106 protein-coding genes (2 of these 106 cut by a window edge) are annotated in these 112,451 nt (G+C 60.6%); 42 read left to right on the top strand and 64 right to left on the bottom strand.

The annotated features are described in order from the left end of the window. From G5182_RS05380 to G5182_RS05365, 4 genes are all read right to left on the bottom strand, one after another. Positions 1–809, bottom strand: partial view of an endonuclease/exonuclease/phosphatase family protein gene (locus G5182_RS05380; protein ID WP_227342039.1) — the 5' portion only. Its footprint begins 553 nt before the window's first position; only the first 809 of its 1,362 coding nucleotides appear in the window; the start codon lies at positions 807–809; its stop codon lies off the left edge, out of view. 232 nt (positions 810–1,041) lie between these two features. After that, entirely contained in the window at positions 1,042–1,854 is an 813-nt protein-coding gene (locus G5182_RS05375) for a heme ABC transporter ATP-binding protein (protein ID WP_227342040.1), read from the bottom strand. An 11-nt stretch (positions 1,855–1,865) separates the two neighbouring features. Next, the gene (locus G5182_RS05370) at positions 1,866–2,897 is read right to left on the bottom strand and encodes a FecCD family ABC transporter permease (protein ID WP_166740553.1); all 1,032 of its coding nucleotides are present in this window, start codon (positions 2,895–2,897) and stop codon (positions 1,866–1,868) included. Beyond that, entirely contained in the window at positions 2,894–3,745 is an 852-nt protein-coding gene (locus tag G5182_RS05365) for a heme/hemin ABC transporter substrate-binding protein (RefSeq protein ID WP_227342041.1), read from the bottom strand. The genes G5182_RS05370 and G5182_RS05365 overlap by 4 nt, the downstream gene beginning before the upstream one ends. Positions 3,746–3,915: 170 nt before the next feature. On the opposite strand from G5182_RS05365, the gene hutX reads away from it, so the two are divergent. Beyond that, positions 3,916–4,428, top strand: coding sequence for a heme utilization cystosolic carrier protein HutX (hutX, locus tag G5182_RS05360; RefSeq protein ID WP_005362516.1), 513 nt, complete (start codon positions 3,916–3,918; stop codon positions 4,426–4,428). Continuing rightward, positions 4,425–4,982 (top strand): heme utilization protein HutZ, encoded by a 558-nt coding sequence (hutZ, locus tag G5182_RS05355; protein WP_042658521.1) that lies wholly within the window; start codon positions 4,425–4,427, stop codon positions 4,980–4,982. The genes hutX and hutZ overlap by 4 nt, the downstream gene beginning before the upstream one ends. A gap of 87 nt (positions 4,983–5,069) precedes the next feature. Here the strand turns inward: hutZ and G5182_RS05350 are convergent, their stop codons facing one another. The 3 genes from G5182_RS05350 to G5182_RS05340 are packed head-to-tail and all read right to left on the bottom strand — an operon-like array spanning position 5,070 to position 7,042. Next, entirely contained in the window at positions 5,070–5,453 is a 384-nt protein-coding gene (locus G5182_RS05350; protein WP_005335256.1) for a hypothetical protein, read from the bottom strand. Positions 5,454–5,490: 37 nt separating this feature from the next. Then, the gene (locus G5182_RS05345; RefSeq protein WP_005348211.1) at positions 5,491–6,045 is read right to left on the bottom strand and encodes a cysteine hydrolase family protein; all 555 of its coding nucleotides are present in this window, start codon (positions 6,043–6,045) and stop codon (positions 5,491–5,493) included. Between the two features lie 25 nt (positions 6,046–6,070). Further along, the gene (locus tag G5182_RS05340) at positions 6,071–7,042 is read right to left on the bottom strand and encodes a ChaN family lipoprotein (RefSeq protein WP_219295846.1); all 972 of its coding nucleotides are present in this window, start codon (positions 7,040–7,042) and stop codon (positions 6,071–6,073) included. 193 nt (positions 7,043–7,235) lie between these two features. On the opposite strand from G5182_RS05340, the gene G5182_RS05335 reads away from it, so the two are divergent. After that, the gene (locus G5182_RS05335) at positions 7,236–9,341 is read left to right on the top strand and encodes a TonB-dependent hemoglobin/transferrin/lactoferrin family receptor (RefSeq protein ID WP_159158318.1); all 2,106 of its coding nucleotides are present in this window, start codon (positions 7,236–7,238) and stop codon (positions 9,339–9,341) included. Positions 9,342–9,630: 289 nt separating this feature from the next. Then, positions 9,631–10,785, top strand: a complete 1,155-nt coding sequence (locus G5182_RS05330; RefSeq protein WP_227342042.1) for a 3-phenylpropionate MFS transporter — start codon at positions 9,631–9,633, stop codon at positions 10,783–10,785. 77 nt (positions 10,786–10,862) lie between these two features. Here G5182_RS05330 and G5182_RS05325 read toward each other — a convergent pair whose 3' ends face one another. Genes G5182_RS05325 through G5182_RS05315 form a run of 3 tightly spaced genes read right to left on the bottom strand, consistent with a single transcriptional unit; the run spans position 10,863 to position 12,915 of the window. Further along, positions 10,863–12,080 (bottom strand): hypothetical protein, encoded by a 1,218-nt coding sequence (locus G5182_RS05325; protein WP_227342043.1) that lies wholly within the window; start codon positions 12,078–12,080, stop codon positions 10,863–10,865. Positions 12,081–12,086: 6 nt separating this feature from the next. Continuing rightward, positions 12,087–12,296, bottom strand: coding sequence for a helix-turn-helix domain-containing protein (locus G5182_RS05320; protein WP_201949611.1), 210 nt, complete (start codon positions 12,294–12,296; stop codon positions 12,087–12,089). Between the two features lie 7 nt (positions 12,297–12,303). Next, a complete protein-coding gene (locus G5182_RS05315; RefSeq protein WP_201949613.1) occupies positions 12,304–12,915 on the bottom strand; it encodes a DUF2975 domain-containing protein in 612 nt (203 codons plus the stop codon). Between the two features lie 346 nt (positions 12,916–13,261). Here G5182_RS05315 and G5182_RS05310 point away from each other — a divergent pair, with 346 nt between their 5' ends. After that, complete coding sequence (locus G5182_RS05310; RefSeq protein ID WP_421254237.1) at positions 13,262–16,717, top strand: NahK/ErcS family hybrid sensor histidine kinase/response regulator; 3,456 nt, start codon at positions 13,262–13,264, stop codon at positions 16,715–16,717. Positions 16,718–16,734: 17 nt separating this feature from the next. Here G5182_RS05310 and G5182_RS05305 read toward each other — a convergent pair whose 3' ends face one another. Further along, the gene (locus tag G5182_RS05305) at positions 16,735–17,346 is read right to left on the bottom strand and encodes an arylesterase (RefSeq protein WP_227342045.1); all 612 of its coding nucleotides are present in this window, start codon (positions 17,344–17,346) and stop codon (positions 16,735–16,737) included. A 56-nt stretch (positions 17,347–17,402) separates the two neighbouring features. Here G5182_RS05305 and G5182_RS05300 point away from each other — a divergent pair, with 56 nt between their 5' ends. Both G5182_RS05300 and G5182_RS05295 read left to right on the top strand, forming a co-directional pair. Next, positions 17,403–18,098 (top strand): ABC transporter ATP-binding protein, encoded by a 696-nt coding sequence (locus G5182_RS05300; protein WP_216952998.1) that lies wholly within the window; start codon positions 17,403–17,405, stop codon positions 18,096–18,098. A 36-nt stretch (positions 18,099–18,134) separates the two neighbouring features. Beyond that, positions 18,135–20,582 carry an ABC transporter permease gene (locus tag G5182_RS05295; protein ID WP_227342046.1) on the top strand — a complete coding sequence of 816 codons (2,448 nt, stop codon included), beginning with the start codon at positions 18,135–18,137 and terminating at the stop codon, positions 20,580–20,582. 126 nt (positions 20,583–20,708) lie between these two features. Here the strand turns inward: G5182_RS05295 and G5182_RS05290 are convergent, their stop codons facing one another. Beyond that, positions 20,709–21,614, bottom strand: coding sequence for a TIGR01777 family oxidoreductase (locus G5182_RS05290; protein ID WP_227342047.1), 906 nt, complete (start codon positions 21,612–21,614; stop codon positions 20,709–20,711). Positions 21,615–21,866: 252 nt separating this feature from the next. Here G5182_RS05290 and G5182_RS05285 point away from each other — a divergent pair, with 252 nt between their 5' ends. Beyond that, complete coding sequence (locus tag G5182_RS05285) at positions 21,867–23,396, top strand: EAL domain-containing protein (RefSeq protein WP_144714306.1); 1,530 nt, start codon at positions 21,867–21,869, stop codon at positions 23,394–23,396. A 74-nt stretch (positions 23,397–23,470) separates the two neighbouring features. Here the strand turns inward: G5182_RS05285 and G5182_RS05280 are convergent, their stop codons facing one another. After that, positions 23,471–24,652 carry a PLP-dependent aminotransferase family protein gene (locus G5182_RS05280; protein ID WP_144714308.1) on the bottom strand — a complete coding sequence of 394 codons (1,182 nt, stop codon included), beginning with the start codon at positions 24,650–24,652 and terminating at the stop codon, positions 23,471–23,473. A gap of 205 nt (positions 24,653–24,857) precedes the next feature. Beyond that, complete coding sequence (locus G5182_RS05275; protein WP_227342048.1) at positions 24,858–25,925, bottom strand: M28 family metallopeptidase; 1,068 nt, start codon at positions 25,923–25,925, stop codon at positions 24,858–24,860. A 274-nt stretch (positions 25,926–26,199) separates the two neighbouring features. On the opposite strand from G5182_RS05275, the gene trmB reads away from it, so the two are divergent. The 7 genes from trmB (at position 26,200) to G5182_RS05240 (ending at position 31,856) form a co-directional block, all read left to right on the top strand. Continuing rightward, entirely contained in the window at positions 26,200–26,913 is a 714-nt protein-coding gene (trmB, locus tag G5182_RS05270) for a tRNA (guanosine(46)-N7)-methyltransferase TrmB (protein ID WP_227342049.1), read from the top strand. Between the two features lie 48 nt (positions 26,914–26,961). Continuing rightward, on the top strand, positions 26,962–27,294 hold the full coding sequence (locus tag G5182_RS05265; protein ID WP_005348158.1) for a YggL family protein: 333 nt from the start codon (positions 26,962–26,964) through the stop codon (positions 27,292–27,294). A 122-nt stretch (positions 27,295–27,416) separates the two neighbouring features. Further along, the gene (gene glsB / locus G5182_RS05260; RefSeq protein WP_005348151.1) at positions 27,417–28,337 is read left to right on the top strand and encodes a glutaminase B; all 921 of its coding nucleotides are present in this window, start codon (positions 27,417–27,419) and stop codon (positions 28,335–28,337) included. Positions 28,338–28,366: 29 nt separating this feature from the next. Beyond that, entirely contained in the window at positions 28,367–29,662 is a 1,296-nt protein-coding gene (locus G5182_RS05255; protein ID WP_227342050.1) for a sulfurtransferase, read from the top strand. 124 nt (positions 29,663–29,786) lie between these two features. Then, positions 29,787–30,962, top strand: a complete 1,176-nt coding sequence (locus G5182_RS05250) for a S8 family peptidase (RefSeq protein ID WP_227342051.1) — start codon at positions 29,787–29,789, stop codon at positions 30,960–30,962. 113 nt (positions 30,963–31,075) lie between these two features. Continuing rightward, on the top strand, positions 31,076–31,285 hold the full coding sequence (locus tag G5182_RS05245) for a YgdI/YgdR family lipoprotein (RefSeq protein ID WP_129503426.1): 210 nt from the start codon (positions 31,076–31,078) through the stop codon (positions 31,283–31,285). A 169-nt stretch (positions 31,286–31,454) separates the two neighbouring features. Further along, positions 31,455–31,856 carry a DUF2541 family protein gene (locus G5182_RS05240; RefSeq protein ID WP_129503427.1) on the top strand — a complete coding sequence of 134 codons (402 nt, stop codon included), beginning with the start codon at positions 31,455–31,457 and terminating at the stop codon, positions 31,854–31,856. 83 nt (positions 31,857–31,939) lie between these two features. On the opposite strand, the gene mog is transcribed toward G5182_RS05240, so the two are convergent. Then, positions 31,940–32,470 carry a molybdopterin adenylyltransferase gene (gene mog, locus G5182_RS05235; protein WP_005354170.1) on the bottom strand — a complete coding sequence of 177 codons (531 nt, stop codon included), beginning with the start codon at positions 32,468–32,470 and terminating at the stop codon, positions 31,940–31,942. A gap of 382 nt (positions 32,471–32,852) precedes the next feature. On the opposite strand from mog, the gene G5182_RS05230 reads away from it, so the two are divergent. The 7 genes from G5182_RS05230 (at position 32,853) to proX (ending at position 39,117) form a co-directional block, all read left to right on the top strand. Next, positions 32,853–33,188 (top strand): DUF3135 domain-containing protein, encoded by a 336-nt coding sequence (locus G5182_RS05230; RefSeq protein ID WP_139410235.1) that lies wholly within the window; start codon positions 32,853–32,855, stop codon positions 33,186–33,188. Between the two features lie 235 nt (positions 33,189–33,423). Next, entirely contained in the window at positions 33,424–34,221 is a 798-nt protein-coding gene (locus tag G5182_RS05225; protein ID WP_216953003.1) for a threonine/serine exporter family protein, read from the top strand. Further along, positions 34,218–34,685, top strand: a complete 468-nt coding sequence (locus G5182_RS05220; protein WP_026035076.1) for a threonine/serine exporter family protein — start codon at positions 34,218–34,220, stop codon at positions 34,683–34,685. Before G5182_RS05225 ends, G5182_RS05220 begins: the two co-directional genes overlap by 4 nt. A 24-nt stretch (positions 34,686–34,709) precedes the next feature. Further along, positions 34,710–35,204, top strand: coding sequence for a type 3 dihydrofolate reductase (gene folA, locus G5182_RS05215; RefSeq protein ID WP_227342053.1), 495 nt, complete (start codon positions 34,710–34,712; stop codon positions 35,202–35,204). 561 nt (positions 35,205–35,765) lie between these two features. Then, positions 35,766–36,962, top strand: coding sequence for a glycine betaine/L-proline ABC transporter ATP-binding protein ProV (gene proV / locus G5182_RS05210; protein WP_216953005.1), 1,197 nt, complete (start codon positions 35,766–35,768; stop codon positions 36,960–36,962). Beyond that, a complete protein-coding gene (gene proW / locus G5182_RS05205) occupies positions 36,959–38,122 on the top strand; it encodes a glycine betaine/L-proline ABC transporter permease ProW (protein ID WP_227342054.1) in 1,164 nt (387 codons plus the stop codon). The genes proV and proW overlap by 4 nt, the downstream gene beginning before the upstream one ends. After that, complete coding sequence (gene proX / locus G5182_RS05200; protein ID WP_227342055.1) at positions 38,119–39,117, top strand: glycine betaine/L-proline ABC transporter substrate-binding protein ProX; 999 nt, start codon at positions 38,119–38,121, stop codon at positions 39,115–39,117. Before proW ends, proX begins: the two co-directional genes overlap by 4 nt. Before the next feature lie 93 nt (positions 39,118–39,210). On the opposite strand, the gene G5182_RS05195 is transcribed toward proX, so the two are convergent. From G5182_RS05195 to prfB, 5 genes are all read right to left on the bottom strand, one after another. Next, on the bottom strand, positions 39,211–40,005 hold the full coding sequence (locus G5182_RS05195; protein WP_421254236.1) for a phosphoadenylyl-sulfate reductase: 795 nt from the start codon (positions 40,003–40,005) through the stop codon (positions 39,211–39,213). After that, entirely contained in the window at positions 39,995–41,719 is a 1,725-nt protein-coding gene (gene cysI / locus G5182_RS05190) for an assimilatory sulfite reductase (NADPH) hemoprotein subunit (protein WP_255909814.1), read from the bottom strand. Before cysI ends, G5182_RS05195 begins: the two co-directional genes overlap by 11 nt. Then, a complete protein-coding gene (locus G5182_RS05185) occupies positions 41,719–43,509 on the bottom strand; it encodes an assimilatory sulfite reductase (NADPH) flavoprotein subunit (protein ID WP_421254235.1) in 1,791 nt (596 codons plus the stop codon). The genes cysI and G5182_RS05185 overlap by 1 nt, the downstream gene beginning before the upstream one ends. Positions 43,510–43,708: 199 nt before the next feature. Next, complete coding sequence (gene lysS / locus G5182_RS05180; RefSeq protein WP_005335201.1) at positions 43,709–45,244, bottom strand: lysine--tRNA ligase; 1,536 nt, start codon at positions 45,242–45,244, stop codon at positions 43,709–43,711. A gap of 16 nt (positions 45,245–45,260) precedes the next feature. Continuing rightward, positions 45,261–46,359 (bottom strand): peptide chain release factor 2 gene (prfB, locus tag G5182_RS05175; protein ID WP_100645262.1). Its coding sequence is split into 2 segments (ribosomal slippage): positions 45,261–46,283 and positions 46,285–46,359, totalling 1,098 coding nucleotides; the frame shifts between segments, so codons are not numbered across the junction. Between the two features lie 256 nt (positions 46,360–46,615). Here prfB and G5182_RS05170 point away from each other — a divergent pair. After that, positions 46,616–48,487, top strand: a complete 1,872-nt coding sequence (locus tag G5182_RS05170; protein ID WP_421254244.1) for a methyl-accepting chemotaxis protein — start codon at positions 46,616–46,618, stop codon at positions 48,485–48,487. A gap of 231 nt (positions 48,488–48,718) precedes the next feature. Here G5182_RS05170 and gltS read toward each other — a convergent pair whose 3' ends face one another. After that, positions 48,719–49,918, bottom strand: coding sequence for a sodium/glutamate symporter (gltS, locus tag G5182_RS05165; protein WP_108614086.1), 1,200 nt, complete (start codon positions 49,916–49,918; stop codon positions 48,719–48,721). 446 nt (positions 49,919–50,364) lie between these two features. Between gltS and ansA the strand changes: the two genes are divergently transcribed. After that, complete coding sequence (ansA, locus tag G5182_RS05160) at positions 50,365–51,372, top strand: asparaginase (protein ID WP_042054747.1); 1,008 nt, start codon at positions 50,365–50,367, stop codon at positions 51,370–51,372. A gap of 271 nt (positions 51,373–51,643) precedes the next feature. Here the strand turns inward: ansA and G5182_RS05155 are convergent, their stop codons facing one another. Beyond that, positions 51,644–51,937 (bottom strand): YeaC family protein, encoded by a 294-nt coding sequence (locus G5182_RS05155; protein ID WP_011707127.1) that lies wholly within the window; start codon positions 51,935–51,937, stop codon positions 51,644–51,646. 71 nt (positions 51,938–52,008) lie between these two features. Continuing rightward, positions 52,009–53,442, bottom strand: coding sequence for a glyceraldehyde-3-phosphate dehydrogenase (locus G5182_RS05150; RefSeq protein ID WP_227342059.1), 1,434 nt, complete (start codon positions 53,440–53,442; stop codon positions 52,009–52,011). 211 nt (positions 53,443–53,653) lie between these two features. Here G5182_RS05150 and G5182_RS05145 point away from each other — a divergent pair, with 211 nt between their 5' ends. Together G5182_RS05145 and G5182_RS05140 are read left to right on the top strand one after the other, a co-directional pair. Continuing rightward, on the top strand, positions 53,654–54,454 hold the full coding sequence (locus G5182_RS05145) for a DUF2989 domain-containing protein (RefSeq protein WP_227342060.1): 801 nt from the start codon (positions 53,654–53,656) through the stop codon (positions 54,452–54,454). Between the two features lie 7 nt (positions 54,455–54,461). Then, positions 54,462–55,022: an NUDIX domain-containing protein gene (locus G5182_RS05140; protein WP_227342061.1), complete on the top strand. Its 561-nt coding sequence runs from the start codon at positions 54,462–54,464 to the stop codon at positions 55,020–55,022. Between the two features lie 106 nt (positions 55,023–55,128). On the opposite strand, the gene lipA is transcribed toward G5182_RS05140, so the two are convergent. The 14 genes from lipA to leuS all read right to left on the bottom strand — a co-directional run bounded on the left by lipA (position 55,129) and on the right by leuS (position 69,543). Continuing rightward, positions 55,129–56,094, bottom strand: a complete 966-nt coding sequence (gene lipA, locus G5182_RS05135; protein WP_139740976.1) for a lipoyl synthase — start codon at positions 56,092–56,094, stop codon at positions 55,129–55,131. Next, the gene (gene lipB, locus G5182_RS05130; protein WP_216953013.1) at positions 56,091–56,768 is read right to left on the bottom strand and encodes a lipoyl(octanoyl) transferase LipB; all 678 of its coding nucleotides are present in this window, start codon (positions 56,766–56,768) and stop codon (positions 56,091–56,093) included. Before lipB ends, lipA begins: the two co-directional genes overlap by 4 nt. A 62-nt stretch (positions 56,769–56,830) precedes the next feature. Next, positions 56,831–57,094 (bottom strand): DUF493 family protein YbeD, encoded by a 264-nt coding sequence (gene ybeD / locus G5182_RS05125; protein ID WP_005348100.1) that lies wholly within the window; start codon positions 57,092–57,094, stop codon positions 56,831–56,833. Between the two features lie 292 nt (positions 57,095–57,386). Beyond that, the gene (locus G5182_RS05120) at positions 57,387–58,583 is read right to left on the bottom strand and encodes a D-alanyl-D-alanine carboxypeptidase family protein (RefSeq protein WP_216953014.1); all 1,197 of its coding nucleotides are present in this window, start codon (positions 58,581–58,583) and stop codon (positions 57,387–57,389) included. Positions 58,584–58,767: 184 nt separating this feature from the next. Next, entirely contained in the window at positions 58,768–59,748 is a 981-nt protein-coding gene (locus G5182_RS05115) for a septal ring lytic transglycosylase RlpA family protein (protein WP_227342062.1), read from the bottom strand. Continuing rightward, on the bottom strand, positions 59,690–60,688 hold the full coding sequence (mltB, locus tag G5182_RS05110; RefSeq protein ID WP_227342063.1) for a lytic murein transglycosylase B: 999 nt from the start codon (positions 60,686–60,688) through the stop codon (positions 59,690–59,692). Before mltB ends, G5182_RS05115 begins: the two co-directional genes overlap by 59 nt. Continuing rightward, on the bottom strand, positions 60,688–61,791 hold the full coding sequence (rodA, locus tag G5182_RS05105) for a rod shape-determining protein RodA (protein ID WP_227342064.1): 1,104 nt from the start codon (positions 61,789–61,791) through the stop codon (positions 60,688–60,690). Before rodA ends, mltB begins: the two co-directional genes overlap by 1 nt. Further along, on the bottom strand, positions 61,784–63,706 hold the full coding sequence (mrdA, locus tag G5182_RS05100) for a penicillin-binding protein 2 (protein ID WP_227342065.1): 1,923 nt from the start codon (positions 63,704–63,706) through the stop codon (positions 61,784–61,786). The genes rodA and mrdA overlap by 8 nt, the downstream gene beginning before the upstream one ends. A 49-nt stretch (positions 63,707–63,755) precedes the next feature. Then, positions 63,756–64,223 (bottom strand): 23S rRNA (pseudouridine(1915)-N(3))-methyltransferase RlmH, encoded by a 468-nt coding sequence (rlmH, locus tag G5182_RS05095; RefSeq protein ID WP_005335166.1) that lies wholly within the window; start codon positions 64,221–64,223, stop codon positions 63,756–63,758. Between the two features lie 19 nt (positions 64,224–64,242). After that, positions 64,243–64,584 carry a ribosome silencing factor gene (gene rsfS, locus G5182_RS05090; protein ID WP_005335165.1) on the bottom strand — a complete coding sequence of 114 codons (342 nt, stop codon included), beginning with the start codon at positions 64,582–64,584 and terminating at the stop codon, positions 64,243–64,245. Positions 64,585–64,687: 103 nt separating this feature from the next. Next, complete coding sequence (nadD, locus tag G5182_RS05085; protein WP_227342066.1) at positions 64,688–65,338, bottom strand: nicotinate-nucleotide adenylyltransferase; 651 nt, start codon at positions 65,336–65,338, stop codon at positions 64,688–64,690. Beyond that, positions 65,332–66,369: a DNA polymerase III subunit delta gene (gene holA / locus G5182_RS05080; RefSeq protein WP_227342067.1), complete on the bottom strand. Its 1,038-nt coding sequence runs from the start codon at positions 66,367–66,369 to the stop codon at positions 65,332–65,334. Before holA ends, nadD begins: the two co-directional genes overlap by 7 nt. 13 nt (positions 66,370–66,382) lie before the next feature. Beyond that, on the bottom strand, positions 66,383–66,865 hold the full coding sequence (gene lptE / locus G5182_RS05075) for an LPS assembly lipoprotein LptE (protein WP_227342068.1): 483 nt from the start codon (positions 66,863–66,865) through the stop codon (positions 66,383–66,385). A gap of 98 nt (positions 66,866–66,963) precedes the next feature. After that, entirely contained in the window at positions 66,964–69,543 is a 2,580-nt protein-coding gene (gene leuS / locus G5182_RS05070) for a leucine--tRNA ligase (RefSeq protein WP_421254234.1), read from the bottom strand. A gap of 145 nt (positions 69,544–69,688) precedes the next feature. Between leuS and G5182_RS05065 the strand changes: the two genes are divergently transcribed. Continuing rightward, a complete protein-coding gene (locus G5182_RS05065; protein WP_005298255.1) occupies positions 69,689–70,177 on the top strand; it encodes a zinc ribbon-containing protein in 489 nt (162 codons plus the stop codon). 84 nt (positions 70,178–70,261) lie between these two features. On the opposite strand, the gene G5182_RS05060 is transcribed toward G5182_RS05065, so the two are convergent. The 3 genes from G5182_RS05060 to fldB all read right to left on the bottom strand — a co-directional run bounded on the left by G5182_RS05060 (position 70,262) and on the right by fldB (position 73,723). Then, positions 70,262–71,602 carry a TldD/PmbA family protein gene (locus G5182_RS05060; protein ID WP_216953021.1) on the bottom strand — a complete coding sequence of 447 codons (1,341 nt, stop codon included), beginning with the start codon at positions 71,600–71,602 and terminating at the stop codon, positions 70,262–70,264. Then, a complete protein-coding gene (locus G5182_RS05055; protein WP_216953022.1) occupies positions 71,602–73,002 on the bottom strand; it encodes a TldD/PmbA family protein in 1,401 nt (466 codons plus the stop codon). The genes G5182_RS05060 and G5182_RS05055 overlap by 1 nt, the downstream gene beginning before the upstream one ends. 202 nt (positions 73,003–73,204) lie before the next feature. Next, the gene (fldB, locus tag G5182_RS05050) at positions 73,205–73,723 is read right to left on the bottom strand and encodes a flavodoxin FldB (RefSeq protein ID WP_005335151.1); all 519 of its coding nucleotides are present in this window, start codon (positions 73,721–73,723) and stop codon (positions 73,205–73,207) included. A gap of 250 nt (positions 73,724–73,973) precedes the next feature. On the opposite strand from fldB, the gene xerD reads away from it, so the two are divergent. Then, positions 73,974–74,873 (top strand): site-specific tyrosine recombinase XerD, encoded by a 900-nt coding sequence (gene xerD / locus G5182_RS05045; RefSeq protein WP_216953023.1) that lies wholly within the window; start codon positions 73,974–73,976, stop codon positions 74,871–74,873. A 72-nt stretch (positions 74,874–74,945) separates the two neighbouring features. On the opposite strand, the gene mscL is transcribed toward xerD, so the two are convergent. Beyond that, positions 74,946–75,356: a large-conductance mechanosensitive channel protein MscL gene (gene mscL, locus G5182_RS05040; RefSeq protein WP_047438040.1), complete on the bottom strand. Its 411-nt coding sequence runs from the start codon at positions 75,354–75,356 to the stop codon at positions 74,946–74,948. A gap of 316 nt (positions 75,357–75,672) precedes the next feature. Here mscL and G5182_RS05035 point away from each other — a divergent pair, with 316 nt between their 5' ends. The 4 genes from G5182_RS05035 to nqrE all read left to right on the top strand — a co-directional run bounded on the left by G5182_RS05035 (position 75,673) and on the right by nqrE (position 79,477). Beyond that, positions 75,673–76,320: a disulfide isomerase DsbC N-terminal domain-containing protein gene (locus G5182_RS05035; RefSeq protein ID WP_216953024.1), complete on the top strand. Its 648-nt coding sequence runs from the start codon at positions 75,673–75,675 to the stop codon at positions 76,318–76,320. Continuing rightward, positions 76,286–78,016 (top strand): single-stranded-DNA-specific exonuclease RecJ, encoded by a 1,731-nt coding sequence (gene recJ, locus G5182_RS05030; RefSeq protein WP_421254233.1) that lies wholly within the window; start codon positions 76,286–76,288, stop codon positions 78,014–78,016. Before G5182_RS05035 ends, recJ begins: the two co-directional genes overlap by 35 nt. Positions 78,017–78,285: 269 nt before the next feature. Further along, positions 78,286–78,678, top strand: a complete 393-nt coding sequence (locus G5182_RS05025; protein ID WP_227342071.1) for a hypothetical protein — start codon at positions 78,286–78,288, stop codon at positions 78,676–78,678. 199 nt (positions 78,679–78,877) lie between these two features. Then, positions 78,878–79,477 carry an NADH:ubiquinone reductase (Na(+)-transporting) subunit E gene (gene nqrE / locus G5182_RS05020; protein ID WP_227342072.1) on the top strand — a complete coding sequence of 200 codons (600 nt, stop codon included), beginning with the start codon at positions 78,878–78,880 and terminating at the stop codon, positions 79,475–79,477. 65 nt (positions 79,478–79,542) lie between these two features. Here nqrE and lnt read toward each other — a convergent pair whose 3' ends face one another. The 5 genes from lnt to miaB all read right to left on the bottom strand — a co-directional run bounded on the left by lnt (position 79,543) and on the right by miaB (position 85,213). After that, positions 79,543–81,087, bottom strand: a complete 1,545-nt coding sequence (gene lnt, locus G5182_RS05015) for an apolipoprotein N-acyltransferase (protein ID WP_227342073.1) — start codon at positions 81,085–81,087, stop codon at positions 79,543–79,545. Between the two features lie 147 nt (positions 81,088–81,234). Continuing rightward, the gene (corC, locus tag G5182_RS05010; RefSeq protein WP_203118663.1) at positions 81,235–82,119 is read right to left on the bottom strand and encodes a CNNM family magnesium/cobalt transport protein CorC; all 885 of its coding nucleotides are present in this window, start codon (positions 82,117–82,119) and stop codon (positions 81,235–81,237) included. Positions 82,120–82,214: 95 nt separating this feature from the next. After that, positions 82,215–82,679: an rRNA maturation RNase YbeY gene (gene ybeY, locus G5182_RS05005; RefSeq protein ID WP_005354089.1), complete on the bottom strand. Its 465-nt coding sequence runs from the start codon at positions 82,677–82,679 to the stop codon at positions 82,215–82,217. Continuing rightward, the gene (locus tag G5182_RS05000; RefSeq protein WP_005362369.1) at positions 82,676–83,725 is read right to left on the bottom strand and encodes a PhoH family protein; all 1,050 of its coding nucleotides are present in this window, start codon (positions 83,723–83,725) and stop codon (positions 82,676–82,678) included. The genes ybeY and G5182_RS05000 overlap by 4 nt, the downstream gene beginning before the upstream one ends. A gap of 54 nt (positions 83,726–83,779) precedes the next feature. Then, on the bottom strand, positions 83,780–85,213 hold the full coding sequence (miaB, locus tag G5182_RS04995; protein WP_164536230.1) for a tRNA (N6-isopentenyl adenosine(37)-C2)-methylthiotransferase MiaB: 1,434 nt from the start codon (positions 85,211–85,213) through the stop codon (positions 83,780–83,782). Positions 85,214–85,478: 265 nt separating this feature from the next. Here miaB and G5182_RS04990 point away from each other — a divergent pair, with 265 nt between their 5' ends. The 3 genes from G5182_RS04990 (at position 85,479) to G5182_RS04980 (ending at position 88,074) form a co-directional block, all read left to right on the top strand. Beyond that, positions 85,479–86,642, top strand: a complete 1,164-nt coding sequence (locus G5182_RS04990) for an FAD-dependent oxidoreductase (protein WP_227342074.1) — start codon at positions 85,479–85,481, stop codon at positions 86,640–86,642. A 49-nt stretch (positions 86,643–86,691) separates the two neighbouring features. Continuing rightward, positions 86,692–87,258: a cysteine hydrolase family protein gene (locus tag G5182_RS04985; RefSeq protein ID WP_204383909.1), complete on the top strand. Its 567-nt coding sequence runs from the start codon at positions 86,692–86,694 to the stop codon at positions 87,256–87,258. 132 nt (positions 87,259–87,390) lie between these two features. Continuing rightward, on the top strand, positions 87,391–88,074 hold the full coding sequence (locus G5182_RS04980; RefSeq protein WP_227343001.1) for a cold shock domain-containing protein: 684 nt from the start codon (positions 87,391–87,393) through the stop codon (positions 88,072–88,074). Between the two features lie 90 nt (positions 88,075–88,164). Here the strand turns inward: G5182_RS04980 and G5182_RS04975 are convergent, their stop codons facing one another. Continuing rightward, on the bottom strand, positions 88,165–89,073 hold the full coding sequence (locus G5182_RS04975) for a LysR family transcriptional regulator (RefSeq protein ID WP_421251875.1): 909 nt from the start codon (positions 89,071–89,073) through the stop codon (positions 88,165–88,167). 116 nt (positions 89,074–89,189) lie between these two features. Between G5182_RS04975 and G5182_RS04970 the strand changes: the two genes are divergently transcribed. Continuing rightward, positions 89,190–89,435: a hypothetical protein gene (locus G5182_RS04970; protein ID WP_421230621.1), complete on the top strand. Its 246-nt coding sequence runs from the start codon at positions 89,190–89,192 to the stop codon at positions 89,433–89,435. After that, a complete protein-coding gene (locus G5182_RS04965; RefSeq protein WP_421251874.1) occupies positions 89,432–90,112 on the top strand; it encodes an HAD-IA family hydrolase in 681 nt (226 codons plus the stop codon). The genes G5182_RS04970 and G5182_RS04965 overlap by 4 nt, the downstream gene beginning before the upstream one ends. 209 nt (positions 90,113–90,321) lie before the next feature. Here G5182_RS04965 and dcuC read toward each other — a convergent pair whose 3' ends face one another. From dcuC to G5182_RS04950, 3 genes are read right to left on the bottom strand one after another with little or no spacing between them, the layout of a single operon-like run. Next, positions 90,322–91,683 carry a C4-dicarboxylate transporter DcuC gene (dcuC, locus tag G5182_RS04960; protein ID WP_421251873.1) on the bottom strand — a complete coding sequence of 454 codons (1,362 nt, stop codon included), beginning with the start codon at positions 91,681–91,683 and terminating at the stop codon, positions 90,322–90,324. A 54-nt stretch (positions 91,684–91,737) separates the two neighbouring features. Next, entirely contained in the window at positions 91,738–92,655 is a 918-nt protein-coding gene (gene rihC, locus G5182_RS04955) for a ribonucleoside hydrolase RihC (protein ID WP_421251872.1), read from the bottom strand. Positions 92,656–92,671: 16 nt separating this feature from the next. Continuing rightward, complete coding sequence (locus tag G5182_RS04950) at positions 92,672–94,471, bottom strand: adenine deaminase (protein WP_421251871.1); 1,800 nt, start codon at positions 94,469–94,471, stop codon at positions 92,672–92,674. Between the two features lie 135 nt (positions 94,472–94,606). Between G5182_RS04950 and G5182_RS04945 the strand changes: the two genes are divergently transcribed. Beyond that, on the top strand, positions 94,607–95,545 hold the full coding sequence (locus G5182_RS04945) for a LysR family transcriptional regulator (protein ID WP_421230617.1): 939 nt from the start codon (positions 94,607–94,609) through the stop codon (positions 95,543–95,545). A 178-nt stretch (positions 95,546–95,723) separates the two neighbouring features. On the opposite strand, the gene G5182_RS04940 is transcribed toward G5182_RS04945, so the two are convergent. Further along, positions 95,724–96,326: a nitroreductase family protein gene (locus tag G5182_RS04940; protein ID WP_216953036.1), complete on the bottom strand. Its 603-nt coding sequence runs from the start codon at positions 96,324–96,326 to the stop codon at positions 95,724–95,726. 273 nt (positions 96,327–96,599) lie between these two features. Between G5182_RS04940 and G5182_RS04935 the strand changes: the two genes are divergently transcribed. Beyond that, on the top strand, positions 96,600–98,135 hold the full coding sequence (locus tag G5182_RS04935) for a sensor domain-containing diguanylate cyclase (protein ID WP_216978190.1): 1,536 nt from the start codon (positions 96,600–96,602) through the stop codon (positions 98,133–98,135). A 247-nt stretch (positions 98,136–98,382) separates the two neighbouring features. Beyond that, complete coding sequence (locus tag G5182_RS04930) at positions 98,383–98,865, top strand: YMGG-like glycine zipper-containing protein (RefSeq protein ID WP_421230615.1); 483 nt, start codon at positions 98,383–98,385, stop codon at positions 98,863–98,865. 80 nt (positions 98,866–98,945) lie between these two features. On the opposite strand, the gene G5182_RS04925 is transcribed toward G5182_RS04930, so the two are convergent. From G5182_RS04925 to G5182_RS04905, 5 genes are all read right to left on the bottom strand, one after another. Beyond that, positions 98,946–99,902 (bottom strand): D-2-hydroxyacid dehydrogenase, encoded by a 957-nt coding sequence (locus G5182_RS04925; RefSeq protein ID WP_421230614.1) that lies wholly within the window; start codon positions 99,900–99,902, stop codon positions 98,946–98,948. 143 nt (positions 99,903–100,045) lie between these two features. Then, on the bottom strand, positions 100,046–100,810 hold the full coding sequence (locus G5182_RS04920) for a DUF3530 family protein (RefSeq protein WP_227342082.1): 765 nt from the start codon (positions 100,808–100,810) through the stop codon (positions 100,046–100,048). A 134-nt stretch (positions 100,811–100,944) separates the two neighbouring features. Further along, positions 100,945–101,511: an elongation factor P gene (gene efp / locus G5182_RS04915; protein WP_005335100.1), complete on the bottom strand. Its 567-nt coding sequence runs from the start codon at positions 101,509–101,511 to the stop codon at positions 100,945–100,947. A gap of 45 nt (positions 101,512–101,556) precedes the next feature. After that, a complete protein-coding gene (gene earP, locus G5182_RS04910; RefSeq protein ID WP_227342083.1) occupies positions 101,557–102,765 on the bottom strand; it encodes an elongation factor P maturation arginine rhamnosyltransferase EarP in 1,209 nt (402 codons plus the stop codon). A 95-nt stretch (positions 102,766–102,860) separates the two neighbouring features. After that, positions 102,861–103,904, bottom strand: coding sequence for a GMP reductase (locus G5182_RS04905; protein ID WP_005348017.1), 1,044 nt, complete (start codon positions 103,902–103,904; stop codon positions 102,861–102,863). A gap of 381 nt (positions 103,905–104,285) precedes the next feature. On the opposite strand from G5182_RS04905, the gene G5182_RS04900 reads away from it, so the two are divergent. Beyond that, positions 104,286–104,780, top strand: coding sequence for an ATP-dependent zinc protease (locus tag G5182_RS04900; protein ID WP_227342085.1), 495 nt, complete (start codon positions 104,286–104,288; stop codon positions 104,778–104,780). Between the two features lie 38 nt (positions 104,781–104,818). On the opposite strand, the gene G5182_RS04895 is transcribed toward G5182_RS04900, so the two are convergent. The 7 genes from G5182_RS04895 to G5182_RS04865 all read right to left on the bottom strand — a co-directional run bounded on the left by G5182_RS04895 (position 104,819) and on the right by G5182_RS04865 (position 111,426). Next, entirely contained in the window at positions 104,819–106,255 is a 1,437-nt protein-coding gene (locus G5182_RS04895; protein WP_227342087.1) for an ATP-binding protein, read from the bottom strand. Then, positions 106,252–106,938: a response regulator gene (locus tag G5182_RS04890; RefSeq protein WP_227343003.1), complete on the bottom strand. Its 687-nt coding sequence runs from the start codon at positions 106,936–106,938 to the stop codon at positions 106,252–106,254. Before G5182_RS04890 ends, G5182_RS04895 begins: the two co-directional genes overlap by 4 nt. A gap of 132 nt (positions 106,939–107,070) precedes the next feature. Beyond that, the gene (locus G5182_RS04885; RefSeq protein WP_202001787.1) at positions 107,071–107,703 is read right to left on the bottom strand and encodes a tetratricopeptide repeat protein; all 633 of its coding nucleotides are present in this window, start codon (positions 107,701–107,703) and stop codon (positions 107,071–107,073) included. A 1-nt stretch (position 107,704) separates the two neighbouring features. After that, positions 107,705–108,574, bottom strand: a complete 870-nt coding sequence (locus tag G5182_RS04880) for an SDR family oxidoreductase (RefSeq protein ID WP_202001790.1) — start codon at positions 108,572–108,574, stop codon at positions 107,705–107,707. 34 nt (positions 108,575–108,608) lie between these two features. Further along, on the bottom strand, positions 108,609–109,262 hold the full coding sequence (locus tag G5182_RS04875) for a TenA family transcriptional regulator (protein WP_421230612.1): 654 nt from the start codon (positions 109,260–109,262) through the stop codon (positions 108,609–108,611). Then, entirely contained in the window at positions 109,259–110,755 is a 1,497-nt protein-coding gene (locus G5182_RS04870) for an AMP-dependent synthetase/ligase (RefSeq protein ID WP_216953042.1), read from the bottom strand. The genes G5182_RS04875 and G5182_RS04870 overlap by 4 nt, the downstream gene beginning before the upstream one ends. Further along, positions 110,752–111,426 (bottom strand): thermostable hemolysin, encoded by a 675-nt coding sequence (locus G5182_RS04865; protein ID WP_421254232.1) that lies wholly within the window; start codon positions 111,424–111,426, stop codon positions 110,752–110,754. The genes G5182_RS04870 and G5182_RS04865 overlap by 4 nt, the downstream gene beginning before the upstream one ends. 144 nt (positions 111,427–111,570) lie before the next feature. On the opposite strand from G5182_RS04865, the gene G5182_RS04860 reads away from it, so the two are divergent. Next, positions 111,571–112,218 carry a class I SAM-dependent methyltransferase gene (locus G5182_RS04860; protein ID WP_421254231.1) on the top strand — a complete coding sequence of 216 codons (648 nt, stop codon included), beginning with the start codon at positions 111,571–111,573 and terminating at the stop codon, positions 112,216–112,218. Positions 112,219–112,264: 46 nt separating this feature from the next. Here the strand turns inward: G5182_RS04860 and G5182_RS04855 are convergent, their stop codons facing one another. Then, a protein-coding gene (locus G5182_RS04855; RefSeq protein WP_421254230.1) for an NAD(P)/FAD-dependent oxidoreductase crosses the window boundary here: on the bottom strand, positions 112,265–112,451 show its final stretch. It continues 1,202 nt past the right edge of the window; the window shows 187 of its 1,389 coding nt (coding positions 1,203–1,389); the start codon falls outside the window, past its right edge — the gene reads right to left on this strand; the stop codon is at positions 112,265–112,267.

Raw genomic sequence — 112,451 nt, 5'->3', positions numbered from 1 at the left:
AAGTGGATCACCTCATCCCCCTTTTCGGTCTTGATCCGTACCGGCACATCGGCGTGGTTCTTGGAGGAGAGCGGGTACTGCTGCCAGGCTGCGTCTGAATACCAGGCATCACCACACTGGCGGCTGGCCGGGATCTTGACCTTGGGATTGTTGCAGTCATCGATGATGGGGTTCTGCTCGCCCGGCATATCCTTCCACTTGAAGTTCTGGAAGGTGCGGATCTGCTTGGTGTCGATGGGGTATTTGGACATCACCGCAAAGGCGTACTGGCCGTGGTAGTTGCCAAAGCCCCAGGCATCGTCGGGGCCGCTGTTAACCTTGCCATCCAGATTGAGGTCATAACCGCTCATCAGGCCGGTGTTGGTGGCGAAGTTCTGCATCACCGGATAGCTGATGGCCGTCACCTCTGCGTGCTGGGCGTGAGCCAGATAGTTGTCGTTGAAGGCTTTCAGATCGGCGGTGCTCTCGCCTTTGCCGTCGTTGTCGAACTCGTTGAGCAGGAACACATCCGGGCGGGTACGCTGGATGATCTCCGCCACGTTGCGGATCTGCTGCACGTTCTTGGCTTTGGTTTCAGTGGCGCCGCTCAGGCTCCCTTCGGCGAGGCGGGCCAGCAGGGCATCCTGCTCGGTGCGGGTCAAGGCCAGCTCACCTGTCAGCATACCGGCGGCAGTGCGGTCAAAAGAGAGGTTGAAGGTGGCAAAACGAACCATGGGATCAGCTGCCTTTGAGTCGTTGTCGCTGTTGCAGCCAGCCAGCATCCCGAGGGAGATGGCGGCAGCCAGTAGGGTTTTGTTGATATTTTTCATTGTAATTGTTCCGTAGCATCAATGAGTTATGCCTTCTGTGAGGCGGCGCCATTATAAGTAGACGGTGATGCTGCGGGGGGTTTGCCTGAGCAAAGTGTGAGGATATTCACACCACATATCTGGCGATGATGAATGTTAGCAGGGCGACATGGGGTGTGAAAAACCGGTTTATACGCTGCAGTTTTCGGGATGAATAGCGCGCGCTGCCAACCATTACCGCACTCTGAATTTGTCACACCACCATCGGCAGGCCGCTCTCGGGGTGGTGGATCACCTGTGCCGGATAGTCATAGAGCCGGGCGATCAGCTCAGGGGTGAGCACTTCGGCAGGCGTGCCATCGGCCATCAGCTTGCCCCGCTCCAGCATCACCAGCCGATCGGCATAGCGCGCCGCCAGATTGAGGTCGTGCAGCACCACCAGCACAGCTGTATTGCGGCTGGCGAGGGCGCGCGCCATGGTGAGCAGCTGATGCTGGTATTTCAGATCCAGCGCCGAGGTGGGCTCGTCGAGCAGCAGCAAGCGGGGTTGCTCGGCCTGCTCGGTCGGAGAGGGGGCCTGCCAAATCTGCGCCAGCACCCGGGCAAACTGCACCCGCTGCCGCTCGCCGCCAGAGAGCCCGGGATAGAGCCGCTTGGCCAGATGCTCGACCCCGGCATGGGTCATGGCCGCCGCCACAATTTCGTCGCGCCGCGCCGCCGGTTCACTGTGGGGCAAGCGCCCCATGGCAACCACTTCCTCGCAGAGAAAGGGGAAGTTGAGGGAGGAGCTTTGCGGCAATACCCCGAGCCGGTGGGCCAGCTGGCTGCTGTCCCACTGCTGGCGATTCGCGCCAAACAGGGTGATGGAACCATCATATTCCAGCTCGCCGGTCAGGCACTTGAGCAGCGAGCTCTTGCCCGCCCCGTTGGGACCGAGCAGCGCGGTGAGGGTACCGCTCTCGAGACTAAGATCGAGCCCATCCAGGATCTGGCGCTGGCCACGGCGCAGGCTGAGTCGGCTGCAGCTCAACAGGGGGGAGGAGAGTGAGGATGAGAGTGGTTGCATAACAGTCCGTATCACAGGGCGCGGCGGCCTTTTACCAGCAGCCAGATGAAGAAGGGAGCGCCGAGCAGGGCGGTGATGATGCCCACCGGCAGCTCGGCCGGGGCCAGCAGGGTGCGCGCCAGCATATCGGCTGCCAGCAGCAGGGCGGCGCCAAGCAGGGCCGAGAGTGGCAGCAACCTGACATGGTTGGGACCCGCCAGCAGGCGCACCAGATGGGGCACAACCAGCCCGACGAAGCCGATCATCCCCGCTACCGCCACCGCCACGCCGACGCCCGCTGCGGTGAGCAGGATCAGGCGACGTTTGAGGGATTGCACATTGACCCCCAGATGACGGGCCTCCCCTTCACCCAGCAGCAGGGCGTTGAGGGGATTGGCATCGCGCATAAAGAGCCACAGCAGGGCCACCAGAGTGAGCAGGGCTAGCGCCACATCGGCCGGTTTGCCTGCCGCCAGCGTTCCCATCTGCCACAGGCTCAGGTTGCGCAGCATCTGATCGTCCGCCAGATAGGTGAGCAGGCCGATCACCGCGCCGGAGAGCGCCGTGATGGCGACCCCGGCCAGCAGCATAACAGTGACCGAGGTGCCCCCCTCACGGGTGCCGAGCAGATAGACCAGGGTGGTGGTGAGCGCGCCGCCGAGAAAGGCGAGCAGCGGCAGCAGACCAACCCCGATGGTGGCTTGCAGCTGCTGGCCGAGGGGGGCCAGCAGCACGATGGCGAGTGCAGCCCCAAGCGCCGCACCGCCGGAGACACCTATGATGCCGGGGTCAGCCAGGGGGTTGCGAAACAGCCCCTGCATCACGGCGCCACAGAGCCCGAGGATCCCCCCCACTGCGATGCAGAGCAGGGTTCTCGGCAGGCGAATTTCCTGCACGATCAGCAGCTTGTGTGACTCAATCCCGCTCTCCTGCCCGGCAAACAGCGCCCGTAGACTCTCGCCCAGGGTGAGGGTCATGGGGCCGGTTGCCAGCGAACCGAGCAGCAACAGTGCCAGTGCGGCCGTGGTAAAGGCCAGCAGCCAGGAGAGGGGTAACCGCATCATGACCCCTGCTTGATCCACTGGGCGATCTGGTTCGCCTGTTGCAGGGAGTTGAGGCTCAGGCCCCCTTGCAGGGCGTGGCCGTCGATGGCGTGAATGGCGTTACGCTTGCCAGCCGGGGTAGCGGCCAGGGCGGGTACTTCTGCCAGCACCTTGGCCGGATCGGCATACTGCTGCCAGTCACGACCGCTGACCAGCACCAGATCGGGCTGCATCTCGATGAGGGATTCGGCGGATACCGGCTTGTAGTTGCGCAAATCGGCGACCGGATTGATGCCACCTGCCAGCGAAATCAGCGCGCTGGCGGTGGTGTCCCCCCCGGCGATGCTGGTGGGTTGCCCCTTGTGCAGCAGCAGGAAGGCGACCTTGAGCGGTTTGTTCTGTTTGGCTTGCGCCGCCAGCTGATCGGTCTGAGCCTGGATCTCTGCCTTCAGGCGATCGCCAGCGGCTTTGTCGCCCAGCAGGCTGGCGAGGGTGTCGATACGCTGGTTGAGGTTGGCGAGGGTCGGCGCGGTATCCAGCACCTCCACCTTGACCCCGGCACGGCGCAGCTGATCCAGGGTCGGGGCCGGCCCCATCTCGTCACTGCCCACCAGTCGGGTGGGGGAGAGGCTCAGGATCCCTTCGGCGGCCAGCGCCCGGTGATAACCCACCTTGGGCAACCCTTTTGGCAAGGGGCTGCTGACATCGGTGGCGATCAGGCTCGATTCACCGCCAAGGGCCAGAATGAGTTCTGTGGTGGCCGGGCCGATACTGACGATACGCTCTTTCTGTCCGTCGGCGGCAACGGCAGAGAAGGGAGAGAGTGAACTGCAGAGCAGGGTGATGGCGAGGGCAAGACGACGGCCCATGCTAACCTCCGAAGGGGTGAATGAAACGGGTGTGCCGCCGAGAATATCAAGGCTTTGGAAAAAATGCACTGATAATGATAGCAATTATCAATTGCATTGATTCCAGTGCTTTATTAGAGTAGCCGCCATGATAAACAGCGGGACGACCTGGTCCCGCAGAGGGAGAAAACATGAGCATTGCACAACGCATTCACGCGCTGCTGGAGCAGGATCCCGGCGCTCATCCGTCCACCCTGGCTGCCCAGCTTGCCATCAGCGAATGGGAGGTGGTTCGCCATCTGCCCGCCGAGCTGGTGACCCTGCTGCCCGCCGATCGCGCACAAGGTCTGTTGGAAGATCTGGCCGACTGGGGCCCGGTGACCACCATCGTCGAATCAGAAGGTTCCATCTTCGAGGTAAAAGCCCCCTTCCCGAAAGGCAAGGATGCACGCGGTTACTACAACCTGATGGGCCGCGACGGTGAGCTGCATGGTCACCTCAAGCTCGACAACGTGGCGGGGATTGCGCTGGTCAGCAAGCTGTTCATGGGCAAGGAGGGGCACTCCTTCCAGTTCTTCGGTCACTCCGGCCGCTGCATTTTCAAGGTCTATCTGGGTCGCGACGAGAAACGCCAGTTGCTGGCCGATCAGGTCACCCGTTTCATGGCGCTGCGCCACAACTCTCAAGAGGAAGTCAAAGCATGAGTGAACGTCAGGAGCGTCTGCAGAACCGTCTGCAACCGGAGATCCGCGAGTTTCGCGACAGCTGCCGCACCCTGCAGCTCGCCACCGTCGATGGCGAAGGCAATCCCAACGCCAGCTATGCCCCGTTCGTGCTGCAGGAAGATGGCTACTATGTGCTGATCTCCGAGATCGCTCGCCACGCCCGTAACCTGCAACAGGTGCCGCGAGTATCCCTGATGCTGATCGAGGATGAGAGCGGTGCCCGCGAGCTGTTTGCCCGCAAGCGCTTGACCTTCGATGCGGTGGCTGAAGTGGTGGCCCGTGACGACGCCCGCTGGAGCAAGGCGGTGGCGGCGCTGGAGGGGCGTTTTGGCGAGATCATCAAGGGTCTCTCCAACCTCAAGGATTTCAAACTGTTCCGCCTCAAGCCGGAGCAGGGGCTGTTCGTCAAGGGCTTCGGCCAGGCGTTCGCGGTCTCCGGTGACGAGCTGGTTGATTTCGTCCATCTGGTGGAGGGGCACAAGCGCATCGACACCGGTGCCGAGCTCACCAGCCCGGCCGATGCGCCGGTCTGACGATCCCTGTCGACCACGACAGCCGTCATAACAAAACGGGCAGCCATTGGGCTGCCCGTTTTTATTGCGTTATCTCATCCGGCCTGTTCAATCCTGCCAGCTGGCCTTGTTGGGAAAGGCGCGACGATCGGCGTCGGTGGCCGTTTCGTTGCACTCCCCCCGCACCTTCCAGGAGGTCTGGCTCAGCACGATGTACCCCTGACGGCAATACTGCTTGGTCGCCAGGGTCTCGGTCAGCAGGTTCTCCTGTAACGCCTCCCGCTGTTCCAGCAGCCGCTGGCTCTGGGCCGCCGAGAGGCCGCGCGGCAAGGTGTCGTTGGGTGCGGCTTCAAAGGTGAACCGCTTGCTCCCCTCCTCGTTGATGTGGGTCAGAAACAGGGGTTCCGGCCCGTCATACTTCTGTCCGGGCAAGCTGGAGCAGGCCGACAGCAGGGGAACAATCAACAACAGGGTGGCAGACAACAGGCGCACGACAGACTCCAGTGAGAAACGAGGCGAGGTTCGCAGATTAGCACGGCTGCAGGGCGGGTGTTACTGCCAGCAGCTCGTCGGTGGTGAGCAGGGTGACACTGCGCCCCTCCGGCAGGCTGAGGTGGCGCCACATCCAGTGATGGTGCTCGGTGATCTGGGCCGCGCTAAGGTGGGGGCGATCGGCGGTGGTGTGACCATCGCTCAACACCAGCACCTCGTACCCATGGGAGGCTGCACTGCGCACTGTGGTGTCGACGCAAAAATCGGTGGCGCAGCCACAGAGAATGAGTCGATCGACCGGCTGCTCGGCCAGCAGGAAGGCGAGCTCGGTGTCGAGAAAGCTGTCACAGGCCGTTTTGCGCACCCGGCTCTCTCCCTTGGCCGGTTGCAGCGCACTGTGCAACTGCCAACCCGGGGTGCCCGGTTCCAGTTCGGTACCGGGGGGCGAGTCATGCTGGATATAGATGACCCGTCCCTGTTGCTGCCTGACATGGGCCGCAGCCCGATTGATATTGGCCAGCACCTGCTCCTGGCGGTAACGGGGCTCGTTGAACAAGCCTTGCTGCACATCGATGATCAGTAACACATCCATATTTTACCCGCCGTTTCCTGGAAGATTAGGGTTGCAGCCACTGGCTGCAGTCACGACTGCGGGATTGATGCAGCGCGCCCATATCTTGCTTCATCTCGTCACTGTTTTGCCAGCGCTTAGGCAGCGGCATGATGGTTACCTGCACATCGGCTGCGGGATCTGCAACAGAGGTCTCATCTGTGCGGGGCACGACCAGCGCCACCTTGAGGGCAGGATTGCGGCTGGCGATGCGACTGGCGAGCCCAAGCCCCCCCTCGACGTGGAAATTGCCGGCGATATGCATGATCTGCTGGCCCGGGTGCTTGGCGAGATAATCCACCATGCTCTCGGCCATGGTGTCATCCCAGCTGGTCTGGGCGGCGAAGCGGCGGGCGTTGCTGTCGGCATCGCCGTGGTGCATGGAGGCCATAAATTTCTGGCGGTAGGGGTCATCCCCCAGCGTCAGCTGGCGGGCCAGCTGGTTGCGACGTGTGGCTGGCAGTTTGTCGAGCCACTCAGCCCCCTCCTGACCGACACAGCTCACCAGCGGCTTGGGGGCGTTGGCGGCGATCACCGGCATACGGTGAGCCTTGGCAAACTCCACCAGCGGGCGGTAGTCGCTCGGATAGTTGGGCCAGGCGTTGCCTTCGCGGATCAAGGCCGCTTCACCAATCTGGTTCGCCAGATAGGCATCCAGCGTCTTCTGATCGGCGCGGCTGAACTGCTCCATGGAGAGGACCAATGGCCGACCGTGCTGCTGACCTGCGGTGTAGAGCCCGCTCAGCAGGCGCGATTGCAACAGATGCACGGCGGGATGGCTGTGCAGCTCGCCCACCAGAATGATGTCGGCGTCGGCAATTCGCGCGATTGCCTGCTCCAGCGTCAGGTCTGCATCTCCCTCGCTGCTTAGCCGGTAGTCATAGAGCGTCTGCAACTGTGATGACACGGTTGGCTGGGTTGGGGTGGCACAGGCTGCCAGTAGCAGCGGCAGGGCGAGCAGGGGAAGTCGTCTAATCATGGGATCTCACGGCTGATATGCCCGGATGCCGGTGCATCTCGGGGGGCTAATAGAGAATAAGGGCAACACAGGGCGACAGTGTAAAACCAATTTGGTTCAAAACAAATGAGAATGATTTCGTTTCTTGTTGATCTTTGTCGAGAGCCGGGTAATATGCGGCCTGTTTGATAACAGTTCTCAATAAGGATTCGCTGTGACCCATCATAACGCACTCTCTCTGGTTGCCCTCGCCGTGGCGGCCGGTCTCTCCTCCCAGGTCTTTGCTGCCACCCAGAAGGCGGATGAAGTCGTGGTCGTCAGCGGCTCACGGATGGAGCAAAAACTGGAAGATGTCTCCGGCCCCATCTCGGTGATCACCGCCAAGCAGATTGAAGAGCAGGTCGTCACCAACGTCGCCGACCTGTTCCGCTACGAACCCGGTGTGACCGTGCTGGGCGGTCAGGGGGATGCGCAGACCTTCATCATCCGCGGCATGGGGGAAAACCGGGTCAAGGTGGTGCGCGACGGTGTGCGCCAGAACGATGCCTACAGCAAGGGCGGGGTTGGCCAGAGCTACTTCGATACCGACATGATCAAGCAGGTAGAAGTGGCCAAGGGGCCGGCGTCTGCCGCCTACGGCTCCGATGCGCTGGGTGGCGTGATTGCCATCACCACCAAGGATGCCAGCGACTTCCTCAAGGGCAAGGATAGTTATCTGGATGTGACCAGCGGTTACGCCTCCAGCAGCCACCAGAAGATGGCGGGCTTTACCGGCGCCCTGCGCACTGGTGAAGTGGAGAACCTGCTGCGCTACACCTGGCGCGATGGCGGTGTGACCCAGAATTTCGACTCCACCAAGAACGACTTCGATATCGGTACCCACGCCCTGCTGCTCAAGAGCAAGTGGAACCTCTCCGATGAGCAGTTCCTCAAGCTGACCGTTGACTACCTGACCGATGGCGAGGAGCCGGATGCGGTCAAGCTCAACAAGGTCGGTACCGGCACTGCCCGTGTCTTTGATCAGCCCATCACCGACAAGCAGACCGACAACCTCTCAGTGGTGCTGGATCACGGCATCGCGCTGAATCAAGGCTGGGCCGATCGGATGGATAGCAAGGTCTATTTCGCCCGCACCAAGCAGACGCTGGATCAGTACGCCTCATCCAAGTATCCAGTCAGCCCCGGCAACCCCTATGTGACCAAAAACTCGCTGGATCACAACGTGTTCGATCAGAAGAACATCGGCGCCCAGCTGCAGTTCCACAAGGCAGTCGCCAACCACCGCCTGGCTTGGGGGGCTGAATACGAGCACACCGACAACGAACGTACCCGTTACAAGGGGCCGACGACTCCCGGTGATTTTGTCGGCTACAACGAGCTGAGCTTCCCGGCTACCACCAGCGAGCGCAGCGCCCTGTGGGCCTTTGACGAGATCAAGTTTGGCGAGCGCTGGGTGCTGACCCCGGGTGCCCGTTATGACTACTACCGGATGACCCCGGACAACGATCCGGCCTATACCGGCGACAAGCTGCACAAGTTCTCCGAAGGGGAGTTGTCACCCAAGCTGGGCCTGGTGTTCAAGGCCCACGAGGCGGCCAACCTGTTCGCCCAGTACAGCCACGGTTTCAAGGCCCCCATGTATGACAGCGCCTTCTCCACTCTGAACCATCAGGCGTACGGCTATCGCATCGAGCCCAACCCGAACCTCAATCCGGAGAGCAGCGACGGCATCGATCTCGGCGTGCGTGGCAGCAGCAACGGCTTCAGCTATGAAGTAGCCAGCTTCTACAACAAGTTTGAAGACTTCATCGAGATGGTGGAAGTGGGCAAAGAGGGGCGCACCGCCGTCTACCAGTACCAGAACCTGAGCAAGGCGACCACCAAAGGGGTCGAAGCCAAGGCGGATTACTGGCTCAACGACATCGTCAATGTCTGGGGCAACCTCGCCTACATCGAAGGCAAGGATGGGGATGGCAACTACATCAACAGCCTGAGCCCGCTCAACGGCTCGGTCGGTGTGCGTCTGGAACAGGCCCAATGGAACTTCAACACCGCGCTGCGCTTTGCTGACGACATGGACAAAGTCCGTAAAGACAGCAAAGGCAACGATTACGTGAAGAGCGCAGGTTGGGGTGTGGTGGATATGTACGCTCAGTTCAACCCGATGAGCGATCTGCAGCTCAACGTCGGGGTCTTCAACCTGTTTGACAAGGAGTACACCAGCTACGAGCGCATCGCCGGTCGTGCCGAGGGCTCCGATAACAGCATGATGACCGAACCGGGCCGCAACCTGAGTGCACGGGTCAAATACGTATTCTAAAGAGCAAACAACAGACGCAGATGATCAAAGGGGCTTCGGCCCCTTTTTTGTCGCCGCCATGTTGTGACGATGGCGCAGAGCAGATGTTTGCCTAAAAAAAGAAACCCGCCGTGGGCGGGTGGAAGGATTGCAACACTAACCAGGAGGAGGTGTTATCAAGTAGACCCCGCCTATTCGGTAATAGTTCAATTTTATTGAAGTTTTTCGTTTTCTGCGCGGGGTTTCCATCGGGATCTGCGGGGGAGGATGGGTTATCATTCTGCTCCCGTCATCCGGTTGCAGAGGATCTATGCCCGCGTTTTCCTGGTTAGCGCTCTTTTTCGGCGCCTTCTATTTTGTCTACGGTGCTTACTTGCCGTTCTGGTCGCTCTGGCTGGAGGGGGTGGGCGTCAGCGCCGAGATGATTGGTCTCCTGCTGGGGGCTGGGATGGCGATCCGCTTTGCCGGCAACCTGATGGTGATGGGGCAGATCAAGGGGGCGGGCCATCTGCTGCCGGTTACCCGGTTGCTCTCCCTGCTCAGTCTGCTGGCGTTTCTCGGCTTCTATCTCAGCCATCACCTCTGGTGGTTGGTGGGTTTGACCCTGCTGGCGAACTTTATCTATCCGACCCTGATGCCGGTGGGTGAGGCGCTGGCAACCCGCATGGTGGTGCAGGCGCACCTCGATTACGGCAAGGTGCGGCTGTGCGGTTCGTTTGCCTTTATTGTCGCCTCGACGCTGGTGGGGGCACTGGTGGGCAACTTCGGCAGCGACTGGATTTTGCACACCATGGTGGCGGGGCTGGTGCTGATGCTGCTGCTCAGTTGGCTGCCGCTCTATCCGGCGCCACAGGATAGTCAGGGCGAGCGGGCCAAGGCGTCCTTGCTGGCAACCCTGCGCAGCGCACCGGTACGTCGTTTCTTGCTGCTGACCGCTCTGCTGCAGGGGAGCCACGCCGCCTATTACGGTTTCAGCGCCATCTACTGGAAGGCGCAAGGGTATAGCGGCACCATCATCGGCTATCTCTGGGCGCTCGGGGTGGTAGCCGAGATCTGCATGTTCGCCGCTGACAAGCGGTTCTTGCAGCGCTTTGGCGCCCAGAGCCTCTTTATCGCTGGTGCCATCGGTTGCGTGGTGCGCTGGGTATTGCTGGGGGCCTCGACCGAGTTGTGGGTGCTGGTGCTGGGGCAACTGCTCCACTCGGTGACGTTCGGTATGAGTCATCTCGGGGCGGTGCGTTTCATGACTCGCCAGCTACCCGCCGAGCAGTTGATCCCGACCCAGGCGCTCTATGCGGCCCTTGGCCTCGGTATGACGGTGGCGGCCCTGATGGCGCTCTGCGGCGTGCTGTTCGAGCCTCTCGGCGGTGGCATCTTCTTCCTGATGGTGCTGGTGGTCTTGCCGGTGTTCTTCCTGCGGCTGCGCCCCTTTGCGCCGTCTGCGCAGGAGAGTGCTCCAGCCTGATATTTGTCTATTTGAATCATCACCTAACAAAAGGGAGAGCCACGGCTCTCCCTTTTTCGTTGCTGCGGTTTGCGGCGTTACTGTTGCTCGCCAAGATAGAGGCGGCTGAGGCGGCGCCAGGTATCCGAGCCGATGGTGCCGGCAAGCAGCTCATTGGATGCGGCATCAAAGCGGCCATCCGGCAGCCAGCCCAGTTGGGGCAGCAGTTGGGGCAGCGTCACGTCATTGTGTTGCAGCTCCCGCTCCAGCGCTTCCCAGAAGGCGCTCCCCTTGACGTAAAAGAGCGGGTAGTAGGAGCGATCGCCAGCCATCACCTCGCGGGCCGCCCGATAGAGACCGCTATCGCTATGGGGCAGCTGTTTGCCCCACTCGGCCAGCTCGTTGACCGCCGTGACTTGATGCAGCCGAAAGCGGCGTAGCGCCTTGATGGCAAGGTACTCGGCGAGGCTCTCGTTGACCCAGGTGGGTTGTGGAGCAGAGTGGCGAGCGCTCAGGATATGCACCGCCTCGTGGGCCGAGGTGCGCAGCAGGCGCAAGGGGGCCTGTGGCGTCGGTTTGCCAGCCTCGGTGGGGTAGTTGGCGACAAACACCTGATCTCCGGCGGCGCCGCCGAGAGAGCGGGTCGCCACATCCCGCCCCAGCCACACCAGTTGCCACGGGTGAGTGGGTGGATCCACATCGAGCTGGAAGGCCAGATAGTCGATGATCTCATTCAGTTGCTGCTGCAAGGCCGGCAGATCGAGCTGATTGGCGGTCTCGTCATGGCTCAGCACCAGCCGCGGATCCGGCTTGGTGACGGGCACAGTTTGCAGACCAAATGGCAAGATCAGCGGTGGCTGGTTGACATCCGGTAACGGTTGGCAGCTGCCATCCGGCAGACATACCTTCCCTTGGCGGCTCCCCTGCTGGCGCACAAAGTTACCCCATTCGGTCAATAGCCACTGGTTGGGAGCGAACAGAAGCGACTGTTGGGCCGAGGCATCCGCACCCACTGTCGGAGCCGGTGTGAGCGTGATCTGCCAGCCAACCTCTTTGCAGGAGAAGGGCTGGTTGAGGGCAACCGGCTGGTTGTCTGCAAGGCAGACCAGCGCGGGGGAAACCGGCGTGGCACTGCCCGGCAACTGACGAGCGGGGAGCAGGGTAAAAGGGGGCTTGCCCTGCATGGTGAGGCGCACTTGCAGCACATTGGCGCTGGCGCCCCGCTCGATAAGATAGCGGGGGCCGCTCGCGTCATTGCCAGCGCAGGCCCACAGCGGCAGCAGCCACAGGGCAAACAGGGTGATATGACGACTCATAAGGGGTTAGTGCTCCTGCTCGTAGCCCAGCAGATCGCCGGGCTGGCAATTGAGTTCACGGCAGATGGCCTCCAGAGTGGAGAAGCGCACCGCCTTGGCGTGGCCATTCTTGAGGATCGAGAGATTGGCCTCGGTGATGTCGATGCGCTGGGCCAGCTCGCGGGCGGTCATTTTGCGCTCGGCCAGCAGGGCATCGAGGCGGATGATAATGGGCATATGTTCCTCACACCGTCAGTTGCTGTTCATCGGCCAGCAGTTTGGCCTCGCGCATGACCAGTGCCAGCGCTGAGACGATCAATCCGGCCAGCAGCAACTGAAAGTTTGAGGAGCTGATATTGATGGTGCCGTGCAGTTCAGGGCCTTGCAGAGTGAGCGCTATATCCAGCAGTGGCGTGGTGATGATCTCGGCGATGAAACTGGCACACAGCAGCAGTCCGATCATTTTGTAACGACGGATCTGGTCGAAGGTGAACAGCATGGCGCATCGATAGCCACGAAACAGCTGGAGCAGTTGCCACAGGATGAGCATGAAAACTACATCAGGCAGCAGCATGACCAAGGTCGCCAGCAGGCGGGTACCCACATTGAGGGGGTAGTCGGCAATCGAGGGGGCCGTAGTGGTCACTACTGGTGAGGGCATGTTCAGTGGGACATTACTGAGTGTGGAACCGTCATTCACTGCCAGGGCATCGACCAGCTCCTGATGCAGATAGTCGTTGCCACCCAACAGGTGTGACCAGGCTCCCATGACGGTCATAAGTGGGGTGGCCACCAGTGCAAATAGCAGAACCCACTCGATCAGGCCGCTCATTCGTTCGAGCTTGTTGTGTTTCATCGTTTATCTCCAGATGGAATGTGACAGAAAGATTAGGGCCATGAACGGTGCTGTCAGCAGGGTCAGCAGCAGGCACCATTCGATCAGGTCGCTGATGTGTCCGAGCGTATGGTGTTTCATCGTTTCACCTCTTGCTTGAAAGAGAAAAAAGATGGAGCGTGCGCGCATGAAATTATTGTTTATCAATAAACAGATGCTAGTGTTTATCGTTTTGCGATATAGAGTCAAGGCTAAACTTATTGAAAAACGATAATTTCAATCCGTTCGAAGGGGATGACTTTTGGCTGCTGCCTCTCTAGACTGGCGAGGTTGTATACAAAAACTCAACATGGACAAGGAGTTATCGATGCACCAGGGATGGCTGCTGATCGGATTGTCGCTCACCTATCTGGGGCTGCTGTTTCTGATCGCCTTCGTGGCAGACAAGCACAAACGGCACCGTCTCAAGGGGCAACCGCTGCTATACAGCCTGTCGCTGGCAGTCTACTGCACCTCCTGGACCTTCTTCGGCACCGTGGGGCAGGCGAGTGAATCGCCCTGGTCGCCGGTGCCCATCTACCTTGGCCCCATGCTGGTCTTTCTGTTTGGCTGGCGGCTGCTGGCCCGCCTTATTCTGGTGGCCAAGCGCGAGCACATCACCTCCATCGCTGACTTTATCGCCGCCCGTTACGGCAAATCCCAGCGGCTCGCCATGGTGATCGCCCTCATCGCCATCATGGGGATCCTCCCCTATCTGGTATTGCAGCTCAAAGCCATCGTCACCGGGCTGGATCTGCTGATGGTCAACAGTGGCGGCATCAGCCCGACCAGCAATACCAGCGAGTTGGCGCTCGGGGTCACTCTGCTGCTGGCGCTGTTCAGCATCCTGTTCGGCACCCGCCATCTCGATGCCACCGAGCACCACAGGGGGATGGTGGTGGCCATTGCTTTCGAGTCGGTGGTCAAGTTGCTGGCCTTTATCGCGGTGGGGGGCTTTGCCCTCTGGCTGATCCTGAGCAAACCGGGCGAGGCTCACGAGCAGGTGACCCGTGACTTCTTTGCGCAGGTGGTGGCGGTGAGCCCCGGCAACCTGCTGGAGCTTGCCATCTACACGGTGCTGGCGATGTGCGCTGTTATCTGCCTGCCGCGCCAGTTTCATGTGACTGTGGTGGAGAACAATCAGGGGCAGGATCTGCACTGGGCGCGCTGGATCTTCCCGCTCTACCTGTTCGTGATGGGGCTCTTTATCTGGCCGCTGGCACTGGCGGGCAAACAGTGGGTGGGGGCCGACATGGCCTCCGACACCTATGTGATCAGTCTGCCGATGGCCCTCGGTTTCGATGGCATGGCGATGCTGGCGTTTCTCGGCGGCACCTCGGCGGCCACCGGCATGGTGATCGTCTGCACCATCGCGCTGGCCATCATGGTGAGCAACGATCTGGTGCTGCCGGTGCTGCTGCGCCGCTTCTGGCGGCAGGGGCGCGACGAGCGGCTGGTGCGTCTGCTGTTGCAGGTGCGCCGTGGCGCCATCCTGCTGATCTTGCTGGCGGCCTGGGGGCTCTACCTATGGCTCGGCGATCTCACCAGCTTGTCGCGCATCGGTTACCTCTCCTTTGGCGCGGTGGCCCAGTTTGCGCCGGCTCTGCTGCTCGGTCTCTACTGGCGCCACGGCAATCGCAAGGGGGTCTATCTTGGGTTGAGCCTCGGAGTGAGCCTCTGGTTCGTGACTCTGCTGGTGGAGAGTGGCTTGCTGGCGGGCTCGCCCTTGGCCGAGCTGCTGGCGCCGCCGGACTGGCCCGCGTTTCGCGAGCTGAGTCTCGGGGCCTGGTGCATCTTCCTGAGCCTGCTCTTCAACCTGCTCGGCTATGTGGCAGGCTCGCTTCTGTCGCGCCCTGCGGTGAGCGAGCGGCTGCAGGCGGCCAACTTTGTCGGCAAGCCGAGCCGCGATACCGCCGCCCTCTATCAGGCGCGGGTCTCGGTCAAGGAGCTGGAGATGCTGGCGGCTCGTTTTGTCGGCTCAAGCCGGGTCAAGCGCGCTTTTGGTCGCTTCGCCGGTGAGCGGGGCGGCACCCTTGCTCCGCAGATGCAGGCTTCGGCCGAGCTGATTGCACACACCGAGCGGCTGCTGGCGGGGGTGTTTGGTACCTCGTCGGCACGGCTGGTGCTTGCCTCTGCCCTGCAGGGGCGCAACATGCAGCTCGAGGAGATCGCCACCATCGTCGATGAGGCATCCGACGTGTTTCGCTTCAACCGCGGCCTGCTGCAGGGGGCGATTGAGCATATCGGGCAGGGGATCTCGGTGGTGGACAGGGAGCTTCGGCTGGTCGCCTGGAACCGCCGCTACATCGAGCTGTTCCACTATCCGCCGGGGCTTATTCAGGCAGGGCGCCCCATCGAGGAGATCATCCGCTACAACGCCCAGCAGGGGCTCTGTGGCCCCGGCGATATCGAGGAGCACGTGGCGCGGCGGGTCGCCTTTATGAAGCGGGGCAGCGCCCATATCTCGGCGCGGGAGCGCCCGGACGGGCGGGTGATCGAGATGCAGGGCAACCCCATGCCCGCCGGTGGTTTCGTCATGACCTTTACCGACATCACCCCGTTTCGTGATGCGGAGCGGGTGCTGCGCGAAGCGAACGAACATCTGGAGGCGCGGGTGGCCGAGCGTACCTGTGAGCTCTCCGAACTCAACCGCCAACTATTGCTGGTGAACCAGCAGGTGGAGCGGGCCAATCAATCCAAGAGCCGTTTTCTGGCGGCGGTCAGCCACGATCTGACCCAGCCCCTCAATGCGGCCAAGCTGTTTACCTCCTCCCTGCTGGAGATGTTGCCCGATGCTGGCGAGCAGGCCCGCATCGCCCGCCATATCGACGATGCGCTGGGGGCGACCGAGGATCTCATCACCGATCTGCTCGATATCTCGCGGCTCGAAGCGGGCAAGTTCAAGGCCAGGAAGCTCGACTTTGCCCTGCGCGATCTGCTCGACAACCTCAAGGCGGAGTTTGGCGTGTTGGCGCAGGCGGGGGGGATCCACTTCTCGGTGGTGGATAGCAAGCATGCGGTACACAGCGATGTGCGGCTGCTGCGTCGGGTGCTGCAGAACTTCCTCACCAATGCGTTTCGCTACAACCCGGGTGGCCGGGTGCTGCTCGGTTGTCGCCGGATGGGGGAGAAGATCCGCATCGAGGTATGGGACAACGGCCCCGGCATCCCGCAGGACAAGCAGGAGGCTATTTTTGACGAGTTCTCCCGCCTCGATCACTCCCGCACCGCCAAGGAGCAGGGGCTGGGTCTGGGGCTCGCCATCGCCCGTGGCATCTCGCAGGTGCTCGGTCATCAGCTCACATTGCAGAGCTGGCCGGGCAAGGGATCGGTCTTTGCGGTGACCCTCAATCTGGCGACCCGGCCGGTCACGGCCTATCAGCTGGCGGCGCCGGTGGCGCGCGACAGCCAGCTGGAGGGGGTGGCCGTGCTCTGCATCGACAACGAGCGGGACATTCTGACCGCCATGAGCACCCTGCTTTGCCGTTGGGGCTGCGAGGTGCGCTGCGCCGTCGATCTGGCCGAAGCCGAGGCGCTGGTGGCTGACGGGTTTGTGCCGAGACTGGTGCTCTCCGACTACCACCTCGATGACGGCAAGACCGGGTTGGAGGCGCTCGCTGTCCTGCAACGGGTATGTGGCGACGAGCTGGGAGGCATCATCATCAGTGCCGATCGCAAGAGCGAGTTGCAGGCGCAGATCCGCGAGCGGGGGTATGGCTACATCAGCAAGCCGGTCAAACCACTCAAACTGCGGGCCCTGATGAACAGCCTGCTGCTGAGTTAAACAGGGGGAGATGTTTCTTATGGCTCCATAAGGGGCTCAATAAAACCGGCTACCTTGTCGCGGATCTTGGGCTGGGCCGCAGGGGTGGGATGAATACCATCGTTCATCATAAGTTCAGGGCGCAGCGCAATATCATCCATGAAGAAGGGCAGCAGGGGCAGATCGTTAGCCTGGGCCAACTCGGGAAAGATCTGTTCGAACTGGCGCAGATAGCGGGCACCGTAGTTGCGGGGCAGCTGGATTTGGGTCAACACCACACGGGTCTGCTGCTCCTTGGCGAGCGCGATCATGCTGGCCAGATTCTGGCGGGTAATGGTCGGCGCGAAGCCACGCAGGCCATCGTTGCCCCCCAGTTCGATCAGAAGCCAGTCTGGCTTGTGCTCCTTCAGCAGCGCAGGCAGACGGGCCAGCGCCCCTTGTGTCGTTTCACCGCTGATGCTGGCATTGAGCAGGGTGTGTTTGCCCCCCTCCTCCTGCCATTTCTGGTTGAGCAGGGCAGGCCAGCTCTGCTCAGCCTGCATTTGATAGCCGGCGCTCAGACTGTCACCCAGCACCAGTAGGGTCTGGGCCTGAGCCGACGAGAGCAGGCTGCCGAGGCCAACAAACAAGGCAAACAGAATACGCACCATCAATTCAACTCCCGCTATGGATTGTCATCAAGGGATTGGAACAAAGGATACAGAGCATGAGTTCAACCCCCATTATTGTCGTCAAGGGCCTCGGCAAATCGGTTCGCCTCGGCCAGGAAAGCCTCACCATCCTTGAAGGGATCGATCTGCAAGTCAATAGTGGCGAGACGGTGGCTCTGGTCGGTGCCTCCGGCTCCGGCAAGTCCACCCTGCTGGGGCTGCTGGCCGGGCTCGATCTGCCGAGTCAGGGGGATATCGAAATCCTCGGCAAATCCCTGGGCGAGCTGGATGAGGAGGGGCGGGCCCGGTTGCGCGCCGAGCAGATCGGCTTTGTGTTCCAGTCGTTCCTGCTGCTCCCGACCATGACTGCGCTGGAGAATGTGATGCTGCCTGCCGAGCTGCGTGGCGAGCGCCACTGCGAGCCGAGGGCCCGCGAGCTGTTGGCGGCTGTCGGGCTTGGCGAGCGGTTGCACCATCTGCCGCCACGGCTCTCTGGCGGCGAGCAGCAGCGAGTGGCCATCGCTCGCGCCTTTATGACCCGTCCCAGCCTGCTGCTGGCAGACGAGCCGACCGGCAACCTCGACAGCAAGACCGGCGAGAAGGTGATCGAGCTGCTGTTTGAACTCAATCGCAAGCACGGCACCACGCTAGTGGTAGTGACCCATGATCATCAGCTGGCCGAGCGTTGCCAGCGGCAACTGGTCATGACGGCGGGCAGACTGGATCTCGAGGTGGCCCATGATGTGGTGTAACGGGGTGAGCTGCGGGTCAGGCGGGAGATGCAAGGGATGATGCCGTGGCGATTGGGATGGCGACTGCTGCGCCGGGAAGGTTTCAGCGGCGAGCTGCGCTGGTTTGTGCTGGCGCTTGCGCTTAGCGTGGCGTGTGTCTTGAGTGTGGCATTGGTGGCGGATCGGCTCGATGCCGGACTCAAGGCGTCTGGCCGCGACTTTATCGGAGCGGATCGGGTGCTGCGCACCGCCGCCGCCCTGCCGGATGGTTGGCTGGAACGAGCGAAACAGGATGGCTTGGCGGTGCAGATCACCGTCAGCTTCAACAGCATGCTGTTTCATGGCGATGCGTTGCAGCTCGCCTCCATTCGGGCGGTGCCCGATGGTTTTCCCTTCTATGGCAAGCTCACTCTGGAACCTGCCCGCGCCCCGGCCCCCGGCGAGATCTGGCTCTCCGCCCGGGTGATGCAGCTGCTTAAGGCCAAAACGGGGGATGAGCTGGAGGTGGGCAATACGGTGCTCAAGGTGGCCGGTCTGCTTGGCGAGGAACCGGATCAGGGTTTCAGCCCCTTCTTGCTGGCGCCGCGTGCACTGATCCATAGCGCTGATATCGAGGCGACCGGCGCTCTGCTCCCCGGCAGCCGCCAGCAGTGGCGCTATCTGTTCAAGGGGCCGCGAGAGTCGCTTGCTCGTTACGAACAGTGGCTATTGCCGCAGTTGCAGGCCGGACAGAAGTGGATCAAACCGGATGACAGCGAATCCCGTGTCGGCCGCTCGCTGGCCAATGCCGAGCGTTTCTTCCGGCTTGCTTCCCTAAGCGGGGTATTGCTGGGGGCGTTGGCGATGGGGATCGCTGTGCGCCACTTTGCCGAGCGCCAGACCAATATGGTGGCGCTGCTCAAAACCCTGGGGGCATCCCGTCGCTCGCTCTGGCAACTGATGGGAACCCTGCTGCTGTCGTTGACGCTGATCGGCGCGTTGCTGGGTCTGGTGGCGGGCACTGCCATGCAGTGGATCACCTTGCAACTGCTGGGGGACCTGCTGCCGCCGGATCTGCCGCCCCCCTCTTGGCGCCCCTTTGTGCTGGGCGTGGCAGTGGCGCTCTTTATCACCCTGCTGCTCGCTTTTGTGCCCTTCTTGCGGCTGCTGAAGGTGCCGCCGCTACGGGTGTTGCGTCGCGAGCTGGAGGCGGGGATTCCCCCCTGGCTGGCCCTGCCGGTCGGTCTGCTCGGGCTGTTTGCGCTGGTCTGGGGCTTTACCGCCGATGTGCGGCTGGCGCTGGGTCTGGTCGGTGGTATGGGCTTGCTGATGGGGCTGCTGGCCCTGCTGGCGGCGCTGATGTTGCGGCTGGGAGCAAGAGTGAACGGGCCTCATGCCTTGCGGCTGGCTCTGGCCCACCTGTCGCGCGAGCGCAGCAGCGGCCTGTTTCAGTTGGCGGGCTTTGCGCTGGCATTGATGCTGTTTGGCTTGCTCTGGGCGGCCAGGGTCGATCTGCTGGATGAGTTTTCGGCCCGTCTCCCCGTTGATGCACCCAACCGTTTTCTGGTCAATGTGACCGAGAACGAACGGGAGGGGATCCTGAGCGAACTGGCGGCGGCCGGGGCCACCACCTCCGATTTCTATCCCATGGTGCGCGGCAGGCTGACCCATATTGCCGGTGAGGCGGTGGGCGAGGGGGCCAGCAGTGGCCGCGAGGGGGTAGATCGGGAGCTCAACTTCACCACCACGGCTACCCTGCCAACCGACAACAAGCTGGTGGCCGGGAAGTGGCTTGCCGGGTCCGGCGAGGTGTCGGTGGATAGCGAGTTGGCCAAGCGGCTCGATATCAAGCTGGGGGACATGCTCGCCTTTACCATCGAGGGGCGCAGCTTCGGCGCCAGGGTCACCAGTCTGCGCAGCATCAAGTGGGACAATATGCGCCCCAACTTCTACATGATCTTCTCCGAGGATCTGCTGGCACCCTTCTCCCGTACCTGGCTTGGCAGCTACCGGCTGCCCGAGGCGGGGCGCACTGCCGAGGTGGAGTTGATCCGCCGCCACCCCACGGTGAGTCTTATCGATGTGGATGACCTGATTGCGCGGCTCACTCAGGTATCGGAGCAGGTGAGCCGTGCACTGGCGCTGATGCTGGGGCTGGTGACAGTGGCCGCGCTGCTGGTGCTGTTGACCCAGACCCAAGCCAGCATGGCTCAGCGTCGGCGCGAACTGCTGCTGATGCGCACCCTGGGTGCCAGCAGCGAACTGCTGAAAAAGATGCTGCGTTGGGAGCTGGTGGCCAGTGGTGCGCTGGCGGGGCTCTGCGCCGCCATGGTGGTGGAGCTCTGCTCCTTTGGCCTGCAGTGGTGGTGGTTCGAGGGGGTGTGGCAGTTTCACTGGGCCATCTGGCTTGGCCTGCCGACTCTGGGGGCGCTGTTGGTGACGCTGGCGGGGCAGGGGATGCAGCGCCAGCTGCTGGCTGGCACCCTGAGCGATCGGCTGCGGGGGCTGGGTCAGGGACTGTTGTAATCCGGCCAGCGCGAGCCGATACACACAAGGTGCAATAGCGCAGCCGCAATAAGCAAGCAGCCCGGCCTTGGTCGGGCTGCTTGCTATGCGAGGTGCTGACGAGTGGACGCAGCGAACAGGTGTGAGTTAGCGGGGCTCGCGCAGCAGATTGGCGAGGGCACTCGGCAGCTCGGGATAGCTGAAGTGGAAACCGGCCTGTTGTAGCCGAACTGGTATCACCTTTTGTCCGGTCAGCAGCAGATCTGCCGCCTCCCCCATCACCAGTTGCAACAGCGGCGCCGGGACGAAGAAGAGGTGTGGACGGTGCAGGGTCGCGGCCAGAGTCTCACTGAACTCCCGGTTGCTGACCGGATGGGGGGCGGTTCCGTTGAAGATGCCGCTGCACTCTTCGTGCTCCAGTATGAACAGGATGGCGCGCACCAGATCCTGCACATGGATCCAGCTCATCATCTGGCTGCCCGACCCCATGGGGCCGCCGAGTCCGAGTCGGTATGGGGGGAGCATTTTGGGTAGCGCTCCCCCATCCATGCCGAGCACCAGCCCGATCCGCACGATACAGACCCGGGTCTGCTTGCTTTGTGCTTCCAGTGCCAGGGTCTCCCACTGTTGGCAGAGTTGGTGGGTGAACTCGTCGTTGGGAGAGCGGCACTGCTCGTCGAGGGTTTCGGTGCCCTGTCTGCCATACCAGCCGATGGCGGAGGCGTTGATCAGCACCTTGGGCGGCGTTGTGGAGAGCTTGATGAGATCCACCAGCTGCTCGGTCAGCAGCCAGCGGCTGTCGCAGAGCAGCTGTTTACGCGATTCGCTCCAGCGTCCGGCGGCGATGGGTTCACCCGCCAGATTGATCACTGCGTCCACGTCATTGAGGTCATCGAGCCGGTCAAGGTTATCCAATACCTTGATATCGTGACCGAGCAGGGAGTAGGCGCGGCTCCCCTGCCTGCTCAATACCACGACCTCGTGATTGACCTTGAGATGGGCAACCAGCTTGCGGCCGATAAAGCCGGTTCCTCCGGTAATCAGAATCTTCATCGTTGCACGCTCCTGCTGCCGTTTGCTCTACTCTAATGGCGTCGTCCTCCTTCAACAAGTGGACGAGTTTGACACGTTTTGTTCATTCGACTGATGTTAACTCTATCCTCTTCTTGCGACATATTGTTGAACAATAGTTTGAATTGATTGATTTTTGTCGGGTGGACATTTGTTGTTCAATCGCTATTATGGCGACCCTTTCGCCTGTCCACCGGGGCTGTCACCCACCATCCGAGCATCAAAGAGGCCGCCATGCCATTTCGTCGTTTGAAACTTCGCCAGCTTTACTCGAGGATTCTGGTGGCACTACTGATGGGGGGCGGGATCCTGCTGCTGGGGGTTGTTGCCGTTATCTGGCAGACAGTGACCGAGATAGAGCATGATTCCGATTCACGGTTGCAGCATGCCCGGATGATGTTTGATCGCTCCATCGGCCATGCCCGGCAAGCGGCCATCAATGTGGAGGGGATGCTTGGTCACTCCTGCAAGGAGGCGGCACAACTGCTGCGCGAACAGGTTGCCACTGTGCCTGATGTCCGCTCTGCCAATCTGGCTATAGGAAATCGTATCTATTGCACCTCGCTCTATGGTGACTACGATGGCCCCTTCAACCCTGACAGTTATGTGGATGGCAGGCTGCAACTGCTGCCAGGCAATGAGGTCACACCGGATCGCCCCCTGATCGTGCTGCGCCACGAAACGGACAAGGGGAGTGTGCTGATCGGTGTGGATGGCTACTACCTGCGCAATACCCTGGAGATCTCCAGCAAGAACTCCCCGATGGCTCTGGTGGTGGGGCAGAGGGCACTGTTTGGCTCGGGTCAGTTCGGGGCGGCGCCCTCTCCGGCAGAAGAGGGTTATATTGCCCTCGCTTCGGCCGATTTCCCCTATCAGGTCGTCACCCGGATCACGGTGCATGATTACTTGAGCCACGCATGGCGCTACTCCAGAGATACCTTGATCCTCTCTCCACTGCTGGCGCTGCTGATTGGATTCGGCACCTTCAGGCTGATGGGGCGTAGCAGCTCACCAGCGGAGGAGCTCAAGCGGGCGTTGATCGAGGAGGAGTTTATCCCCTACCTGCAGCCGGTGGTCTCCGGTGAGGATGAGCAGTGGCGTGGCTGTGAGGTGCTGATGCGCTGGCAGCATCCCAAGCAGGGGATGATCTCGCCGGATCGCTTTATCCCGCTGGCGGAAGATAGCGGCCTGATCGTGCCCATGACCAGCCTGTTGATGGCCGAGGTGCGTGACCACTTCTCCCCTTATGCCCGCAAGCTGCCGGCAAAGTTTCATTTTTGCTTCAATATCAGCGCCAAGCACTTCCAGGATCTCGACCTGTTGGCTGACTGCAAGGCCTTTCTCGACGCGTTTAAGGACAATCCCGTTGATTTGGGGTTGGAGCTGACGGAGCGGGAGCTGCTGGTGGCTGATGAGACAACCGCCCGGATGTTTGCCGAGTTGCGCAAACTGGGCGTGTTGATCGCTATCGATGACTTTGGCACCGGTCACTCCAGTCTGACCTATCTGCAGCAGTTTCAGGTCGATGCAATCAAGATTGACCGTAGCTTTGTAGAGATGATCGGTACGGATGCACTCTCCAGCCATATCGTTGAAAACGTGATTGATCTGGCGAAGCGACTTGAATTGATCCTGATCGCGGAGGGGGTCGAGAAGCAGTCGCAGGCGGACTACCTGCGGGCTCGCCACGTTGACTATCTGCAAGGATATCGCTACGGCCGCCCCATTCCGATGAAGCAGTTTTGCAAGACCCTGTTTGGCTGAACGGGTGAATGGGGAGCATAAAAAAACCAGCGAGCGCTCGCTGGTTTTTTGTTAATACGGTTTGGCTTGGGCGTTCAGAGCATCCGCTGGAGGGCGCGGGCCAGCCGCTTGACCCCCTCCTCGATGGTCGCCTCATCGACGCAGGAGAAGCTCAGGCGCAGGGTGTTCTTGATTTCGGGGCGTACATAGAAGGGGGCGCCGGGCACGAAGGCTACCTTCTCCTTGATCGCCTCGTCAAACAGCGCCATGGCGCTGATGTGGGCTGGCAGAGTCAGCCAGAGGAACATGCCCCCTTCCGGTCTGGTGTAGCTGACGCCGGGCGGGCAGTGACGGGCCAGTGCAGCCTCCATGGCGGCACGCTGGCGACCATAGACCTCCTTGATCTTCTCCAGATGGGCATCCAGTGAATTGTCGGTCAGGAAGCGGTGCAGCACCTGCTGGCTGAAGGCGTTGCTGTGCAGATCGGTTGCCTGCTTGGCGATGGTCACCTTCTTGCGTAGCCACTCCGGCACCAGCATCCAGCCCAGACGGAAGGCGGGCACCACGGTTTTGGAAAACGAGCCGAGCAGCACGGTATTGTTTGGCGCCAGCTTGGCAATGGGGGGCAGATGCTCCCCTTCGAAGCGCAGCTCGCCGTAGGGATCATCTTCCACCATCAACAGCTCGTGGCGCACCAGTCGCTCGGCCAGTGCCTCGCGGTTGGCACGGTTGTAGGAGACACCGCTCGGGTTCTGGAAGTTGGGCACGCCGTAGAGCAGCTTGGCATTGGATCCGCTTGCCAGCAGCGCATCCAGCGCCGCCAGATCCAGACCCTCTTCTTCAAGGGTGATCGGCTTGAAGGTGGGTTGATAGACAGAGAAAGCCTGAATGGCGCCAAGGTAACCCGGCTCTTCGATGATGAGATCCTGACCCTCGTCGATCAGCACCTTGCCCAGCAGATCCAGCGCCTGCTGGGAGCCGCTGGTGATGAGGATGTTGTCCGGATTGACCTGCATGCCGTGGCGGGTCAGATAGCGGTCGGCAATATATTGGCGCAGCGGGGCGAAGCCTTCGGTCGCCGCATATTGCAGGGCGGCAGCCCCTTGCTCGCGTAGCACATCCTGACAGGCCTGATCGATCGCCTTGACCGGAAACAGGTGGGGATTGGGCAGGCCACCAGCGAAGGAGATGATCTCCGGATTGGCGGCAACTTTGAGGATTTCACGGATAAAGGAAGGCTCAACCTTCTCGAAGCGCTGGGCAAAAAACGGCTGCATAGACAATTCTCTCGGCATGTGGGCGGTCGCTCCATTCGACCGCCAGGTTATCCGTTTGTATCAGATTTCAGAAATGAGGCAATGATTGTCACAAAAATCGCCAAAAAAGGCAGGTTTGGCACCTGCCCGAATTTTACCTGCCCGTGTGGCTCCCATGAATTGAAATGAGTTAGGGCGATCTTGTTTTGTGGACAAGCAACTGACCTTACAAACCCGGTTCCTTGAGGAAGCGGATCATCAGGTCGGTGTTGGCGCCAAGTTGGCTTTCTACTCTGCCTGGGAATAGTTCCGCCATCTTGTCGAGGCGGTCGTACTGGGTGTGCCAGATTTTTCCCCACTGGGTTTCGCTGTCACGATCGCAGGCGTTCTTGGTGGTGGCGTCATAGCAGTCCCACAGCGCTGGATTGGTGCTTTGGGAGTAGCCGTCATAGCCATCAGCGCCGTTGATGGTGAAGTTGGTCGCTTCAACGTAGGCGATCGGCACCCCCAGGCAGGCAAAGGGAGCGTGATCTGACCAGCTGCCAGTCTCCCCTTCCGGATAACCGCTGTAGCTGGGATGAATGGCAAACGGGGTCGCAGTCTGTTTGGAGAGGGTAAGCAGGCGATCCCGCACCTTGGGATCGAAGCTGTAGCGGCTCGGATCTGTGCAGTTGTATTCGGCGACGTCCGAGTGGGCTGAGTGGACGTAGACGATGTCGCCCCCGGCGATGGTGTCGTAGTTCACCATCGCCAGCAGCTTGGCGACGGCGGTGCTGTCGAGGCTGGCGGCATAGGCTTTGGAGCCGTTGAGACCGTTTTCCTCCGCCCCGAAGAATGCAAAGCGAACCGTGTAGGGCAAGGTTTGTCCTTTAAGCGCCTCAGCCACTGCCAGCAGGGCTGCGACGCCAGCGCCGTTGTCGGTGGCTCCTTCAGAACCTTTCTTGTCGCCCGTACTGTCGTAGTGGGCGCCGATCAGGATCACCTTGTCACTTGTGCCCTTGAGCTCAGCGATCAGGTTTTGGGAGTTTTTACTGGCGCCGCTTTTGGTGTAGGTGAAGGGTTGGCGTTGCACATCGTAGCCCCAACCGGTCAGATGGTCCTGGATCCATGCCGCAGCACGAGTTTCTGCCTCTGTCCCCGTGGGGCGCGCGCCAATCCCTTCTGCGGTTGAGCTCAACTGCACCAGATACTCATAGGCCTGCTCGGCGGCAGCAGGGGTTTGTGAGTCATTTGTTGATGTGTCGCATCCCGCAAGCAAAGTGGTGATGGCAAACGCCAATGCTCTGTATTTCATACTGCAATCCTTTGTTGTGTATGGTTTTATTTGCGCAGGCAGCATGTACTCGACGCGTGACCGATTCTGTGAACGGATCGGCATTTGTCAACTGTTGTCAATGAAATGGAGAGAGATGAGGGATTTGTTTCGCGAAACACTTGCGCCTTGGGCCTATCTTGGGATAATTCGCTCCCCTGTTTTCGCGGGTCGATGAAATGCCGAGCCGCGAGCGGTCCCGCTCGGGATCGGACACAAGATGTATTACCCGGATTGATGAAATAACGAGACCATTATGCCTGTGACCCAAGATGTATTTAACGAAGACGGCAAGTTCATGCGCAAGATCCGCAGCTTTGTCCGTCGCGAAGGCCGCCTGACCAAAGGGCAGGAGAAGGCCCTGGAAGAGCTCTGGCCGGTCATGGGCATCGATTTCGAGCCAAAGCAGCTCGATCTGGTCGCACTGTTTGGCCGTGAAGCACCTGTGGTGCTGGAGATCGGCTTTGGCATGGGCGCCTCTCTGGTGGAGATGGCCAAGAATGCCCCCGAGAAGAACTTCATTGGCATTGAAGTGCACTCCCCGGGCGTGGGCGCCTGTCTGGGCAGCGCTCAGGAAGCGGGGGTCACCAATCTGAAGGTGATCTGCCACGATGCGGTGGAAGTGCTGGAGCACATGATCCCGAACGGTTCACTCTCCTGCCTGCAGCTCTTCTTCCCGGATCCCTGGCACAAGAGCCGTCACCACAAGCGTCGCATCGTACAGCCTGCATTTGCCCAGGATATTCGCCAGAAGCTGGCCATCGGTGGCGTATTCCACATGGCGACCGACTGGGAAAACTATGCCGAGCATATGCTGGAAGTGATGAGCGCCGCCGAGGGTTACGAGAACACCTCTTCCTCCGGCAACTGGGTGCCTCGTCCGGACTGGCGTCCGCTGACCAAATTTGAACAACGTGGCCACCGTCTCGGCCACGGGGTTTGGGATCTGATTTTCAAGCGTGTCAGCTAAGCTGGCACGTCAACACACCTAGCGTATCAACTAACTTGAGGAGCTATCATGGCCAATCGTAGCCGCCGCCTGCGCAAGAAACTGCGCGTCGATGAATTCCAGGAAATGGGTTTCGACATCAGTTTCAACTTCCCGGTCGGCACTGCCGAAGAGACCATCGATGCGGTAGTCGATGCGATGATCGATGAGGTTGTTGAACCCCGCAAACTGGCTTTTGCCGGCTCTGGTCACCTGGCCTGGGAAGGGATGATCTGCACCCAGCAACTGGGCAAGTGTACCGAAGAAGACCGCGCTGCCGTCAAATCCTGGCTGGAAGGCAAGGGGATGGAAGCCGTGGTCGTTACCGAGCTGTTCGACCTCTGGTACGGTGAACCGGCCTGATACAAGGCTGCCGCATCTGGCGCCTTGTTGTGGGTAACTGAAAAATCCCGCCGCTGGCGGGATTTTTGTCAGTGGGGATGGGATCTCCACCGCTGTTTTAGTCATGGAATCGCTTATTGCTTATGGTGTTGTCATCCGAATTACTGGCCAGCATCCTTGAAGAGGTGCGCCCGTTGCTGGGACAAGGCAAGGTGGCCGACTACATTCCGGCACTGGCTCAGGTGCCTGCCGATCGGCTGGGTATCGCAGTCTGTACCGTCGAGGGGGAGCTGTTCACCGCCGGTGACGCTTTTGAACCCTTCTCCATCCAGAGTATCTCCAAGGCCCTGAGCCTGACCCTGGCACTCACCCTCTATCAGGAGGAGGAGATCTGGGCCCGGGTGGGCAAGGAGCCCTCCGGCCAGCCCTTTAACTCGCTGGTTCAGCTCGAGTTCGAGCAGGGGATCCCCCGCAACCCCTTTATCAATGCCGGGGCGCTGGTGGTGAGCGATCTGCTGGAGACCCGCCTCACTGCGCCCCGTCAGCGTACCCTCGAGCTGGTGCGCCGTCTTTCCGGCAATCCGGCCATCATGGCGGATCAGGTCGTCGCCCGCTCCGAATATCAGCACTCTGCCCGCAACGCCGCCATCGCCTATCTGATGAAGGCCTATGGCAACTTCGAAAACGAAGTGGACAAGGTGCTGCAAAGCTACTTCAATGCCTGTGCCATTCGCATGAGCTGCGTCGATCTGGCGCGGGCATTCATCTATCTGGCCAACCGTGGTGTACCACTGGGCGAGAGCGTACCGCTGCTGCCCGCCCGTACCACCAAGCAGGTCAACGCCCTGCTCGCCACCTGCGGTCTCTATGACGAGGCGGGCGATTTTGCCTATCGGGTCGGCATGCCGGGCAAATCGGGGGTCGGCGGCGGTATCATCGCCCTGATCCCGGGCGAGCTCTGCGTCTGTGTCTGGTCGCCCGAGCTCAACAAAGCCGGCAACTCGCTGGCGGGCACGGCGGCGCTGGAGCTGCTGGCCGAGCGGCTGGGTCGCTCCATTTTTTAACCTTGTTCACTATGAATCGAGAAATCACCATGAAACGACATCTTCGCTTCCTGCAGGCCGTGCTGGCGACCTTACTGCTCTGGTGTGCCCTGCCCGCCGTGGCTGGGGAGTTGCCGCCGCTTTCGCTGGCCGATGCCAAGGCCAAACAGGTGGTCATCCTGGATACCCGCGCCAGCTACTTCTATCAGGGGTGGCCGATGGAAGGGGAGAAGCAGGGCGGCCATGTGGCGGGTGCCGAGAACCTCTCTGCCGAGTGGAAATACAGCGATGAAGAGTGGCCAAAGGCGCTCGAGATCAAGGGGCTGAAGGCCGATCGTCCGGTTGCCCTCTACGGTGCGTCCCGCGAAGTGGCCGAGGTGGCCCGTCTGCTGCGCAAGCAGGGGATCAAGCAGCTGTTCGAGCTGCAAGGGTGGCAAGCCGCACCGCGCGAGTCGCTGGCACGCTGGCAGCAGCTGGTCTATCCGCGCTGGTTGGCGGACCTGCAAGAGGGCAAGCCGGTTGCCGCGGCGCCCAAGGGGGACTGGAAGCTGTTTGAAGTGGATTGGGGTTCACCCAAGGCCTACCTCATAAGCCACATCCCGGGGGCCGGTTATATCGATACCAACAGCCTCGAAGAGGAGCCGCTGTGGAACAAGGTCTCTGACGAAGCACTCAAGAAGCTGCTGCTGGATAACGGCATCCGTCACGACACCACCGTCATCCTCTATGGTCGCAACACCATGGCGGCCGCCCGTGCCGCGCATCTGATGATGTATGCGGGGGTGGAAGATGTACGCCTGGTGGACGGTGGTCTGGATGCCTGGTTTATCCAGCACCTGCGCACCGAAACCGGTCTGCCCAACAAATATGAGCCGGTGAAGGAGTTTGGCGTGGCCATTCCCGCTCACCCCGAGTACTACACCACGTTAAGTCAGGCAAAAGAGCTGCTCAAGAAGCCCGATAGCGCACTGGTCAGCGTGCGTACTTGGGACGAGTTTGTCGGCAACACCTCAGGTTACAGCTACATCAAGCCGAAGGGCGATATTCCGGGGGCCAAGTGGGGTCACGGTGGGGTGGATGCCAACAGCATGAGCGACTTCCACAACCCGGACGGCACCATGAAGCCGGCCCGCGAGATCCTCGCCATGTGGGACCAGTGGAATATCGAGCCGACCCAGCAGGCTGCGTTCTACTGCGGTACCGGCTGGCGCGCCTCCGAGGCCTTCTTCTACGCCTGGCTGATGGACTGGAAACGGATCAGCGTCTACGACGGCGGTTGGTACGAGTGGAGTTCCGATCCCAAGAACCCGACCGTGACCGGTGAGCGCCAGCCCGCCAAGTCATGATTGCGCTCTTGCGCTTGAAAGAAGAGGCCGGACAGATGTCCGGCCTTTTTGTATCCGCTCGGACCTGCGCCAGCCTGCCACTACACTTTGCTGGTGGCTATCAGGTCGATGGAAGGAGTGGCTGATGAGACGGATATGGACAGGCCTGCTGGTGGCAGGCGTACTGGCACAGGGGGTAATGGCTGCCGAACGGGCTCGTTATCTGGTGCAACTCAAGCCGGGGGCGGAGGCCGCTGTGCTGGCCCAAAGCAAAGGGATGGGGGGCGAGCTGGCCCTGCAACTGCCCGAGCAGCATGCGCTGGCGCTCTGGTTGCCAGCTGCTGCAGCGACAGCGCTGGCGCGCAACCCCAACGTGCTGTGGGTGGAGCCGGATGCCAAGCGTTATGCCAGTGCCGAGACCCTGCCTTATGGCATTCCCATGGTACAGGCGCCACAACTGAGCGATGGTATGGCCGGAGAGGTGCTGGTGTGCATCATTGACTCTGGCTATAGCGGCAATCACCCGGATCTGCCCCATGGGGCGCAGGTGCAGGGTAGTGACAACGCTGGTACTGGCAGCTGGAGCAGTGACGAAAACGGTCACGGCACCCACGTGGCAGGCACCATAGCCGCCATTGGGGGGAACGACATGGGCGTGGTCGGTGTCTTGCCGAATCAGAGTGTTCCGCTGCACATCATCAAGGTGTTTGGCGCCAACGGCTGGGCTTATACCTCCAACCTGGTGGGGGCCCTCAATGCCTGCAAGCAGGGGATGAGCAGTCGTGGCTTTACTCGCATGGTCATCAACATGAGCCTAGGGGGCAATGTGCCCAGCAAGACGGAAGAGCAGGCGTTCAATCAGGCTTACAGCCAGAATGTGTTGAGTGTGGCGGCGGCGGGCAATGCGGGCAACACCAGCAAGTCCTATCCCGCCTCTTACAGCAGTGTGGTGAGCGTGGCTGCTATCGATAGCAGCAAGCAGTTGGCTTATTTCTCGCAACGCAACGATCAGGTGGAGCTGGCGGCCCCCGGTGTTGCTGTGCTGTCGACCGTGCCGAGTGGTTACGCCAGCTACAGCGGTACCTCGATGGCGACCCCTCATGTGGTCGGGGTCGCCACCCTGGCCTGGTCACAGCGGCTGGAGTGCAGCAATGATCAACTGCGCCAGACCCTGCGCAGCAGCGCCCAGGATCTGGGGGCTGTCGGACGGGACAACAGCTATGGCTATGGTCTGGTGCAGGCCAGAGCCGCGGCAGATCGGCTGGCACTTGGCTGTGGTTCCGGTACCGGTAGCAGTGGCAAACCGGGTGGTCGCAAGTAACTGATTTTTGATGGTGATCTCACTTTATTGTGCAAGTTTCCGACTGCCTGCCGGATTGGAGTAGGCTGGATATGACACCCTCGTGGTGAGGGTGAAAGGAGAAGAGTGCGCCTATGAAAAAACTGATGATGATCCTGGTGTGCGCCCTGGGGCTGGTAGCATGCAGCTCCCAATACATCATGAGCACCAAGGATGGCAAGATGATCACCACAGAGAGCAAGCCCAAGCTGGACGAGAGTACCGGTATGTATCGCTATTACGATCATGAAGGGCGTGAGGTGATGATCAATAAAGAAGATGTGACCCAGATCATGGAGCGTTGAGCGCTCATATGCAGTCAGGGCCGCAATATGCGGCCCTTCACATTTTTACCGGCAAATCTCTCCATTTTCTCAGGCAATCGCACCTCTTTCGCCACAAATGCGCGTTCGGGTACAGCTTCCGTTATGGTTCGGTCCGTATTATTGCACTCCGTTTTTTATTGGAGGTGTTATGTCCCTGATGTCTATCTGGAATTCCCGTTTTTCCGCGCGCACCCTGCTGGGTGGTGTCTTGCTGGTGGTGGCGTCAGCCAGCCATGCTGGCGATGATCAGTTCACGCTGGGGCGGACTATTTTGCTGGGGGCCGGTGATCATGGTGCGACAATTCCTTTGGTGATTTGCCGTCAGACCAAATATATCAAGGTGAAGGCGGAACGTGATTTGACCCTGGATCGGGTGGTGGTGACCTATGGTGGTGATCGTACCAAAACCATTCGCTTCGATCGGGAGATGAGCAGTGATAAAGAGACCGAGTGGAAATCACTGGGTTCGCGTCGTTGTGTGAAAAAGATCGAAGTGTACGGTAATTCAGAGCGCAGCAAAGCGGGCGTAAAAGTATTCGGCCGTAAATAATCGATGCATTTTGTCTGCACGAACAGATGAGCTAAAAATAATGGCGAGCCGTTGCTCGCCATTATTTTTTATGGTCGGCTTTGCTATTTTTTCGGCCGAAATGGCTTGATGACAGTTTCATCGCACTCAAGATACGGCCCTTCCATCAAATCGATGCAGTAGGGGATGGCGGGGAATACTGCATCCAGACACTCGCGGATCGATTTGGGCTTGCCCGGCAGATTGACGATCAGGGTATCGTCGCGCAGCCCGGCAGTCTGGCGCGACAGAATGGCGGTCGGCACAAACTTGAGGGATTCGGCCCGCATCAGCTCGCCAAAGCCCGGCATCATGCGATCACACACCGCTTCGGTCGCTTCCGGCGTGACATCCCGCTTGGCCGGGCCGGTGCCGCCTGTGGTGACGATGAGACAACACTGCTCTTCATCCGCCAGCCGGATCAGGGTCGCTTCAATCTGATCCTGTTCATCGGGGATCACCTGATAGACAGGTTCCCACTCCGAGGTCAGATAGGCGTTCAGGGTGTCGATGATGGCCTTGCCGGAGAGGTCTTCATAGATGCCCGCGCTGGCGCGATCGCTGACGGTGACAATACCGATTTTTGCCTTGCTCATGGTCTGCTCTTGAATGTCCGATAAAAGTGGCAATTAAAATAACATAATCAGTGAGATATGTTAAATCGTCGGAAGGAGCTACTGGTCATTTTATGGATGATAAAGAGTCGAATGAAGCAAAATTAATTTATCCCGACTTTTATTGGAAATAAAAAACATAAAAAAGCAGCCTAAAATGTCTAAGTGTTTTGCATGCTCTTTCTTTTTTAAGCAAATGTTTGTTTCTGCATGTTATTTCAATGGATGATTTTCATCATGGTTGCCATTTTAATAACGATTACCTGAGTGGTGTGGTGAGCTCTTTGCCGCTCGGTCGTATATAAAGTTTTATATGGCTGGTTCCTCAAGTTGTAGAGCCAGCAATAGTCGCCAAGGAGGGCATATGGAGTTGCCTGATTTTGACACCCTGAAGGAGTTGGCTGCGAGTGAGCCTTCCCGGCTGGATGCGATCCTGAGGCAGCAGATAGACCAGTTGATGGCCCGGGCTAGCCCGGATCAGCAGCGCCGTCTGCGCGGATTGCAGTTCAAGATTGATGGTCAGCGTCGGCTGGCTAAAAACAATCTAGACAGCTGTATCCGGATTGCCAACATGATGCGGGAATCCTTTTATCTGATGCGCAGCGAAATGATCCAGTTCAGAGAAGAGGGAGAGCCTCCGCCTGAAAACGATGGCAGTGGTAAAATAATCCGTCTGGCGGACTATCGACGTCGTAAATAATCTGCAAGAAACTCCTTGGTTGATATTTCAGCCAAATCGGTGAGGTCATAATAAAGGGAATTGCTGACGACCTGATTGTTATGGTTTTTAATGTTAGTCGTAATGTATTTGTGATGTAATCTCTTTTCTCCTTCTTGTAATAAATTATTAGTCAGGTTGTGATTGAGGTGGATGAATAACGGTAAAAGTTAGGCTAATATGGCCGAAATTTTTATTGCTACGACTCGAAGGGATTATGAGAAGTATCACACCAAGACGGGTGTTGTCGCGGGAGCAACAGACAGAGATCACCCGCATTATCGTCAAGGTGGGTCAGTTGTTGGCCCAGTTCGGGGCGGAGAGCCGGATCATCGAACAGACCACGGTGCGACTGGGGATGGCGCTGGGGTTGGAGAGTGTCGAAATGGCTATCTCGTCGAGCGCCATTGTGCTCACCAGTCTCTATCAGGGCAGCTGTGTCACCACTACCCGGCGGGTGCGTGAACATGGCATCAACATGCAGGTGGTGTGCGAAATCCAGCGGATCTGCATCATGGCGGAGAAAGAGCTGATCGGCGCACGGGAAGTGCGCCAGCGCCTCGAGGCCATTGTCCCCTTCCATTATCACCCCTGGCTGGTGGTGCCCATGGTAGGGCTCTCCTGTGGAGCCTTTAGTCTGCTGTTTGGTGGTGATTGGCCCATCTTCCTGGTGACCTGCTTCTCGTCTGCCGTCGCGATGCGGGTGCGCCAGCTGATGGCCCGCCATCATCACAGTCCGCTCATCAACTTTGCTGTAACCGGCTTTATCGCCACCTTGCTCTCCTCCAGCGCCACCTTCTTCAACTGGGGTGACCAGCCCTATCTCGCCATGGCGGCCAGCGTGCTGTTGCTGGTGCCGGGCTTTCCGCTGATCAATGCGGTCTCAGATATGGTGAAGGGCTACTTCAACATGGGCTTGGCCCGCTGGGGGACTGCAACCCTGCTGACCATCAGTGCCGCCATAGGTATCATTTTGGCCATGTCGGTCACCGGGATCTGGGGGTGGAAAGTATGATGGATTTGCTCTGGCTACTGGCCAAGGATGCCTTCTGGTCCTCCATCCCGGCGGTGGGGTTTGCCATGCTGTTCAACGTGCCACCACGGATGCTGAAGTATTGCGCCATGGGCGGCGCGCTGGCCCACAGCCTGCGTACCTTGCTGATCCACTATGGTATGCCCATCGAGTGGGCGACGCTGGCGGCGGCCACCACGGTCGGCTTTGTCTGCGTCTACTGGTCGCGCCGTCTGCTGGCGCCGCGTCCGGTGTTCAGCGTTGCCTCCATCATTCCGATGATCCCGGGCAGTTATGCCTTCAAGACCATGATTGCGGTGGTAGAGCTCAACATCAACGGCGTGACCATGGAGTTGATCCAGAGTGCGGTGGAGAACGGCCTCAAGGCGCTGTTTATCGTCGGCGCCCTCAGTTTCGGTCTAGCGATTCCTTCCTTGGTCGTGTATCGTAACCGCCCCATTATATGAATGGTGAAGTGAGAGATTGATACCGTGAAGATTTCCATGATTGCCGCCGTGGCTCAAGACCGTGTGATCGGCAAGGACAACCAGATGCCCTGGCATATGCCGGCCGATCTGGCCCACTTCAAGCGGATCACCCTCGGCAAGCCGGTGCTGATGGGACGCAAGACCTTCGAATCCATTGGTCGTCCACTACCCGGGCGCCGTAATCTGGTGATCAGCCGTAATCCTGAGTATCGGGTTGATGGTGTAGAAGTAATTGATTCTGTTAAGGCTGCATTAGAACTATTGAGTCATGACGAAGCTGTGGAGGAGCTGATGGTGATCGGTGGTGGTCATCTGTTTGAACAGCTCTTGCCGAAGGCTGAACGCCTCTATCTGACCCAGATTGAACTTGAAGTTGAGGGCGACGCCCATTTTCCAGTGTTGGATCATACCGACTGGGAGCTATTGGAAGAAGAGTCTCATTTAGCTGATGAGCGGAACGCTTATCCCTACCGCTTCGAGACCTGGCAACGCCGGTGAATTATGGCATGCGCTAATCGATAGCCACTAAAAAGCCCCTTGTGTTGCACAAGGGGCTTTTTTCGCACGGGCTATTTGCCAGAAGCTCCGTGCCAGCAGGCCGATGGTCCAGAGGTGGCAGGGCGATCTCATCACGGCGTGTGAATGCACCTTCATCCTCTGCTCTGCCCCTCCTCTGCTCCTTTTCTTGTCCCCCAATCTATCCTCATTGTGACCAATAAATGGTTAGATATGTAATTATTTGGTCGCTGTTGCTTATCTGGGTGGCATGTCATGCTTTTACCTCCATCAAACTGCCTTTGCTTGCTCTTTTTTGATTGTTTTTGATGATTTTCCCCAGTGAATCTTCGTTTTATATGGAAAACTTTATGGATAAAACCAGACTTTGTCCGTTTTTTGTCGATATAAATAACTGATTAAAATCAAATGCTTATTTTGGCGTTAGCTTGCTGGGACTCTATTGGTTCTTTTGTTTTGGTTGTCTATTGCTTAGTGTAATAAGTAATTGGTTCGCGTTCGACGGTTTGCCTGGCAAGTCGTCGGCCAAGAAAAAAGGACAATATGACAGTCAAACTCGAGGTTAAATCACTCTACAAAATCTTCGGCGATCAGCCGGAAAAAGCGTTCAAATTGCTGGCGAAAGGGCATGACCGCGCCAGCATCCTGCAAAAAACCGGGCAGACCCTGGGGGTCCAGGATGTCAATCTGGCCATCGACGAAGGGGAGATCTTCGTGGTGATGGGCCTCTCCGGCTCGGGCAAATCCACCCTGGTGCGTCTCTTCAACCGGCTGATCGAGCCAACCCGCGGCCAGGTACTGATCGATGGTGAGGACATCGCCGCCATCTCCGACGGCGAGCTGCGTCAGGTGCGGCGCAAGAAGATCAGCATGGTATTCCAGTCCTTCGCCCTGATGCCGCACCTGAGCGTGCTGGAAAACACTGCCTTCGGGCTGGAGCTGGCCGGTGTGCCGCTGGCGGAGCGCCAGCAGAGCGCCCGCCAGGCGCTCCATCAGGTGGGGTTGGGTCAGTGGATCGATGCCTTCCCCGATGCCCTCTCCGGCGGCATGAAGCAGCGGGTCGGCCTGGCTAGGGCGCTTGCCAACGACCCTGACATCCTGCTGATGGACGAGGCTTTTTCGGCGCTGGATCCGCTGATCCGCACCGAGATGCAGGACGAGCTGCTCAAGCTGCAGGCCAGCCAGCAGCGCACCATCGTCTTCATCTCTCACGATCTGGACGAGGCGATGCGTATCGGCGATCGCATCGCCATCATGCAGGACGGCCAGCTGGTGCAGGTCGGCACCCCGGACGAGATCCTGAACCAGCCCGCCAATGACTATGTGCGCGCCTTCTTTCGCGGGGTGGATCTGGCCAACGTGTTCAGCGCCCGCGACGTGGCCAGCCGCAAGCAGATGCCGCTCATCAAGAAGCACACCACCGACGGGCCGGGCAACGCCCTGCGCCAGCTCAAGGAGCAGGAGCGGGAGTTCGGTTACGTGGTGGATCGCCGGCGTCGCTTCATCGGGGTCGTCTCGGTGGAGTCGCTCGGTCATGCAGTCAGGGCCAAAGGCAGCCTGGAGCAGGCGCTGCTGGCGGACATCCGGCCCATTATGGCGGACACCGCCCTCAACGAACTGATCAGCCAGGTGGCGGCCGCCCCCTGTCAGGTGCCCGTGGTCGAGGAGGATGGCACTTATCTGGGCCTCATCTCCAAGGCCAACCTGCTGAACACCCTGGACAGGAGTACCCCGGCATGAAGCTGATGAATCCCAATTTTTTACTGAGCGGGCTGCTGGCCCTGGTGCTGCTGGCGAGCCCCGCCCTGCGTGCCGATGAGGTGGCGGCCGACCCTTGGGGCGCCACGGCTTCTAGTGCCACCGAGGTGGCCGATCCCTGGAGTGATACCGCCACCGCCGCCACCGCCGCCACCGACTGGCAGAACCAGATCGAGACGGTGGATACCACAGCTGCCGTCGACTGGCTGGATCCCTTCCAGCAGGCGTTGGTGCCACTGGACAGCTGGGTCGAGGATGGCATCGGCTGGCTGGTGGACAACCTGCGTCCCGTGTTTCAGCTGATCCGTGCACCGGTGGAGCTGGCGCTGGGCGGCATGACCCATCTGCTGCAGACGGTACCTTCCACCCTGATGATCGGTCTGCTGACCCTGATCGCCTGGCAACTGGTGAACGCTCGCATGGCGCTGGGAACCCTGTTCTCGCTAGTGGTGGTGGGCCTTATCGGCGCCTGGTCCGATGCCATGGTGACCCTGTCGCTGGTGCTGACCTCGCTGTTCTTCTGCGTGCTGATCGGGCTGCCGGTCGGCATCCTGCTGGCGAGGAGCGAGCGACTGTCGCGCTGGACCCGGCCGCTGCTGGATGCGATGCAGACTACCCCGGCCTTCGTCTACCTCATCCCCATCGTCATGCTGTTCGGTATCGGCAACGTGCCCGGGGTGGTGGTGACCGTCATCTTCGCGCTGCCGCCGATGATCCGGCTGACCATGCTGGGCATTCGCCAGGTGCCTGCGGATCTGGTTGAGGCGGCCCACTCGTTCGGTGCCAGCCCCTCTCAGCTGCTGTTCAAGGTACAACTGCCGCTCGCCATGCCCACCATCATGGCCGGGGTCAACCAGACCCTGATGCTGGCACTCTCCATGGTGGTGATCGCCTCCATGATTGCGGTGGGGGGCCTCGGCCAGATGGTGCTGCGCGGCATCGGCCGGCTCGACATGGGGCTCGCCTCCATCGGCGGCCTCGGCATCGTATTGCTGGCCATCGTGCTCGACCGCCTGACCCAGGCGATGGGACAGCCGGATTGCAGTCGTACCGGCCGCTGGTATCAGCGCGGCCCCGCCGCCCTGCTGCTGCGCCTGCTCGGCCGCGACAAGTCTATCGATTACAAAGGAGTAAATGCATGAGGCTCATTACCAAGACGCTGACCCTGGGTTCCCTGCTGTTGAGCTCCCAACTGCTCGGCCCGCTCGCCATGGCCAGCACCGAGCTGCCGGGGGAGGGAGTGCGCGTCCAGCCCCTGCAGAGCTCGTTGCCGGAGGAGAGTTTTCAGACCCTGTTGGTCAGCAAGCTGATGGCGCGCCTCGGCTATGACGTCCAGCCGGCCCAGGAGGTGGATTACAACGTGGCCTACGCCTCGGTGGCGCAGGGGGATGGCACCTTCCTCGCCTTCAACTGGATACCGCTGCAAAACAACAAGTATGAGCAGGCTGGCGGCGACAAGGTGTTCTTCCGTGAGGGCACCTATGTGGCCGGGGCCGCCCAGGGCTATCTCATCGACAAGCAGACCGCGACTCGCTACGGCATCACCAATCTGGGTCAGCTCAAGGATCCCAAGCTGGCGGCGCTGTTTGACGGCGATGGCGACGGCAAGGCCGACCTGGTGGGTTGCAACCCGGGCTGGGGCTGCGAAGAGGCGATCAACCGTCATCTGGCCGGGTTCGGCCTGACCCCGACCGTCACCCACAAGCAGGGCAACTACGCGGCGCTGATCGCCGATACCCGTGCCCGTTACCAGGCCGGCAAGCCGGTGCTCTACTACACCTGGACCCCCTACTGGCTCAGCAGCGAGCTGGTGCCGGGCAAGGACGTGGTGTGGCTGGAGGTGCCCGCCGACGGCCCTGATGCGGCCAAGACCCGGCTGCCGAACGGCAAGAACTATGGCTTCCCGGTCAACACCATGCATATAGTGGCCAACAAGCAGTTCGCCGAGGCCAACCCGGCAGCCGCCAGGCTGTTCTCCATCGTCAAGCTTCCGCTCAATGACATCAACGTGCAGAACGGTCTGATGAACAAGGGGCAGAACAAGCCGGCGGATGTGGAGCGTCACGCCGACGCCTGGCTCAAGGGCCACGAGGTGCTGGTGAACGACTGGCTGACCCAGGCGCGCGCCGCCAAGTAATGAGGGGGGGAATGCCACCCTTTTGCGCAAATTAAAACGCCCGGCTGTTGCCGGGCGTTTTTTTATGAAAGCCGTGCGGGTGGACAGCTTGGCTCAGATGCCTGAGCCGTCGTTCTCGCCGTTCTCCTCGTGCAAACCGCACTCGCGTTTGAGGCCGAAGAAGCGGGTCTGCTCCTCGCTCATGCCCGGCTCCCACTTGGCGGTGGTGTGGACATCGCCCACCGAGAGATAACCCTGCTCCCACAGTGGGTGGTAGGGGAGGTCGAACTCCTTGAAGTAGTAGAAGACATCCTTGTTGCTCCAGTCGATCACCGGCAGGAACTTGAAGCGGCCGCGCTGGATGCCCAGCACTGGCAGCTTGCCACGGCTGCCGGACTGCTCCCGGCGCAGGCCGGAGAACCAGGTCTGGGCCCCCAGCTCGCGCAGGGCGCGGTCCATCGGCTCCACCTTGTTGAGCTGGTTGTAGCGGGTGATCCCCTCCACCCCCTGCTCCCACAGGAGGCCAAATCGCGCCTCCTGCCAGGCCGGGCTGAGCTCGGCCCGGTAGACCTTCAGGTTGAGCGCGAGGCGCTCGGTCAGCTCGTCGATAAAGCGGTAGGTCTCCGGGAACAGATAACCGGTATCGGTCAGCACTACCGGCACGTCGGCCCGTTCGCGACTTACCAGATGGAGCATCAGCGCCGCCTGAATACCGAAGCTGGATGAGAGCACATGCTCCCCTGGCAGATTGGCCAGGGCCCAGCGCACCCGCTCGGGGGCACTCATGGTATCCAGCTCGCGGTTGAGGGGCGCCAGCACCTCTGTCTGCTCTTCACGGCCGAGGGCCAGCAGTGCCTGCAGGTCAAGGCGGCCATCTTCAGTGACATTAAGCGGCAGATTAAGCGGCATAGAAGTCCCTCGCAGAATCGATAACGGGCGCAATTACCCCAACCCGGATCACGAAGTCGCCGAAGCACTCACCCTGATTGCGCTCGGTGGCCCAGCGGCCGATCAACGCGTCCAGTTCGGCCAGGATCTGCGGCTCGGTGATGTTCTCGAGGTGCAGGCGCGGAATGCGGGTGCCCTCCAGGTTGCCACCCAGATGGAGGTTATAGCGGCCGGGCGCCTTGCCCACCAGACCCACTTCCGCCAGCATGGCGCGGCCGCAGCCGTTGGGGCAACCGGTGACCCGGAAGATGATGGCGTCATCCGCCAGCCCATGTTTGGTCAGCAGCCCTTCGATGTCGGTGACAAACGCCGGCAGCATGCGCTCGGCCTCGGCCATCGCCAGCGGGCAGGTAGGCAGTGCCACACAAGCCATGGACTGCTTGCGCTGCTCGCTTACGCCGTCATCCAGCAGGCCGTATTGGCGTGCCAGCCCTTCGATGCGGGCCTTCTCGCTGGCAGGCACCCCGGCTATGATCAGGTTTTGGTTGGCGGTCAGGCGAAAATCCCCCTGATGCACCTTGGCGATCTCCAGCATGCCGGTTTTGAGCGGCTTGCCCGGGAAGTCCAGCAGGCGGCCATTCTCGATAAACAGGGTGAGGTGGTGCTTGCCGTCGATCCCCTCGACCCAACCAAAGCGATCGCCACGGCTGGTGAACTCATAGGGGCGAACCGGCCCGAACTGGATGCCAGCGCGGCTCTCCACCTCGGCCTTGAAGGCTTCGACGCCAACCCGTTCAAGGGTGTACTTGGTCTTGGCGTTCTTGCGGTTGACCCGGTTGCCCCAGTCGCGCTGGGTGCTGACCACGGCGGCCGCCACCTCCAGTACGTGGGAGAGCGGAATAAAGCCAAAGTCGCTCGCCTTGCGCGGATAGGTGCTGGTGTCGCCGTGGGTCATGGCGAGGCCACCACCCACCAGCACGTTGAAGCCCACCAGCTTGCCGTTCTCGGCAATGGCCACGAAGTTGAGGTCGTTGGCGTGGATATCTACGTCGTTGTGAGGCGGGATAACCACAGTGGTCTTGAATTTGCGCGGCAGGTAGTTGGAGCCCAGGATCGGTTCCTCATCCTGCCCCAGTTTTTCACCGTCCAGCCAGATTTCCACGTAGGCGCGGGTCTTGGGCAGCAAGTGTTCGGATATCTTCTTGGCCCACTCGTAGGCCTCCTGATGCAGTTCGGACTCCACCGGGTTGCTGGTGCAGAGCACGTTGCGGTTCACATCGCCGGCGGTGGCGATGGAATCGATGCCGGTGCTGTTGAGGGTCTGGTGCATCAGCTTGATGTCGCGTTTCAATACCCCGTGGAACTGGAAGGTCTGACGGGTGGTCAGGCGGATGCTGCCGTAGAGGCTGTGCTCTTCGGCGAACTTGTCGATGATCTGCCACTGAGCCGGAGTAATTATGCCGCCAGGCAGACGGGCACGCAGCATGACGTTGTGCAGCGGCTCCAGCTTCTGGGCAGCGCGCTCCGGGCGGATGTCGCGGTCATCCTGCTGGTACATGCCGTGGAAGCGGATCAGCTGGAAGTTGTCGCCATTGAAGCCGCCGGTGAGCGGATCCTGCAGATCCTGCTCTATGGTGCCGCGCAGAAAGTTGCTTTCGCGTTTCAGACGTTCGTTGTCGGCCAGCGGTCCTTCGACCGGTCCCGCTTTTGGGTGAGAAAGAGGTTGTTTGCTCATCAATAGACATCCCTTTGATAACGTTTGGCACGACGCAATTCGCTCAAATACTCTTCTGCTTCCTCACGGCTCTTGTGGCCATGCTCGGCAATCACATCCAGCAGGGCCTCCTGCACATCCTTGGCCATCTTGTTGGCGTCACCACACACATAGAAGTGAGCGCCTGCTTCCAGCCACTGATAGAGCTCCTGGCCCGCTTCGCGCAGGCGGTCCTGCACATAAATCTTGTTGGCCTGATCCCGGCTGAAGGCCAGGGAGATCTTCGACAGCAGCCCCGATTTCACATAACGCTGCCACTCCACCTGATAGAGGAAATCCTGGGTAAAGTGGGGGTTGCCGAAGAAGAGCCAGTTCTTGCCTTCCGCGCCCTGAGCTTCCCGCTCCTGCATAAAGGCGCGGAACGGGGCGATGCCGGTGCCCGGGCCCACCATGATGACGGGGGTATCTGGGTTGGCAGGCAGGCGGAAGTTGTCGTTGTGCTCCACGAATACCCGCACCTCGCCATCCTCAATCAGCCGATCCGCCAGATAGGAGGAGGCTGCGCCAGAGCGCACTGTGCCATCTTCCTGCGTGTAACGCACCACGCCGACGGTCAGGTGCACCTCCTCTTCGACTTCGCTCTGGGCGGAGGCGATGGAGTAGAGGCGCGGGGTGAGGGGTCGCAGCAGGCCAACCAGCTGCTCGGCCGTGAGGGCGGTCGGGAAACGCTTGAGCACATCCACCACTTGGGCAGAGGCGACCAGTGCATTGACCTGGGCCTTGTCGCCTGCCAGATCTTTCAGCGCTGCATTGCCTGCGATTTCGGCAAGGCCTGTGATAAAGCCGCCGTGCAGCCGGGTCAGTTCGAAGTGACTGGTCAGGGCCGCGCGCAAGGTGCCGTGGGCCGTGGCTTCATCGCCAGAGAGGCCGGTCAGGGCCAGCACTTCGCCCACCAGGTCGGCGTCATTGTCGAACCAGACACCGAGGGCATCTCCCGGCTGATAGGTGAGGCCGGAGTCGGTCAGATTGATCTCGATATGGCGGATATCCTTGGTGGAATCCCGGCCGGTGATCTTCTGATTGACCGACAGGCGGGCAGGGAGGGGATTCTCCTTGCTGTACTGGCTGTGGCCAACCGCCTGCTGCACCGCGCTGGCTACGCTGCTGCTGGCCGCTCCGGTAGAGAGGGTCGTGGCAATGGCGTTGAGTGCCTGTTCGCCCCACGCCTTGGCGGCATCCTGATAATCCACATCGAGGCTGGCGAGTTCATAAATGCGCTCGGCCCCTGCGCTGGCGAGGAAGTTGTCAAAATCTTTGCCGGTCTGGCAGAAAAATTCGTAGGAGCTGTCACCCAGCCCCAGCACCGCGAACTTGAGGCCGTCCAGCTTGCCGATCTTGCCTTTTTTAAGCTGCTCGAACAGATCGACGGCGCTCTCCGGCGGTTCACCCTCCCCGTAAGTGCTCACTACCACCAGCAGATGGCTCTCTTTCTTGAGCTGCTTGGGTTTGTAGTCGGCCATCGACGCGAGGGTGACGGGGAGGCCGCGGGCCTCTGCCTGCGCCTTGATGGCACTGGCGACACCTTTGGCGTTGCCGGTCTGGGAGCCGTAGAGAATGGTCAGGCTGCCGCTGGGCGCAGCCACGGCGGCGCTGGTTGCAACGCCTTGGTGACCGCTCTGGGAGAGGCCGTAGAGATAACCGCTCACCCAGACCAGTTGCTGGGTATTGAGGGTCGAGAGTACCTGACCCAGCTGACGTTGCTGCTCGTCAGAGAGAGGGGAGAGGTTGAATGGGGAATCCTTCAATTGCATCACACGCGTCTTCCATGGTCTGATTTTTGGCCAGATTAAAGGGCGTGTTGGCTAACAACAAAGAATAAAAATATCTTCTTTATTCCATTATTGAATTTATAAAGTGATTTGGTGGTAAAGGAGATAGAAAAACGCCCCGCAGTCGCGGGGCGTTTTTATTGGCTATCACGCTCGGGGTGGATCCCGGCGGGAATGAACCTTACTTCTGCGGACGCAGGGCCGGGAACAGAATGACGTCACGGATGGTGTGGCTGTTGGTGAACAGCATCACCAGACGGTCGATACCGATACCCTGACCGGCAGTCGGCGGCAGGCCGTGTTCCAGTGCGGTGACGAAGTCGGCGTCGTAGAACATGGCTTCGTCGTCGCCTGCTTCTTTCTGATCAACCTGATCCTGGAAGCGCTTGGCCTGGTCTTCTGCATCGTTCAGCTCGGAGAAGCCGTTGGCCAGCTCGCGGCCACCGATGAAGAATTCGAAGCGGTCGGTTACATCCGGGTTCACGTCGTTGCGGCGGGCCAGCGGAGATACGGCAGCCGGGTACTCGGTGATAAAGGTCGGTTGCAGCAGCATGTGCTCCACGGTCTCTTCGAAGATCGCGGTGATCACGTGGCCCAGCTCCCAACCCTTCATCAGCTCGATGTGCAGACGCTTGGCAACGGCCTTGGCGCTCTCGAGGGTAGCCAGATCGTCCAGGGTTACATCCGGGTTGAACTTCAGGATGGACTCAACCATGGTGAGGCGCTGGAACGGCTGACCGAAATCGATGGTCAGGCCCTCTTCGCCCTCTTTGGCGTAACGGATCTTGGTGTCGCCCAGAATGTCCTGCGCCAGGGTGCGCAGCAGCTCTTCGGTCAGGTCCATCAGATCGATGTAGTCGGCGTAGGCCATGTAGAACTCGATCATGGTGAACTCGGGGTTGTGACGAACCGAGATACCTTCGTTACGGAAGTTGCGGTTGATCTCGTAGACACGCTCGAAGCCACCGACCACCAGACGCTTCAGATAGAGCTCCGGAGCGATACGCAGGTACATGTCGATGTCCAGCGCATTGTGGTGAGTGACGAACGGACGCGCGGAGGCACCACCCGGGATGACTTGCATCATCGGGGTTTCCACTTCCATGAAGCGCTTTTCGTTGAAGAACTTGCGGATACCGGCAACCACCTGGGTGCGGATCATGAAGGTCTTGCGGGACTCTTCGTTGGCGATCAGATCCAGGTAGCGCTGGCGGCAGCGGGCTTCCTGGTCGGTCAGGCCTTTGTGCTTCTCGGGCAGCGGACGCAGTGCCTTGGTCAGCAGGCGGATATCGGAAACGTGAACGGAGAGCTCACCGGTCTGGGTCTTGAACAGGGTACCTTCGACACCCACGATGTCGCCCAGATCCCACTTCTTGAACTGCTCGTTGTAGAAACCTTCCGGCAGGTCGTCACGGGTGACGTAGACCTGGATCTTGCCGGCCATGTCCTGCAGGGTGGCGAAAGAAGCCTTGCCCATGATCCGGCGGGTCATGATGCGACCGGCAATCTTCACCCGTTTACCCAGGCTCGTCAGCTCCTCGGCGCTTTTGTCGTCGAACTCTGCGTGCAGATCGCCAGAGAGGCTGTCGCGACGGAAGTCGTTGGGGAAAGGATTACCCTGGGCGCGCAGGGCGGCCAGCTTGGAACGACGCTCGGTCATCTCGTTGTTGAGTTCGAGAGTTTGGTCGACTTCCGGAGTGATGGTTTGTTCAGACATGGTGATTCCTGCTTGTTTACAGACCTGATTTCAGGCTGGCTTCGATAAACTTGTCCAAGTCACCGTCGAGCACCGATTGGGTATTACGGGTTTCGACGCCGGTGCGCAGATCCTTGATACGGGAGTCATCCAGCACATAGGAACGGATCTGGCTGCCCCAACCGATATCAGACTTGGTCTCTTCCAGGGCTTGTTTCTCAGCGTTCTGCTTCTGAATTTCCAGCTCGTAGAGCTTGGCTTTCAGCTGCTTCATACACTGGTCTTTGTTTTTGTGCTGGGAACGGTCGTTCTGGCACTGTACCACGACACCGGTCGGAACGTGGGTAATACGTACCGCGGATTCGGTTCGGTTAACGTGCTGACCACCGGCACCGGAGGCACGGTAGACGTCGATCCGCAGATCCGCCGGGTTGATCTCGATATCGATATCGTCGTCGATCTCGGGGTAGACGAACACAGAACAGAAGGAGGTGTGACGGCGGCCACCGGAATCGAACGGAGACTTGCGAACCAGACGGTGTACGCCGGTTTCGGTACGCAGCCAGCCGAATGCATATTCGCCGGTGAACTTGATGGTGGCGGATTTGATACCAGCCACGTCGCCTTCGGAGCATTCAATCAGCTCGGGCTTGTAGCCGTGGGCATCGCCCCAGCGCAGGTACATGCGCAGCACCATGTTGGCCCAATCCTGCGCTTCGGTACCACCGGAGCCGGATTGAATATCGATATAGCAGTCGGAGCCGTCGTGCTGACCGGAGAACATGCGGCGGAACTCGAGATCCACCAGCTTGGCTTCCAGTTGTTCGGATTCGGCGATGGCTTCGTTGAAGGTCTCTTCGTCTTCCCCTTCCACGGCCAGGCTCACCAGCATCTCGACGTCATCCACGCCCTGGGTCAGGGTGTCGATGGTGCCGACCACGTTTTCCAGCGCGACGCGCTCTTTGCCCAGCGCCTGTGCGCGCTCGGGCTCATTCCATACGTCCGGCTGTTCCAGCTCGGCGTTGACCTCTTCTAGACGCTCTTTCTTGGCGTCATAGTCAAAGGTACCCCCTAAGAAGCTCGGTCCGCTCAGACAGCTCCTTAAGTTTATTTAATACGGGATTAACTTCGAACATCGTGAAAACTCTCAGGGTCGATGTGATTTAAAAACGGGATATTCTAGCCAATTGTGGAAGGAATAAACAGGGTTGCCTTGGCTTGTGCGGCTCATGCCGTCAATTTCTGGTGCACTTTTCTCCACCTCGGTAGAAAATATCGCCCGCAGACCCATTTTCAGGTTCAGTTTTGGCCATTCGGGTCGCTAATGACTACGTGTAGTGTTGTGCAATTTAGGGAAAAACCCGCTCCTCACCTCAATAAGAAGAACACATGATGAAAAACCTGTCACTCAAGCAGAAGATACTGTTGTCAGTGGTGATCGCCCTTTCGTTGGTGATTTTGTTGCTCTCCTGGCAGAGCTATAGCAGCCAGAAGTCCCTGTTGCTGCAAGGCAGCCAGGAGCAGTTGCAACGGCTGGGTACCCAGCAGGCCGAGCGTGTCAGCGACTGGCTCGCCGCCCGTCGCGACGTGATCCAGGCGCTCGGCAACAAGGCCGGTGCCGAACCCCTCAATGCCTTGCAACAGGCACAAGTTTCCGGCCGTTTCCAGCTCACCTATTTCGGTGAGAGCAGCGGCAAGATGAATGACTCCGATCCCTCCATCAACCGCGATGGCTACGACCCGCGCTCCCGTGGCTGGTATCAGGAGGCGATGAGCAAAGGTGGCCTGATTGTCACCAAACCCTATCTCGACGTGGCTTACAACATCATGGTGGTGACCCTGGCCCAGCCGGTTTCTGGCGGGGTAGTCGGTGGTGACCTCTCCATCGCTTCGCTGGTGGAAGACGTGACCAAGATGCAGCTGCCTGCCGACGGTTTCGCCATCATGATGCACAAGGATGGCACCATCATCGCCTACAAGGATGCCGCCAAGGCGATGAAACCGGCCACCGAGATCGACAACGATCTGACCAATGCGCTGATCGAGCAGAGCAAGGCCAGCAACGGTCTGGTGGCGGCCTACTTCGACAACGAAGGACGTGACAAGCTGCTGTGGGCGGCTGATATCCCTGACACGGATTGGGAACTGGTGCTGGTGCTGGACAAGGCCGCGCTGGAAGCGCCGCTCTCCTCCCTGCTGATGACCCAGCTGGGGATGGCGCTGCTGGTGCTGGTGGGCAGCATCCTCGCTATCTCCTGGCTGGTCAGCATGTTGCTTGGCCCGCTCACCAAGGTCTCCCAGGCGTTGGCCCGTATTGCCGATGGTAACGGTGATCTGACCCAGCGCATCAAGATCGACGCCAACGACGAAGTGGGCCAACTGGCCAACAGCTTCAACCGTTTCGTCGGCAGTCAGCATCAGCTGATCGGCAATATCCGCCAGCTGGCCAACGAGTTGAACGCCGATGCCGAGCGCAGTCTGGTGACCAACCAGGCCGCGGTGGACGAGCTGCAGCGTCAGCAGCAGGAGGTGACCATGGTCGCCACGGCAGTCACCGAGATGGCAAGCGCCACCATGGAGATCGCCGGCAACGCCGAGAACACCGCCGCCGCTGCCCAGCAATCTGCCCAGAGCAGCGAGCAGGGCAAAATGCTGGTCAACAAGACTCGCCAGTCCATCAATGGTCTGGCCGAAGAGGTGGGGCAGGCGACCGAGGTGATCGGCGAGCTGAGCCGCCACGCGCAGGCCATCACCAGCATTCTCTCCACCATTCAGGGGATTGCCGAGCAGACCAACCTGCTGGCGCTGAACGCAGCCATCGAGGCAGCTCGCGCCGGTGAGCAGGGTCGTGGTTTTGCGGTGGTGGCTGATGAGGTGCGTGTGCTGTCGCGCCGTACCCAGGACTCCACCCAGCAGATCCAGTCCACCATCGAGACCCTGCAACAGACCACTGCCCGCGCGGTGAGCCTGATGCAGACCAGTCAGGGGCTGGCGGACAACAGCGTGCAGGATGCGGATCAGGCGGTGCGCGCACTGGAAGAGATCACCAGCGCCATCTCCCTCATCTCCGACATGGCGGGCCAGATCGCCACCGCCGCCGAGGAGCAGACCCAGGTGACCGGCGAGATCACCCAGAACACCACCGCCATCAAGGATGTGAGTGACGAGATCACCGCCGCCGCCATGCGCGATCTGGATCAGGCTCACAGCCTCAAAGGGCGTGCTGCTGACCTGAACCAGCAGGTGTCGACCTTTATCCTGTAAGGTGCAACTCTCGGCCTGTTCCGGCTGAGATAAAAAAGCCCCGCCCTCTGTCGAGTGCGGGGCTTTTTGTTGTTCGGGGAAGTGCGGGATATAGGGATTCCGGGTTGCTCGCGGGTCACCCTGGTGGCGGATACGAGCCCCGGCTCTGCCTGCGTCACCTGGTGAGTCGATAACAAACAAAGAGCCCACCGAAAGGTGGGCTCTGATCATATACGTCTGACGGAAAGGGAATTACAGGAATGGCATCGCCATAAACAGCTTGATCACCATGGCGTTGATGATGTCGATAAAGAAGGCGCCCACCATGGGCACCACCAGAAACGCCAGGTGGGAGGGACCGAAGCGCTGGGTGATGGCCTGCATGTTGGCGATGGCGGTCGGGGTGGCCCCGAGGCCAAAGCCGCAGTGACCTGCCGCCAGCACGGCTGCATCATAGTTGCTGCCCATGACCCGGAAGGTGACGAAGATGGCGTAGAGCGCCATTGCCACGGTCTGGGCGGCCAGCAGAATGAAGATGGGCAGGGCCAGGCTGGCCAGATCCCACAATTTCAGGCTCATCAGTGCCATGGCGAGGAACAGCGACAGGCTGACGTTGCCCAGCAGGGAGACCTCGCGATCGCTCACCTCATGCCAGTTCAGCAGGGTCAGGACGTTGCGCAGCAGCACGCCGACAAACAGCACGCAGACAAAGATCGGCAGCTCGAAGGCGCCCCCTTTGAGAGAGGCCGAGAGCAGCTCGCCACCCTTGAGGCTGATGGCTATCAATGCCAGCGTTTCGATAACGCTGAAAGTGGTGAGGGGGCGCTCCATATCTGGCATTTCGAAGCCCTGGGGGGCCTCATCCTGATTGTGCTCCTCACCGGGCACCTGCACTTTCTTCACCAGATAGCGAGCCACCGGGCCACCGATCAGGCCGCCCAGCACCAGACCGAAGGTGGCGCAGGCGATGGCGAGTTCGGCAGCGGATTGCACGCCGTATTTCTCGGAGAAGGTGGCACTCCAGGCCGCCCCGGTGCCGTGGCCGCCGGAGAGAGTGATGGAGCCGGCCAGCAGCCCCATATGGGGATCCAGACCGAGCAGGGTCGCCAGACCGACACCCAGACTGTTCTGCACCAGCAGCAGGCCGGTGACCACCATCAGGAAGGTAACCACCGCCTTGCCGCCGCGTTTCAGGCTGGCGAGATCGGCGGAGAGACCGATGGAGGCGAAGAAGGCCAGCATCAGCGGGGTTTGCAGGCTGGTATCAAATTGCAGCTCCATCTGCAGGGTGGAGCGCAGCAGCAGCAGTACCAGCGCGACCACCAGGCCGCCGGCTACCGGTTTGGGGATGTTGAAGGTACGCAGCAGCCCGACTCGGGTAACCAACACCCGGCCAAGCAGCAATACCAGAGTGGCAGCGACCAGCGTTGCGTAGGAATCAAGTTGTAACATTCAGTACTCCCATGTTGATTGGCTGTGTCTTTCATAGCAAAAGACTTACAGATTCAGCCGGGATGAAAACAGTGTGGCTCATGCGCCAACAAAGAAGGGGAAACATCTCCCCGCCCCAGGAAAGATGGGGCTTGTGCGGGCCTGAAATGCTCAGGCATCCAGATGAGATTTTAGTAAAATCCGGCGGATTGTAGCAAAAAGCATCGTTTAATTCCATCTTTGTCGTATTAATGCTCGTTTTAGTGGTTTATTGTGACATTTAGCACTATGTAGGTAGAGGGCAGAAAAGCCGAAAAGGGTGCATGGAACGGCTGTCATTTGGGGCGCCAGTCTCTATAATTCGCCGGTTTCCGCTGCACGCAGAGGCGCTGGCGGGCGTTGACATTGTGGTTCACTCCGACATGGTTCATGTTCCGGCGGTGTTCACTTCATCAAGAGGAGAGGGTGTGAAGAAGTCTATCTACATTGCCTACACAGGCGGCACCATTGGGATGCAGCGTTCCGATCACGGCTACGTGCCGATGGCGGGCTTTATGGAAGACTGTCTGGCGCGGATGCCCGAGTTTCACCGCCCCGAGATGCCGGATTACCATATCCACGAATATGCGCCCCTCATCGACTCCTCCGACATGACCCCGGCGGACTGGCAGCGTATCGCCGAGGATATTCGCGACAACTACGAGAAATACGATGGCTTCGTGATCCTGCATGGTACCGACACCATGTCGTTCACCGCCTCGGCGCTCTCTTTCATGCTGGAAGATCTGCACAAGCCGGTCATCATCACCGGCTCCCAGATCCCGCTGGCCGAGCTGCGCTCCGACGGTCAGCAGAACCTGCTCAATGCCCTCTATATCGCGGCCAACTACCCGATCCACGAGGTGACGCTGTTCTTCAACAACCAGCTCTATCGCGGCAACCGCAGCAAGAAGGTGCACGCCGACGGCTTCCACGCCTTCGACTCCCCCAACTATCCACCGCTGCTAAATGCCGGGATCGCCATCTCGCTGGAAGCGGGTGAGCTGGGTGTGCCCTCCGCGCGGCCGCTGGTGCTGCACGACATCACCCCCCAGCCCATCGGCGTGGTGACCCTCTATCCGGGGATCTCCAGCGAGGTGATCGCCAACATCCTGCAACAGCCGGTGAAGGCGCTGATCCTGCTCTCGTTCGGGGTGGGCAATGCGCCGCAGAACCCGGCCATGCTGGCGCTGCTCTCCGAGGCTTCGGCCCGCGGCGTCATCATCGTCAACTTGAGCCAGTGCCTGCACGGCAAGGTCAATATGGGGGGGTATGCTACCGGCAACGCCCTGTCGCGGGCCGGGGTGATCTCGGGCTTTGATATGACCGCCGAAGCGGCGCTCACCAAGCTGCACTTCCTGCTGAGCCAGGACTTGCCCTCCCACCGCATTCGCGAGCTGATGCAGCAGTCCCTGCGCGGGGAGCTGACTCCCTAAGCGATGCGGCCCTCACCCTAACCCTCTCCCGGCGGGAGAGGGGATAGCTCGAGGTGCGGTTGGCCGCAAGGCTTGCCATGAAGAGCGTTGGCAGGTGGCCCGTTCACTGTTCGCAGGTGCGAGCCTGCTCCCTTCTCCCCCTGGCGGGAGAAGGGTTGGGGATGAGGGGGATGAGGGGGATGAGTCACCCGGCATCGATAGGAAAAAAGAGGGGAGCCATCATGGCTCCCCTCTCTGTTGTGGCCGCCACGAGCGGCCTGCCGGGTCAGGCTCAGTGGTTGAGGTCGACCCGCACTATCTCTTCCTCATCGCGATACTGACGCTTGAGCTCGCTCTTGCTCTTCATCACAATCTCGCCGTCACGGCCGATGTTCATATGCTCCGGGTTGTCGAGATGCATCGCCTGCCAGGCCATCACGGCTTGCAGGGAGGTGGCCTTCTGCTCGTCGGTCAGGGGCTTGCCATCGGGCCACTTGCCCAGCTCGACTGCGGTCTTGAGCCGCTCGTACACCTCTGCGGGCATCTGCCTGATTGCTTGCAAAAACTCACCCTGTTGAAACGACATCCGGCCTCTCCTTGAACTATTGAGCCATAAACTGCGGGATATGACGGGTCATGCAGGTAGACTCTATCGGTCTATGCAGGCAGATCCTGGCGGACTACGCCAGCCATCTGCTCCATCACCCGCACTACCTGACAACTGTACCCGAACTCGTTGTCATACCATACGTAGAGCACACAGTGATCCCCCTCGGCGATGGTCGCCTGGGAGTCGACGATGCCCGCATAGCGGGAACCCACCATGTCGGAGGAGACCAGTTCGGTGCTGGCGCTGAAGTCGATCTGGCGATGGAGCTCCGAGCTTAGCGCAATCTGCTGCAGATAGGCGTTGAGGCTCTCCCGATCGGTGGCCTGCTCCAGCGACAGGTTGATGATGGCCAGCGAGACATTGGGTGTGGGCACCCGGATGGCGTTGCCGGTCAGCTTGCCCTTGAGTTCCGGCAGCGCCTTGGTCACCGCCTTGGCGGCGCCGGTGCTGGTCATCACCATATTGAGGGCCGCGCTGCGACCGCGCCGCTCCCCCTTGTGATAGTTGTCGATGAGGTTCTGATCGTTGGTGTAGGAGTGGACCGTCTCCACGTGGCCGTGGCGGATGCCGTACTGCTCCTGCATCACCTTGAGCACCGGGGTGATGGCGTTGGTGGTGCAGGAGGCGGCGGAGATGATCTTGTCATCCGGGCCTATCACCTCATGGTTGACCCCGAACACCACGTTCTTCATCTCCCCCTTGCCGGGGGCGGTCAGCAGCACCTTGCCAGCACCGCGCGCTTTCAGGTGCTCGGAGAGGCCAGCCTCATCGCGCCAGACCCCGGTGTTGTCGACGATCAGCGCATCGTGAATGCCGTAAGCTGTGTAGTCGATGTCAGCCGGGCTATTGGCGTAGATCACCTGAATGAAGGTGCCGTTGGCGATGATGGCGCTGCGCTCCACATCCACCTCGATGGAGCCATTGAAGGGACCGTGTACCGAGTCGCGGCGCAGCAGGCTGGCGCGTTTTTCCAGATCCCCGTCGCGACCACCGCGTACCACGATGGCGCGCAGGCGCAGCGGATTGGCGGCGCCGGTACGCTCGATCAGCAGGCGGGCCAGCAGGCGGCCGATACGGCCAAAGCCGTAGAGCACCACGTCGGTCGGCTGCGGCATCTGGTTGCGGCCAAGGGCCGGTGCCAGTCGCGCTTGCAGATAGTCCTCGATCCCCGCCTCATCCTGATGATCCTGCCAGTAGCCGACTGCCAGCTTGCCAAGGTCTACCTCGGCAGCGGTGGGTTTGAGGGCAACGATGGCCTGAAGCAGGGGGAAGCTTTGCTGGATGGGGAGGGGAGCGCCCTGGTGGCGGCGGACGACCCGGTGGGCCTTGAGGATATCGATGGTGGAGGCGTTTTGCAGTGGGCGGCCGTAGAGGGTGATCTCGACCCCTTGTTGTCGGTAGAGGCGACCAATCAAGGGTTGCATGGCTTCGGCGAGCTCCTGGCTCTCCTGCCACGCTTGCAAGTAGTGCTCGTGGGTCATTGACCAGATCCTTTATTTCACGTTGTTGGTGTAAATAGAAAATTCGTCGAATGCAGATCAGTGTAGGGGTCTATATTTCGTTATATTATTCTGCAATCGCGGCCTTATATGGCGCGCGCATTGTAATGGATATGTAACCGGTTTGCTAGCCGGTGGTGGCCGACAGAGGCTTCAGTTGTTACCAACCCGCGTTACCAACAAGATGTGAATCATGGCCAATTTCCCCCTGCGACAGACCTTCATCATGCTTTCAGTCGGCCTTGCCGTAGCTGGCTGCAATGACGATCGGATCCACAATATCTGCAGCAACCATGCCGAGCTCTGTCAGGATCTGGTGGACGATGGCTGGTGTCGCTACGAGCGTACCGATGTGATCCGCAGCCGCTTCTATCTCAAGGAGGAGGGAACGGATCGGCGCAAGTACGAGCTGATGCGCAACCTTGAGCGCTATCTTAAGTGTGCCGAGCGCTCTACCAACATCGAGTATAAGAATGCCCGCGAGCAGAAGAGCCCACGGGTGGAGGGGATGCTGGCGGCTGGCGAACAGTTGGCCCAGCTCGATGTGGCCACCCGCAACTCGCAGGATCCCTACTTGCTGCTCTGGCACTGGACCAACAACACCAACGAGCTGGCCCGTCAGCAGTTTATGGCGCTGGAAGGTAACAAGGTGCTCGACGAACCGGAACTTCAGCTGGCCCTTGGCGGAGCCTACGCCAAGAGCGATCCCGAGAAAGCTATTTCCATCATGCATCACGGCCTCTCCCTCTATCGGGAAGGTGACAAGATAAACAGCCGCCTGCTCACCTCCCTCAGCACCCTCTATATGGGCCAGAAGCAGTACGGGCTGGCCTATCTGTGGGGCAAGGTGAGTGAGTCTTTTCAGGATGCGCCAGAGGTCTCTGCCAGGCGTTTTGGTATTTATCACACCCTGAGCAAAACAGATCAGGATGCCTACGACGTGCGAGCGGCTGAAATAGTCGATCAACTGAAACATGGCAGCTATCGGCACTGAGGCTCTGATGATTGCACTATCCCCGGCCAGCTGCTGGCCCGCACCTTTTTCCCTCTCGTTTGTCCATGGCGAGGTGATCACCGATGGCCATACCCTGGAACGCCTTACGGTACGTGCCGTAGTACTCCGTGGCGACGAGTTGCTGCTGGTCCACTCCCGGGTCAACGGTGATCTGATGTTTCCTGGCGGCGGCGTTGAAGCGGGGGAAAACCACCATGTGGCGCTGGCCCGCGAGCTGAAGGAGGAGTGCGGTGCCGAGTTGCTGGAAGTAGGGACCCTGCTTGGCGAGACCCGGGAATACCGCGCCGCCCGCGAGCCGGGGTTCGATGCCTACTGCATCCGCTCGCTGTACTACTTGTGCCGGATTGGTGATCAACTGGTGGAGCCACAGCCACAGCCCTACGAGATCCGCCTTGGCTTCGTGCCCGGCTGGTTTGGCCTCGACGAAGCGCTGCAGACCAACAAGACCCAGCTGGCGGGGCCCTGTCCCCAGTGGACGGCGCGAGAGACCCGGGTGTTGGCCCAGTTGCAACGCTGGCATCAGCAGGGGGTCTTCGACCACGGCTGATGAGTAGATCAAGCTGCAACGGTCAGTGACACCAACAGAAAGAGCGCCAATAGGCGCTCTTTTTCATTGCGAGGGTGGCGGTTACTGGCCGCTCTATCGTGCGAGGTTACTTGACCTCTTCGCCCTTGGCTTGCAGATCCGCGTGATAGGAGGAGCGCACGAAAGGACCGCAGGCGGCGTGGGTAAAGCCCAGCTCCATGGCGACATCTTTCAGCTCGTCAAACTCTGCTGGCGGCACGTAGCGCTTGACCGGCAGGTGGTGGCGGCTTGGCTGCAGATACTGACCCAGGGTCAGCATGTTGACGCCGTGAGCGCGTAGATCCTTGAGCACCTCGACGATCTCTTCGTTGGTCTCGCCAAGGCCCATCATCAGACCGGACTTGGTCGGTACATGGGGGTGCATCTCCTTGATACGGCGCAGCAGCTCCAGCGACCACTTGTAGTCGGCACCCGGGCGAGCGACGCGATACATGCGCGGCGCAGTTTCCAGGTTGTGGTTGAATACGTCCGGCGGCGTTTCGCGGAACACCTCAAGGGCCTGCTCCATCCGGCCACGGAAGTCCGGGGTCAGGATCTCGATGCGGGTCTGCGGGCTGTGCTCGCGGATCTCGCGGATGCAGTCGGCGAAGTGCTGGGCACCGCCGTCGCGCAGATCGTCGCGGTCCACCGAGGTGATCACCACATACTTGAGGTTCATCTCCTTGATGGTGAGCGCCAGCTTCTTCGGTTCTTCCGGATCGAGTGCCAGCGGGCGGCCGTGGGCCACGTCGCAGAAGGGGCAGCGACGGGTGCAGATCGCGCCCATGATCATGAAGGTGGCCGTGCCGTGGTTGAAACACTCCGCCAGGTTGGGGCAGGAAGCCTCTTCACAGACCGAGTGCAGCTTGTTCTTGCGCAAGGTGCTCTTGATGTGTTCGATCTTCTGGCTGGAAGGGGGGAGTTTGATCCGCATCCAGTCCGGCTTGCGAAGGATTTCTTCGTTGGGATCCGGCATGAATTTCACCGGGATCAGGGCCATCTTGTCGCCATCGCGCAGCTTGACGCCCGGCTCCATACGAACGGGTTTGCTCATGATTCACTCTCGGTGTTTGTTATTGTCTGATAGCCAATCAGGCTGGCCAGTTCGGCCACCAGAATGGATTGCGCCTCGGCCACGCTCTGCGGGCCGCCCAGGGCGCTGGTCTGGGTCATGGCCATGCCCGCATAGCCGCACGGATTGATGTGCAGGAAGGGGGTCATGTCCATGTTGATGTTGAGGGCCAGCCCGTGGAACGAGCAACCCTTGCGGATGCGCAGTCCCAGCGAGGCAAGTTTGGCCTCCATGCCAAGGTCATTTTTCACATAGACCCCGGGGGCATCTGCCTTGGCATAGGCCTGGATATTGCTTTTGGCCAGGGTGTTGATGATGGCTGTTTCCAGCGCGGTCACCAGCTCGCGCACCGAGAATTTGCAGCGGCGGACATCCACCAGGACGTAGAGCACCAGCTGGCCCGGGCCGTGATAGGTCACCTGACCGCCGCGATCGCTCTGCACCACCGGGATATTGCCCGGATTGAGCAGGTGTTCGGCCTTGCCGGCCTGGCCCTGGGTGTAGACGGGGTCATGTTCGACCACCCAGAACTCGTCCGGGGTGTCGCTGGTGCGGTTGTCGGTGAAGGCTTTCATGGCGTCCCATACCGGCTGGTAGGGGCGGCGACCCAGCTGCCTGACTATCAGGCTGTGCTGAGCGGGGATCTGGGATGACATGGTGTCCTCGTGGCGTGCTGCAGCCAAAAACAGTCGCCCCGCAGAACGGGGCGAGAGAGAAATTACAGTACGTATTTCACCAGCTCGATCTTGCCAAGCGCAGTGTACATCGCTTCGATGTGCTCTTTGCTCTGGGCAGTCACGGTCACGCGAACCGAGTGATAGTTGCCCTTGGAGCTGGGCTGGACGGTCGGGCTGTAGGTGCCCGGAGCATGCTGCTGCAGCACTTCAACCACCATATCCGGCAACGCAGGATCCGCGATGCCGAGTACCTTGAACGGGAATTTGCAGGGAAACTCCAGCAGTTCATCAAACTTGGTATTCATTTACTCACCTTTTTCGTCATCAGCATGATGACTTCATCTTGGATGGCTAGTGGCCGATGGCCCGTGGAGGCCGCCATTTCAAGTCTGTATGGGTGCGGCTAAACCCTATATGGGCGCCGCACACTCCGGGATCAAGGCCGGGAGCGGTCAGACAAGGATGGAAGTGCTGCTTTTTACCACAAATCAGGGTAAGGCGGAACCTGCAGTTTACAGGGTTATTCACTGCCATTGTCCGGCGCAGACAGCAGCGGCGCCTGTTGGCGCCGCTGTTTGGTGAGGATTGTGCGTCGGATTACTTGAACCAGCTGGTGACCAGCAGTACCAGGTAGTCCCACAGACGGCTCATCAAGCCACCTTCCTGCACCTCTTCCAGAGCGACCAGCGGTACCTGCTTGATCTCTTTGTCACCCTGCTTCAGGAACACGGTACCAACGCGTTGACCCTTGGCCAACGGGGCTTTCAGCTCGCTGTCGAGCTGGAAGTCTGCCTTGAGGTTGTTGCCCTGACCGCGGGTGACCAGCACGGAGACATCCTTGTCGACGCCCAGTTTCACTTCAGATTTGTCGCCCATCCAGATCTTCTGGGTGACCAGCTCGGTGCCTGCCTTGTACGGAGTCAGGCTCTGGAAGAAGCGGAAGCCGTAGGTGAGCAGTTTCTTGCTCTCGGCGGCGCGGGAGGCTTCGCTGCTGGCGCCCAGTACCACGGCGATCAGGCGCATGCCTTCGTTGTTGGTGGCAGAGGAGACCAGGTTATAGCCGACCTGGCTGACGTGGCCGGTCTTGATGCCATCCACTTGCAGGGATTGATCCCACAGCAGGCGGTTGCGGTTGTGCTGGGTGATACCGTTGAAGACGAAGGATTTCTGGGAGTAGATCTTGTACTCCTCCGGCTGATCATGGATCAGTGCCTGACCCAGGCGGGCCATATCACGGGCTGTACTGTAGTGACCCTCTTCATCCAGACCGTGGGGGTTCTTGAACTGGGTGTCCTTCATGCCGAGCTTGGCGGCCCAGGCATTCATCAGGCTGGCGAAGGAGTCGGTACTGCCGGCCAGATGTTCGGCCATGGCGACGCAGGCATCGTTGCCGGACTGGATGATGATGCCCTTGTTCAGGTCATCGACAGAGACCTGCTTGCCCACCTCGATAAACATCTTGGAGGAGTCTGAGTAGTTCTTGGACCAGGCGTTCTGGCTGATGGTCACCATGTCGGTGCCCTTGATGTTCCCCTTGTGCAGCTCGTCGCCAACGATGTAGGAGGTCATCATCTTGGTCAGGCTGGCAGGGGGCAGACGCTCGTCGGCGTTCTGCTCGGCCAGCACCTGACCGGAGTAGTAGTCGATCAGGATATGGGCCTTGGCGGAGATCTCCGGCGCGGCGGGAACCACCACTGGGTTGGCGTTCGGCGTGGGTGTCGGCACCGGCGTATTGGCCTGAGCGGTTACGCTGATCAGTGAGGCCAGAAGAACTGAACGGGCAAATTTGGACATCTTGAAATTCCTGCGAGCCAGATGGGGATAAAATGCGGGCCTAACTATACCAGATGCGCCCGCAGGTTATAGTCCGACATGGCGATCATGACTGGTTTTTTATCCATCAATCCCTGCCATCACGCCATAAAGCGACGTGATGGCGGGGCCGGGAGATTGGTCACCGCCGCTGTCAGAGGAGGGATCAGGGCACGATAAAGGCCTGTTCCAGTCCCCCTTGCCGTACTTTTTCCAGCAGTGCGGCTTGTTTATCCGCCTCCACCGGGCCGATCAAGACCCGGAAGATGGCGCCATGGGCTTCAATCCGGTAGGGCACACCATGGCGCTGGGTCATCACCTTGCCCATCGCCTCGGCCCGATCCCGGGAGCCGCTGGCCAGTACCTGGATCATCTTGCCATCACCACTGCTGGCAGGAGCTGCGGTCTTGGCGGGAGCTGGCTTGACAGGTGCCGCTTTGGCGGGCGTGGTCGCGGGCGCCTTGACGGGAGCGGGTTCGGCAGCGGGAGTGGCCATCGCCAGTGCGGTTGGTTCACCCAGGAAGCCATCTTGCGACAGCGTGTTGGAGGCCGCAGCCGGAGTGGTCGGAGTCATTTCGATGGGCTTCATCGGCTCCATGATCACCATCTGATCCGGGGTGTCGCTAATCAGCTCCAGCCGTACTCGGGCCTCACCGCTGTCGACCATCTCCAGCTGCTTGGCCGCTGCGTAGGAGAGGTCGATCAGGCGCGGGCTGTTGAACGGGCCGCGATCGTTGACCCGCACTATGGTCTCCAGCCCGTTGTCCAGATTGGTGACCCTCACATAGCTCGGGATGGGCAGGTTGCGGTGGGCGGCACTGAACAGCTTGCTGTCCAGCACATCGCCGTTGGCGGTCTTCTGGCCGTCCAGATCCGGCGACAGCCAGCTGGCGGTGCCCTCTTCGCTGTAGTGTTTGATGTCGCGCCACACCTCGTGCTTCTGCTTGCCGATCCAGTAGTCCCGGTTGCCGCTGGCACTCAGGGGCTCGGGGCGCGGAATGGCGCCGGTGGCTTGCGGGATCTCGATAACGGGTGGCTTGCTGACCGGTGCTTGCGGCTCTACGGGGGCGCTCTGTTCCGGCTGGCTGCTACAGGCGGCCAGCAACAAGCTCAGGCTGAGCGGGAGGAGTTTGTGACGAAGATGCATACGCTTCCTGAATGGCTTGGCTAAGTTGATACACCGCCATCGCATAGAGTGGGCTGCGATTGTAACGGGTGATCACATAAAAGTTATGCCGTGCGACCCAGTATTCCGGTCCATCGGCTTGGGCAAACGCCAGCAACTTGACCGGCGTCTGTGGGGCCAGCGGCGTGGCGAGCTCAATCCCTGCCGCCGCCAGTTCTGACCACTGTTGTGTTAACTCGGGCTCAGGCCTGAGTAGAGGTTCGACTGCCATCAACCCGATCTGGGCCGGTTCCACCACGGATTCGCCCCAGCGCCACTGGTGGCTGGCAAAATAGTTGGCCACGCTGCCGATGGCATCGACCGGGTTGGCAAACAGATCCCGCTTGCCATCCCCGTCAAAGTCGACGGCGTAGTGGCGGTAGCTGGAGGGCATGAACTGCCCCATCCCCATGGCGCCGGCATAGGAGCCCTTGAGGGCATCGAGTTGCCACCCTTCCTCTTTGGCCAGCACCACCAGCTGGGCAAACTCCTTGGCAAAGAAGTCGCTGCGCTCCGGGTAGTGGAACCCCAGGGTGTAGAGGCTATCGAGCACCGGATGACGGCCCATCTGGCGACCGTAGAAGGTCTCGACCCCTATGATGGCCACGATGAGCGAGGCGGGCACCCGATAGGTCTGCTCCGCGCGGGTCAGTGTCTCGGCATGTTGCTGCCAGAACTGCTGGCCGTCACGGATGCGATCTGGGGTAACAAACAGCGGCCGGTAGCGATGCCAGGGTTTGGCCTCCCACGGCTTGCTGATGGTGTCGAGCACCTCCTGCCGTAACTGGGCGCGGGCGACGGCAGCTTGCAGCTCCGCCAGCGGCACCTGCTGCTGGTCGGCGAGCAGGGCCAACCGATCCGGCGCCACGGCGGCGGTCGCCATGATGGTGGCTAGCGAGAGCAGCAATCCAACCCGTCTCATCAGGCCAGCAGCCTTCTATGAGTCTGGATGGACATCAGTATGCCAAAGCCGGCCATCAGGGTCACCATGGAGGTGCCGCCATAGCTCACCAGCGGCAGGGGCACCCCTACCACCGGCAGGATGCCGCTCACCATGCCCATGTTGACGAACACATAGACGAAGAAGGTGAGGGTGATGGCGCCGCCCAGCAGTCGCTCGAAGCTGTTCTGGGCCTGCATCGAGATAAACAGACAGCGGCTGATGACATAGAGATAGAGCACCAGCAGCAGGGCAACCCCCACCAGACCGAACTCCTCGCTAAATACCGCGAAGATGAAGTCGGTGTGGCGCTCGGGCAAGAACTCCAGCTGGGACTGGGTCCCTTGCAGCCACCCCTTGCCGAAGACGCCACCGGAGCCGATGGCAATCTTGGATTGGATGATGTGGTAGCCGCGGCCGAGCGGATCCTTCTCTGGGTCGAGCAGCATCAGCACCCGCTGACGCTGGTAGTCGTGCATCAGGAAGAACCAGAGCACCGGCATAAAGGCAAGCAGCAGCAGTACCGCCAGACCGATCAGCCACCAGCTGAGCCCCGCCAGAAAGATCACGAAGAAGCCGGAGGCGGCCACCAGAATGGAGGTGCCAAGGTCCGGCTGGGCGGCGATCAGCAGGGTGGGCAGCAGCACCATGATGAGAGCGATCACCACATGGCTGAACTTGGGGGGCAGCGAGTGGCGGCTGAGCCAGGCCGCCACCATGATGGGCATGGAGAGCTTCATCACTTCGGAGGGCTGGAACTTCATAAAGCCGAGATCGAGCCAGCGCTGGGCCCCCTTGCCGATGTGGCCGAATACGTCCACCGCAATCAGCATCAGCACCACCACGGCGAACAGCGGCACCGACCAGCGGGCGTAGAGGGAGGGGGGCAGCTGGGCCAGGCCGATCATCAGGGCAAAGGCGAGACCGCCGCGCACCAGCTGGCGCACGATGGAGTCCATATCCTGACCGGAGGCGGAGTAGAGCACCACCATGGAGAGGGTCATCACGGCCAGCAGACCGAGCAGCAGGGGCAAGTCGATATGCAGCTTGTACCAGATGCTCTGCTGGCGGGCAGAATTACTCATTGGGAGCGACCTCACTCGGTTGGGACGGCTTTTCCGGTGCCGGTGGCAGTTGCGGATCAGGGGGCAGCAGATAGGCATCCAGCATCTGGCGTGCAATGGGCGATGCAGCTCGACCACCACCACCTCCGATGGAGTTTTCCAGTACCAGAGCTACCACCGCTTTGGGTGCCTCGAAGGGGGCATAAGCAACGAACAAAGCGTTATCGCGATGCTCTGCCTTGACCGTCTTGATGTTGTAAACCTGATTTTCCTTCAAACCGACTACCTGGGCTGTGCCCGATTTGCCGCCTGAGGAGTAAGGCGCCTTGGCAAACGAGTGACGGCCACTGCCTTCACTGCCATGGTTGACTCGCCACATCCCATCCTGCGCCACTTTCCAGAAGCTGTCGTTCTTGAGCTTGAGGGCGATATTGGGGTTGATGGGGGCATCGACTACCCCCGCCTGGGAGGCTGTGCTCTTGAGCAGGTGCGGGGTGACGTCGTGACCATTCTGGGTCAGGATGCTGATCGCCTTGGCCAGTTGGAGCGGGGTGGCGCTCCAGTAGCCCTGACCGATACCGACAGAGATGGTGTCACCCTGATACCAGGGCTGGCGCCAACGGGCCATTTTCCAGTCACGGGACGGCATGACACCCTTGGTCTCTTCATAGAGATCGACCCCGGTGTACTGACCGAAGCCGAACTTGGTCATATAGCTGTGGATCTTGTCGATGCCGACCCGATAGGCGAGATCGTAGAAGTAGGTATCTGCCGAGACCTCGATGGCGCGATAGACGTCGAGCCAGCCATGACCCCAGCGGCGCCAGTCGCGAAACTTCTTGGTGGTACCGGGAATGGAGAAGCTCGGGCCGCCGAAATAGCGGTAGCCCGGGGTGATGGCCCCCTCGTTGAGACCCATGATGGACATCATGGGCTTGACTGTGGAGGCAGGGGCATAAATGCCCTGAGTGGTGCGGTTCACCAGCGGCCGTGCCGGATCGTTGAGCAGTGCCGAGTAGTTGGCGCTGGATATGCCTGTCACGAACAGGTTGGGGTCATAACTCGGGCTCGACTCCAGCGCCAGGATGGCACCGGTTTTCGGGTTCATCATCACGATGGCACCACGCTGGCCGGCCAGCAGTTGCTGGGCCTTGAGCTGCATCCGGACGTCGATATTGAGGTAGATATCCTTGCCCGGAACCGGAGGCTGGAACTTGAGGGTGCGGACAATCCGGCCGCGGTTGTTGACCTCGACCTCCTGATAACCCGCCACCCCGTGCAGCTCATCCTCGTAATACTTCTCCACCCCCTGCTTGCCGATATCCTTGGTGGCGGCATAGTTGGCGAGTTTGTCCTCTTTTTCGAGACGCTCCACGTCGCGGGTGTTGATCTTGGCCACATAACCCAGCGCATGGGTCAGGGTGTCGCCAAACGGGTAGTAGCGCTTGAGGTAAGCCTCGATACTGGCTCCCGGATAGTTGTGCTGGTTGACCGAGAAGAGTGCCACCTGATATTCGGTCAGCTTTTCGTAGAGAGGGACCGGCTTGAAGCGACGTTGGCGTTTCACTTCGGCGAGGAACTTCTCCTTGGTGCCCTCCGGCAGACCCAGCAGGGTGATCAGCTGGTCGGCGGTTTTTTCGAGATCTTTGGTCTCTTCCGGCACGATTTCCAGACTGTAGACCGGGCGGTTTTCCGCCAGCAGCACACCGTTGGTGTCGTAGATGAGACCCCGGGGTGGCGCCACAGGCACTACCCGGATGCGGTTGGAGTTGGAACGCGTCTGGTAGGTGTCGTAGGACTCGACCTGCAGATAATAGAGATTGCCCAGCAGCACCAGCATCAGCACGACGATGCCGATGTAGGCTACCAGGGTGCGCCGGAAGAACAGATTGCCCTCGGCACTGTGATCGCGCATTTCGATGCGTTGTTTCAGCATGCCTTTACCTCGGGTTTGTGGGGGGCAATAACAGCAGGAGCGGCATGGTTCACTCTCTGTGATAAGGGTGATTGGTCGTTATGCTCCAGGCACGGTAGAGGCTCTCGGCCACCAGTACCCGTACCAGCGGATGGGGCAGGGTGAGCGGTGACAGGGACCAGCTCTGTTCGGCAGCAGCCTTGCACTCGGGGGACAAGCCTTCCGGTCCGCCGACCAGCAGGGCCACATCGCGGCCATCGAGTTTCCACGCCTCCAGCTGGGTGGCCAGCTGCTCCGTGGTCCAGGGCTTGCCCGGAATGTCGAGGGTAACGATGCGCGAGCGCCCCGCAGCCGCCAGCATGGCTTCCCCTTCCTTCTGCAGGATGCGGGGAATGTCGGCATTTTTGCCCCGTTTGCCAGCGCCGATCTCGACGAGTTCAAACGGCATGTCTTTGGGGAAGCGGCGACGATACTCTTCGAAGCCATGCTCTACCCAGGCGGGCATCTTGGTGCCCACCGCAATCAACTGGATCTTCATGGTCGTTACACTTGTGCTCTTATTGCGTATTCATTTGAGCGGCACCGCTCCACAGCTTTTCCAGTTGGTAGAAGTCACGGTGTTCATCCTGCATCACATGCACGATCACCGAGCCCATATCTACCAGCACCCATTCACCGCTCAGTTGCCCTTCCACGCTCAGCAGATCCAGACCCGCGTGGCGGGCCTCGCTGGCCAGATGGTGGGCAATGGCGCTGACGTGACGACTGGAGTTGCCGGAACAGATGATCATGGTGTCAGTAATGCTGGATTTGCCGCGTACATCGAGGGTGATGATGTCGCGGCCTTTCATGTCATCGATCTTGTCGATGATAAAGGCATGCAATTCTTGGCCTTGCAATGAGTCTCTCCTGTATTCCGGCGCGCAGCGTTTGCGTCAGGGCGGCGGATTATATCATGGTCACTCCCGTTTCCCATCGGGTGGGGCGGGATAACGACAGGGGCTAGCCGCGGTTGGCGCGGTAGAGCCCCTGTTGATCAATATAGTGCGCAACCGACTCGGGCAAGAGGTAGCGGGTGTCTTGTCCCGCATCCAGCAAGGCTCGCAGTCGGGTGGCTGACAGTTCGATGGGCTGGTTGTCCGCCAGCCAGATATGACCGGCCAGACGCTGATGCAGCGCGTTGGCATTCGCGGTGTGATGGCGCGCCAGCAGCTGTGCCACCCCGGCCGGATAATCCGGTTGCCAGCCCGGCCGCACGCTCACCACCAGATGGGCATGGTCGAGCAGCTCCTGCCAGCGGTGCCAGCTTGGCAGGCTCAGCAGGGAATCCATCCCCATCAGAAAACAGAGCGGCGTATCGGGCAGTTCATGACGCAGCTCGATCAGGGTATCGATGGTGTAAGAGGGCTTGTCCCGTCTCAGCTCCCGCTCATCCACCACAAAGTGGTGGTTCTCTGCCGCCGCCAGTTTGACCATGGCGAGACGCTGTTCGCTGGAGCAGAACGGATTGGCGCGGTGGGGCGGGATATGGTTCGGGATCAGCCGCATTTCGGCCAGCCCGAGAGCATCGCGCGCCTCGATGGCCGGGCGCAGATGACCGATATGGATGGGGTCGAAGGTGCCGCCAAGCAAACCGACAGGCGCCTTCAGCACGGGCTGCTCTCCATCACCAGCGGCAGCGGGGTGCCATCACGAAAGCCGAGGGCAATGGTCTGCAGCATCAGCCACGCCTGTTCGGTATCAAAGCGGCGCTGGGCGCCATCCAGTTGCGCCATCAGCTGCCATAGTTGTTGCAACTTGGCGAAGGGGAGACGAGTCAGCGCCTGTTGAATGAGCTGCTGGCGGCTCTGCCAGATGCGCAGGCGGCTGAAGTGCTCCCCCAGCGGCTGGCCGTTGCGCATCGCCAGCGACAGTTCGGTCAGCTGCTCCAGCTCGCGGCAGAGGGTCCAGGCCAGCATCCCCGGCTCGGTGCCTTCGGCCCGCAGAGCTGCCAGAATGCGCTGGGCCCGGTTCACCTTCCCCTCCAGCAGGGTATCGACCAGCTGGAACGGGGTGAAGTGGGCGTGGCGGATAATGGTCTCTTGCAGATAGGTGACGCTGATGGGCTGGGGCGGCGAGAGCAGGGTCAGCTTCTCGATCTCCTGACTGGCGGCCAGCAGGTTGCCCTCGTAGGAGTGGCACATGAAGTTGATGGCATCCGGCAGCGCCTTGAGGCCGAAACGCGCAAAACGGGCACTCATCCAGCGCGGAAAGAACTTGGGTTCCGGATGGTTGACCGGCACATAGGTGCCAATCTGGTAGAGCTTGTCGAACCAGGCTGCTTTCATCTGGGTCTGGTTGAGGCGACCGCCGCTCAGCACCAGCAGCAGGTCGGGATGAAGCTGCTTGCCAATTTCGCTGATGCGGGCGGCCAGATCCTTGTCCACCTTGGCGGGCAGCTCCAGCTCGATGATCTGGCGGGCGGAGAAGAGGCTCATGGCCTGACAGGCATCGTAGACCTGATTCCAGTCCAGCCCCTGTTCCACCACGAAGGTGTGGCGCTCATCGAAACCCTGCTTGCGGGCGACCTGACGGATGGCATCGATGGCCTCCAGTCGCAGCAGGGGCTCGTCGCCAAAAACGAGATAGCAGGGCCGAAGCCCTGCTTTGAGGTGGTCACCAAATTGTTCCGGGTAGACTCTCATCAAAATACTCGCATCAGAAGCTGACCTGGCTCAACTGCCGGATCACCTGATTGGCCGCCTGCTCCTGCATCTCGCGGTTGAGCTGCTCCTGCTCACGGGAGGAGGCGAGCGCGGCATCCGGCTTGTTGAGGAAGCTGCGGTTGAAGTTGATGGGGAAGACTTGGGTCGGCTTGCCGGGGGCCGAGATGGTGAACTGGGTAGTGAAGCCCAGCACATATTCGGTGTCCGTCCCCAGCGCGTTGACCGAGGCGACCTGACTGGTGCTGCCTATGCCGCCCAGAGTGAGCACCGGAATACCCTCCTTGTCGGCCAGAGTTACGCCAGAGGCCTTCAGGCGGGTGGTGACCATCCGGTAGAAGTCGCTCTTGTTGTCGCCCACGACCTTCATGGTCATCAGCTCGGCCGGAATGCCGGTGCCGCGCATGTGAAAACCGCAGCCTTGCAGCAGCAGACCAGCCAGCACGATGGCCATCCAGCGGGTGAAGATGGTGCCCATAGAAAATCCTCTTTGCATTAAGGGAAAGCGGCGGGCGCAGGGCCCGCCGTTATCATCCGTTTGCTGTCACAGATTGGCAATGATCAGTTGGCAGCCGATCAGTTAGCGACAATATTGAGCAGCTTGCCAGGTACATAGATCACCTTGCGCACGGTCAGACCGTCGGTGAACTTCTGTACCGAGGCATCAGCCATCGCCAGCTTCTCGACGTCGGCCTGGCTGATCTCGGCCGGCACGGTCAGCTTGCCGCGCATCTTGCCGTTGATCTGTACCACCACCAGCTTCTCGGTCTCGACCATGGCCGCTTCATCGGCCACCGGCCAGGCTGCGTGATCGATGTCGTCGCCCTTGCCCAGCATCTTCCACAGCTCGAAGCCGATGTGCGGAGTGATGGGGTAGAGCATGACTACCACAGCTTCCAGCGCTTCCTGCATCAGGGCGCGGTCCTGCTCGTCGTTGCCCAGCTTGGCCAGATTGTTCATCAGCTCCATGATGGCTGCGATGGCGGTGTTGAAGGTCTGACGGCGACCCACGTCATCACTCACCTTGGCGATGGTCTTGTGCAGTTCACGGCGTACCGCTTTCTGCTCGTTGGTGAGAGCCGCTACATCCAGTGCGGCAACGGCGCCACCGGAAACGTGTTCGAAGGTGACGCGCCACAGGCGACGCAGGAAGCGCTGAGCACCCTCTACGCCGGAGTCGGACCACTCCAGGGTCATCTCGGCCGGCGAGGCGAACATCATGAACAGACGGACGGTATCGGCGCCGTAACGCTCCACCATCAGTTGCGGGTCGATGCCGTTGTTTTTGGACTTGGACATCTTGGTCATGCCGGAGTGGATCACTTCACGGCCTTCATTGTCGACGGCCTTGGTGATGCGACCCTTCTCGTCACGCTCTACCTTGACGTCGGTCGGGCTGACCCAGACGTTGCCGCCCTTCTCGTCTTTGTAGTAGAAGGCGTCGGCCAGCACCATGCCCTGGCAGAGCAGGCGCTTGAACGGCTCGTCGCTGTTCACCAGGCCAGCGTCACGCAGCAGCTTGTGGAAGAAGCGGGCGTAGAGCAGGTGCATACAGGCGTGCTCGATGCCGCCGATGTACTGATCCACTGGCAGCCAGTGGTTGGCCGCCGCCGGATCCAGCATACCCTTGTCGTAGTCCGGGGAGCAGTAGCGCGCGTAGTACCAGGAGGACTCCATAAAGGTGTCGAAGGTATCGGTCTCGCGGAACGCTTCCTGACCGTTGTAAGTGGTCTTGGCCCACTCGGCGTCAGCCTTGATCGGGCTCTGGATACCGTCCATCACCACGTCTTCCGGCAGCAGTACCGGCAGCTGGTCTTCCGGCGTCGGCACCACGGAGCCGTCAGCCAGGGTCAGCATCGGGATGGGGGCACCCCAGTAACGCTGACGGGAGACACCCCAGTCACGCAGACGGTAGTTGACGGTACGCTTGCCGCAGCCAAGGCTCTCCAGCTTGCTGGCGATGGCATCGAATGCCGGCTGGAACTCGAGGCCGTCGAACTCGCCGGAGTTGAACAGCACGCCCTTGTCGGTGTAGGCGGCGTCGATCACGTTCGGCAGCTCGCCATCGACCGGCTTGATGACCGGCTTGATCTCGAGGCCGTACTTGGTGGCGAACTCATGGTCGCGCAGGTCGTGGCCCGGTACCGCCATCACGGCGCCGGTGCCATAGTTCATCAGCACGAAGTTGGCGACCCAGACCGGCACCTTGCGGCCATCCAGCGGGTGAATGGCATAGAGGCCGGTGGCCATGCCCTTCTTCTCCATGGTGGCCAGTTCAGCTTCGGCTACCTTGGTGTTCTTGCACTCTTCGATGAAGGCGGCCAGCTCAGGATTGTTTTGGGCTGCCTGCAGCGCCAGCGGGTGGCCGGCGGCGATACCGACATAGGTCACGCCCATGAAGGTGTCCGGACGTGTGGTGTAGACCTCCAGATGCTCAGCCTGACCCTCGATATTGAAGCTGATGTTGACCCCTTCGGAGCGGCCAATCCAGTTGCGCTGCATGGTCTTGACCATCTCAGGCCAGCCTTCGAGGTTGTCGATGTCGCTCAGCAGCTCTTCGGCGTAATCGGTGATCTTGATGAACCACTGGGGGATCTCTTTCTGCTCCACCGGGGTGTCACAGCGCCAGCAGCAGTTGTCGACAACCTGCTCGTTGGCCAGTACGGTCATGTCGTTCGGGCACCAGTTGACGGAGGAGGTCTTCTTGTAGACCAGACCCTTCTCGTAGAGCTTGGTGAAGAACCATTGCTCCCAGCGGTAGTAGTCCGGCTTGCAGGTGGCCAGCTCGCGATCCCAGTCATAACCCAGACCCAGCATCTTCAGCTGGTTCTTCATGTATTCGATGTTTTCGTAGGTCCAGGGCGCCGGTGCCGTATTGTTCTTGATGGCGGCGTTTTCCGCCGGCAGGCCGAATGCGTCCCAACCGATGGGTTGCAGCACGTTCTTGCCATTGAGGCGTTGATAACGGGAGATCACATCACCTATGGTGTAGTTGCGAACGTGCCCCATGTGTAGACGACCAGACGGATAGGGGAACATGGAGAGGCAGTAGAACTTTTCCTTGTCTACTTTCTCCACCGCCTTGAAGGTTTTCTTGGCATCCCAGTGCTTTTGCACTGCTGGTTCTATGGATTGGGGAACGTATTGCTCTTGCATTGGTGACATCCGGATCTGTGAAATGGATAGATAAATCAGCTGGGAAATCGCAATAGAATACCCATATCCTGCGGCGGCAACAACCGCCAGCGTCCCTCGGGCCTTAAGCCGGGCCTGATCAGGGTTCAGTAGAGGAGTAACGGCCATGGACAAACGTCAAAAAGGGTACGAAGCCTTCATTGCCGAGCTGCAAAAGCAGTGGCAAGAGACAGAACAGTTCCAGGGGGAGCGCCTCAACCGGATGATCGCCAAGGTGCAGGCCTATCTGGAGGCGGCCGGGGATCTGACCCAGGACGAGCTGGCACTGATCGCCGAGTATGTGAAGCGGGATCTGGGCAACTATGACGAGGGGCGCAAGGATGAGCAGGTGGAGGAGTCCGCCTTCATGCTGGCGCTCAAAGACACCGCCTGGTCCTGGCTGGCGGACGTGACCGACCGCACCCAGGTGGAGTGGCAGGAGCTGGCGGACGAGCTGGAGCACAAGGGCGTCTACCGGGCCGGCGACTGGGTGGGGCTCGGGGTATTGGTGTGCGATCACTGCGAGTGGCGCCATACCGTGCTGCACCCCGAGCAGCTCGGCACCTGCCCTGAGTGCGGGGCCGATGAGTATCACCGTGAGCCGCTCTCCCCCTGAGTCATGCCATCAAGGCGGACGAGATAACGAGTAAAAAGGCGCCATCAGGCGCCTTTTTCTTGCTTGCAGGTTTCGTCGGGGCGTTTACTTGCCTGCGACGGAGAGGCCACCAAAACGGATAAGCGGGGAGTAGAAGCCCTTGCTGTCGTTGTGGTGCAGGGTATCGCCGACCGCTTCCAGCTCGCCCAGCAGGCGGTAGAAGTTGCCTGCTACCGTGATGCCGCGCACCGGCTGCAGTCGCACCCCATCGCGGCAGAGGAAGCCCGACGCGCCAAAGGAGAAGTCACCGCTCACCGCATCGGCACCCGAATGCAGACCGTCCAGCTTGACTAGCTCCAGATAGTCGCCGCTCTGCACCTCCGCTTCACAGTGAGGGCCCGCGCCAAACACCAGATGGCGAGCGGTCACATCGAGGGCGCTGCGGGCACCGCGGGCGGCCGAGCCGTTGCTGGCCACACCAAAGTGGCGGGCGGTGGCGCTGTTATGGAGCAGGGTCTTCAGCTCCCCTTCGCCAATCAGCAGCAGATCCGAGCTGGCCGCCCCCTCGCCATCAAACGCCTTGATGTTCATGCCGCCCGGCATATAGACCCTGCTCTCCAGAGTGAGCCAGCGTGACGCCACGCTCTGGCCGACCTTGCTGCGCCAGGGGTTGATCCCCTGCTGGGCCCACTTGCCCGACAGCACGCCCTGAAAGCAGCCAAACAGGCTGGCAAAGCAGTTGGTGCTGAAGATGACGCTGTAGCGACCGCTCGGCACCGCTTCACCGGGCAGCAGTCCATCGGCGATGGCGTAGATCTGCTCGATGAGTCGCTGGCTATCCAGCTCGTCGAAGCGACGGCCATACTGCCCCTGCGAGTGCATCGACTGGCGGCCATCCCGTTCCACCAGCGCCGAGGTGTAGCAGCCGACGCTAAACTCGCCGTGCTGGCAGAGGGTGCCCTGACTGTTGGCGAGCCAGAGCTGGCTCTCCCCTTCAAAGAAGCTGTTGTAGGGGGCGCCGCTCACATCGGGCATGGCCAGCATGTCAGATTCGAGGCGCAGGGCCAGGGCGATCTTCTCCTCAACCGGCGTGGTATCGGGCTGGTTGATTTCGGCGCAATCTGTGGTGATCCGGCTATTGGCCACCGAGATGCGCTGATCCGGATCCACCTTGGCAAAGCGGCTGGCATCGAGCGCATCTTGCAGCATTGCATCCAGCGCCAGCTCATCGAGGGATTCCGAGTAGGCGATGCCGACCCGACCCTCTTTGATCAGGCGAATGCCGAGCTGCTGGCTGCTGGTGACCTTGTATTCACCCAGCTCGCCCTTGTCTGCCTTGAGGGAGAAGGCCTTCTCCTGATTGGCGATGATGTCTGCCTCGGCGTTGAGGTCGGCCACCTTGTCGAGCAGGCGGGTGAGCAGTTGGTTCATGTCGAGCTGGCTCATCAGGCGTTCCCTCCCACCAGAATATTGTCCACTTTCAGCGCCGGCTGGCCCACCGAGGTGGGCACCGAGCCCGAGACCGAGCCGCACATACCGGCGGCCAGTGCCAGGTTGCGGCCCACCATGGAGATCTCTTTCAGCACCTGCGGGCCGGTGCCGATCAGGGTGGCAGACTTGAGCGGCTTGGTGATTTTGCCGTGCTCGATGAGGTAGGCCTCCTGCACATTGAAGTTGAACTCGCCGGTGCCGGGCTGTACCGAGCCGCCCCCCATCTTCTTGGCGTAGATGCCGTGCTCTACCGTGGCCAACATGTCGTCGAGGCTGTGGTGGCCCGGCTCGATATAGGTGTTGCGCATGCGCGAGGTGGGGGCGTACTTGTAGGATTCGCGCCGCCCGGAGCCGGTGCGTGCGTAGCCTGTTTTGAGGGCACCCATTCTGTCCACCAGAAAGCCGGTCAGTACCCCGTCCTTGATGAGCTGGGTATGCTGGGTAGCCATCCCCTCGTCATCGACGTTGATGGAGCCCCAGGCGTTGCTCTGCAAGCCTTCATCCACCGCATTGACCACCGGATTGGCGATAAGCTGGCCCATCTTGTCGTGGAACACCGATGCCTTCTTGGCCACTGAGGTGGTCTCCAGCAGATGACCGCACGCCTCGTGGAAGATGACGCCGCCAAATCCGTTCTCCATGATGACCGGCAGGGTGCCGCTCGGGCAGGGAGCCGCGCCCAGTTTCACCAGTGCCTGACGGGTGGCGGTGAGCGCCAGCTCGCGCGGATCGATGCGATCGGCATGCTCCCACCCCATCAGGGCGCCGGGGGCCTCGTAACCGACGCTCTGCTCGCTCCCTTCCATGGCGATGGTCTGGGCCATGATGCGGTTGTAGTGGCGGCGATCGGCTACTTGCACTCCTTCGCTGTTGAAGATTTCCACCTCCTGCTCCCAGCCCAGCACGTTGCCGGAGAACTGGCTCACCTTGTCGCTCTCGGAGCGGGCCGCTGCATCCATGGCGTGCAGATAGGCGATCTTCTGCTCCAGCAGCTTGTCTGCCGACAGGGGCAGCGCCACCGGGTTGCGATCGCTCAGGCGGGTGAAATCGAAGGCGGTGGCGGTCACCACGGGGTCGCGGCGGTCTTTGGCCGCCAGCAGGGTGACAATGCGCAGCAGCTCGTCGCGGCTGGCCAGATTGGTGTAGCCGTAGAGCACCTTGTGGCCGTAACAGAGGCGCACGCCGATACCGAAATCGAGGCCGCCGCTGATGTTCTCTATCTGGCTGGAGAGCAGGCTGAGCTGGCTGCGGCGCTTGCGCTCCACAAACAGCTCGGCAAAATCGGCACCCAGCGCCAGCGCGTGATCGAGCACGTCACGGGCGATGGCGGGGGCCAACAGGGAGAATGGAGTCATAGAATATCCTTTTCTGGTCTGTCCGTTTGCTTCCGACATCCGGCTCTGATTGTTATGGGATGTCGAGTCCATTGTTGCAGACCAGCACAAAAAAGTCGCTATAGCGTCATGCGATGATACCGATTGAGAAAATCGGTGCGATAACTGCGCCCGGCGGCCAGGGCCAGGCGCTCAGGGTCGTTTTGCCAAAACGTGGGAAAGGTCAGAGCAGGGCGTGGATTTCGCTCAGGATCTGCTCGACCCACTGCTCGATGCGCGGATCGGTCTGGTCATATTGGTTGGCATCGTCCAGCGCCAGCCCGACGAAGTGACGGCCATCGTCGATCAGTGCCTTGGAGGCATCGAATTCGTACCCTTCGTTGGGCCAGTAGCCCACCAGCTTGACCCCTTTTGGCACCAGCTGATCGTGCAGCATGCCGAGGGCGTCCTGGAACCATTCGCCATAACCGAGCTGATCGCCGAGGCCAAACAGGGCCACGATGCGTCCCTCCAGATGGAGATCGGCGATATCTTCCCAGCGGGACTCCCAGTCCTCCTGCAGTTCGCCAAAATCCCAAGTGGATATGCCGAGGATCAGGATCTCGTAATCCTCCATCCGGCGCAGGGAGACATCCTTGATATTGTGAATATCCACCAGCTCGGGGCCGATGAGGGCGCGGATCTTCTCGGCAGCCATCTCGGTGTAGCAGGTGGTGGAACCGTAAAACAGACCAATCTTCATCGCTCTACTCTCTGTTGGCGCTTTCTCGCTTGCTTTTGGCGCGTTCTCGCATGCTCGTGTGGGCTGCGCCATGTTGGCAACACGATGGGTAACGTAAGGGGAGGGCGCCAGTCTAGCAGATTGCCATTCGACCTTCACCGCCCGGCAAGGTGCGTGGCAAACGTGCCTTATCTTTCCAATGAAAGTGCCTTGTCTTTCCAAGGAGTTGGCGCGTTACAATGGGCCATCGATCCCCTGATTGCAGCGCACCATGAGCAAACCCGACCCCCATCCCCTGATTGAACCCTTTCTCGACGCCCTCTGGCTGGAGCGGGGATTGTCTGACAACACGGTCAGCTCCTATCGCAGCGATCTGGAGAAGTTCTCCCTCTGGCTCGACGAGCAGGGGAGCTCGCTGCTGCTGGCGGGGATGGACGAGATCCAGCACTACCTCGCCTGGCGGGTCGATCACCAGTTTGCGGCCAGCAGCACCGCCCGCTTCCTGTCGGCCCTGCGCCGTTTCTATCAGTATCTCAACCGTGAGAAGCTGCGCAGCGATGATCCGACCGTGCTGCTGGAGGGGCCCAAGCTGCCGAAAAAACTCCCCTCAGATTTAAGCGAAACGGAGGTGGATGCGTTGCTGAGTGCGCCGCTGGTGGATGACCCGCTGGAGTTGCGGGACAAGGCAATGCTGGAGCTGCTCTACGCCACCGGGCTGCGGGTTTCCGAGCTGGTGGGGCTCACCGCCGAGCATATCAGCCTGCGGCAGGGCTTGGTGCGGGTTATTGGCAAGGGTAACAAGGAGCGGTTGGTGCCGATGGGCGAGGAGGCGATGCACTGGCTGGAGCGTTACTACCGCGAGGCCCGCACCCTGCTGCTGGGGGGCACCAGCTCGGATGTGGTGTTTCCCTCCAAGCAGGCCCGTATGATGACCCGCCAGACCTTCTGGCATCGCATCAAACTCTATTCCCTGCGGGCCGGGATTAATGGCGAGCTCTCCCCCCATACCTTGCGCCACGCCTTTGCCACCCATCTGCTCAACCACGGCGCCGACCTGCGAGTGGTACAGATGCTGCTGGGCCATGCGGATCTCTCCACTACCCAGATCTACACCCATGTGGCCAACGAGCGACTCAAGGCGCTGCACGGGGAGCATCACCCCAGAGCTTGAGTGGCTGTCCTCCCAAAAACAAAAAACCGCCAGCAGGCGGTTTTTTTATCTCTACACGACAGGAGATGGCGCTTATTTCCCTTGCTGGGATTTCAGCAGATCACGGATCTCGGTCAGCAGCTCCTGATCCTTGGTCGGGCCTGCCGGAGCGGCGGCTTCTTCTTCCTGCTTTTTCTTGAGGGTGTTGATGGCCTTCAGTCCCATAAAGATGGCAAAAGAGATGATCAGAAAGTCGATGATGGTCTGAATGAACTTGCCATAGGCGATGACCACGGCGGGTGTTGCACCTTCAGCGGCCTTCAGGGTGACCGCCAGGTCGCTGAAGTCCACGCCGCCCAGGATCAGGCCGATGGGCGGCATGATCACGTCACCGACAAAAGAGGAGACAATTTTGCCGAAGGCGGCACCAATGATGATACCGACCGCCATATCGATGACGTTGCCGCGGGCGGCAAAGGCTTTGAACTCTTGAATCAGACTCATTATTTCCTCCGAAATTAAACAAGATAGCGCGTTGATTACCCTTGCCAAAGGGCGAACTCTTGTCAGGAAAAACAGAGGCTAAGCCGCGTTGTTCCTGTCGTCCTGACTAGCTTGCGGGCGTTATGAGTCCTTGGCAATCGGGGGGAACCTTTTTTTTGGTACAAAGTGATATTAATTTTTTGATAAGTAGCTGATTGAATGATGAGCTGTGCTGCTGTAGTTTGCTGGGTCGATTCATTCATACCGCGTGAGTAAACAAGTGAAGTATTTACTACTGGGAATGATGCTTTTGTGCACATTTGCTGCCAGAGCGGGGATGGATACCCAAACCTTGAAACAGACCATTACCGCCCGGTTAGGGGTCTCTGTTTATCTGGTGGAACAGACCCCCATTCCCGGGCTCTATATGCTGGGCACTTCGCAAGGGGTGCTCTACAGCGATGCCAAGGGGAACTATGTGGTGCAGGGGGTCATGCTGGATATGACTCATAACATGAAGAATCTCACCATCTCGGGCATGCGCGAGCAGCGTCGACTGGGCTTGTCCCAGGTGACCCATACACCGGTCGTTCTCCAGGCCAGTAATGAGCGTCATCGGGTTGCGCTCTTTTTCGGTGAGCAGGATGCCGCTCGTCGCCAGCTGTCCGGCACGCTGCAACATCTGCAGGCGTCCGGGGTCAGTGTCGAGCTCTACCCCGTGATTGAACATGCAGGACAGGCTTCCCACTGGTGCAAGGATCCCCTGCTACAGAATGATCCCTTCAAAGCCTATTTGCCTCAAAAGGAATGTAGTGAGACCCTTATCGAGAATATTGGCCTGAGCCAGTGGTTGGGGGTCAAGGTACTGCCTGCCTGGGTCTCCTCTGATGGAGATCTGGTAAGGGGCTACCAGAGCCCGGAACAACTGCTCAAGATACTGGATCACATTGATGCCCCTGCAAATCCGTCGTCGTCCGCGAGTTGATGATTCCCATCTCCCCGCCACCCTGCACCCCCTGCTTCGTCAAATCTTCGCCAGCCGTGGCGTAGAGGATCCCGCTCTGCTCGAGCGCAGCGCCAGCCAGTTGCTGCCTCCCCAGCGCCTCTATGGGATGGAGCGTGCGGTGCCGCTGCTGGCGGAGGCGCTGACGGCGCAAAAACGGATCCTTATCGTCGGCGACTTCGACTGCGACGGCGCCACCAGCTCGGCCCTGTGCGTGCTGGCCCTGCGCGCCATGGGGGGGCGCCATATCGATTTTCTGGTGCCCAACCGCTTCGAGTTCGGTTATGGCCTCACCCCCGAGATCGTCGAGCTGGCGGTGGCCCGCGGCGCCGAGTTCCTGATCACGGTGGATAACGGCATCTCCAGCATCGCCGGGGTGGCGGCGGCCAAGGCGGCCGGGATGCATGTACTGGTTACCGATCACCATTTGCCGGGTCAGGAGCTGCCTGATGCCGATGCCATCGTCAACCCGAATCAGCGCGGTTGCGATTTTCCCTCCAAGTCCCTGGCCGGGGTGGGGGTGGCCTTCTATCTGATGGCGGCCCTCAACACCCATCTGCGTCAGCTTGGCTGGTACGAACGGCAAGGGCTACGCGCCCCCAATGTGGCGGATTACCTCGATCTGGTGGCCCTCGGCACGGTCGCCGACGTGGTGGCCCTCGATGGCAACAACCGCATCCTGGTCCATCAGGGGTTGCAGCGGATCCGGGCCGGGCGCTGTCGCCCCGGCATTCAGGCGCTGGTGGATGTGTCGGGCCGCGATGGTCGTCGCCTCACTGCCTCCGACCTTGGTTTTGCACTGGGGCCACGCCTCAATGCGGTAGGGCGCCTCGATGACATGTCCCTCGGGGTCGCCTGTCTGCTTTGCGATGATCTCAAGCTGGCGCGCCAGCTTGCGGCCGAGATGGACAGCCTCAATCAGGAGCGCAAGGAGATCGAGCAGGGGATGCAGCAGGAGGCCCTCGCTACCCTGGAGCAGATCCGGTTTCACGATGGCGAGGTGCCGTCGGGCATAGTGCTGCACCGCAACGAGTGGCATCAGGGGGTGGTGGGGCTGGTGGCCTCCAAGGTGAAGGAGAAGTACTACCGCCCGGTCATCGCGTTTGCCGAGAGCAGCGAGAGCGAGCTCAAGGGCTCTGGCCGCTCCATCCCCGGGGTGCATCTGCGCGATGCGCTGGAACTGCTCGACACCCGCCACCCGGGGCTGATGGGCAAGTTTGGCGGCCACGCCATGGCGGCGGGGCTGACCCTGCCCAAGGCCAATATCGAAGCGTTCGGGCGGGCCTTTGAGGCGGTCATCAGCGAGCTGGTGACGCCGGAGCTCTTGACCGGGGTGCTGCTCACCGATGGCGAGCTGCTGCCGGACGAGCTCACTCTCGAGTTGGCGGAGCTTATTCGCGCCTCCGGCCCCTGGGGTCAGGCCTTCCCCGAGCCGCTGTTTGACGGCGAATTCGTGCTGGTGCAGCAGCGGCTGGTGGGGGAGAAGCACCTCAAGATGATGCTGACTACCGATTCTGGCCACGCGGTGGATGCCATCGCCTTCGGCGTCGATCTCAAGCGCTGGCCCGATGCCTCGGTCAAGCGGGTGCGGCTTGTCTACCGGCTTGACGTCAACGAGTGGCGCGGCAACCGCAGTGTGCAGCTGCTGGTGGAGCATCTGGAGGCGGTCGGTCTCTGAGCAGGTAGCATTGCTGCTCTGATCGCTGACAACGGCCACCCTCGGGTGGCCGTTTTACTGTGGGCCCGGGGGTGACTCTACCGCCTTGTTATGTTGGTATTTAATTGCTGGCTTTCTTAGAAAGAGGGTTTTTAGTATCGTTTTACGTCAGTTAGTACGGTTTCAAATTCAAGAAAAAGAGGCGTTGTGATACATTCATCCCCGCATCATTTTGTTGTTTGAACGGGACTGACTCTTTGCTGCCTTTTGGCCGACTATCGACCTGGGCGATGGTCCTCGCTATCGCCAGCCTGCTGTGGTTTGCCGCTTTCGCTGCGGTAGGGGTCACTGCAACACCTCATCAGGCGTCGGTCAGGCAGAAGGTCTCGATGCAGTTGCATGAGCAATCCGATCCGGGATTGGTCAACAGTGTCGGCCTTCCTCCTGCCTCCCAGTGGCGACTCTGCTTCGAGCTGGGGCGGCGACTCGAAGGGGCCACTCATTCCGAGCGCTATCAGATGGTGCTGGCCTGGTTCCAGCACGATATCCTCGGCCTGCTCTGCGGTCTGCTACTGGTTCTCCCTCTTCTCTATGTCAGGCAGCTCCCCGTCTACTTCGGTTATTTGCACCGACGGCTGCTGCGCTGTCGCCACCTGCAATATCGTTTCTGTCACGGCGACTAGCTCACCCGGCTGGCGGACGCTCATCCACGTTTTCACACGGATTTAACGCTCCCGATTGACTGACGGGGCAGGCTGACACCTGCAGCCTGCGCTCTATCGTCCGGTGCTGCGTCCGCGCTTTCTGTTGTTTCGTCCATGCTGCTGGCCATCGGCCAGAGGCAGACTTTCTCTTTGCGCAAACACCTGGTGAGCACACCCTATGGACTACTACCTCAACCTGTTTATTCACTCAATCTTTGTCGAGAACCTCGCCCTGGCATTCTTTCTGGGGATGTGTACCTTTCTGGCCGTCTCGAAGAACATCAACACCGCCTTTGGCCTTGGTATGACGATCTTGGTGGTGATGGTGATCGCCATTCCCCTCAACAACTTGATTTACCGCCATATCTTGCGGGCAGGCAGCACCTTTTTCGGCGAATTCGATCTGGGATTTCTCGATTACATCATCTACATCGGGGTGTTGGCGGCGCTGGTGCAGGTGATGGAGATGGTGCTCGACAAGTACGTTCCGGCGCTCTATCAGGCACTCGGCATCTATCTGCCGCTGTTGACGGTGCACTGCGCCATCTTTGGCGGGGTGATGTTTATGGCGCAGCGGGATTACGATTTCATCGAGTCGCTGGTCTACAGCGCTGGCTCGGGGCTTGGCTGGCTGCTGGCCATTGTCGCCATGGCCGGACTGCGCCAGAAGCTGAAGTACGCCGATGTCCCCGAGGGGCTGCGGGGCATCGGCATCACCTTTATCGTGGCGGGGCTGATGTCCCTCGGCTTTATGTCCTTCTCAGGCATATCGCTTTGATTGGAGATGAAAAAAACGAGGCGCCTGCGGGCGCCTCGTTGTTTATCAGGGATTGCGGATGGCCATTACAGCTCGCGGGCCCAGGGGTGAGCCTTGGGACGCAGGGCCAGCGCCAGACCCAGCAGCAGTACGGTCAGACCGTAGAGAGGCCAGCTGCCAAAGCGCAGGTAGGGGGTCTCGCCGTGGGCGGGACGCACTTCGCTGCGCAGCACGCCCGCTTCAAACTGCGGGATCTGGCCGATGATGCTGCCGTCGATTTCGGTAACGATGGTGATGCCGGTGTTGGTGTCCCGCAGCAGCGGACGAGCCAGCTCCAGCGCGCGCATCCGGGCGATCTCCATATGCTGCCAGGGGCCAATGCTGGTGCCGAACCAGGCATCGTTGGAGACGGTCAGCAGGAAGTCGGTATCGGCATTGACGTTGCGGCGCACCTCCTCCGGGAAGATGATCTCGTAGCAGATGGCGGCGGCGAACTTGAGCCCCTTGGCGATCAGGTTTGGCTGCACTTCGTCACCCCGGCTGAAGGAGGACATCGGCAGGTTGAAGAAGGGGGCGATGGGGCGCAGCAGATCTTCAAACGGCACGAACTCGCCGATGGGCAGCAGGTGGTACTTGTTGTAGCGGTTGGAGTGGTTGTAGAAGTAGGACTCCTTGCCATCCGCATCCTGCACCCCCATGCCGAGCACGGTATTGTAGAAGCGCTGTTGCTGCTCGTCGTAGTGAATAATCCCAGCCAGCAGGCCGGTATCGTTCACCTTCATCGCCTTGTCCAGATTCTCCAGATAGGGGCCCATCGCCTTCTCGATGGCCGGGATCGCCGACTCCGGCCAGATGATGATGTCAGCATCCTGATTCTCGCGGCTCAAGTCCTGATAGGTGCGCACCGTGGGGGCCAGCGCCTCCGGATCCCACTTGAGGGACTGGGCGATATTGCCCTGCACCAGTGCCACCTTGACCGGTTCGCCACGGGTCACCCAGTTGAGTTGCATCAGGCCGTTAGCACCGGCAACCAGCAGGGCGGGCACCGCCAGCCAGAGCGGGGAGCGGGATTTCCACACCTGCCAGATGGCGGAGGCAGAGAGCAACAGGGCGAGGGTGATGCCCTGCACCCCAAGGATTGGGGCGAAGCCCCTGAGCGGGCCGTCGATCTGGCTGTAGCCAAACCAGAGCCAGGGGAAGCCGGTCATTACCCAGCCACGCAGCCAGTCCGCCAGCAGCCAGAGTGTCGGGAAGGCGAGCAGCCAGCGGCTCCAGTGACGGCCGCCAAAGAAGCGGGCAAAGACCCAGCAGGCGAGCGTCGGGTAGAGCGCCAGATAGGCGGAGAGCCCGGCCAGCAGTACGAAGGCCATCGGCAGCGGGATGCCGCCAAATTCAGTCATGCTGACGTGGATCCACCATAGCCCCGGCAAAAAGAGTCCCATGGCGTAGCCAAAGCCACGCCAGGCGGCCTGCTTTGGCGTGGCTTTGTCCAGCAGGGCGTAGAGGCCCAGCAGGGAGGGGATCACCAGCGGCCAGTAGCCAAAGGGAGAGAAAGCCAATATAGCGATGGCACCACTGGCCAGTGCGCCGAGGCTCAACAGGATTTTGGACGTAACGGGGGATAATCTCACGGGCGATGGTGCTCGTCTTGGTCTGAAACTGGGTCGAATGGCCGGTATCTTAACCTGTAAGCGGGGCAACGGCGAGCCTCGATGCCGGTGGCAGAGAGCACAACGCCCCGAGGTCGGGGCGTTGTTTCACACATTGAGCGGATCTGCTTATTGCGGCTCGGATTGCGCCGCCGCGTGGTGCTCGGGGATCTTCACCTGCAACTGCTGCAGACGACGCCGGTCGGCATGCATCACCTTGAACAGGTAGCCGTCCAGCTCGATCTCCTCGCCCTTCTTGGGCAGATGACTGAAGGCGTGCATCACCAGACCACCCACAGTATCCACCTCTTCATCGCTGAACTGGGTGCCGAAGAAGTCGTTGAAATCCTCGATCTCGGTAAGGGCACTAACCGAGAAGACCCGTTTGCTGATGCGGCGGATCTCGTCCGGCTCATCCTCGATGTCATCGAATTCGTCATCTATCTCGCCGACGATAAGCTCGAGAATGTCTTCAATGGTCACCAGACCGGAGACGCCACCAAATTCGTCGACCACGATGGCCATGTGGTAGCGCTCTTCACGGAACTCCTTGAGCAGACGGTCAACCCGTTTGCTTTCCGGCACGATCACCGTGGGGCGCAAGATTTTCTCGAGCTGCAGCGGCTCGCTGGCGTGATGGCCGCCAAACCCGAAGGGGAGCAGATCCTTGGCGAGCAGAATGCCCTCCACATGATCCTTGTCCTCGTTGATCACCGGGAAGCGGGAGTGGCCGGACTCGATGATCACCGGCAGGATTGCATCTACCGGTTGGGACTTCTCGATGGTCACCATCTGGGAGCGGGGGATCATGATATCGCGCACGCGAAGATCGGCGATCTCCAGCACCCCCTCGATCATGTCCTTGGTGTCCTGATCGATGAGGTCGCGCTCTTCGGCATCGGCTATCACGTCTACCAAATCATTGCGGTCTTTTGGCTCGCCCTGGAAGAGTTGGCTGAGTTTGTCGAGCCAGGTTTTCTTCGGCGAGCCGGTACTAGGGTGATCGTCGGTCATTTTCTCTCTTGGTTACTCGTATGAACACACTTGAAATAGTTCGGGTTATATAAGGATGGTCATCTGCTGTTTCAAGACGATGACCGTCCGGCGTTTTACTCTTCGTCGTTCAGATAAGGATCGGCAAAACCGAGCTCCTGCATGATGTCGCGCTCAAGCGCTTCCATCTCTTCGGCTTCCTCATCCTCGATATGGTCATAACCTAGCAGATGCAGACTGCCGTGCACAACCATGTGGGCCCAGTGGGCCATGAGGGGCTTGCCCTGCTCCTCGGCCTCGCGCTCTACCACCTGACGGCAGATCACCAGATCGCCGAGCAGCGGCAGCTCCAGACCGGGTGGCGCCTCGAACGGGAAGGAGAGCACGTTGGTGGGCTTGTCCTTGCCGCGATAGGTGAGGTTGAGCTCGTTGCTCTCCGCCTCGTCGACGATACGCACCGTTACTTCTGCCTCCTGCTGGAAGCCGAGAATGGTGCCGTCGAGCCAGCCTTGCAGTTGGGCTTCGGTGGGCAGGCCATCAGTGCTGGCACTGGCCAGCTGCAGATCCAGGGTTACGCTCATTGCTCGCTCTCTTTGCTGGCGTTTGTTTGGCCGGCCACCTTCTCGGCGGCCTGTTTGGCATCGAATGCCTCGTAAGCCTGCACGATGCGGGCCACCACCGGGTGGCGCACCACGTCTTTGGACTCGAAGAAGTTGAACGACAGACCATCGACCCCTGGCAGCACTTCCAGCGCGTGACGCAGGCCGGATTTGGCGTTGCGCGGCAGGTCTACCTGGGTGATGTCACCGGTGACCACTGCCTTGGAGTTGAAGCCGATGCGGGTGAGGAACATCTTCATCTGCTCGGTGGTGGTGTTCTGGGCCTCATCGAGAATGATAAAGGCGTCATTGAGGGTTCTTCCGCGCATATAGGCGAGCGGCGCCACTTCGATGATGTTGCGCTCCATCAGCTTCTCGACCCGCTCAAAGCCCAGCATCTCGAACAGGGCGTCGTAGAGCGGGCGCAGGTAAGGATCTACCTTCTGGGAGAGATCCCCGGGCAGGAAGCCGAGCTTCTCACCCGCTTCCACCGCCGGACGGGTCAGCAGAATGCGGCGAATTTCCTGACGCTCCAGCGCATCCACCGCCGCTGCGACCGCCAGATAGGTCTTGCCGGTACCGGCCGGGCCTATGCCGAAGCAGATGTCGTGGCGCACGATATTGGCAATGTACTGAGCCTGATTGGGGCTGCGTGGCTTGATGAGACCGCGCTTGGTCTTGACCGTCACCTCCTTGCCATAGGGGATGCTCGGCGCCGGTTCGTCATCCTGCTCCAGCACCCGCGACTCCTGAATGGCCAGATGGACCATGTCGGGGGTGATGTCGGTCACCTTGCCACCCTTGAGGGGCTGGGTTTCCACATAGAGGTGCTTGAGGATGACGGCGGCGGCATCCAGCTGGGCCGGTTTGCCCACCAGCTGGAAGTGGCTGTCACGGTAGCTGATCTCGACGCCGAGGCGGCGCTCCAGCTGCTTGATATTGTCATCGAAGGGGCCGCACAGGCTGGCAAGGCGCTGGTTGTCGGCGGGCTCCAGATGCAGATTCAGGGTCGAGATGTGTCGGCTCAAAATATCCTCGTCTCAAGGCGCTCCCCATCCGCCGGGCGAATGGGGAGGAGGGGATTAATGGGGTGTGAAGGCGGCCACGCCCAGCTCGTCCGGTACGTTATCCGGGCGACGGGCTAGGATTTCGCTCGGTGCTGTGGCGATCCGCAGGTTCATCTCGCTCTCGCCGCGGATGAACTTGCCGCGCAGGGAGTTGGGACGCACCTCGGTGATCTCCACGTCGGCAAAGCCGCCGATCAGGGTGTGCTGGCCTTCGAAGTTGACCACCCGGTTGTTCTCGGTGCGGCCACACAGCTGCATCGGGTCGAGCTTGGAGGGCCCTTCCACCAGGATGCGCTGGGTGGTGCCCAGCATGGCGCGGCCAATCTGCATCGCCTGGTTGTTGATGACGTGCTGCAAGCGGGCCAGACGGGCTTTCTTCACTTCCATGTCGACATCGTCGGGCATGTCGGCGGCCGGGGTGCCCGGGCGCGGACTGAAGATGAAGCTGAAGCTCATGTCGAAACCCACATCCTCGATCAGCTTCATGGTCGCTTCAAAGTCTTCGTCCGTCTCGTTCGGGAAGCCAACGATGAAGTCGGAGCTGATGGTGATGTCGGGACGGGCGGCACGCAGGCGACGGATCTTGGATTTGTACTCCAGGATGGTGTGCGGGCGCTTCATCATGGTCAGAATACGGTCGGAGCCGCTCTGCACCGGCAGGTGCAGGAAGCTGACCACTTCCGGGGTATCTTTGTAGACTTCGATGATGTCGTCGGTGAACTCGATCGGGTGGCTGGTGGTGTAGCGAATGCGATCGATACCGTCGATGGCGGCCACCAGACGCAGCAACTCGGCGAAGGTGCAGATGCCGCCATCAAAGGTCGGGCCGCGGTAGGCGTTGACGTTCTGGCCGAGCAGGTTCACTTCGCGCACGCCCTGCTGGGCGAGCTGGGCGATTTCGTAGAGCACGTCGTCCAGCGGTCGGCTCACCTCTTCACCGCGGGTGTAGGGCACCACGCAGTAAGTACAGTATTTGGAGCAGCCTTCCATGATGGAGACGAACGCGGTAGCCCCTTCGGCGCGCGGTTCGGGCAGGCTGTCGAATTTTTCGATCTCGGGGAAGGCGATATCAACCTGGGCACCACGGCCCTCTTGCACTTCCTTGATCATGGTGGGCAGGCGATGCAGGGTCTGCGGGCCGAACACGATATCCACATAGGGAGCGCGTTGGCGAATCGCATCGCCCTCCTGAGAGGCAACGCAGCCACCCACGCCGATCACCAGACCGGGCTTTTTGGCCTTGAGCTTTTTCCAGCGTCCCAGCTGGTGGAACACCTTCTCCTGCGCTTTTTCGCGGATGGAGCAGGTATTGAGCAGCAAGACATCTGCCTCTTCGGGCTCTTCGGTAAGCGTGTAGCCATTGCTGGCATCCAACAGGTCGGCCATTTTGGACGAGTCATACTCGTTCATCTGGCAACCCCAGGTTTTAATGTGAAGTTTCTTGCTCATTGCTTCTCTTGACTTGTTTTGAAATCGGCATGGTCAAAGGACCGCGCATTTTACTCCGCAATCTGGATACTGCCTAGCTAATATCCAGCTGGCAATGGTGCTCACCCGATACCTGTTGCCAGCAAGCTCAATAAGCTTTCTCCTTGATTTGACGCAGCAATTCCCCGTTTGTCTCACTGTTTATCAGTCGCCCTTGCGCTATCATGCAGCCATCCGGTTCACGTCCGGGCGCTGTCGCCGGACGCACCCTTTCAGGAATACATGTATGGAACAGTGTGATATCGCCATCGTCGGCGCCGGCATGGTGGGCGCCGCCACCGCCTGTCTGCTTGCGGCTCAGGGTCTCTCGGTGCGGGTCATCGAGACCCAACTGCCGGAGCATTACGCGCCGGAGCAGCCGCTGGATCTGCGGGTCTCCGCCATCAGTCAGGCCTCGGTGGCGCTGCTGGAGCAGGCCGGTGCCTGGCACCATCTGCAGCAGATGCGGCTCTGCCCCTATCGCCGGCTGGAGACCTGGGAGCTGGATGGCTTTGCCACCCGCTTCAATGCCGCCGATCTCGGTCTGCCCCAGCTTGGCTACATCATCGAAAACCGGCTCGTGCAGCTCGCCCTGCTCAAGCGGATGGAAGAGTTTCCTACCATCCAGACCCACACCCCGGCGGCTGTGACCAGCCTGCGCCAGAGTGCGGATGAAGCTGTGCTGACTCTGGATGACGGCTCCGAGCTGGCCGCGCGCTGGGTGCTGGCTTGCGACGGCGCCGAATCCCACACCCGCAAGCTGGCGGGTATCGGCGTATCGCGCTTCGAGTACCGCCAGCACTGCATGCTGATCAATATCGACACCGATTTTGCGCAGGAAGATATCACCTGGCAGCAGTTCACCCCGAGCGGCCCGCGCGCCTTCCTGCCATTACCAGGCCAGCACGGCTCTCTGGTGTGGTATGACAGCCCGGCCCGGATCCGCGCTCTGGCGGCCATGAGCAACGAAGGGCTTGCCGCCGAAGTGCGCCGCCACTTCCCGAGTCGGCTCGGCGGGTTCACCGTCACCGGCAAGGGGAGCTTCCCGCTGGTGCGCCGCCACGCCAACGACTATCACGTCGGTCGGGTGGTGCTGCTTGGCGATGCTGCCCACACCATCAACCCGCTGGCGGGGCAGGGGGTCAACCTCGGCTTCAAGGATGTCGCCTGCTGGGTCGACTTGCTGCAAGGTGCTGGCGCTGACTGGCATCAACTTGTGCTGGCCGAGCGCTACGAGCGGCGCCGTCGTCCCGACAACCTGCTGATGCAGTCGGGGATGGATCTCTTCTACGGGGTGTTCAGCAACGAGATTGGCCCGCTCAAGCTGGCCCGTAATCTGGCCCTCAATCTGGCGGATAAAGCTGGCCCCTTAAAGGAGATGGCGCTGCGATATGCACTGGGGCTGGTTTGACAGATAGAAACCAGATAGCACGGGCTGAATGCGCTAAGGAGCAAAGGTGATGAACAAGGCACTGCTGGTGATCGATTTTATCAACGATATTGCCCACCCCGACGGGCGCATTGCCGCCTCCGCAGCCCATGTGCTGGAGCAGGATGCCATCGCGCATGCCAATCAGGCGCTGGCCCATGCCCGCGCCAACGGCTGGCTGGTAGTGCTGATCAAGGTGGGCTTTGACGGCGGCTATCAGCTGCAGCCCAAGGGGTCTCCCATGTTTGGTCGCGCTCACCAGTTGGGGGCGCTCTCCTTGGCTGACAGCGGCACCGACTTTCATCCGGATCTGGATGTGCAGCCCGGCGATCTGGTGCTGACCAAGCCCAGGGTCAGCTCCTTCTATGGCACGGCGCTGGAGCCTGCGCTGCGGGCCAATCACATCGACCACCTCTATCTGTGCGGGGTGAGCACCAGCTGGGCCATTCAGGCGGCAGCGCGGGATGGTCACGATCGCGACTACGCCATCACCATTCTGGATGATGCCTGCGCCGCCGCAGATGCCACCGAGCATCACACCTCGCTGCGGATGCTGGGTCGCATCGCCGAGATCATCAAGGTGTCCCAGCTGGCTTGATCCTTAACGCAGGCTGCGCCCGATCACCGTGTTGAGATTGACTCTGCAGATCCCTGTTGGGCCGCTGCGCTTTTGGGCAACATGATTGTCGGGCAAGATAGTGCTCACATGGATAACAACAAGGATGGACAGATGCGTTATCAGGGACGGATCGCGAGCTGGAACGAGGCGCGCGGCTTTGGATTTATTACGCCGGAGCAAAATGGCGCCGAGCAGGCAATCAATGGAGCACGCAGTGCAGGGCTGTTTGTGCATGTTACGGCGCTGCAATCAGATGGCCGAGTGCCAGAGCCGGGGGAGCGTGTCACCTATCTGATCGGCAGTGGCCAAGATGGCAAACCGAGGGCGTTACAGGTCTTTTTCCCCGATCGCCCGCTCACGTTGGCGGGTGTTGTGCCGTCGGTCGCACCATCAGCAGCAAGATCAGCCGCATCATCGGCGGCGCCTGCATTTCGGGCGGCAAGTCAGCCGCCAAGACCCACTTCTACCAGAGAGCGGAGTAACCCCTATCGACGTCTCAAGAGCAGCTGGAGTGGTAAATTGCTCCCCCTGTTGCTGCTCGTCGGCCTCTTTTCCATCTATTCCCGCTTCTTTGCCAATTTGTCGCCCGCATCGCCAGTTACTCAAGAGGAGGTTAGTTCCATCTTCAGTACGCCACAGGCAGCGACCTTTACTCGCCAGTGTGATGGTCGGCAGCATTGCTCCCAGATGACCTCCTGCGAGGAGGCAACCTGGTTTTTACAAAACTGCCCTGGTACCAAGATGGATGGAGAAGGAGATGGCATCCCCTGTGAAGATCAGTGGTGTGTTAATTGAAATGCTTTGATTCACAAAGGCCCGATTAATTCATCTCGATTGCTGAGCGCTATCTTCTCCTGGTTCCGTCTGCGGGAGTTTTTGGCTGGGTCAGCGATCGATTGTGGCTGGGTGCGGTGCGGGATGGGGATCGAGGACCAGCTGCACGAAGCGATCGCGGATCGGGTCGGCAAAGGCGGGGTTCCACACCAGACTTATCTCCCACTCGGAACAGGGGCCAAAGAGGGGATAGAGGGTGACGTCCGGGCCCGCGATAAAGCTGACGCTGTGCGGCAGGATTGCATTACCTATGCCTGCCGCAACCAATGCCACCAGAGTCTGAATATCCTCTGCCTCTTGAACCATGCCGGTCAGCCGGTTGGCGCCGAGAAACCCGGCGATCTGCCGGGTTAGGCCGGGACAACGGTAGCCCACCATCTGCAACAGGGGTTGACTGGTCAGTGCCTGCTGGACGTCAAACGATGACGGATCTGGCTGGGTCATCCGGGTTGGCACCGCCAGTACCAGCCGGTCGGTCAGCAGCCGATGCTCCTGCAACAGCGGAGTCTCTGGCCGACGCATAAAACCAAGTTGCAACTGGCCGGAGAGCAGCTGCTCCTGCTGGATGGCGGAGGGCATATCCTGCAGATGGACCATTACGTCCGCGACCTGTTGTTTGAAACGGGCCACCAGCGAGGGGGCCAGCGCAAAGCTCGATAGTCCAAAGCCAATCTTGAGCCGACCGGCGACCCCGCTCGCCACCGCCAGAGCATGGCTCTCGAACTCCCGCCCATGCTCGACCAGTGCTCTCGCCTGGTTGAGCAACTGGGCGCCGAGCGCCGTCAGCTCGGCACCGTGGCGGCCCCGCTTGAACAGGGTGCTGCCGAGAGTCTGCTCCAGCCCCTGGATCTGCTTGGTGAGGGCCGGCTGGGTAATGAAGAGGCGGCTGGCCGCTTCCCGGTAGTTGGCGGTCTCGGCCAGCGTCACAAACGCCTGTAGTTGCCTCAAGTCAAATTTCATTCCAATTGGTTATCCAAAGTGGCTATTTATTGATTATAAATTATCTAATCGCCTTGTTCTAATGGCTCGGCAAGGGGGGAATCGCCCTCCTCTGAACCGGAACAAGGAGCCATATCATGTCTACCCAGCGCTATCTCTTTTTGATCAAGGGCACCCTGGTGCTGGCCCAGCCATTGGCGGCCCCGGAGACTGGGGAGCTGCTCGCCAGCCTGCTGCAACAGGGTTTTGTGGTCGGCCCCTTGCAAGTGTGGGCTGGCAGTGCCGAGCAGGCGCTGACCTGTTACGAGCGGGCAGCCCAGCAGCAGGCCTTTGCCGATGCACTTTCTGGCGCTGCCCTCGAGCCTGCCGGTGATCCGGCATGAGTTCCGCCACGCACTCACTCACCCTGTCGGTATCCGCCCTGCTGTTCGATATGGATGGCACCCTGGTCTGCTCGACCGGCGATGTGGAGCAGGTATGGCGGCTCTGGTGTCGTGAACATCTGCGCGATCCCGAGCCGGTGTTGGCGATGTGTCACGGTATGCGTTCGCGCGAGGTGATCCGGTCGCTGGCTCCGCAACTGGATGTGGAGCGAGAGGTCGCGCGGCTTGATGAGTTGGAGATGCTGCATACCGGCGGCGACGCCATCGCAGGAGCTGGCGAGTTGCTGCGCCACCTGCCGCCACAGCATTGGGCCATCGTGACCTCCGCTGGTGAGCGGGTTGCCCGCCATCGCCTGAATTGTGCCGGTTTGCCGCTGCCGGCCGTGTTGGTGGGAGCCGAAGCGGTGATCAATGGCAAACCCGATCCCGAGCCCTATCTGCTGGGCGCTGTACGGCTTGGCGTGCCACCCGCTCGCTGTCTGGTATTTGAGGATGCCCCGGCCGGTATTGAGAGCGCCCTGCGTGCAGGCTGCGCCGTGGTACAGGTGGGGGGCGATGCACCGCTCAACCCTGCGGTGGTGGCGGTGATCCGCGACTGGCGCGAGGTGAGAGTGGTGTCAGGGAAAGGCGAGTCCTTGCTGGTGATGCTGTCGATGCAGGGCGCCAACCAAGAATGACGGCACGAGAGCTCTGGGAGTTGAATTAGGGGGCTGAGCCTGATGGCTGGCGGTCAGTTACTCAGGCGCATGTGGCTCTTGGTCGCAAAAGTTATAGACGATCCCCACCGATTATCTTCCGGGCGTTTACATGCAGTGGGTTCACTTTCAACCGGAGGTAAAAAACCGTCTGCAGGCGACCGGATTGATCGCCTGCAGATGGAGCTGGTTTAGCTGAACAGCAGGTAGGAGAGGGTCATGCAGCAGATGATGCCCGAGATGATGGGCACCGAGGTGCGCTTGATGATCTCGATGGGATTGCTGCCGGTGATCGAGGCGATGACGATGATCACCGCGGCGACCGGCGACATGGATCGGATCAGGTTGGCAGTGAGCTGCATCGGCAGGGCCACCGCGACACTGTTGACGCCGACCTTCTCAGTGATCTCGGGAATGATGTTGATAAAGGAGTAGAAGACTGCCAGCCCACTGCCGCTGATAAAGCCGATCAGCGCCGCCGTACCGGAGAAGAATAACATCAAGATGGAGCCGACGCCGTCGATGTGTTTCACGCTATCGACCAGGGTATCGATGATGCCGATGGCTTTCAGTCCCTCCACCAGCATGCTGGCCGCTACTATGAGCGAGACCACCTGAGCCAGACCCGTCCCCATGCCGGTGAAGAAGATGGCGAACTCCTTGCTGGTCTCCTTGATATTGCCTTTGCGCAAGAGTTCTACCCCTATGGTGAGCAGCAGGCAGACGAAGGTGATCTCCACCAGCCCTAGGGAGATATGGGTGAAGCAGATGCCGAACAGCAGTACCAGCACCAGCGGCAGTACAGGGAAGAGGCCGTAGTAGGCGGGTGACAAGCCGGTGGGCACGGCGAGCGATTCCTCTTTTTCCTCTAGTCCGCTGCGCGACTGCTGCCGCTTGTCCATCGCCTTCTGCCAGAAGTAGTGCACCACTGCCATCAACGCCAGTGTCGGCAGCGAGATGGGGGCGTGGTAGGAGACGATGTACTCCACCAGCGGGATGCCCAGCTTCTGGGCGGCCAGCACGTTATCGGCCCCCAGCGGGCTGGGCATGATGGTGGCAGTGGTGGCAATGACGGCCCCCGCGGTGAGGGAGGACATGTTCGATGCCTTCAGTACCGGATAGAGGGTCGCCATCAGCAACACTGCCAGACTGGCAGCGCTTGGCACCACCAGCGAGAGCAGATTGCCCAAGAGGAAAATCACCGGCACCAGCAGGTAGGGGGAGCGGATGCGACTCAAGGGGCGGGTCAGCAGCATCACGGTGACGTCGTTGGCGCCGATGTGGCTCATGTAGCTGGAGAAGCCGAACAGCACCATGATGGTGAGGCCGACATTGCCCATCTGGCTGATGAAGATCTGCTTGATCTGGACGAAGGGATCAAGCCAGCTGAGGCCGCTGCTCTGCGCCGCAGGCAGCAGGGGGTGGCCCAGTCCGACGGCGGCAAACATCAGCAGCAGCCCGGCGCCAAACAGCACTATCTTGGCATCGTAGTTTTTGGCGATGAGATAGCCGCAGATGACCAGGATCAGGGTGCTGACAATTATTTCCAGCATGTTTCCAACACTCTCTTCTTGATGTGAATGGGCCAGCGGGCTGGCGGTTCGGGATCAGATGGCGCGGGCAAGGGTCTCCATGCACCAGGCCCTGAATCCGGGCACGTCGATATCGAGACACACCTCGGCGTTGGGCGGGCGTTTGAGCCGGTTGTTGATATCCACCGAGGTGGTGCCGAGGGTGTGCTCACCCCGGGTCTCGATGGCCACATGGCAGGCCCGGGTGATAAAGAGATCGGGGCGCACCAGATAGGCAATGGCGCAGAGATCGTGCATCTTGAGCCCGGTCTGCATACTGCCGCCGCGATAGTGGCCGAACAGGGCGTGGAGCATGGCGCCGGTGCGGTTGAGGGCGGGCAGCGCCGCAATCATCTCGCCGGTCAGGGTGGCCCGGCTGGTGACATCGAGTCCGCACATCACGATGGGCAGACCGCTGCTGAAGACGATGTGAGCCGCCTCCGGATCCACGTAGATATTGAACTCGGCATTGGGGGTGTGGTTGCCCCGACCGGCCGAGCCGCCCATCAACACGATCCGCGCGATCTTCTCCCGACACTCGGGGTGCAGGGTGAGCAGCAGGGCGATATTGGTCAGCGGCCCGATGGGCACCAGCGTCATGGATTGTTCGCTGGCGAGCAGGGTGCCCTTCATGGCTTCGACGGCATGCTCCGGTATCGGCTGTTGCCCGGGCTCGGCAAACTCGTAACCATCGAGGCCGGAGTGGCCATGGATATGGCTGGCATTGTCGAGGGGGCGCACGAGGGGCTGGCTGGCCCCCTGTGCCACCGGCACCTCTTGGCCGAAAAAGTGCAGCAGGCGCAGGGCGTTGCGGGTGGTCTTGCTGACATCGACGTTGCCGGCGACCGTGGTGATGAGCGCCAGCTCGATCCCGGGGTGAAACAGGGCGGCGGCGATGGCAACGGCATCGTCGATGCCGGGGTCGGTATCCAGAATAATGGCGACAGGGTTCACGCTGTTCTCCTCGAGGTTAATCGGCTTGGCTGGCATCGTGGGGCCAGCAGCAGATAAAGGGGTCGACAATCTCGCGGGTCAGGCCATCGGTGAGGCCGAGATCGGTCAGATGGGGCCCCGCATTGCAGGCAAGGCCGGTTCCCTCGATGGCCTTGAAGACACGGTAGGGGGGCTCCCACTCCACCACCTTGCCGCTCACTTCGCGCAGAGCGTGGAAGCTGGCGGCCAGCTCGCTGGCCGGCAGGTCGGAGAGCATGCCGGCGATGGGCATGGCAACGTGGGCCAGCACCTCACCCTGCTGGACGACCGCCATGCCGCCCCCGCTGGTGATCAGAGTGTTGGCGGCCAGCATCATCTCTTGCGGGTCGCGCCCCAGCACCACCAGATTGTGGGAGTCGTGGGAGTAGCTGGTGGCGATGGCCCCTTGCAGCTCGCCCCACCCCTCCAGCAGCGCCAGCCGGGTGCCCGCCTGATGGCGGCCATGGCGGTGTTGCACCGAGATGAGGCTAAATCCCGCAGGCACGATGACCTGACCATCCCGAACCTCAACCTCGGTTTCACTCCACTGGGTGAAGCGAGCCCCCTTGATGGTCTTTAAGCGGGCCCGACCCGCAGTCAGCCCGGGCACCCGGATGATGAACTCCTCCAGCGTGCGCAGGGGGATCTGCATGGTATCGCGTGGCGCCTGACAACCTGCGACAGGCTCGGAGGGGCTGAGAATGGCGCCATGGCGGGCGACCCGCTGGCCACCGCTGTAGACCCAGATCGGGTTGAGATCGGTGAGGTTGTCGAACACCACCAGATCGGCGCAGCGGCCGGCGGCAACCAGCCCCAGATCGTTGCGCTGCAGCCGGATGGCGGCATTGAGGGTGGCCATTCGCAGCACATCGGGCACCGCCAGCCCGAGTTCAGCCAGCAGCTTGACCAGCGCAATCATGCCCCCTTTCTCCAGCAGCATGTCGGGCGGCACATCGTCGGTACAGAGGGTGATTTGGGAGGAGAGGTGGGGCAGCTGTTTCAGCGCCGCGACGATCTCCGGCAGCAGGTAGGGGTGGGAGCCGCGCAGCTGCAGGGTGAGCCCGGCCCGCAATTTTTCCAGCGCATCGGCAGCCGAGGTGAGTTCGTGATCCGAGCTGACCCCGGCAGCCAGATAGGCTTGCAGCCGGTGACCAGTGAGGCCCCGGGCGTGTCCCTCAATCAGGGCATTGCGTTGCAAACCGGCGTGCAGAATGCCGGTCATCCGCTCGCTGCCGCCCAGCACCCCCTGCATGTCCATCACCTCGGCGATTCCCGCCACCTCCGGCCACTCCAGCATGGTGGCCATCTCGGGGCCGTGGAAGTCGGCGCCCGACATCTCGAGACCCGGCGTCGAGGGAACGCTGGAGGGGGCGGCGCAGATGACCCGCAGCGGCAGATTGCGGCTGGCGTCGATGGCGTAGCGCACCCCCGCCAGCCCGAGTACATTGGCCAGTTCGTGGGGATCCCAGAAGATGGTGGTGGTGCCCTGTGCGACCACCACATCGGCGTAGCGCTCCGGCGTCAGGTGGGAGCTCTCCACATGGACATGGCTGTCGATAAGACCGGGCGAGAGATAGGCGCCGGCCAGATCGTGGGTCTCGCGTGCCTGCTGGAAGGAGCCGACCGGATGGACGCTGGCGATCAGCGGGCCGACCAGCCCCACGTCGACGGGGCGGATCTCGCCGGTCACCATGTCGATCAGGTTGGCGTTGGTCAGCAGCAGATCGAAGGGGGCTTCGCCGAGGGCAGCCTGCACGACGCGGCGGCGCAAGTTGAGGGATGCATCTTGTTCACACATGAAGGAGATGGCCTGACAAGGGGAATAATGGGCCCACTTTAGGGAGGGGATTGGTCCGTGCATAGCGCAAAGAATTTATAACTGGATAAGAAAGGGTTATGCTGCTGCAAACGTTTTTCTCCGGTTGTCGATTTCATGTCCGAACCTTGGCGCCGTCTGCCTGCGCTCTCTCTGAAGCAGATCCAGTATTTTGTCACGCTGGCCCAGCTGCGCCACTTCACCGAAACGGCCAATCAGATGGCCATCAGCCAGCCCGCCCTGAGCAGTGCCCTGCGCCAGATTGAATCTGTACTAGGCGGCAAACTGTTTCACCGCACCGCGCAGGCGGTCACCCTGACCGAACAGGGGGAGGCGATCCTGCCCCACGCCAAGGGGCTGCTCAATGTGGCCCACGCCGCTTTTGCCGATATGCAGCAGGTGATGGTCGAAGGGGGCGATGGCACCCTGCGCATCGGTCTGATCCCGTCGGCCTGCACCCTGATGTTTCCGCTGGCGGCCGCCCGTCTGCAGCAGCAGTTTCCGGGCTTGCTGGTCGAGTTTCAGGATCACACCAACGACGGTCTGTTGCAGGCGCTGGCCGAGGGGTCTCTGGATGCGGGGATTGGCGTGCTGGATGGCGAGTTGCCCGACTCGCTGGAGGTGACGCCGCTGCTGGACGATGCGCTGGTGGCGGTGATCAACCGGCAGGATCCGCTGGCAGGGGAAGAGGCCATCAGCTGGCATGAGCTGACCCGCCGCGACATCGCCCTTTTTGCCAGAGGCAACGTCAGCCGGCAGGTCAACGGACTGGCCCAGAGCCAGTTGCCCGGGCTCAAGCCCAGATACACCACAGATTATGTCGAGACGCTTTACGGCTTGGTGCGCTCAGGGTTGGCAGTTGCTATCCTGCCCGGACTCTATGCCGCGAACCTGCGCGATCCCCAGCTGAAAGTCGTGGCGCTGCACGAGCCAGTGCTGAGTCGAACCCTGGCGCTGATGTGGGCGAAAGGACTCTCCCGATCAACTCGCATCGACGAAGGGCGAGCCCTGCTGCGCGCCACCATTATCGAACAGCTAAGTAGTCAGCACGGCTGAGGCTGGCACGAGGTGAAGGTGGAACCTGGAGAGACATCCCTGCTGGTGACGCTGCCCGCCTGAGCTGTGGTGCGAGTGCGTGACGACCGCAGATTGCGGTATGAACCATCGCTATCCGAACTCTTGATGTCGCAATAAAAACGCCCCCGAGATGCGGGGGCGTTTTGCTATCTGGCCGTTATTTGAAAACGCGGAAACGGGTGGCATCGTCGATGAAGGTCTTGTCGCCGGCCGGTTGCTGGATGCTGCCAAAGGGCATCTGGGCACGCAGCAGCCAGCTGGCTGGCAGGTTCCACTCCTTGCGTACCGCCTCGTCGATGAGGGGGTTGTAGTGTTGCAGGGAGGCGCCGATCTTCTCCTGGGCCAGGGTGGTCCAGACCGCAAACTGGGCGATGCCGGTGGCATGTTCCGACCAGATGGGGAAGTTGTCTGCATAGAGGGCAAACTTTTGCTGCAGATCCTTGATGACGTCGGTGTCTTCGAAGAACAGCACAGTGCCGAAACCTGCGCGGAAGCTGCCATCCACCTTGGCCTCACTCTGGGCGTAGGCCTCCGGCGGCACGATCTTTTTCAGCTCGGCTTTGACGATATCCCACAGCTTATGGTGCTGGGCGCCAAACAGGATGACGGCGCGGGAGCTCTGGGAATTGAAGGAGGAGGGGCTGTGCCTGATGGCATCCTGGATCAGGGCCGTCAGTTGTTCCGGTGTATGGGACACCTGGCTGCCCAGGGCATAGATGGTACGACGTGCTTTGATCTGTTCGATAAACGGACTGCTCATAACATCTCCTTGTTCTGCTTGGCGTTGCAGCCGGTGATGGACGGTTTGTCCAGCGCCGGCCGCGTCAGGTATAGACTATAACACCCGCAATGCAGAGCGGGGTTAACCCGGAGTAACTAGCGTTTTTCCTGTCAGTTGATATTCGTTTGCGAACCTTGATGTTTTGTTAGTATTGGAAATGTCATTAAAGGGGCGTTGAAGTGATATTAATCAATGATTCACTCTCCTTTCTCTCGCACAATCCCGCTATGTTTTCCCCTGTTCGGATGTCATGTGAGCCGCTCGTATCTCAACAAGCGTTACTATGTGCTGGCCCCCCTCTCCGCACTGCTTGGCTTGTTGATCCTGATCGTGACTATCATCATGGCCATTGCCAGCTATCTGCGGGATATCGACATGACGGTATCCGGCTTCGGTCACATGGCTTCCTCCGTTGAGGCGTCCTTGATCCACGAGATGGTGAAGGTCAATGAGCGGCAACTGGCAGTGCTGGAGGGCTCCCTAGACAAGGAGAAGATAGCCCGCGGCGAGCCGGCCGACTCTCCCATCTGGGCTATTGCCCATCAGATCAAGCCCGGCAACCACTATATCTACTTTTACAACCTGAAAGCGGATCGCATCGACAGTTACCCGGAGTGGCTCGCGCCCCCAGGTTATAAGGCAGCGCTGCGCCCCTGGTATCAGGTGACCGCCATGCCGGGCGACGAGCCCGTCTGGTTTGGCCCCTACCCTGAATACAATACTCAGGAGCTGATTCTCAGCCTGATCAAACGGGTGAGGGATGAGCAGGGGCAGTTGCTGGGTCTGCTGATGGTTGACATGTCATTCGACTCGCTGCAGCAGGCGCTGCAGCGCACGGTCGGTAGTAATCAGGCGGCACTCTATCTGACCTTGCGTGACACTGATCAGCTGGTAGTGGGCAGCAATATGGATCTGCTGGCGGCCAACACCATCAAGCAGCATCAGAATCAGCAGTGGCTCGGCCTGGATGTGCTGTGGCATGGGACGTATATCAAGCGCGAGCTGGCGGATATTGGTTGGGATCTCAACATCTATCTGCCGCCAGTACTGTTTCGTGACAGCCTCTACGATGCGTTGCAGATGGTGGTTTTTCCACTGCTCTCTCTGTTTGCCATCTGGTGTTGCAGCCTGAGTCTGCTGGTGCGGATCTTCCGCCAGGAGCAGGAGCTGGTGTCGGGCTCATTGACCGGCATCGTGCGCGATCTGGAGCGTTCAGCGCCTGTCAGTGAGCCCAAGACCTGGTTCGTGAGGCGTAGCCTGAACGAGATCGATCAGGTCAGGGCCAGTTTTCTCAAGGGGCAGGATGCGCTGTTGCGGGATCCCCTGACCGGTATCATGAACCGACGAGCCTTCGAGCAGCACAAGGCGGCACTGGAGCAGAGGGGGGCGTGCTTCTGGCTGCTGCTGTTTGATGTCGATCACTTCAAGGGGATCAACGACAGCCAGGGCCATGCCTTCGGCGATCAGGTGCTGTGTCGGGTGGCCAACTGTCTTGCTGATGTGCTGGGGGTGAGTACGGTTTACCGGATAGGTGGGGATGAATTTGCCGCTCTGCTGCAACAGCCACAGGATGAGTTGGCGGAGAAACTCGGTTGTCTGCTTGAACTGGTGCGTCAGCAACAGTGGCGTGAACACCATGGGCCGATCACCCTGAGTGCCGGCGGCGCCTGCCATTCTCCTGCCGCCGGCCCTATCTTCGAGCGGGCTGATGCTGCCCTCTACCGCAGCAAGGAGGCTGGCCGGAACTGCTGGCATCTGGCTGAAGGGGTGGCAGGGGCCCTTGACTGACAGCTTTTGTCCCAGCGCGCTGACTATTCGACAGGACGCGGCTGCCAGGTTATCGGTCACTTTGTCGTGACTGTCTGGTTCAATGTTAATTTTCACGTTTTAATTCAATAGGTTGATTCTACTCTTCCTGTGTTGGCTGTGACTGTACTGCCATTGACTGTCGCATCCCTGTTTTCTGCTGGCTGGCGAACCTGATAGCTCTTTGTATAGTGCTGCTGATTATTAATCAGGTTTGACAGGAGTATCCATGGATATGAGTACGCGTGGCATCGGTGCTCTGGCTCTGTTGGGGGCGTCATTGCTGGGCAGCACTGCGGCCCACGGTTCGGAAACTCTCAACACCATTCTTGGTGGCGGGGCGGGCGGGGTGGCGGGCTCCATGATCGGCAAGGAGTTGGGGGGAGATACCGGTGCGCTGGTAGGTGCGGCCATTGGCGGCGCAGCCGGTGGTGCGGCGACGGCCAACAAGGGCAACAAGAATGAAGCGGCCCTTGGCGGCGCGGTGGGGGCGCTGGGTGGTGCCGCCATCGGAAAGAGTGTCGGTGGCGATACCGGTCAGCTGATCGGCGCCGGGGTCGGCGGGGCGAGTGGTTCGGCCATCGGTGCCAAGAGCGGCGATGGCCACAAGAGCCAGGATCGCTATTACGATGATGACGATGATCATCACCATCACAAGCACCACAAGAAGTACAAAAAGCATAAGAAGCACAGATGGCACGACGACGATTGATGTGCGCTGAGTGAGTGCGAAAGATGCAAAACGGGGCCTGTTGGCCCCGTTGTGCATTGTGTGGTGACTCGCTCGTGCGGTTACACCAGCCGGTGCTGGCGGCGACCGGCGGCAAAGGCGTTGATGTTGTCGATCAGCTGGTCGGCCAGTCGCTGCATCGACTCTTCGCTGGCCCAGGCCACATGGGGGGTCAGAATGAAGTGAGGGTATTGCAGCGCCTTCATCAAGGGATGGTCGGTGGGCGGGGGTTCGACGCTCGCTACATCGAAACCGGCGCCACCTAGGCGGCCGTTGGCCAGCGCTTGCAGCAGCGCCTCCTCATCCACCAGCCCACCGCGGCCGACGTTGATCAGCAGGGCGCCCGGTTTCATCAGATCCAGCTCCCGCTCGCCAATCAGGTTGCGGGTGTAGGGGGTGAGCGGGCAGTGCAGGCTGATCACATCCGAACTTTGCAGCAACTCGTCGAGGGGCAAGCGATCCTCGTCGTGACTGGCGCCGACCTGGCTCTGGGCGTAACGCACTGTCATCCCCATCCCTTTGGCCCGCTCGCCGAGCGCCTGTCCGAGCGTCCCTTTGCCGATGATGCCAAGCTGTTTGCCGTGCAGATCCATGATGTTGTGGTCGAAGAAGCAGAACTGGCCGCTCTGTTGCCAGCGCCCCTCCAGCAGCGACTGGCGCCAGCAGAAGAGGTTGCGCGACAGGGCCAGCATCAGCGCCATGGCGTGCTCTGGCACCGAGGGGCCCGAGTAGTTGCGGATATTGCACACCCCAACGTTGGCGGCGCGGCACGCTTCCAGATCCACGTTGTCGCTGCCGGTTGCGGCCAGGGCGATGAGTTTGAGCTCCGGCAGCTGGGCCAGTTCGGCGGCGCCGATCCGTACTTTGTTGATGATGGCGATGCTGGCATCTTTGAGCCGTTCCACCACCTGTTCCGGGGTAGTACTTGGATAGCTCTGCCAGTGGTGGGGGAAGTCGGGGTGATGCAGGGTGATGCCCGCATCCAGGGTATCGCTGTCGAGAAACACAATCTGCTGCATGAGCCTTCCTGCCATTGTTCAGGTTCGAGAGGCCATGATGCCAAAGAGGATGCAGTTAGGGCCAGCCTGCCGCTGTGTCATGGCTGGGCTTTATCCGGCAGATGTGAGCTTGCGCGCTTTATTGCGCCACGCTAGCGGCCGGTTTAGAGCCAGCCCAGATGGTTGAGCCAGCCCTGAATGCGGGTGGGGGTCTCCTCCAGCTCAATCAGGGCGTAGGGGCGATAGTTGAGCTTGTTGCTGCGCCGGCTCTCGCTTTTGCGGGCCTCGGCGGCCAGCAGTGGCCAGCGACCGCCATCCTCCTGATAGAGGTCCAGAGTGGGGATGGCCGCCTGAGCCACCTGTTTGGCCAGGGTCTGGTTGCTCTGCTGGTTAGGGAAAAAACCATCGAGCAGCACCAGCGCGTCGGGGGCGGGCAACTGTTCGCTGGCGATGAGGTTGGCAGTCCAGGCGGCGCCGGTACCTTGCGCCAGGATCAGCTTGAAGCCCCCCTCCTGCAACTTGGCATCCGCCAGCTTGCTGATCCGCTCGGCAAACTGCTTGCGAAACTCATCGCTGTTTTTCGCTTTTTTCTCGGTGGCTGGGTCCAGTTCGGTCTGCTGGGGAGAGGGGAGCAGAAGCAGGGTATCAAAACCCAGTCGGCCGAGGGCGCGAGTCAGTTGCCAGAGCTGGCCGCTGCGCTGCCAGTCGGGCAGTAAAATGGCGAGCCCCAGATAGTTTTCACTGTCGTGTTTGGCGAACAGCACCGTCTGTTTGTCGATCTGGGTGGCATCGGGTAGCCCTTTCCAGTCGCTCGCTTGCCAATGGTCGAGGGGCAGTGGCTCGGCAACGGGGGGGGCGACCTCGCTCGCCTCTGCCCCATGGCCAGCCAGCAAGGTCAATAACAGCAGTGATAAGGATAATCTGGCCATAGTGTGCTCCCCCGATTATCTGGGTTAGCGGCTGCGGCGGGATTTTCTGAAGGCGGGCGGTGTGATGGCAACTTGGAGGCAATAAAAAAGCGAGCCGGTGGCTCGCTTTTTTGCAATCAATTCAAAGCGGTCAATTAGTTGACGCGACGCTTGAATTCGCCGGTGCGGGTATCGATTTCGATCTTGTCACCGATCTCTACGAAAGCGGCAACAGCCAGCTCGTAGGTAGTGCCTTTCAGACGGGCAGGCTTGGTCACTTTACCGGAGGTGTCGCCACGGGCAGCCGGTTCGGTGTACTCAACTTCGCGCACGATGGTGGTCGGCAGTTCTACGGAGATGGCTTTCTCGTTGTAGAAAGTCACTTCACACAGATCTTCCATGCCGTCTACCAGGTAGTTCAGCACGTCACCCAGGTTGTCTTTCTCTACGTCGTACTGGTTGTACTCGGTGTCCATAAAGACATACAGGGGATCGGAGAAGTAGGAGTAGGTGCACTCTTTACGTTCCAGCTGAACTACGTCCAGCTTGTCGTCGGCCTTGAAGACGGTCTCGGTAGCGCTGCCGTTCAGCAGGCCCTTCAGCTTCATTTTGACCACGGCGGAGTTACGGCCGGATTTGTTGAATTCAGCCTTCTGAACCACCATCGGCTCGGTGCCGATCATGACTACGTTACCAGCGCGGATTTCCTGTGCGGTTTTCATGTAAAAAATTCCTGTTCGTGAAACGGACGGATAAAAACTGCCAGATTATATACGGCTTTCTAAAAATTTCACCAACCGTGTGACGAGATCCCCATCCCGGAGCAACTTCTTTGACCAGCTTCGCCCATGTTGCTGCCAAATGGCGCTATATCGGGGCCATTGGGCCCAAAGTTCGCCGCAATCTTCGCCACAGTTGAGGGCCAGATTAAAGCGGTGCAGCCATTGAGCGCACTCGGCGGGCAGATCGGATAAGTAGTGGTCAAGGAACTGCTCCAGCTTGACCAGATGGGCTTCCTCCTCCTGTTGGTAGATATGCCAGAGGAAAGGACGAGCGGCCCACTGGGCCCGAACGAAGGAGTCCTCCCCACGCACCAGATTGAGATCGCAGCTCCAGAGCAGTCGATCGTAACCGGCCTGATCGGTCATCGGCAGCAGCTTGATGGTGAGGTTGCCCGAGTGGAGCAGATCCCCCGCTTTGGCTGCAGGGATGGCATCAGTCAGACCGGCACCGGTGAGCACATCGTTGAGAGAGCGCCCCAGCGGCAGCAGTAGGGTGACGGGCGTGGCGCTATGGCACCAGCTCTCGACCAGGCTTTGCAGTGCATCGCTCTCGTAGGTAAAGAGGCTGACCCGCAGCTCGTGCTCTTGTTTTGGCGGCAAACCAAGGCTGGCCCAGTAGGCGGTAAGTCCCGCATCATCTTGCTGCCACTGTTCCCGTTCGGTGATGAGGTCGCGTTCGCACAAAAGGCCGCCGGTTTTAGCGGTAAAGCCCGGGAAGAAGAAGTATTTGTTGAGGCTTTTATTGCCAACCCGCTGGGGCGAGGCGAGGCCGTGGCAATCCTCGACCCAGCTCTCCGCCGAGAGGTACTCCAGATTGATCCAGCAGGGGGGCTTGGGTTGGCTCGCCATCAGTTCGGCCATTCGTTCAATGAAGGGGGCGGGCAACTCGCAGGCAAAGGCCTCGATCACCACCTTGGCCGGTGCCATGTCGCTCGGCAGGGTCTCATGCCAGTGCTGGATATAGATGCCTTCGACCCACTGGCCATCCTGCGCCGGGTCGAGCCCGGGGCAGATGCGGGCGAAACTTGCCAGATCGTCCACCCAGAGTCGCACCTGAACCTCATCGCCATGTGCCGCAATATTCCCCTCCCGTTTTAGCTGGCGGGCGAGTCGCCAGGTGACACCGATGTCGCCGAAGTTATCGACGACGCAACAGAAGATATCCCAGTCAAACGGGGGCAGGTGAGTGGTCATGGCTCGGGATCCCAGATGCAAAAAAACCGGTGCGCAGGGTAGCACACCGGTTGACTGGCTTCTAACCGTCAGCGCGTGACGGTCGCTGCGGCAGCTTACTCCTTGCCGTAGACGTTGTTCTCTTGCTCGCGAACCCGGATGAAGGTGGTGCGCTTGGTCAACTCTTTCAGTTGGCTGGCTCCGACGTAGGTACAGGTGGAGCGCACGCCGCCCAGAATGTCGCGCACGGCGTTCTCGACCGGGCCGCGGTAGGGCAGCAGCACGGTTTTACCCTCGGAGGCTCGGTACTCGGCGACGCCACCGGCGTGCTTGTCCATGGCGCTGGAGGAGCTCATGCCGTAGAACTTCATGAAGGGTTCGCCGTCTACATCGACGATCTCGCCACCGCACTCTTCGTGGGCTGCCAGCATGCCACCCAGCATCACGAAGTCGGCGCCGCCGCCGAAGGCTTTGGCGACGTCGCCCGGGCAGGTGCAGCCGCCGTCACCGACGATCTGGCCGCCGAGGCCGTGGGCCGCGTCGGCACACTCGATGATGGCGGAGAGCTGCGGGTAGCCGACGCCTGTCTTGACGCGAGTGGTACAGACCGAGCCCGGGCCGATACCGACCTTGACGATGTCGGCGCCGGAGAGGATCAGCTCTTCGACCATCTCGCCGGTCACTACGTTGCCCGCCAGAATGACGTGGTTGGGGCAGGCTTCACGAATCTTGCGTACGAACTCGACGAAGTGTTCGGAGTAGCCGTTGGCCACATCGACACAGATGAAGCGCAGCGCTTCGGACATGGCGAGGATCTGGCGGGTCTTGGCGAAATCTTCAGCCGAGGTGCCGGTGGAGACCATCACATGGCCCAGCAGCGCCGGGTCGGTCTCGTTGACGAAAGCTTGCCACTGCTCAAGGCTGTAGTGCTTGTGTACCGCGGTCATCATCTCGAAACCGGCCAGCGTGCGCGCCATGGCGAAGCTGCCGACGGTATCCATGTTGGCGGCGATGACGGGTACGCCTTGCCATTGGGTCTGAGTATGTTTGAAGGTGAACTGACGGGTCAGGCTTACTTGGGAACGGCTCTTGAGAGTAGAGCGCTTGGGGCGGAACAGGACATCCTTGAAACCGAGCTTCAAGTCTTCTTCGATACGCATTACAAATTCCTTATTGAGCCTTGTTGAAAGTCACTTTTGCAGTGGCAAATTTTCGGCAGGCGCAAAAAAACCGGTGGTTTTCAGGCCCTCCGGTTTACAACAGTGTAGGCAAAAATCCCTTCAGAACAAGACTGATAATTTGTAAATCCTTGTGGTAGCCTTTGGCGTCACAACCTGAGGTTAACCACCAGTTTCATCCAGCACCGTTCGGTGCCTTGCTCTCCTACGATATTCCCGCCCGCTTGGGCCGCCGTTCGGCCACTCTTTGTCCTCTCTCTCCTGACCCGCCAGATATTATCCAAGTAGCTGAAATAAATCGGATTGACCCACAATGGGACTGTGGTAGATCTGGGCGCAGGATTGACAAGGCAGGGCAGTAAAATGGGCAAGATGATGGTGGGGATCACCCTGATGCTGGCACTGTGTGGCAGTGCGCTGGCTGAGACCCCGGCCAGCTATGGCTGGATCGAGAAGGGGCTTATTTTGCCTACCGGCGTGGCGGTGAAGATGAAACTCGACACCGGGGCGCTCACCTCTTCCCTCGATGCACGCTCCCTCGTCCACTTCAAACGGGATGGCAAACCCTGGGTGCGCTTTATGCTGGATGTGACCGATGCCGACAGCGGCAAGCTGGTCAAACAGCAGTTCGAGCGGCGGGTCGAGCGCAGCGTGACGGTGCGCGGAGCGGGCGGCATGGAGCAGCGGCCAACGGTGACCATGTCCATCTGTCTGGGGGACAAGGTGTATGAGGAGTGGTTTACCCTGCGGGATCGCAGCAAGATGATCTATCCGGTGCTGCTGGGCCGACGTCTGCTGGCGGAGCTGGGCCCGGTGGATGCCAGTCGAACCTTTACCGTGCAGCCAGATTGTCATTGAAAGTAAAGAGCCCGCATCGCGGGCTCTTTACTTATCGCTTATCTTGCCGGCGGGAGCGGGAGTAACACGCTCACCTCCAGCCCCCCTTCCGGCCGGTTGTGGACATCGAGGTCGGCGCCGTGCAGCTGGGCGATGCGCGAAACAATGGCCATGCCGAGACCCACTCCATCCCCCTGCTGGGGATTGACCCGAAAGAAGCGTTCATACAGCCGGGGCAAGGCGCTGGCGGGAATGCCGGGGCCGTTGTCGCTCACATCCACCCTCACCCGGTTGCCCTCTCGCTGAACCCGCACCCTGATCTCGCCCTCCGGCTGGGTGTAGCGCAGCGCATTGTCGATGAGATTGCTGAACAGCAGCTCGAGCAGGGTGGCCTGCCCCATCACCAGCAGCGGCAATTCACACTCCAGCGACAGCTGCTGATCCTTCTTGAGCGCGATAGGAGCAAGCGTTGCCAGGGTGCCTTGCAGCAGGTGGCCTATCTCCAGCTCAGTCAGTACCAGTCCCTGCTGGTTGTCGATACGGGCCTGGGTCAGCAGTTGGCGGATCAGCCGATCGCTGCGGTCGAGGGCCTGCAACATCTTGTGCAGGGATTGCTGGCGACTGGCGTCATCAATGGCAGCCAGGGCATTTTCACTGTGGATCCGCAGCACCGCCAGCGGGGTGCGCAGCTCGTGGGCCGCCTCGTTGGTGAACTGTTTCTCCCGCTCTATGGTCTCCGCCAGTGCCTGCATCAGGCGGTTGATCTCGTTGGTGAGAGGCGTCAGCTCCTGAGCGCTTATCTTGAGGCTGAGGGGGCTCAGGTTGGCGGGGTGACGCTCGCTGATGGCCTGGGCCAGCTGGCGCAGGGGGGCCAGCCCGCGAGTGATGAGCCACCAGAGCAGGGCCAGCAGAAACGGGAGGGTGATCAGCAGCGGCAGCATGGTGAGGGTGGCCATCTTGCTGGCCAGTTCGCTGCGCTCGTCGTCCCGCTCGGCCACCACCAGCCAGGTCTGCTCCTGTTGGTTGTAGAGAGTGAAGGTGCGCCACTGGTGATTATCTTTTTCGACCGTGTCGAAGCCGATAGCCAAGGTGACCAGCGGCTGCTCCGGGGCGCTGGGGGCGCGCAGCAGCAGGCCGCCCTTTTCATCGAGCAGCTGGAAGTAGAGATTGCGTTCGAACTCGTGGCCGTAGGGGGTGATCTCCCGATCTTCGCCGGTCAGGTTGAGGCTGGGATCTTTTTGCCACTCATCGGGGTTCTGCGCCTCCCACTCCTGATAGACGGTGCCATTGGCGGGCAACTGCCCCTGCTGGGCCATATAGCGGGCCAGCAGCTGGTTGGTGATGCGCGCCGACTGGGCGAGGCGGGCATCAAACAGCTCCTCCATTTCGTGGCTCGCCTCCATGTAGCCGATAAAGGCGCTGATGGTAAGACTCAGGCTCACCAGCGTGAGAATGCCGGTGAGCAGAAAGCGGCGGATGGAGCGCGGTCTTTTCATCGGGGAGCACTCCGGCTGGCCTGATCAAGCTGGGGAATGATGTAACCGACACCACGAATATTGCGGATCAGGTCGCTGTAGAACTTCTTGCGCAGGTGGTGGATATGCACCTCTACCGCGTTGCTCTCGGCCCCTTCATCCCAGCCGTAGAGGCTCTGTTGCAGCTGATCCTTGCTCAGCACCCGGCCGCTCTGGCTGATCAGCTCCTGCAGCAGCTTGTATTCGTGGGGGGTGAGTTTGACCGCCTCCCCCTGATAGGTGACCTGCTGGGATTCTGGATAGATGAGGATGTCGCCATACTCCAGTACCGCCTGAGCCTGCCCCTTGCTGCGACGAACCAGGGCGCGCAGGCGGGCGTTGAGCTCCTGCAGGGCGAAGGGCTTGACCATGTAGTCGTCGGAGCCGGCATCGAGGCCGACCACCCGATCGTCCAGCGCATCGCGGGCGGTGAGGATCAGCACAGGCAGCTGGTGTCCTTCACGTCGCAACTTGCGCAGCAGGCTGAGGCCATCGATGTCGGGCAGGTTGAGATCGAGGATCAGGGCGGCGAACTCGTCGCTCTTGAGGGCTGCCAGAGCGGGCAACCCCTGTTGCAGCCAGTCCACCGTGTAGCCGCTATGGCGCAGTGCATCCTGCATACCATCCCCCAGCATCACATCATCTTCCACCAGCAGGATCCGCATTCTTTTCTCCCTTGGTTTGTTGGGTGTGGCGATCTGGCTCAGCGCCAGGGCGTGCCGTGGCATAAACAACCCTGCCCACCAGTATGCAAGCTGGTGGGCAGAGTTTAAATAGTTCTTTGATCCATCAGGGTTTTATAGCTTGGCCAGCCGATCGCGGATCTCCATTCTGCGCCCTTCGTCGGCCACTTCGCGGCCCGGGCGGGCCGGGGCGGCCAGCGCCTTGTCGAGATAGGTTTTGGCCTCGGCTTTGCGACCCTGATCCAGCAGGAAGTCGCCATAGAAGAAGTTGGGGTCGATGCCATCAGGATTGATGGCCAGCGCCTGCTTGAGCAGTTGTTCTGCCTTTTCGTCATCGCCAAAGCCGACCGGCCAGCCGGGCACCTGATAGTAGAGGGAGCCCAGGCTGGTATAGGCGGAGCCGTCCAGCGCCTTGGGATCCTGCTTGAGCGCCAGCTCCAGCTTGGCCTTGGCCTCTTTCACCAGACTCAGTGCCCCCAGCCCCCCTTTGGCCCCCGCCCAGGTGCTCTTGACGATGGCAGACCAGATGAGCAGGTCGGTGCGAAAGGGCTCCTTGGCGCTGGCCGCTTCGGCCTGGGTGCTCAGGGTTTCGAGGCAGCTCTCTTTCGCCTTGCCGGTCTGTTGATACTGGCAGACGGCCCACTGTTGCTGGATGGGGACGAGGGCATCACCCGCGGCCATGACTGAGGTGGATCCCAGCAGGATGGCGATGGCACAAGAGGTCACTGATTGACGGAAAAAGTTCATATTAATGCTCCTTCTTGGTCGGGATCGGGCGGGACAAGTCTGGTTGTGGCGCAATGTTTGCGCTGGTATCAGCCGTCCCTGGCTGAAGATGACGGGCATAACGTTTGATGATTGGCAGCTGTCTGGCCAGCGCCTTGTCGACGATGCCAGGCAGCAGGGCATTGAGCCGCACGAACAGTTTTTCCGGCCAGCCGAGCCAGCTGCGGCGGGTCTCGTTGCACAGGGCGATGATGGCCTCTTCGGCTACCTCTTGCGGGCTGTCAGTCTGGGTGCCGAGCGCTGCATTCATCTCGTAGGCGGCCTCGGAATTGAGCTTGGTGCGGGTGGCGCGCGGAGCAAAGTGCAGCACCTTGACGCCGCTCCCCTCCAGCTCCCGTCCCAGCGCCTCGCTAAAGCCGCGCAGGGCAAATTTGCTGGCGCAGTAGACGCTGTAACCGGGGTAGCCAATGCTGCCCAGGCTCGACCCCATGTTCATGATGATCCCCGGCTTGCGCAATCTGGGCAGCAGGGCGCGGGTGAGCTGGATTGGCGCCTCGATATTGAGCAGCAGCTGGCGCTCCACCTGCTCGAAGCTCTGATCTTCCAGCCAGGCAAACTGGTTGCAGCCAGCGTTGTTGATCAGGATGTCGAGTCCATTCTCCAGCGCCGGGTGTTGCAGCAGCTTGGCTCGCTCCTGTGCAGAGCCGAGGTCGGCGAGCACCACCTGATGGCGCTCGGGATGCGGCAGTGACTTGCACAGCCGTTCCAGCACAGGAGCACGGCGACCATGCAGCAGCAGGTGGGCCCCCTGGGCCGCCAACTCCTGCGCGAGCTCTTCACCTATGCCACCGCTGGCGCCGGTGAGCAGCACGAGTTTCCCTTCAAGGTTCATGGTGTGGGTTCCCTTTTTGCTGTCTGCTGCCAACTTATACAGTGGCGGTGAGGTTGTAGAGCATCTCGCCATAGAGACGATAAACCACCTTGGCCCCGTGAATGATGGCGGCTTGATCCGCCGGGCTCTCGACCCGATCCATCAGGGATTCAAAGAACTTGAGGTGCTCCTGATCCAGGGCGCCGTGGGAGCTCAGGTAGCTCATCGCCTGGGGTGGCAGGCCGAGGCCCTTTTTCAGCTGGTCGGCGACGGTGAGGGCGATGGCCACGCTGGTGCCTTCCAGCACCTGTACCATGCCGAAGAAGCCCATGGGGTTGCCGCGCTGGATCTGGTCGTAGAGGAAGGCGACCATCAGCTCGATGGACAGCCCGGGCTGGCCGTGGCGCACCGCCTCGGCATCACCGCCACAGGCGCGGATATCGCTTAAGATCCACTCCTGATGGCCATACTCCTCGTCGATGTATTCGGCAATGGCGCCGCGCACCCACTCGTACTCCTGACCCAGCTTGCCGCCGGTGGCCATCAGGAGCGGAACTGTGTGGCGCACGTGGTAGTAGGCCTGCGCCAGAAAGGCGAGATAGGTGTCACGGCTGATATCGCCACGGCGACAGGCTTCGATAATGGGGGCGTTGAACAGATGCTCACGCTCACTGGCAGTGGCTTGTTGCAGAGTCTGGTAGAAGCTCATGACGATTCTCCTGTAAGGCATTGGCTGATTTGCCGGGAAAAGTGTTGGTAAATCTCGTTGCGACGGGGGCGCCCGTTGGCGGTCAGCAGCCCGGGATGTTGATCCAGCGCCACCGGCAACCAGTGGTGCAGCCGGGCATAATCGGGCAGCCGCTGGTTCAGACCGGCGATCTGGTGGGGCAGATCCGCCTCTTTGCCCGGCAGGGGCTGGATCAGCGCCACGTTGGCAGGCTGGCCATCGCCAAACACCACGATGCGGGCGATGGCGGGGCAGAGCTGGGCCTCGGCTTCCACCCACTCGGGGGAGAAGTTGCGGCCAAAGGCGGTGATCTGGACATTCTTCTTGCGCCCGGTGATATGGAGGTAGCCCTCATCATCGAGATGACCCAGATCGCCTGTGGCGATCTGCATGGCAGAAGGTTCGCCAGTGGCGATCTGTTCGGGAGTCGGTTCGTTGCTGCCGAGATAGCCCAGCATGGCACTGCCGCTCACCATAATTTCGCCGTCGCTGGCGATGGTGACCTGACAGTGGGGCAGGGGGCGGCCGACGCTGCCGGGCTTGTCAGCATCCGGGCTGTTGAGCGCCACCACGGAGCCACACTCCGAGAGGCCATATCCCTCATACACCGGCAGGCCGAGCTGGCGGGCATGTTTGATCAGGTCGGGGGCCACCTTGCCGCCACCGACGGCAATAAAGCGCAGGCTCTTGAGCTGTTGGGCCAGCGTTGGGGTGCTGATGCAGAGCGCCAGTAGCAGGCGCAGCAGTTCGGGCACCAGCACCAGACTGTGGGTCGACCAGCGCAGCAGCGCTTCCCCCAGCATGGCCGCATTGAGCGAACTGGAGCCGGTGAAACCGAGCTCCCCGAGGGACGGAATGCGGCTGCAGGCGCCGGTCAGCAGCGGCACATAGAGGCCGGTGATGTTCTCAAGCAGGGTCGCCAGCGGCAGCAGGGTCAGGTGTTTTTCCACCTTGGCTGGCGCAACCCGCTCGGCCAGCGCATGGCTTACCGCCATCATCTGGGTCAGTAACAGGCAGACGCCCTTGGGCTGGCCCGTGGTGCCGGAGGTGTAGGTGATCTTGGCAGTGCCCTTGGGAAGCGCCGGTCGATTGGCCGGGATATAGCGCCAGAGCGGCAGCTCGCCGGTGATCAGCGAGAGCGGCTCGGCGGCATGCCACCCCTGATGATATGGCCCCACCAGCGCATCGGCGCCGCTGCTCTCCAGCAACCAGGCCTGCTGGGCCTGACTGAAGAAGTGGGGCACCGGAATGACCACGATACCGGCACGGGTGCAAGCGAGATCCAGCAGCGCCCAGGGCAGGCCGTTGTCCAGTTGCAGCGCCAGACGGCTGATGTCGAGCTGTTGCAGCTGGCTGGCCAGACGCTGGATCTGTTGCCACAGGGTCTGGTAATCGAGACGCTGCTGGCTGCTCAGCAGCGCAGGGGATTGCGGATCCTCGTGGGCATGTTTGGCGATGGCGTCGAACAGGCTCATTGGGCGCACCTTTTTTGATGGGGCTGGTTATCACTGCTCTTGCCGGCATCGTCAAACAGGGTTGGCATGGGGGCCAGCAGATTGAGCAGCAGGCTGCTCTGGGACAGCACCTCGCGCCCCTGATTGATGTCGCCCACCATCACCTTGGGTTGGCAACGGTAGTACTCACCCCAGGCGTCGGCGTCGGCCCCCACCTGATGAGCCTGGGCGGGGGCCAGCTCCACCGGATTGAGTTGCAAACGGGCAAAGCTGTTGCGCAGCTTGGCGGTGCCGGTAAAGACCACGTAGTCGAGGGCGTTTTCACACAGCAGGCGACACAGGGCCGCGAACATCAGGCGGGCATTGCCCGGTTCGCTGCAGGCCAGATTGCCCACTTCGATAATGCGGTGGCGTGCCGGATAGACCCCGAGGCGGGTATTGATGGCGGCCTCGATGGGTTGCTCCAGATACTGTTCCAGATAGAGAGGCCCCTCACTGGCATGATTGAGACCACAGGCACCGACCAGCGTCCCGTCCGCCCTGTAGAGCCCCAGCAGGCAGGGGAGAAAATGGGGGATGCGGGCGTTGAACTCGAGGGTATAGGCTGCCTGGATATAGGTTTGCAGTGCCATGACCTGCTGCGGGGACTTGGCTAGCAGCAATCGGTAGGGGGCCTGGATCTCGATGGTCATGGGTGACTCCTTCTCTTGCGATGGTTTGAGAGTAAAAGGGCAAACTTAAGAAACCCTTAAGGAGCAAAAAAAGTTGTCAGCGAGGCAGCGGGCAGGCAATCTGCGCCGCTGTTATCCAACAGGAAGCCCCCAAGAGGAACCATCATGTCATCCACCGTCAGCTGCCCCCTGTGTGCCAGCCATCGCAGTTATCCCCTGCCGGTGGCGGGCAAACGCTATCATCGCTGCCTTGCGTGCGAGCTGGTCTGGCTGGATGAGGCGGATCATCTGGATGAGGCGGCGGAGAAGGCGGTCTATGACGGTCACGACAACCGGGTGGATGATCCCCGTTATCGCAGCTTTCTGATGCGGGCATTTGGCGAGGTGTTGAGCCGGGTGCCAACCCCTGCCAGTGGCCTCGATTTTGGCTGCGGTCCTGGCCCAGCGCTGGTGGCGATGGGGCGTGAGGCGGGTTATCAGATGGCGGGGTATGACAAGTTCTACGCCGATTTTCCCGAGTTGCTGACGCGTCAGTATGACTTCATCACCAGTACCGAGGTGATCGAGCATATCGCCGAGCCGCGCACGGTGCTGGCGCAGTTGTGGGATTGCCTCAAGCCCGGTGGCCTGCTGGTGCTGCAGACCCAGCGGGTGCTCAGTGACGAGCGGTTTAAAAACTGGCGCTATCGCCACGACCCGACCCACATCGTCTTCTTTGCCGAAGCATCGTTTCAGGTGCTGGCCGCCAACTGGCAGGCTGAACTCAGCTTCCCCCACGCCGATGTGGCGGTGTTGCAGAAAGGCACGCCCTGAGGCGTGCCTTCGTCTGTTACTCGGCTGTTTCTTGCTCGGCTCTCGGTTACTCCTTGTAGCCCTTGTCCTGCCACTGGTAGTACATCAGGGCAGATTTGACGCCGATTGACTTGAACGGCTCTGGCGGCAGCCACATTGGCAGCGTCTGCTCTGCGTGGTTGAACCAGGGATGCTCCTTGCCTTGATAGAGGCTGGCCACGATGTCGCCAAACAGGAAGGAGAGGTTGACGCCG

This window comes from Aeromonas sp. 600948 (assembly GCF_049174875.1).
Classification (GTDB): Bacteria; Pseudomonadota; Gammaproteobacteria; order Enterobacterales; family Aeromonadaceae; genus Aeromonas; species Aeromonas veronii_A.
Note: the sequence above shows the minus strand (reverse complement) of the source record. Positions and strands in the feature narration are given on the sequence as shown.

What these genes read in the sequence shown, in the direction of transcription:
- G5182_RS04885 (WP_202001787.1), bottom strand. Translation starts at nt 107,703, where the DNA reads ATGAACTTTTTCCGTCAATCAGTGACCTCTTGTGCCATCGCCATCCTG.
- nqrE (WP_227342072.1), top strand. Translation starts at nt 78,878, where the DNA reads ATGGACTACTACCTCAACCTGTTTATTCACTCAATCTTTGTCGAGAAC.
- G5182_RS04975 (WP_421251875.1), bottom strand. Translation starts at nt 89,073, where the DNA reads ATGAAATTTGACTTGAGGCAACTACAGGCGTTTGTGACGCTGGCCGAG.
- G5182_RS05245 (WP_129503426.1), top strand. Translation starts at nt 31,076, where the DNA reads ATGAAAAAACTGATGATGATCCTGGTGTGCGCCCTGGGGCTGGTAGCA.
- G5182_RS05330 (WP_227342042.1), top strand. Translation starts at nt 9,631, where the DNA reads ATGCCCGCGTTTTCCTGGTTAGCGCTCTTTTTCGGCGCCTTCTATTTT.
- ybeY (WP_005354089.1), bottom strand. Translation starts at nt 82,679, where the DNA reads ATGAGCGTAACCCTGGATCTGCAGCTGGCCAGTGCCAGCACTGATGGC.
- G5182_RS04985 (WP_204383909.1), top strand. Translation starts at nt 86,692, where the DNA reads ATGAACAAGGCACTGCTGGTGATCGATTTTATCAACGATATTGCCCAC.
- miaB (WP_164536230.1), bottom strand. Translation starts at nt 85,213, where the DNA reads ATGAGCAAGAAACTTCACATTAAAACCTGGGGTTGCCAGATGAACGAG.
- G5182_RS05055 (WP_216953022.1), bottom strand. Translation starts at nt 73,002, where the DNA reads ATGACTCCATTCTCCCTGTTGGCCCCCGCCATCGCCCGTGACGTGCTC.
- G5182_RS05375 (WP_227342040.1), bottom strand. Translation starts at nt 1,854, where the DNA reads ATGCAACCACTCTCATCCTCACTCTCCTCCCCCCTGTTGAGCTGCAGC.
- G5182_RS05310 (WP_421254237.1), top strand. Translation starts at nt 13,262, where the DNA reads ATGCACCAGGGATGGCTGCTGATCGGATTGTCGCTCACCTATCTGGGG.
- earP (WP_227342083.1), bottom strand. Translation starts at nt 102,765, where the DNA reads ATGACCACTCACCTGCCCCCGTTTGACTGGGATATCTTCTGTTGCGTC.
- G5182_RS04870 (WP_216953042.1), bottom strand. Translation starts at nt 110,755, where the DNA reads ATGAGCCTGTTCGACGCCATCGCCAAACATGCCCACGAGGATCCGCAA.
- G5182_RS05120 (WP_216953014.1), bottom strand. Translation starts at nt 58,583, where the DNA reads ATGTCCAAATTTGCCCGTTCAGTTCTTCTGGCCTCACTGATCAGCGTA.
- G5182_RS04865 (WP_421254232.1), bottom strand. Translation starts at nt 111,426, where the DNA reads ATGACCATCGAGATCCAGGCCCCCTACCGATTGCTGCTAGCCAAGTCC.
- G5182_RS05370 (WP_166740553.1), bottom strand. Translation starts at nt 2,897, where the DNA reads ATGATGCGGTTACCCCTCTCCTGGCTGCTGGCCTTTACCACGGCCGCA.
- G5182_RS05290 (WP_227342047.1), bottom strand. Translation starts at nt 21,614, where the DNA reads ATGAAGATTCTGATTACCGGAGGAACCGGCTTTATCGGCCGCAAGCTG.
- proW (WP_227342054.1), top strand. Translation starts at nt 36,959, where the DNA reads ATGAAGCTGATGAATCCCAATTTTTTACTGAGCGGGCTGCTGGCCCTG.
- mltB (WP_227342063.1), bottom strand. Translation starts at nt 60,688, where the DNA reads ATGAGACGGGTTGGATTGCTGCTCTCGCTAGCCACCATCATGGCGACC.
- G5182_RS05300 (WP_216952998.1), top strand. Translation starts at nt 17,403, where the DNA reads ATGAGTTCAACCCCCATTATTGTCGTCAAGGGCCTCGGCAAATCGGTT.
- G5182_RS05340 (WP_219295846.1), bottom strand. Translation starts at nt 7,042, where the DNA reads ATGATTAGACGACTTCCCCTGCTCGCCCTGCCGCTGCTACTGGCAGCC.
- lptE (WP_227342068.1), bottom strand. Translation starts at nt 66,865, where the DNA reads ATGGGCACCATCTTCACCCGCTGGATGGCCATCGTGCTGGCTGGTCTG.
- G5182_RS05025 (WP_227342071.1), top strand. Translation starts at nt 78,286, where the DNA reads ATGGTCCTCGCTATCGCCAGCCTGCTGTGGTTTGCCGCTTTCGCTGCG.
- G5182_RS04990 (WP_227342074.1), top strand. Translation starts at nt 85,479, where the DNA reads ATGGAACAGTGTGATATCGCCATCGTCGGCGCCGGCATGGTGGGCGCC.
- G5182_RS04970 (WP_421230621.1), top strand. Translation starts at nt 89,190, where the DNA reads ATGTCTACCCAGCGCTATCTCTTTTTGATCAAGGGCACCCTGGTGCTG.
- rlmH (WP_005335166.1), bottom strand. Translation starts at nt 64,223, where the DNA reads ATGAAGATCCAGTTGATTGCGGTGGGCACCAAGATGCCCGCCTGGGTA.
- G5182_RS04920 (WP_227342082.1), bottom strand. Translation starts at nt 100,810, where the DNA reads ATGGCCAGATTATCCTTATCACTGCTGTTATTGACCTTGCTGGCTGGC.
- G5182_RS05150 (WP_227342059.1), bottom strand. Translation starts at nt 53,442, where the DNA reads ATGACCCACGAGCACTACTTGCAAGCGTGGCAGGAGAGCCAGGAGCTC.
- G5182_RS05225 (WP_216953003.1), top strand. Translation starts at nt 33,424, where the DNA reads ATGAGAAGTATCACACCAAGACGGGTGTTGTCGCGGGAGCAACAGACA.
- ybeD (WP_005348100.1), bottom strand. Translation starts at nt 57,094, where the DNA reads ATGAATACCAAGTTTGATGAACTGCTGGAGTTTCCCTGCAAATTCCCG.
- G5182_RS05065 (WP_005298255.1), top strand. Translation starts at nt 69,689, where the DNA reads ATGGACAAACGTCAAAAAGGGTACGAAGCCTTCATTGCCGAGCTGCAA.
- G5182_RS04895 (WP_227342087.1), bottom strand. Translation starts at nt 106,255, where the DNA reads ATGAAAAGACCGCGCTCCATCCGCCGCTTTCTGCTCACCGGCATTCTC.
- G5182_RS05285 (WP_144714306.1), top strand. Translation starts at nt 21,867, where the DNA reads ATGCCATTTCGTCGTTTGAAACTTCGCCAGCTTTACTCGAGGATTCTG.
- G5182_RS04930 (WP_421230615.1), top strand. Translation starts at nt 98,383, where the DNA reads ATGGATATGAGTACGCGTGGCATCGGTGCTCTGGCTCTGTTGGGGGCG.
- G5182_RS05265 (WP_005348158.1), top strand. Translation starts at nt 26,962, where the DNA reads ATGGCCAATCGTAGCCGCCGCCTGCGCAAGAAACTGCGCGTCGATGAA.
- G5182_RS05145 (WP_227342060.1), top strand. Translation starts at nt 53,654, where the DNA reads ATGGCCAATTTCCCCCTGCGACAGACCTTCATCATGCTTTCAGTCGGC.
- G5182_RS05195 (WP_421254236.1), bottom strand. Translation starts at nt 40,005, where the DNA reads ATGCCGCTTAATCTGCCGCTTAATGTCACTGAAGATGGCCGCCTTGAC.
- lipA (WP_139740976.1), bottom strand. Translation starts at nt 56,094, where the DNA reads ATGAGCAAACCCGTTCGTATGGAGCCGGGCGTCAAGCTGCGCGATGGC.
- G5182_RS05280 (WP_144714308.1), bottom strand. Translation starts at nt 24,652, where the DNA reads ATGCAGCCGTTTTTTGCCCAGCGCTTCGAGAAGGTTGAGCCTTCCTTT.
- G5182_RS05275 (WP_227342048.1), bottom strand. Translation starts at nt 25,925, where the DNA reads ATGAAATACAGAGCATTGGCGTTTGCCATCACCACTTTGCTTGCGGGA.
- G5182_RS05345 (WP_005348211.1), bottom strand. Translation starts at nt 6,045, where the DNA reads ATGGATGTGTTACTGATCATCGATGTGCAGCAAGGCTTGTTCAACGAG.
- hutZ (WP_042658521.1), top strand. Translation starts at nt 4,425, where the DNA reads ATGAGTGAACGTCAGGAGCGTCTGCAGAACCGTCTGCAACCGGAGATC.
- G5182_RS05170 (WP_421254244.1), top strand. Translation starts at nt 46,616, where the DNA reads ATGAAAAACCTGTCACTCAAGCAGAAGATACTGTTGTCAGTGGTGATC.
- G5182_RS04860 (WP_421254231.1), top strand. Translation starts at nt 111,571, where the DNA reads ATGTCATCCACCGTCAGCTGCCCCCTGTGTGCCAGCCATCGCAGTTAT.
- leuS (WP_421254234.1), bottom strand. Translation starts at nt 69,543, where the DNA reads ATGCAAGAGCAATACGTTCCCCAATCCATAGAACCAGCAGTGCAAAAG.
- gltS (WP_108614086.1), bottom strand. Translation starts at nt 49,918, where the DNA reads ATGTTACAACTTGATTCCTACGCAACGCTGGTCGCTGCCACTCTGGTA.
- G5182_RS05250 (WP_227342051.1), top strand. Translation starts at nt 29,787, where the DNA reads ATGAGACGGATATGGACAGGCCTGCTGGTGGCAGGCGTACTGGCACAG.
- G5182_RS05220 (WP_026035076.1), top strand. Translation starts at nt 34,218, where the DNA reads ATGATGGATTTGCTCTGGCTACTGGCCAAGGATGCCTTCTGGTCCTCC.
- G5182_RS04880 (WP_202001790.1), bottom strand. Translation starts at nt 108,574, where the DNA reads ATGAACCTTGAAGGGAAACTCGTGCTGCTCACCGGCGCCAGCGGTGGC.
- G5182_RS05240 (WP_129503427.1), top strand. Translation starts at nt 31,455, where the DNA reads ATGTCCCTGATGTCTATCTGGAATTCCCGTTTTTCCGCGCGCACCCTG.
- xerD (WP_216953023.1), top strand. Translation starts at nt 73,974, where the DNA reads ATGAGCAAACCCGACCCCCATCCCCTGATTGAACCCTTTCTCGACGCC.
- G5182_RS05230 (WP_139410235.1), top strand. Translation starts at nt 32,853, where the DNA reads ATGGAGTTGCCTGATTTTGACACCCTGAAGGAGTTGGCTGCGAGTGAG.
- G5182_RS05155 (WP_011707127.1), bottom strand. Translation starts at nt 51,937, where the DNA reads ATGTCGTTTCAACAGGGTGAGTTTTTGCAAGCAATCAGGCAGATGCCC.
- G5182_RS05320 (WP_201949611.1), bottom strand. Translation starts at nt 12,296, where the DNA reads ATGCCCATTATCATCCGCCTCGATGCCCTGCTGGCCGAGCGCAAAATG.
- G5182_RS04945 (WP_421230617.1), top strand. Translation starts at nt 94,607, where the DNA reads ATGTCCGAACCTTGGCGCCGTCTGCCTGCGCTCTCTCTGAAGCAGATC.
- G5182_RS04875 (WP_421230612.1), bottom strand. Translation starts at nt 109,262, where the DNA reads ATGAGCTTCTACCAGACTCTGCAACAAGCCACTGCCAGTGAGCGTGAG.
- holA (WP_227342067.1), bottom strand. Translation starts at nt 66,369, where the DNA reads ATGAGAGTCTACCCGGAACAATTTGGTGACCACCTCAAAGCAGGGCTT.
- G5182_RS05305 (WP_227342045.1), bottom strand. Translation starts at nt 17,346, where the DNA reads ATGGTGCGTATTCTGTTTGCCTTGTTTGTTGGCCTCGGCAGCCTGCTC.
- lysS (WP_005335201.1), bottom strand. Translation starts at nt 45,244, where the DNA reads ATGTCTGAACAAACCATCACTCCGGAAGTCGACCAAACTCTCGAACTC.
- G5182_RS04890 (WP_227343003.1), bottom strand. Translation starts at nt 106,938, where the DNA reads ATGCGGATCCTGCTGGTGGAAGATGATGTGATGCTGGGGGATGGTATG.
- proX (WP_227342055.1), top strand. Translation starts at nt 38,119, where the DNA reads ATGAGGCTCATTACCAAGACGCTGACCCTGGGTTCCCTGCTGTTGAGC.
- dcuC (WP_421251873.1), bottom strand. Translation starts at nt 91,683, where the DNA reads ATGCTGGAAATAATTGTCAGCACCCTGATCCTGGTCATCTGCGGCTAT.
- corC (WP_203118663.1), bottom strand. Translation starts at nt 82,119, where the DNA reads ATGACCGACGATCACCCTAGTACCGGCTCGCCGAAGAAAACCTGGCTC.
- G5182_RS05140 (WP_227342061.1), top strand. Translation starts at nt 54,462, where the DNA reads ATGATTGCACTATCCCCGGCCAGCTGCTGGCCCGCACCTTTTTCCCTC.
- G5182_RS04925 (WP_421230614.1), bottom strand. Translation starts at nt 99,902, where the DNA reads ATGCAGCAGATTGTGTTTCTCGACAGCGATACCCTGGATGCGGGCATC.
- G5182_RS05315 (WP_201949613.1), bottom strand. Translation starts at nt 12,915, where the DNA reads ATGAAACACAACAAGCTCGAACGAATGAGCGGCCTGATCGAGTGGGTT.
- G5182_RS04980 (WP_227343001.1), top strand. Translation starts at nt 87,391, where the DNA reads ATGCGTTATCAGGGACGGATCGCGAGCTGGAACGAGGCGCGCGGCTTT.
- G5182_RS04940 (WP_216953036.1), bottom strand. Translation starts at nt 96,326, where the DNA reads ATGAGCAGTCCGTTTATCGAACAGATCAAAGCACGTCGTACCATCTAT.
- trmB (WP_227342049.1), top strand. Translation starts at nt 26,200, where the DNA reads ATGCCTGTGACCCAAGATGTATTTAACGAAGACGGCAAGTTCATGCGC.
- G5182_RS05035 (WP_216953024.1), top strand. Translation starts at nt 75,673, where the DNA reads ATGGATACCCAAACCTTGAAACAGACCATTACCGCCCGGTTAGGGGTC.
- rodA (WP_227342064.1), bottom strand. Translation starts at nt 61,791, where the DNA reads ATGAGTAATTCTGCCCGCCAGCAGAGCATCTGGTACAAGCTGCATATC.
- G5182_RS05295 (WP_227342046.1), top strand. Translation starts at nt 18,135, where the DNA reads ATGATGCCGTGGCGATTGGGATGGCGACTGCTGCGCCGGGAAGGTTTC.
- efp (WP_005335100.1), bottom strand. Translation starts at nt 101,511, where the DNA reads ATGAAAACCGCACAGGAAATCCGCGCTGGTAACGTAGTCATGATCGGC.
- G5182_RS05115 (WP_227342062.1), bottom strand. Translation starts at nt 59,748, where the DNA reads ATGCATCTTCGTCACAAACTCCTCCCGCTCAGCCTGAGCTTGTTGCTG.
- mscL (WP_047438040.1), bottom strand. Translation starts at nt 75,356, where the DNA reads ATGAGTCTGATTCAAGAGTTCAAAGCCTTTGCCGCCCGCGGCAACGTC.
- cysI (WP_255909814.1), bottom strand. Translation starts at nt 41,719, where the DNA reads ATGAGCAAACAACCTCTTTCTCACCCAAAAGCGGGACCGGTCGAAGGA.
- glsB (WP_005348151.1), top strand. Translation starts at nt 27,417, where the DNA reads ATGGTGTTGTCATCCGAATTACTGGCCAGCATCCTTGAAGAGGTGCGC.
- proV (WP_216953005.1), top strand. Translation starts at nt 35,766, where the DNA reads ATGACAGTCAAACTCGAGGTTAAATCACTCTACAAAATCTTCGGCGAT.
- hutX (WP_005362516.1), top strand. Translation starts at nt 3,916, where the DNA reads ATGAGCATTGCACAACGCATTCACGCGCTGCTGGAGCAGGATCCCGGC.
- mog (WP_005354170.1), bottom strand. Translation starts at nt 32,470, where the DNA reads ATGAGCAAGGCAAAAATCGGTATTGTCACCGTCAGCGATCGCGCCAGC.
- G5182_RS05060 (WP_216953021.1), bottom strand. Translation starts at nt 71,602, where the DNA reads ATGAGCCAGCTCGACATGAACCAACTGCTCACCCGCCTGCTCGACAAG.
- lipB (WP_216953013.1), bottom strand. Translation starts at nt 56,768, where the DNA reads ATGTCATCCCAGATCCCCGCTCAGCACAGCCTGATAGTCAGGCAGCTG.
- G5182_RS05185 (WP_421254235.1), bottom strand. Translation starts at nt 43,509, where the DNA reads ATGCAATTGAAGGATTCCCCATTCAACCTCTCCCCTCTCTCTGACGAG.
- recJ (WP_421254233.1), top strand. Translation starts at nt 76,286, where the DNA reads ATGCCCCTGCAAATCCGTCGTCGTCCGCGAGTTGATGATTCCCATCTC.
- G5182_RS04900 (WP_227342085.1), top strand. Translation starts at nt 104,286, where the DNA reads ATGGGCAAGATGATGGTGGGGATCACCCTGATGCTGGCACTGTGTGGC.
- G5182_RS04965 (WP_421251874.1), top strand. Translation starts at nt 89,432, where the DNA reads ATGAGTTCCGCCACGCACTCACTCACCCTGTCGGTATCCGCCCTGCTG.
- G5182_RS04905 (WP_005348017.1), bottom strand. Translation starts at nt 103,904, where the DNA reads ATGCGTATCGAAGAAGACTTGAAGCTCGGTTTCAAGGATGTCCTGTTC.
- G5182_RS05325 (WP_227342043.1), bottom strand. Translation starts at nt 12,080, where the DNA reads ATGAGTCGTCATATCACCCTGTTTGCCCTGTGGCTGCTGCCGCTGTGG.
- fldB (WP_005335151.1), bottom strand. Translation starts at nt 73,723, where the DNA reads ATGAAGATTGGTCTGTTTTACGGTTCCACCACCTGCTACACCGAGATG.
- G5182_RS05255 (WP_227342050.1), top strand. Translation starts at nt 28,367, where the DNA reads ATGAAACGACATCTTCGCTTCCTGCAGGCCGTGCTGGCGACCTTACTG.
- G5182_RS05365 (WP_227342041.1), bottom strand. Translation starts at nt 3,745, where the DNA reads ATGGGCCGTCGTCTTGCCCTCGCCATCACCCTGCTCTGCAGTTCACTC.
- G5182_RS04950 (WP_421251871.1), bottom strand. Translation starts at nt 94,471, where the DNA reads ATGTGTGAACAAGATGCATCCCTCAACTTGCGCCGCCGCGTCGTGCAG.
- mrdA (WP_227342065.1), bottom strand. Translation starts at nt 63,706, where the DNA reads ATGCTGAAACAACGCATCGAAATGCGCGATCACAGTGCCGAGGGCAAT.